Source organism: Flavimobilis sp. BM9 (genome assembly GCF_058313055.1).
In genome coordinates this window covers 113,706-229,048 of sequence record NZ_JBZEMO010000001.1, presented here as the reverse complement: position 1 = coordinate 229,048, position 115,343 = coordinate 113,706, and the positions used below count along the sequence as shown (strand labels likewise).

At 72.0% G+C, this 115,343-nt stretch carries 91 protein-coding genes and 4 tRNA genes (2 of these 95 cut by a window edge); 28 read left to right on the top strand and 67 right to left on the bottom strand.

Going from position 1 to position 115,343, the window contains the following annotated elements; genetic code table 11:
- The 5 genes from rplA to AC4F3Q_RS00940 all read right to left on the bottom strand — a co-directional run.
- Positions 1-85, bottom strand: partial view of a 50S ribosomal protein L1 gene (rplA, locus tag AC4F3Q_RS00960; RefSeq protein ID WP_168446313.1) — the start only. It extends 635 nt beyond the left edge of the window; only the first 85 of its 720 coding nucleotides appear in the window; its start codon is at positions 83-85; its stop codon lies beyond the left edge, outside the window.
- 107 nt (positions 86-192) lie between these two features.
- Positions 193-624: a 50S ribosomal protein L11 gene (gene rplK, locus AC4F3Q_RS00955; RefSeq protein ID WP_168446314.1), complete on the bottom strand. Its 432-nt coding sequence runs from the start codon at positions 622-624 to the stop codon at positions 193-195.
- A 67-nt stretch (positions 625-691) separates the two neighbouring features.
- Positions 692-1,450, bottom strand: a complete 759-nt coding sequence (gene nusG / locus AC4F3Q_RS00950; protein WP_168446315.1) for a transcription termination/antitermination protein NusG — start codon at positions 1,448-1,450, stop codon at positions 692-694.
- A 92-nt stretch (positions 1,451-1,542) separates the two neighbouring features.
- Complete coding sequence (gene secE / locus AC4F3Q_RS00945; protein WP_168446316.1) at positions 1,543-1,821, bottom strand: preprotein translocase subunit SecE; 279 nt, start codon at positions 1,819-1,821, stop codon at positions 1,543-1,545.
- A 110-nt stretch (positions 1,822-1,931) separates the two neighbouring features.
- Positions 1,932-2,004: transfer RNA gene (locus AC4F3Q_RS00940), tRNA-Trp, on the bottom strand.
- A gap of 148 nt (positions 2,005-2,152) precedes the next feature.
- On the opposite strand from AC4F3Q_RS00940, the gene AC4F3Q_RS00935 reads away from it, so the two are divergent.
- From AC4F3Q_RS00935 to AC4F3Q_RS00925, 3 genes are read left to right on the top strand one after another with little or no spacing between them, the layout of a single operon-like run.
- Positions 2,153-3,196 carry an adenosine deaminase gene (locus tag AC4F3Q_RS00935; protein ID WP_491038375.1) on the top strand — a complete coding sequence of 348 codons (1,044 nt, stop codon included), beginning with the start codon at positions 2,153-2,155 and terminating at the stop codon, positions 3,194-3,196.
- The gene (locus tag AC4F3Q_RS00930) at positions 3,193-4,800 is read left to right on the top strand and encodes a sensor histidine kinase (RefSeq protein ID WP_491038374.1); all 1,608 of its coding nucleotides are present in this window, start codon (positions 3,193-3,195) and stop codon (positions 4,798-4,800) included. Before AC4F3Q_RS00935 ends, AC4F3Q_RS00930 begins: the two co-directional genes overlap by 4 nt.
- A complete protein-coding gene (locus tag AC4F3Q_RS00925) occupies positions 4,778-5,440 on the top strand; it encodes a response regulator transcription factor (protein WP_168446319.1) in 663 nt (220 codons plus the stop codon). Before AC4F3Q_RS00930 ends, AC4F3Q_RS00925 begins: the two co-directional genes overlap by 23 nt.
- A 39-nt stretch (positions 5,441-5,479) precedes the next feature.
- Here the strand turns inward: AC4F3Q_RS00925 and AC4F3Q_RS00920 are convergent, their stop codons facing one another.
- The 19 genes from AC4F3Q_RS00920 to pstC all read right to left on the bottom strand — a co-directional run bounded on the left by AC4F3Q_RS00920 (position 5,480) and on the right by pstC (position 26,103).
- Positions 5,480-5,965, bottom strand: a complete 486-nt coding sequence (locus AC4F3Q_RS00920) for a hypothetical protein (RefSeq protein WP_491038373.1) — start codon at positions 5,963-5,965, stop codon at positions 5,480-5,482.
- A 391-nt stretch (positions 5,966-6,356) separates the two neighbouring features.
- The gene (locus AC4F3Q_RS00915; RefSeq protein ID WP_491038372.1) at positions 6,357-7,613 is read right to left on the bottom strand and encodes a phosphotransferase; all 1,257 of its coding nucleotides are present in this window, start codon (positions 7,611-7,613) and stop codon (positions 6,357-6,359) included.
- Between the two features lie 109 nt (positions 7,614-7,722).
- Positions 7,723-8,910, bottom strand: a complete 1,188-nt coding sequence (locus AC4F3Q_RS00910) for a UDP-N-acetylmuramate dehydrogenase (RefSeq protein ID WP_491038371.1) — start codon at positions 8,908-8,910, stop codon at positions 7,723-7,725.
- Positions 8,907-10,157, bottom strand: a complete 1,251-nt coding sequence (locus AC4F3Q_RS00905) for an MFS transporter (protein WP_491038370.1) — start codon at positions 10,155-10,157, stop codon at positions 8,907-8,909. Before AC4F3Q_RS00905 ends, AC4F3Q_RS00910 begins: the two co-directional genes overlap by 4 nt.
- Positions 10,154-11,545, bottom strand: a complete 1,392-nt coding sequence (locus AC4F3Q_RS00900; RefSeq protein ID WP_491038369.1) for an MFS transporter — start codon at positions 11,543-11,545, stop codon at positions 10,154-10,156. The genes AC4F3Q_RS00905 and AC4F3Q_RS00900 overlap by 4 nt, the downstream gene beginning before the upstream one ends.
- Before the next feature lie 144 nt (positions 11,546-11,689).
- A complete protein-coding gene (locus AC4F3Q_RS00895; protein WP_491038368.1) occupies positions 11,690-12,775 on the bottom strand; it encodes a LacI family DNA-binding transcriptional regulator in 1,086 nt (361 codons plus the stop codon).
- Positions 12,776-12,842: 67 nt separating this feature from the next.
- The gene (locus tag AC4F3Q_RS00890) at positions 12,843-13,271 is read right to left on the bottom strand and encodes a MaoC family dehydratase (RefSeq protein WP_491038367.1); all 429 of its coding nucleotides are present in this window, start codon (positions 13,269-13,271) and stop codon (positions 12,843-12,845) included.
- Complete coding sequence (locus tag AC4F3Q_RS00885) at positions 13,268-13,723, bottom strand: FAS1-like dehydratase domain-containing protein (RefSeq protein WP_491038366.1); 456 nt, start codon at positions 13,721-13,723, stop codon at positions 13,268-13,270. Before AC4F3Q_RS00885 ends, AC4F3Q_RS00890 begins: the two co-directional genes overlap by 4 nt.
- Positions 13,724-13,752: 29 nt before the next feature.
- The gene (gene rpmG, locus AC4F3Q_RS00880; RefSeq protein WP_098457602.1) at positions 13,753-13,923 is read right to left on the bottom strand and encodes a 50S ribosomal protein L33; all 171 of its coding nucleotides are present in this window, start codon (positions 13,921-13,923) and stop codon (positions 13,753-13,755) included.
- Between the two features lie 81 nt (positions 13,924-14,004).
- Positions 14,005-14,081, bottom strand: a tRNA-Met gene (locus tag AC4F3Q_RS00875).
- Positions 14,082-14,182: 101 nt separating this feature from the next.
- Positions 14,183-14,254, bottom strand: a tRNA-Thr gene (locus AC4F3Q_RS00870).
- Positions 14,255-14,332: 78 nt separating this feature from the next.
- Entirely contained in the window at positions 14,333-15,199 is an 867-nt protein-coding gene (locus tag AC4F3Q_RS00865) for an MYG1 family protein (RefSeq protein WP_491038365.1), read from the bottom strand.
- 52 nt (positions 15,200-15,251) lie between these two features.
- A complete protein-coding gene (locus AC4F3Q_RS00860) occupies positions 15,252-16,142 on the bottom strand; it encodes a phosphate ABC transporter ATP-binding protein (RefSeq protein ID WP_491038829.1) in 891 nt (296 codons plus the stop codon).
- Between the two features lie 80 nt (positions 16,143-16,222).
- On the bottom strand, positions 16,223-17,131 hold the full coding sequence (locus AC4F3Q_RS00855; RefSeq protein WP_491038364.1) for a sortase: 909 nt from the start codon (positions 17,129-17,131) through the stop codon (positions 16,223-16,225).
- Between the two features lie 19 nt (positions 17,132-17,150).
- Positions 17,151-19,187 carry an Ig-like domain repeat protein gene (locus tag AC4F3Q_RS00850; protein ID WP_491038363.1) on the bottom strand — a complete coding sequence of 679 codons (2,037 nt, stop codon included), beginning with the start codon at positions 19,185-19,187 and terminating at the stop codon, positions 17,151-17,153.
- A gap of 158 nt (positions 19,188-19,345) precedes the next feature.
- A complete protein-coding gene (locus AC4F3Q_RS00845; protein ID WP_491038362.1) occupies positions 19,346-21,967 on the bottom strand; it encodes a hypothetical protein in 2,622 nt (873 codons plus the stop codon).
- Positions 21,964-23,655: a phosphate ABC transporter substrate-binding protein PstS gene (locus AC4F3Q_RS00840; RefSeq protein ID WP_491038361.1), complete on the bottom strand. Its 1,692-nt coding sequence runs from the start codon at positions 23,653-23,655 to the stop codon at positions 21,964-21,966. The genes AC4F3Q_RS00845 and AC4F3Q_RS00840 overlap by 4 nt, the downstream gene beginning before the upstream one ends.
- Positions 23,652-25,055, bottom strand: coding sequence for a phosphate ABC transporter permease PstA (gene pstA, locus AC4F3Q_RS00835; protein ID WP_491038360.1), 1,404 nt, complete (start codon positions 25,053-25,055; stop codon positions 23,652-23,654). Before pstA ends, AC4F3Q_RS00840 begins: the two co-directional genes overlap by 4 nt.
- A 10-nt stretch (positions 25,056-25,065) precedes the next feature.
- Positions 25,066-26,103: a phosphate ABC transporter permease subunit PstC gene (gene pstC, locus AC4F3Q_RS00830; RefSeq protein WP_491038359.1), complete on the bottom strand. Its 1,038-nt coding sequence runs from the start codon at positions 26,101-26,103 to the stop codon at positions 25,066-25,068.
- Positions 26,104-26,326: 223 nt separating this feature from the next.
- Between pstC and AC4F3Q_RS00825 the strand changes: the two genes are divergently transcribed.
- Positions 26,327-27,253, top strand: a complete 927-nt coding sequence (locus AC4F3Q_RS00825) for an AEC family transporter (RefSeq protein WP_491038358.1) — start codon at positions 26,327-26,329, stop codon at positions 27,251-27,253.
- Positions 27,254-27,299: 46 nt separating this feature from the next.
- Positions 27,300-28,958: an FAD-binding dehydrogenase gene (locus AC4F3Q_RS00820; RefSeq protein WP_491038357.1), complete on the top strand. Its 1,659-nt coding sequence runs from the start codon at positions 27,300-27,302 to the stop codon at positions 28,956-28,958.
- A gap of 258 nt (positions 28,959-29,216) precedes the next feature.
- Here AC4F3Q_RS00820 and AC4F3Q_RS00815 read toward each other — a convergent pair whose 3' ends face one another.
- Complete coding sequence (locus AC4F3Q_RS00815; protein WP_491038356.1) at positions 29,217-32,705, bottom strand: DEAD/DEAH box helicase; 3,489 nt, start codon at positions 32,703-32,705, stop codon at positions 29,217-29,219.
- A 91-nt stretch (positions 32,706-32,796) separates the two neighbouring features.
- Here AC4F3Q_RS00815 and AC4F3Q_RS00810 point away from each other — a divergent pair, with 91 nt between their 5' ends.
- Together AC4F3Q_RS00810 and AC4F3Q_RS00805 are read left to right on the top strand one after the other, a co-directional pair.
- Positions 32,797-33,120 carry a thioredoxin family protein gene (locus AC4F3Q_RS00810; protein ID WP_491038355.1) on the top strand — a complete coding sequence of 108 codons (324 nt, stop codon included), beginning with the start codon at positions 32,797-32,799 and terminating at the stop codon, positions 33,118-33,120.
- Positions 33,121-33,183: 63 nt separating this feature from the next.
- Positions 33,184-36,819 (top strand): TM0106 family RecB-like putative nuclease, encoded by a 3,636-nt coding sequence (locus tag AC4F3Q_RS00805; RefSeq protein ID WP_491038354.1) that lies wholly within the window; start codon positions 33,184-33,186, stop codon positions 36,817-36,819.
- Here AC4F3Q_RS00805 and AC4F3Q_RS00800 read toward each other — a convergent pair.
- Positions 36,816-37,469: a thymidine kinase gene (locus AC4F3Q_RS00800; RefSeq protein WP_491038353.1), complete on the bottom strand. Its 654-nt coding sequence runs from the start codon at positions 37,467-37,469 to the stop codon at positions 36,816-36,818. The two genes, AC4F3Q_RS00805 and AC4F3Q_RS00800, sit on opposite strands and share 4 nt — an antisense overlap.
- 276 nt (positions 37,470-37,745) lie before the next feature.
- Here AC4F3Q_RS00800 and AC4F3Q_RS00795 point away from each other — a divergent pair, with 276 nt between their 5' ends.
- The 6 genes from AC4F3Q_RS00795 (at position 37,746) to AC4F3Q_RS00770 (ending at position 44,928) form a co-directional block, all read left to right on the top strand.
- Positions 37,746-38,978 (top strand): branched-chain amino acid ABC transporter substrate-binding protein, encoded by a 1,233-nt coding sequence (locus AC4F3Q_RS00795; protein WP_491038352.1) that lies wholly within the window; start codon positions 37,746-37,748, stop codon positions 38,976-38,978.
- A gap of 95 nt (positions 38,979-39,073) precedes the next feature.
- Positions 39,074-40,147, top strand: coding sequence for a branched-chain amino acid ABC transporter permease (locus tag AC4F3Q_RS00790; RefSeq protein ID WP_168446343.1), 1,074 nt, complete (start codon positions 39,074-39,076; stop codon positions 40,145-40,147).
- Entirely contained in the window at positions 40,144-41,355 is a 1,212-nt protein-coding gene (locus tag AC4F3Q_RS00785; protein ID WP_491038351.1) for a branched-chain amino acid ABC transporter permease, read from the top strand. The genes AC4F3Q_RS00790 and AC4F3Q_RS00785 overlap by 4 nt, the downstream gene beginning before the upstream one ends.
- Positions 41,356-41,606: 251 nt before the next feature.
- On the top strand, positions 41,607-42,419 hold the full coding sequence (locus AC4F3Q_RS00780) for an ABC transporter ATP-binding protein (RefSeq protein WP_491038828.1): 813 nt from the start codon (positions 41,607-41,609) through the stop codon (positions 42,417-42,419).
- Positions 42,406-43,125, top strand: coding sequence for an ABC transporter ATP-binding protein (locus AC4F3Q_RS00775; protein ID WP_491038350.1), 720 nt, complete (start codon positions 42,406-42,408; stop codon positions 43,123-43,125). The genes AC4F3Q_RS00780 and AC4F3Q_RS00775 overlap by 14 nt, the downstream gene beginning before the upstream one ends.
- Positions 43,126-43,392: 267 nt before the next feature.
- The gene (locus AC4F3Q_RS00770; protein WP_491038349.1) at positions 43,393-44,928 is read left to right on the top strand and encodes a hypothetical protein; all 1,536 of its coding nucleotides are present in this window, start codon (positions 43,393-43,395) and stop codon (positions 44,926-44,928) included.
- Positions 44,929-45,010: 82 nt separating this feature from the next.
- On the opposite strand, the gene recQ is transcribed toward AC4F3Q_RS00770, so the two are convergent.
- On the bottom strand, positions 45,011-46,945 hold the full coding sequence (gene recQ / locus AC4F3Q_RS00765) for a DNA helicase RecQ (RefSeq protein ID WP_491038348.1): 1,935 nt from the start codon (positions 46,943-46,945) through the stop codon (positions 45,011-45,013).
- 71 nt (positions 46,946-47,016) lie between these two features.
- Between recQ and AC4F3Q_RS00760 the strand changes: the two genes are divergently transcribed.
- The 3 genes from AC4F3Q_RS00760 to AC4F3Q_RS00750 are packed head-to-tail and all read left to right on the top strand — an operon-like array spanning position 47,017 to position 50,343.
- The gene (locus AC4F3Q_RS00760) at positions 47,017-47,916 is read left to right on the top strand and encodes an ATP-grasp domain-containing protein (RefSeq protein ID WP_491038347.1); all 900 of its coding nucleotides are present in this window, start codon (positions 47,017-47,019) and stop codon (positions 47,914-47,916) included.
- Between the two features lie 4 nt (positions 47,917-47,920).
- Complete coding sequence (locus tag AC4F3Q_RS00755) at positions 47,921-49,201, top strand: glycosyltransferase family 2 protein (protein WP_350308710.1); 1,281 nt, start codon at positions 47,921-47,923, stop codon at positions 49,199-49,201.
- Complete coding sequence (locus tag AC4F3Q_RS00750; protein WP_491038346.1) at positions 49,201-50,343, top strand: hypothetical protein; 1,143 nt, start codon at positions 49,201-49,203, stop codon at positions 50,341-50,343. The genes AC4F3Q_RS00755 and AC4F3Q_RS00750 overlap by 1 nt, the downstream gene beginning before the upstream one ends.
- Before the next feature lie 3 nt (positions 50,344-50,346).
- On the opposite strand, the gene AC4F3Q_RS00745 is transcribed toward AC4F3Q_RS00750, so the two are convergent.
- Both AC4F3Q_RS00745 and AC4F3Q_RS00740 read right to left on the bottom strand, forming a co-directional pair.
- Positions 50,347-52,062 carry a sensor histidine kinase gene (locus AC4F3Q_RS00745; RefSeq protein WP_491038345.1) on the bottom strand — a complete coding sequence of 572 codons (1,716 nt, stop codon included), beginning with the start codon at positions 52,060-52,062 and terminating at the stop codon, positions 50,347-50,349.
- The gene (locus AC4F3Q_RS00740; RefSeq protein ID WP_491038344.1) at positions 52,062-53,141 is read right to left on the bottom strand and encodes a PIG-L deacetylase family protein; all 1,080 of its coding nucleotides are present in this window, start codon (positions 53,139-53,141) and stop codon (positions 52,062-52,064) included. Before AC4F3Q_RS00740 ends, AC4F3Q_RS00745 begins: the two co-directional genes overlap by 1 nt.
- 455 nt (positions 53,142-53,596) lie before the next feature.
- Here AC4F3Q_RS00740 and AC4F3Q_RS00735 point away from each other — a divergent pair, with 455 nt between their 5' ends.
- The 3 genes from AC4F3Q_RS00735 (at position 53,597) to AC4F3Q_RS00725 (ending at position 59,121) form a co-directional block, all read left to right on the top strand.
- Complete coding sequence (locus AC4F3Q_RS00735) at positions 53,597-55,174, top strand: hypothetical protein (RefSeq protein WP_491038343.1); 1,578 nt, start codon at positions 53,597-53,599, stop codon at positions 55,172-55,174.
- Positions 55,175-55,269: 95 nt separating this feature from the next.
- Positions 55,270-57,084, top strand: a complete 1,815-nt coding sequence (locus AC4F3Q_RS00730; RefSeq protein ID WP_491038342.1) for a hypothetical protein — start codon at positions 55,270-55,272, stop codon at positions 57,082-57,084.
- 99 nt (positions 57,085-57,183) lie between these two features.
- A complete protein-coding gene (locus AC4F3Q_RS00725; RefSeq protein ID WP_491038341.1) occupies positions 57,184-59,121 on the top strand; it encodes a thioesterase domain-containing protein in 1,938 nt (645 codons plus the stop codon).
- A gap of 44 nt (positions 59,122-59,165) precedes the next feature.
- Here the strand turns inward: AC4F3Q_RS00725 and AC4F3Q_RS00720 are convergent, their stop codons facing one another.
- Both AC4F3Q_RS00720 and AC4F3Q_RS00715 read right to left on the bottom strand, forming a co-directional pair.
- Positions 59,166-59,426, bottom strand: a complete 261-nt coding sequence (locus AC4F3Q_RS00720; protein ID WP_168446355.1) for a GlsB/YeaQ/YmgE family stress response membrane protein — start codon at positions 59,424-59,426, stop codon at positions 59,166-59,168.
- Positions 59,427-59,552: 126 nt separating this feature from the next.
- On the bottom strand, positions 59,553-60,533 hold the full coding sequence (locus AC4F3Q_RS00715; RefSeq protein WP_491038340.1) for a PfkB family carbohydrate kinase: 981 nt from the start codon (positions 60,531-60,533) through the stop codon (positions 59,553-59,555).
- A 29-nt stretch (positions 60,534-60,562) separates the two neighbouring features.
- On the opposite strand from AC4F3Q_RS00715, the gene AC4F3Q_RS00710 reads away from it, so the two are divergent.
- Together AC4F3Q_RS00710 and AC4F3Q_RS00705 are read left to right on the top strand one after the other, a co-directional pair.
- A complete protein-coding gene (locus AC4F3Q_RS00710) occupies positions 60,563-61,348 on the top strand; it encodes a uracil-DNA glycosylase (protein WP_491038339.1) in 786 nt (261 codons plus the stop codon).
- A 17-nt stretch (positions 61,349-61,365) separates the two neighbouring features.
- A complete protein-coding gene (locus AC4F3Q_RS00705) occupies positions 61,366-61,770 on the top strand; it encodes an SHOCT domain-containing protein (RefSeq protein WP_491038338.1) in 405 nt (134 codons plus the stop codon).
- A 66-nt stretch (positions 61,771-61,836) separates the two neighbouring features.
- On the opposite strand, the gene AC4F3Q_RS00700 is transcribed toward AC4F3Q_RS00705, so the two are convergent.
- Positions 61,837-61,918 (bottom strand) — tRNA-Tyr (locus tag AC4F3Q_RS00700).
- Positions 61,919-61,990: 72 nt separating this feature from the next.
- On the opposite strand from AC4F3Q_RS00700, the gene rarD reads away from it, so the two are divergent.
- The 3 genes from rarD (at position 61,991) to AC4F3Q_RS00685 (ending at position 64,469) form a co-directional block, all read left to right on the top strand.
- A complete protein-coding gene (gene rarD, locus AC4F3Q_RS00695) occupies positions 61,991-63,016 on the top strand; it encodes an EamA family transporter RarD (protein WP_491038337.1) in 1,026 nt (341 codons plus the stop codon).
- A 44-nt stretch (positions 63,017-63,060) separates the two neighbouring features.
- A complete protein-coding gene (locus tag AC4F3Q_RS00690) occupies positions 63,061-63,555 on the top strand; it encodes a YajQ family cyclic di-GMP-binding protein (RefSeq protein WP_168446359.1) in 495 nt (164 codons plus the stop codon).
- Between the two features lie 104 nt (positions 63,556-63,659).
- Positions 63,660-64,469, top strand: coding sequence for an HAD family hydrolase (locus tag AC4F3Q_RS00685; protein WP_491038336.1), 810 nt, complete (start codon positions 63,660-63,662; stop codon positions 64,467-64,469).
- A gap of 22 nt (positions 64,470-64,491) precedes the next feature.
- Here AC4F3Q_RS00685 and map read toward each other — a convergent pair whose 3' ends face one another.
- From map to AC4F3Q_RS00545, 28 genes are all read right to left on the bottom strand, one after another.
- Positions 64,492-65,259, bottom strand: a complete 768-nt coding sequence (gene map / locus AC4F3Q_RS00680; protein WP_491038335.1) for a type I methionyl aminopeptidase — start codon at positions 65,257-65,259, stop codon at positions 64,492-64,494.
- Positions 65,260-65,308: 49 nt separating this feature from the next.
- Positions 65,309-66,166 carry a zinc metalloprotease HtpX gene (htpX, locus tag AC4F3Q_RS00675; protein ID WP_491038334.1) on the bottom strand — a complete coding sequence of 286 codons (858 nt, stop codon included), beginning with the start codon at positions 66,164-66,166 and terminating at the stop codon, positions 65,309-65,311.
- Between the two features lie 218 nt (positions 66,167-66,384).
- Complete coding sequence (locus AC4F3Q_RS00670; RefSeq protein ID WP_491038333.1) at positions 66,385-67,761, bottom strand: FAD-dependent oxidoreductase; 1,377 nt, start codon at positions 67,759-67,761, stop codon at positions 66,385-66,387.
- A gap of 233 nt (positions 67,762-67,994) precedes the next feature.
- Entirely contained in the window at positions 67,995-70,481 is a 2,487-nt protein-coding gene (locus AC4F3Q_RS00665) for a transglutaminase domain-containing protein (RefSeq protein ID WP_491038332.1), read from the bottom strand.
- Complete coding sequence (locus AC4F3Q_RS00660) at positions 70,478-71,719, bottom strand: DUF58 domain-containing protein (RefSeq protein WP_491038331.1); 1,242 nt, start codon at positions 71,717-71,719, stop codon at positions 70,478-70,480. Before AC4F3Q_RS00660 ends, AC4F3Q_RS00665 begins: the two co-directional genes overlap by 4 nt.
- 2 nt (positions 71,720-71,721) lie before the next feature.
- Positions 71,722-72,684, bottom strand: coding sequence for an AAA family ATPase (locus tag AC4F3Q_RS00655; protein WP_491038330.1), 963 nt, complete (start codon positions 72,682-72,684; stop codon positions 71,722-71,724).
- A 109-nt stretch (positions 72,685-72,793) separates the two neighbouring features.
- On the bottom strand, positions 72,794-78,916 hold the full coding sequence (locus AC4F3Q_RS00650; RefSeq protein ID WP_491038329.1) for an Ig-like domain-containing protein: 6,123 nt from the start codon (positions 78,914-78,916) through the stop codon (positions 72,794-72,796).
- A gap of 10 nt (positions 78,917-78,926) precedes the next feature.
- Entirely contained in the window at positions 78,927-80,519 is a 1,593-nt protein-coding gene (locus AC4F3Q_RS00645) for a serine/threonine-protein kinase (protein WP_491038328.1), read from the bottom strand.
- The gene (locus AC4F3Q_RS00640) at positions 80,519-81,700 is read right to left on the bottom strand and encodes an FHA domain-containing protein (RefSeq protein ID WP_168446368.1); all 1,182 of its coding nucleotides are present in this window, start codon (positions 81,698-81,700) and stop codon (positions 80,519-80,521) included. Before AC4F3Q_RS00640 ends, AC4F3Q_RS00645 begins: the two co-directional genes overlap by 1 nt.
- On the bottom strand, positions 81,697-82,557 hold the full coding sequence (locus AC4F3Q_RS00635; RefSeq protein ID WP_168446369.1) for a PP2C family protein-serine/threonine phosphatase: 861 nt from the start codon (positions 82,555-82,557) through the stop codon (positions 81,697-81,699). Before AC4F3Q_RS00635 ends, AC4F3Q_RS00640 begins: the two co-directional genes overlap by 4 nt.
- Before the next feature lie 12 nt (positions 82,558-82,569).
- Complete coding sequence (locus tag AC4F3Q_RS00630) at positions 82,570-84,204, bottom strand: RDD family protein (RefSeq protein ID WP_491038327.1); 1,635 nt, start codon at positions 84,202-84,204, stop codon at positions 82,570-82,572.
- Between the two features lie 133 nt (positions 84,205-84,337).
- Positions 84,338-85,363 (bottom strand): polyprenyl synthetase family protein, encoded by a 1,026-nt coding sequence (locus AC4F3Q_RS00625; RefSeq protein WP_491038326.1) that lies wholly within the window; start codon positions 85,361-85,363, stop codon positions 84,338-84,340.
- On the bottom strand, positions 85,360-87,147 hold the full coding sequence (nuoN, locus tag AC4F3Q_RS00620; RefSeq protein WP_491038325.1) for an NADH-quinone oxidoreductase subunit NuoN: 1,788 nt from the start codon (positions 87,145-87,147) through the stop codon (positions 85,360-85,362). The genes AC4F3Q_RS00625 and nuoN overlap by 4 nt, the downstream gene beginning before the upstream one ends.
- A complete protein-coding gene (locus AC4F3Q_RS00615) occupies positions 87,144-88,682 on the bottom strand; it encodes an NADH-quinone oxidoreductase subunit M (protein ID WP_491038324.1) in 1,539 nt (512 codons plus the stop codon). Before AC4F3Q_RS00615 ends, nuoN begins: the two co-directional genes overlap by 4 nt.
- 17 nt (positions 88,683-88,699) lie before the next feature.
- Positions 88,700-90,676: an NADH-quinone oxidoreductase subunit L gene (gene nuoL / locus AC4F3Q_RS00610; protein ID WP_491038323.1), complete on the bottom strand. Its 1,977-nt coding sequence runs from the start codon at positions 90,674-90,676 to the stop codon at positions 88,700-88,702.
- Between the two features lie 7 nt (positions 90,677-90,683).
- A complete protein-coding gene (gene nuoK / locus AC4F3Q_RS00605; protein WP_168446375.1) occupies positions 90,684-90,983 on the bottom strand; it encodes an NADH-quinone oxidoreductase subunit NuoK in 300 nt (99 codons plus the stop codon).
- Positions 90,983-91,807 carry an NADH-quinone oxidoreductase subunit J gene (locus tag AC4F3Q_RS00600; RefSeq protein WP_491038322.1) on the bottom strand — a complete coding sequence of 275 codons (825 nt, stop codon included), beginning with the start codon at positions 91,805-91,807 and terminating at the stop codon, positions 90,983-90,985. The genes nuoK and AC4F3Q_RS00600 overlap by 1 nt, the downstream gene beginning before the upstream one ends.
- Entirely contained in the window at positions 91,804-92,454 is a 651-nt protein-coding gene (nuoI, locus tag AC4F3Q_RS00595; protein WP_350308714.1) for an NADH-quinone oxidoreductase subunit NuoI, read from the bottom strand. Before nuoI ends, AC4F3Q_RS00600 begins: the two co-directional genes overlap by 4 nt.
- Complete coding sequence (gene nuoH, locus AC4F3Q_RS00590; RefSeq protein WP_168446377.1) at positions 92,447-93,832, bottom strand: NADH-quinone oxidoreductase subunit NuoH; 1,386 nt, start codon at positions 93,830-93,832, stop codon at positions 92,447-92,449. Before nuoH ends, nuoI begins: the two co-directional genes overlap by 8 nt.
- Positions 93,829-96,444: an NADH-quinone oxidoreductase subunit G gene (locus AC4F3Q_RS00585; RefSeq protein ID WP_491038321.1), complete on the bottom strand. Its 2,616-nt coding sequence runs from the start codon at positions 96,442-96,444 to the stop codon at positions 93,829-93,831. Before AC4F3Q_RS00585 ends, nuoH begins: the two co-directional genes overlap by 4 nt.
- Positions 96,441-97,778: an NADH-quinone oxidoreductase subunit NuoF gene (nuoF, locus tag AC4F3Q_RS00580; protein ID WP_491038320.1), complete on the bottom strand. Its 1,338-nt coding sequence runs from the start codon at positions 97,776-97,778 to the stop codon at positions 96,441-96,443. Before nuoF ends, AC4F3Q_RS00585 begins: the two co-directional genes overlap by 4 nt.
- Positions 97,775-98,608 carry an NADH-quinone oxidoreductase subunit NuoE gene (gene nuoE / locus AC4F3Q_RS00575; RefSeq protein WP_491038319.1) on the bottom strand — a complete coding sequence of 278 codons (834 nt, stop codon included), beginning with the start codon at positions 98,606-98,608 and terminating at the stop codon, positions 97,775-97,777. Before nuoE ends, nuoF begins: the two co-directional genes overlap by 4 nt.
- Complete coding sequence (locus tag AC4F3Q_RS00570; protein WP_168446381.1) at positions 98,605-99,969, bottom strand: NADH-quinone oxidoreductase subunit D; 1,365 nt, start codon at positions 99,967-99,969, stop codon at positions 98,605-98,607. Before AC4F3Q_RS00570 ends, nuoE begins: the two co-directional genes overlap by 4 nt.
- Positions 99,966-100,754 (bottom strand): NADH-quinone oxidoreductase subunit C, encoded by a 789-nt coding sequence (locus AC4F3Q_RS00565; protein WP_491038318.1) that lies wholly within the window; start codon positions 100,752-100,754, stop codon positions 99,966-99,968. Before AC4F3Q_RS00565 ends, AC4F3Q_RS00570 begins: the two co-directional genes overlap by 4 nt.
- Entirely contained in the window at positions 100,751-101,302 is a 552-nt protein-coding gene (locus tag AC4F3Q_RS00560; RefSeq protein ID WP_168446383.1) for a NuoB/complex I 20 kDa subunit family protein, read from the bottom strand. The genes AC4F3Q_RS00565 and AC4F3Q_RS00560 overlap by 4 nt, the downstream gene beginning before the upstream one ends.
- A 67-nt stretch (positions 101,303-101,369) precedes the next feature.
- On the bottom strand, positions 101,370-101,732 hold the full coding sequence (locus AC4F3Q_RS00555; RefSeq protein WP_491038317.1) for an NADH-quinone oxidoreductase subunit A: 363 nt from the start codon (positions 101,730-101,732) through the stop codon (positions 101,370-101,372).
- A 43-nt stretch (positions 101,733-101,775) separates the two neighbouring features.
- Positions 101,776-103,071, bottom strand: coding sequence for a geranylgeranyl reductase family protein (locus AC4F3Q_RS00550; RefSeq protein ID WP_491038316.1), 1,296 nt, complete (start codon positions 103,069-103,071; stop codon positions 101,776-101,778).
- Positions 103,072-103,262: 191 nt separating this feature from the next.
- Positions 103,263-103,955, bottom strand: coding sequence for a demethylmenaquinone methyltransferase (locus AC4F3Q_RS00545; RefSeq protein WP_168446386.1), 693 nt, complete (start codon positions 103,953-103,955; stop codon positions 103,263-103,265).
- 82 nt (positions 103,956-104,037) lie between these two features.
- Here AC4F3Q_RS00545 and AC4F3Q_RS00540 point away from each other — a divergent pair, with 82 nt between their 5' ends.
- On the top strand, positions 104,038-105,336 hold the full coding sequence (locus AC4F3Q_RS00540; RefSeq protein ID WP_491038315.1) for an isochorismate synthase: 1,299 nt from the start codon (positions 104,038-104,040) through the stop codon (positions 105,334-105,336).
- Positions 105,337-105,533: 197 nt separating this feature from the next.
- On the opposite strand, the gene AC4F3Q_RS00535 is transcribed toward AC4F3Q_RS00540, so the two are convergent.
- The 5 genes from AC4F3Q_RS00535 to AC4F3Q_RS00515 form a co-directional block, all read right to left on the bottom strand.
- Entirely contained in the window at positions 105,534-107,189 is a 1,656-nt protein-coding gene (locus tag AC4F3Q_RS00535; RefSeq protein WP_491038314.1) for a S1C family serine protease, read from the bottom strand.
- Positions 107,190-107,269: 80 nt separating this feature from the next.
- Positions 107,270-109,114 (bottom strand): 2-succinyl-5-enolpyruvyl-6-hydroxy-3-cyclohexene-1-carboxylic-acid synthase, encoded by a 1,845-nt coding sequence (gene menD, locus AC4F3Q_RS00530; protein ID WP_491038313.1) that lies wholly within the window; start codon positions 109,112-109,114, stop codon positions 107,270-107,272.
- A complete protein-coding gene (locus AC4F3Q_RS00525) occupies positions 109,111-110,079 on the bottom strand; it encodes an o-succinylbenzoate synthase (protein WP_491038312.1) in 969 nt (322 codons plus the stop codon). Before AC4F3Q_RS00525 ends, menD begins: the two co-directional genes overlap by 4 nt.
- A gap of 239 nt (positions 110,080-110,318) precedes the next feature.
- A complete protein-coding gene (locus tag AC4F3Q_RS00520) occupies positions 110,319-110,918 on the bottom strand; it encodes a TetR/AcrR family transcriptional regulator (RefSeq protein WP_491038311.1) in 600 nt (199 codons plus the stop codon).
- 47 nt (positions 110,919-110,965) lie between these two features.
- The gene (locus AC4F3Q_RS00515; protein ID WP_168446391.1) at positions 110,966-111,283 is read right to left on the bottom strand and encodes a DMT family transporter; all 318 of its coding nucleotides are present in this window, start codon (positions 111,281-111,283) and stop codon (positions 110,966-110,968) included.
- Between the two features lie 121 nt (positions 111,284-111,404).
- Here AC4F3Q_RS00515 and AC4F3Q_RS00510 point away from each other — a divergent pair, with 121 nt between their 5' ends.
- Both AC4F3Q_RS00510 and AC4F3Q_RS00505 read left to right on the top strand, forming a co-directional pair.
- Complete coding sequence (locus AC4F3Q_RS00510) at positions 111,405-112,379, top strand: 1,4-dihydroxy-2-naphthoyl-CoA synthase (protein ID WP_491038310.1); 975 nt, start codon at positions 111,405-111,407, stop codon at positions 112,377-112,379.
- 76 nt (positions 112,380-112,455) lie between these two features.
- A complete protein-coding gene (locus AC4F3Q_RS00505; protein WP_491038309.1) occupies positions 112,456-113,304 on the top strand; it encodes an aldo/keto reductase in 849 nt (282 codons plus the stop codon).
- A gap of 74 nt (positions 113,305-113,378) precedes the next feature.
- Here the strand turns inward: AC4F3Q_RS00505 and AC4F3Q_RS00500 are convergent, their stop codons facing one another.
- Both AC4F3Q_RS00500 and AC4F3Q_RS00495 read right to left on the bottom strand, forming a co-directional pair.
- On the bottom strand, positions 113,379-113,618 hold the full coding sequence (locus AC4F3Q_RS00500; RefSeq protein ID WP_491038308.1) for a hypothetical protein: 240 nt from the start codon (positions 113,616-113,618) through the stop codon (positions 113,379-113,381).
- A gap of 128 nt (positions 113,619-113,746) precedes the next feature.
- Positions 113,747-114,829 (bottom strand): DUF3048 domain-containing protein, encoded by a 1,083-nt coding sequence (locus AC4F3Q_RS00495; protein ID WP_491038307.1) that lies wholly within the window; start codon positions 114,827-114,829, stop codon positions 113,747-113,749.
- A 91-nt stretch (positions 114,830-114,920) separates the two neighbouring features.
- On the opposite strand from AC4F3Q_RS00495, the gene AC4F3Q_RS00490 reads away from it, so the two are divergent.
- Positions 114,921-115,343, top strand: the start of a protein-coding gene (locus AC4F3Q_RS00490; protein ID WP_491038306.1) for an AMP-binding protein. Its footprint extends 843 nt past the window's final position; the window shows 423 of its 1,266 coding nt (coding positions 1-423); it begins with the start codon at positions 114,921-114,923; its stop codon lies off the right edge, out of view.

The following is a 115,343-nucleotide window of genomic DNA, read 5'->3' as shown; positions in this document are numbered from 1 at the left end:
GGCGCACGGCCTCGAGAGGAGCGTAGAGCCGGTCGCGGTCGATCTTCTCTGCGGCGTTGCGGTACGCCTTGCTGCGCGTTGCCATCTGCTTCTCCTGTTTCAGCAGTCGTGGTGCGGGTCCGCGCGGACCCTTCCACTGGGGATTCTGGGGTGCCACGGCCTCTCGGCTGCGGCGGTGACGCTAGGGGGTTCTCAGCCCTCGACGGTGATGCCCATGGAGCGGGCGGTGCCGGCGATGATCTTCGACGCGGCGTCGAGGTCGTTCGCGTTGAGGTCCTCGAGCTTCGTCTGAGCGATCTCGCGGACCTGGGCGGCCGACAGCTTCGCCACCTTGGTGGTGTGCGGGGTCGCGGAGCCCTTGTCGACGCCAGCGGCCTTCTTGATGAGCTCGGCTGCCGGCGGGGTCTTCGTGATGAACGTGAAGGAACGGTCTTCGTAGACCGTGATCTCCACGGGGATCACGTTGCCGCGCTGCGACTCGGTGGCCGCGTTGTAGGCCTTGCAGAACTCCATGATGTTCACGCCGTGCTGACCCAGCGCGGGGCCGATCGGCGGCGCAGGGTTGGCAGCACCAGCCTGGATCTGGAGCTTGATCAGGCCTGCGACCTTCTTCTTGGGAGGCATTCTCGGGTCCTTCTTGTGATGACTGCAGGTTCGGCGCCGTCCGTGCGACGGCACCGGTGGGTTCGACTCAGATCTTGGCGACCTGGTTGAACGAGAGCTCGACCGGGGTCTCCCGGCCGAAGATCGAGACCAGCACCTTGAGCTTCTGACCCTCGGCGTTGATCTCGGAAATCGTGGCGGGCAGTGTCTCGAACGGACCGTCGGTGACGGTCACGGACTCGCCCACGGTGAAGTCGACCTCGATCGCACCGGCGGCCGGCTTCGAGGACTTGGCAGCCTCGGGCTTCGGCGCGAGCGACGGAGCGAGCATCGAGAAGACCTCGTCGAAGGTCAGCGGGACGGGCTGGTGGGTGTGGCCCACGAAGCCGGTCACGCCGGGCGTGTGGCGAACCGCGCCCCACGACTCGTCGGTGAGGTCCATGCGCACGAGGACGTACCCGGGGATGCGGACGCGACGGACGACCTTCTTCTGCGCGTTCTTGATCTCCGTCACCTCCTCCATGGGCACCTCGACCTGGAAGATGTAGTCCTCCATGTTGAGGGACTGGGTGCGGTTCTCGAGGTTGACCTTCACGCGGTTCTCGTAGCCCGCGTAGGAGTGGATGACGTACCAGTCACCAGGCACACGACGCAGCTCGGCCTTGAACTCCTCGACCGGGTCGACCTCGGCGTCCTCGTCAGCCTCGGGCTGAGCGTCCTGGTCAGCAGCGACGTCCTCGCCCTCGGTGGCCGAGACGTCGGGGGCCTCGACAGCCGTACCGTTCTCGTCGGCCTCGGCTGCGGGCGCGACGAACTCCTCCGCCGGCTCCAGCGATTCCTGAGACACGTGGGGACCTGCTTTCTGCTGACTACTGACGAACGATGGAGACGTGAGCGCCGGGGCGCTCACCTCGCGGGGCGCCGTGGTGTTCGGCTCGGTCAGGCGCCGAACAGCCAGAGCATGAACTTGCCGACGCCCATGTCGACGACGGTGATGAAAGCCATCACCACGACGAGGAAGACGAGGACGACGCCCGTGTACTGGAGCAGCTCGGAACGCGTCGGCGTCGTGACCTTCTTGAGCTCGGCGACGACCTGGCGGACGAACAGAGCGACGCGGGCGAAGAACGACTTCTTCTTCGCCGAGCCCTTGGCCGACTCAGCGCCGTTCACGCGCGCTGCATCAGCGCCCGTCGCCTCAGGGGCAGTTTCGCTCACGTTCACGTCCCTACGTCGCTGGCCTCGTCACTGCCTGCACCTACGGGGGATCGATCGACCCCTCCGAACCACTCGACCTGCCAGGCGACCCGTGTTCCGAGCACCTCGCGCAGGGTAGACAGGACTCGAACCTGCAACCTGCGGTTTTGGAGACCGCTGCGCTACCAATTGCGCCACTACCCTTCGGGGCTGCTCCCGCTCCGAGCGGTCTGCGGGCGCAGACCATCAGAGTGGATATCAACCACCGACAGGACACTGTACCCGCTGGGTCCCACGACACCCAAACCGGGCTGCCTCCGCACGCAGAGGTGTGCTCTGCGACACTGGGCTGATGCGAGACCTCGCGACCCTGCCGAAGGCGCACCTCCACCTGCACTTCACCGGGTCCATGCGGCCCAGCACCCTCGTCGACCTTGCACAGCAGCACGGCATGCGCCTCCCCGCCGCCCTCCTGAGCGGCACCCCGCTCCAGGTCACCGCGACAGAGCGTGGCTGGTTCCGGTTCCAGCGCCTGTACGACGCCGCACGAGCATGCGTGCGTACCGAGGCCGACATGCGCCGGATCGTCCGCGAAGCAGCGGAAGACGACGCCGCCGAAGGGTCGGGACGGCTCGAGATCCAGGTGGACCCGACATCGTACGCGCCGCACGTGGGCGGCATCACGCCCGCCCTCGAGATCGTCCTCGACGAGGCGCGCGCCGCCTCCGCCGCGACAGGGACCGAGGTCGCCGTGATCGTCGCCGCCTCGCGGATGCGGCACCCGCTCGAGGCGCGGACCCTGGCGCGGCTCGCGGTGCGCTACGCCGGGACGGGCGCGGGCGACGTCGTCGGGTTCGGGCTCTCCAACGACGAGCGACGCGGCCGCACCGACGAGTTCGCGCACGCCTTCCGCATCGCCGCGCACGGCGACCTCGCAGCCGTGCCCCACGGCGGCGAGCTGCTGGGTCCCGACCACATCGAGGTCGTGCTCGCCGAGCTCGGGCCCCGCCGGCTCGGGCACGGCGTCCGCGCCGCCGAAGACCCGCGCCTGCTCGACACGATCGTCCGTCAGGGGGTCGCCCTCGAGGTGTGCCCGTCCTCGAACGTCTCGCTCGGCGTCTACGACAAGGCCGCGGAGGTGCCGCTCACGACCCTGCTCGACGCCGGGACGCAGGTCGCCCTCGGCGCCGACGACCCGCTGCTCTTCGGCAGCCGGCTGACCGCCCAGTACGAGCTCGCCCGGCACGAGCACCGCCTCTCTGACGAGGCGCTCGCCGACCTCGCCCGGTCGTCCGTGCGCGCGTCGCGCGCGAGCAGCGCGACGGTCGCGCGGCTCCTCGCCGGCATCGACGCCTGGCTGGCCGCTCCCCCGCCGTCGGACGCGTTGCGGCCATGACCGCCGGTGGCGCCACAGGCGCTGCGCGCGTCGGACGGTGGGCGCGCCTGCGCACCGCGGTCGACCGTACGTCGGTACGCACGCGCATCCTCCTCACCGTGCTCACCCTCAGCGCTGTCGGCATGCTCCTCGCCGCCTCGACCGCCCTCGCCCTGCAGACCCGCGCAGCGGACGACCGCATGGACAGCGACCTCCTCCTGCGCCTCGAGACGTTCACGACGCTCGCCGAGTCAGGCACCGACCCCGGCACCGGTCGCCCGTTCGGGTCGGCGCGCGACCTCGTCTATGCCTCGATGCGGCTCACCATCCCCGGCCCCAACGAGGGCATGGTCGGACTCGTCGGCGACAAGGTCGCGCTGACCGCCCCCTCGTCCGTCGCGCTGCGGCTCGAGGACGACCCCGAGCTCGTCGCCGCCCTCTCCGGCGCGACGACCGCGCCGTCCGCCTCGCTGCGCACGACCCGCACGTCCGAGCGCACCTACCGGTACGTCGTCGTCCCCGTGCACGTGACCCCGCCCGACGGCGTTCCCGCCGACAGCGTCGACACGACGCACGGCGCGCTCGTGGTCGCGTACGACCGCGACGTCGAGCGCGCACGCTCGACCCAGGTGTTCTCGACGCTCGCGATCATGAGCGTCGTCGCGCTCGCCGCCGTCGGCGCTGTCGGGTGGTTCGTCGCCGGCCGCCTCCTCGCGCCGATCCGACGGCTCGACGAGACGGCGCGCCGGATCTCCGAGTCCGACCTGTCCCTGCGCATCCCTGTCACCGGCGCGGACGACCTCGCCCGCCTCACCGCGACCGTCAACGCGATGCTCGACCGGCTCCAGAACGTGTTCCGATCGCAGCGCACGCTGCTCGACGACGTCGGGCACGAGCTGCGCACACCCCTGACGATCGTCCGCGGGCACCTCGAGCTCATGGACGCCGACGACCCGCGCGACGTGATCGCGGCGCGCGACGTCGCGCTCTTCGAGCTCGCACGCATGAGCCGCCTCGTGGACGACCTCATGACGCTCGCCCGTGTCGACCGACCTGACTTCGTCCGGCCCGCGCCGACGGACGTCGGGCGCCTCACCGACGACCTCCTCGACACGCTGCGCCCACTCGCCGAGCGCCGCTGGGTCGTCGACGCCCGGGCCGACGGCGTCGCCCAGCTCGACGCGCAGCGCATCGCTCAGGCGGTCGTCCAGCTCGCCGCCAACGCCGCGAGGCACTCCCCCGACGGCTCCACGATCGCGATCGGCTCCGAGACGGACGCCGACGGCACGTGCCGCATCTGGGTCCGTGACGAGGGCGAGGGCATCGCGCTCGACGAGCAGCCGAGGATCTTCGACCGGTTCCACCGCGGAACCTCCCTGGACGACTCCGAAGGCTCCGGCATCGGCCTGTCGATCGTCTCGGCGATCGCGGCCGCGCACGGCGGCACCGTGACGGTGCGCTCACGACCCGGGCACGGCGCGACGTTCACCATGACGTTCCCGGACCGCGCCAGACACCTGGACGCGGACAGCGGGCGCGAGCAGGCCCGCACGCGGGACAATGGGACGCAGGACGCCCAGCACACGGCGGAGGGGGAGGTCGATGGCATCGATCCTCATCATTGAGGACGAGGCGCGCATCGCGTCGTTCGTCGTCCGAGGGCTCACGGCAGCAGGCTTCAGCTGCACCGCTGTCGCGACCGCCGCCGAGGGCTTCGACCACGCCCAGTCCGGCCACTTCGACCTCGTCGTCCTCGACCTCGGCCTCCCGGACGAGGAAGGCTTCGCGCTGCTCGACCGCATCCGCGGCACGGGCAACACCGTCCCCGTCATCATCCTCACGGCACGCGGCTCGGCCGCGGACACCGTCGCAGGTCTCGAGGGCGGCGCCGACGACTACATGACCAAGCCGTTCGGGTTCGACGAGCTGCTCGCGCGCATCCGGCTGCGGCTGCGCACCGACGTCGGCACCGCGGAGCCCACGGTGCTGCGGCACGGGAGGCTCTCGCTCGACCTGCGCTCACGACGCGCGTCGCTCGACGACGTCACGGTCGACCTGTCGGCGCGCGAGTTCACCCTCCTCGAGACGTTCCTGCGCAACCCCGAGCAGGTGCTCAGCCGCGAGCAGCTCCTGTCCCGCGTGTGGGGCTACGACTTCGACCCCGGGTCGAACGTCGTCGACGTCTATGTGCGGTACCTGCGGCAGAAGCTCGGAGCGTCCGTCATCACGACCGTCCGAGGGATGGGCTACCGGCTCGGAGCCTGAGGGCGCCGACGGGGCGCTCCCGGGCATCGATCCGGGCGGTCAGCCCGCCGAGCGCGGGCTCGGGGCCGACGGCGCAGAGACAGGGCTCTTCGCCGACACGGGCGACTTCGTCGAGACGGGGCTCGGCGCGGTCTGCACCGACACCGGCGACGCCGTCGAGACGGGTGAGGGAGTCTCGACCGGCGAGGCCGTCGTGGTCGGGCTCGGGGTCGACTGCGTCGAGACGACGGTCTGCGGCGACGGGGCGGAGACGACGGACACGGGCGACACGACCGTCCCCGGAGTGATCACCGTGACCGTCGTCGTGGTGCTCGCCGGGCCGACGAGCGTCGCACGGTCGGCGACGTCGGTCGCCGCGCGGGTGACCGACGCGACCTCCTGAGCAGCTGTGCTCGCGCCAGCGACCTGGACGGCCGGGGCGACGTCGCGAGCAGGGGCATCCTGGGTGGCCGCTGCTGCTGCCGACGCGCCACCGCCGAGCACGCCGATGACTCCGGTGACGATCCACACGCGGGGCTGGCTCATGACTGGCTCCGTTCTCCGGCCGAGGCCGGCTTCGCGTCCCCTCACGGGGCTTCCTGAGTCGATCATGAACGTCTTGTGTGAGGAGACGGGGAGCCCCGGATGAGACACCTCTCATCCGAGGCAGGCGACCGGTGCCGCGACCGTCCGCAGACATGAGGAGGGCCCGTCGTCCGGGGGAAACGACGGGCCCTCAGAGCCCAGCCGGCCAGGGGAAACCGGGGGCTACTTCATCCACCGGCCCGAAGGCCGAGGTGACCGTTCGACCGAGGCGCGACAGGGAACGCAGCCACCGATCTCTTCGGACATTTCTATTGTTACGGCACCTGCCAGGTTCTGCGAGCCGAGACGCCATGAGATTGCTCTCATGATGCCCAGGGCGAACACGTGCCGCCTAGTCACGCACCTCAGCGAGGAGCTGTTCAGCGACAGCGAGCCGCCCGAGCGCGTCGGTCCGAGCCGCCTCGCTCGTGTCGTTCGCCGGCATGCTCGCCAGGAGCGAGAGCACGACCCCGGCCGCACGCACCCGCAGCGCACCCGGGTGGACAGCGCTGTCGAAGACCGACATCCACCGCCGCAGCGTCGTCGGGACGAGCGGATACGTCTCCGGGGCGAGGCACGGGAGGACCGCCATGTGCCCCAGCAGGCACGCGAGGTCGTCGACGCGCTGCCCCGGTCCGATCGTGTCGACGTCGAGCAGCGCCGTCACGGCCGCGCCCGTCATGAGGATGTTCGCCGCGTGGAAGTCTCCGTGCGTCGGCACCACAGGGCCGCGCGGGAAGCGCTCGATGAGCGACGCGATCCGCGACTCGAGATGCCGGATGCGGTCCGCCTGGTCCGGCAGGACGTTGCACGCCGCGTCGGCATAGTGCGCCGAGCGCTCGGCCCACGGCCGACGCAGCGGGAGCGTCACGGCGTCCGGGTGGATCGAGTCGAGGCACGTGAGGAGGTCACGCGGGTCGACGCTCGCCGCGCCGTCGCGCGCCAGCAGCTCAGGAAGGGGCTCGCCCTGCGCCTGCGGGAACACGAGCACCGACTCGTCCCACACGTCGAGCACCGGGGGCGCACCCGCCGGCTCGGCGTAACGGTTGCGCGCGAGCAGACCGTCGAGCTGGTCCGGACGCACGACCTTGAGGAAGACGCGGCGACGCTGCGACGTGAGGCTCAGCACGGCCCGGCGCATGGGCCGGTAGCCGATCAGCTCGAGCACCGCGGTCCCCGGGTCCTCGTCGAGGCGGGTGCGCGCAGCAGCGCGCGTCACGTCCGACGCGATCGGCAGGCCCGGCAGCGCCGGGTCTGCCGGGTGCTTCCACGCGTGCAGGACGCGCTCACCGTTCTGGAGACGCACGATGCCGCTCGCAGGACTGGCAGGCACCTCCACCTGGCCCGTGGTCAGGAGGATGTACTCCGCGCGCTCGAGCGGGTCGGCTGCCGTCGCGACGCGCGCGTCGAAGCCCACGGTCACCCCTGCGCCCGGCCGGTGGTGCACCTCGTGCACGACAGCCGACACGAGGGTCGCGCCAGCCGAACGCACGACCGCCTCGAGCGCAGCAAGTCCTTCGGTACCCGTGAGCCAGCCGATGTCGGCTGCCTCCTGCTCCGCCCGCTGCGCGCGCGTGAGCCGCGGCGCAGAGGTCGCGATCGTCGTCATGTCTCCAGTAGACAACGAGTCCCCGGTACCGCGCTCGTCAACAACCCACGCACTCACCCCGATACCGCCTGATGACACCCTCGCCGCGCGACACCGCTCGTACCTCTCGTCACAGCGTGACGCCCACCATGACCGGCTCGGGGACCAGCTCGATCCCGAACGCGTCACGCACGCCGTCGCGCACCGCACGCGCGAGCTCGACGACGTCGGCTGCGGTCGCCTGGCCGCGGTTCGTGAGCGCGAGCGTGTGCTTCGTCGACAGGCGGGCACGGCTCTCCTCGCCGTGCACACCGAACCCCTTGCCGAAGCCCGCACGCTCGATGAGCCACGCCGCGCTCGTCTTGACGAGCGACGCGTCGACCGCCCCGAGGGCTGGCCCCGTCGTGACCTCAGGAAGCGAGCTGCGCACCTCGAAGCGGGGCGCGCCCTCCGGGAGCGACGCAGCGTCCGCCGCGCGCACGACCGGGTTCATGAAGAACGAGCCGGCGCTCCACGTGTCGTGGTCGCTCGCAGGGCCCGCGAGCATCCCCTTGCCCGCACGCAGCTCGAGCACCGCCGCGCGCACCTGCGCGATCTCGGCACGGGTACCGACCTCGACGTCGAGGCGGCGCGCCAGCTCCGGGTACGCGACCTCCGGCGAGAGCGTGCCGAGGCGCGTCTGGAAGGCGACCTCCAGCACGACGTAGCGCGGCGACGGCGTCCAGACCCGACCGTCGTCGTCGGGCTGGTGCATCGAGCGCTTGAGGAGCGACGTCCGGTAGCCGAGGCCGAGCTCGCCCACAGCGAGGAGGCGCGCTCGTCCGAGCACGCGGTCGTAGACGCGCACGGTCGAGATCACCCCGGCGACCTCCTGCCCGTACGCCCCGATGTTCTGCACGGGCGCCGCACCCACCGTGCCCGGGATGCCCGAGAGCGCCTCGAGCCCGACGAAACGCTCCGCGACCGCCTGCTCGACCAGCGCGTCCCACGAGTGCCCCGCCGGCACGTGGAAGCTGCCGCCGCCGCACGAGTCGACCATGTCGACCGTCACGCCCGAGCGGACGTCCTGGACGACGACACCGTCGAAGCCCTCGTCCGCGACGAGAAGGTTCGAGCCGCCGCCGAGCACGAGGACCGGGACACCGTCAGCGTCCGCGGCACGCACCGCGTCGATCAGCTCGCCCTCCGTCGTCGCCCTGACGAGCGAGCGAGCCGGACCTCCGACGCGGAGCGTCGTGAGGTCGGCGAGGCGCACAGACGCGCCCACGGCAGGGGGCGTCGCAGCGGCAGGGGTCGAGGCGTCGAGCGGAGCGGTCATCCGTCCACGGTATCGCGCGGCTGCCGCGCGAGCGGCGTGGCGGCACCCGCGATGACGAGCCCGAGCGCGACCGGGACGAGGATCGTCGCGAGCGCGTGCCGGTACCCCAGGTGCTCCGCGAGCAGGCCGATCAGCGGCGGGCCCATGAAGAACGCCGTGTAACCGATCGTCGAGACGACGCTCACGCGCGCGGCCGCGCGCCGCGGGTCGTCAGCCGCGGCGCTCATGCCCACCGGGAAGCCCAGCGCGGCACCGAAGCCCCACAGCACGACGCCGACGAGCGCGAGCCACATCCACGGCGCGAACGCGAACAGCGCGAGCCCCGAGAACGCGAGACCGCCGAGGAGGCGCAGAACCGTGACACGGCCGAGCCGGTCGAGCAGGTTCGTGCCCAGCAGACGCATGCCGGTCATCGCGACGAGGAACACCGTGAGCGCCATCGCGCCCGTGGCCTCGTCCTTGCCGAAGCCGTCGGCGACCGCCAGCCCGACCCAGTCGTTCGCCGATCCTTCTGTGAGCGCGGCAGCCAGGACGATGAGCCCCACCAGGATCGTGCGCGGCTCGAGCCACGCCCCGAAGACCGAGCCTCGCTCCTCCGCGGCGGCGGCCTCGCCGTCGGCCGCAGGAACGTGCTCGTCGAGCTCGCGGCCAGCGGCCGGCAGCAGCGCACGCACCGCGACCATGACGAGCACGAGGCTCAGCACGACGGCGCCGGGAAGGTGCCACGACACCGGGACGCCGAGGCGCGCCATGAGCGCGCCGAGCGCCGAACCGACGATCGTGCCGAGGGAGAACCCGGCGTGCAGCCGCGGCATGATCGTGCGGCCGACCGCCTGCTCGACGATCGCGCCCTCGAGGTTCATCGCGGCGTCCCACACCGCGGTGCCGATGCCGACGACGACGAGCGCGACGCGCAGGACGGCGACGTCGCCCTGCGCGATCGCCCACGCCGCGATGCTGTAACCGACGACGTTGATGGCCGCGAAGACGACGATCGTGCGGCGCGCACCGAGACGCTCCATGATCCAGCCCGAGAGCGGGAGCGCGATGATCGAGCCGAACGCGACGAACAGCAGGAGCATGCCCATCTCGGTCTCCTTGAGACCGAGCGAGTTGCGCACGCCGACGAGACGCGAGGCCCACGACGCGAAGTTGAACCCGTTGAGGACGAAGATCGCGAAGACGGCCCACGCGGCGACGGTCGCCTTGCGCGCGAGCGCGGCCTCGGACGAGGCAGGTGAGGTCACGGGGTCGTGCACAGGAGCGCCTCTTCCTTGTCGTGGGCCGTGTCGGCGTGCGGGTCCGCGAGCTGGGCGGTCTCCCCCTCGGCAGCAGGACCGTCGGTCGCAGGTTCGCGGGCTGCGGTCGCGTCACCGGGCAGCGGTGCGAGCGGGGTCCGCACCTCCTGGCGGCGTGCCTGCGCGGAGAGCAGCACGGACACGACGAGCCCGACGACGATGAGCGTGAGCGCGTAGCGCGTCGTCAGGTGCTCGGCAGCGAAGCCGAGCAGCGGGGGCGCGGCGATCGACGCGGTCGACGAGAAGGCGGACACGACCGAGACCCGCGACGGCGCCTTGAGCGGGTCGTCCGAGGCAGCGGCGATGCCGATCGGGTACGCGAGCGCAGCGCCCGCGCCCCACAGAGCCACACCGACGACGGCGAGCACGAAGGACGGCGCCGCACCGAACAGGGCGAGACCGACGATCGACGCGACCCCCGAGACGCGCAGCACGGGCACGCGCCCGTAGCGGTCGATGAGACCCGTCCCGCCCAGCCGCACGACCGTCATCGAGCCGACGAAGACGCCGAACACGATCGCGCCCGTCGCCTCGGTGCGACCGAAGTCGTCGACGACGGAGATCGAGAGCCAGTCGTTCGCGGCTCCCTCGGAGAGCGAGGCCGCCATGATGACGAGCCCGAGGAGGAGGGTGCGCTTCTCGCGCCACCCTGCGAGCGACGCTCCGAGACGCCGACGGGGGCGGAGGAACTCGACGTCGCCGTCGGTGGGCTCGGGGCGGGCTGTGACGTGCTCGACGAGGGTGACGTGCGGGATCGCGAGGAGGCGCCAGACGAGCAGCACGCCCGCGGAGATGCCGAACTGGACCGGCACGGACACGCCGCCCCACGACGCGGCGGCACCGAGGAGCGTGCCGAGCAGGGCGCCGATCGAGAAGCAGGCGTGGAACTGCGGGATGATCGTGCGGCCGACGGCGCGCTCGATCTGCGCGGACTCGACGTTGAACGGCACGTTGTTGAGGGCGAAGGACATGCCGTTGAGGAAGATGCCCGCGCACACGAGCGGGAGCGACGAGATGCCGACGCCGATCGCGAGCAGGGTCATGGCCGTGACGAACCCGACGGTCGCAGCCGACATCGTGCGGCGCGAGCCGAAGCGCTGCAGGATCGGCCCCGCGGCGGTGACCATGAGCAGCGACCCGACCGCCCCGACGAGCAGCACGACGCCGAGCTCGGACTCCGCGATGCCGAGGCTCTTGCGGATCGACGGCAGGCGCGACAGCCAGCTCGACATCATGATGCCGAGGAGCGCGAAGAGGCTCATCAGGTACCAGCGCGCGGCGGTGACGGTGCGTGCGGGGAGGGCGGCAGCAGGCGCTGCGGGCGGGGACGTGCTCATGGTCTGCTCTCAGGTCGGGGGGTGCACCCCGAAGTTGATCGAAACGTTTCGAGGACGGGTCAAGTCTCCTCGCGGGGAGGGAACCTCGTCAATGCAGATCGGCGTAAATTCTTGGCCACGAGGAGGTAACCCGGGCGACCTTCGTCACAGCGCCGGCGGCGGACCCGTCGTCGTCCCCACACGCAGCTCGACCGGCAGGACGACCTCCGTCACGCCACGCCCCTGGAGCAGCGCGTCGACCGCGTGCCCGAGCGCCTCCCCCTTCGCCTCGAGCGGCTGCGTGACCGTCGTCAACAAGTCCGTCCCGAGCCACGGCAGGTCCACGCCGTCGAAACCAGCGACCGACACGTCCTCCGGGACGCGCAGACCCATCTCGCGCGCAGCGAGCACCACACCTGCCGCCAGGAGGTCCGACTGCGCGACGATCGCCGTCGGACGCTTCGCCGGGTCGGGCCACCGCGCCGGGTCGAGGATCAGCCGCGCCGCGTCGGCGCCGCTCTCCACGAGCGACGCGGGCGTCTCGTACGTCGCGACGACCTCGAGCCGGGACTCCTCGAGCGCCTCGAGACGGTTGCGCGTCGGCGTCCAGTCGATCTCCTCGTCACGCGGGTTCTCGATCCAGCCCGCCTTGCGGCCCATCCGGAACGGGAGGGTCACGTTCGCGACCCGCCGGTGCCCGAGCCCGTAGAGGTGCTCGGCGAGCTCCGCGAAGCCGCCGCGGTCGTCGATCGCCACGAGCGAGCAGCCAGGCGCGGCGTTGCCCTCGCCGATGACGACAGGGATGGAGCGGCGGCGCAGCACCTCGAGCCGCGGGTCGTCCACGTGGGCACCCCAGATGAGGACGGCGACATCCATGCCGCTCGTCTCGAGCAGCGGGTCGACCTTCATCGCCCCCATCTCGTCCGACTCCATGCCCGGGATGAGCATCACACCGAGACGCAGCTCGCTCAGCGTCGAGACGAGTCCGTCGAGCATCTGGATCGACACCGGGTCACGAAAGCTGCGCTTGACCTTGTCCCCGATCACGACACCGACGATGCCGTGGCGGCCCGAGCGGAGCTGGCGGCCGAGCGCGTTGGGCCCGGCATACCCGAGCGTGGCGGCGGCAGCGTGGACGCGCTCGCGCGTCTGCTCGGCGATGGGGCCGGCTCCGGAGAACGCGAGCGACGCGGTCGACACCGAGACGCCGGCCTCACGGGCGACGTCCGACAGCGTGGGGCGTCGAGACATCCGGGAACTCCTTCATGGCACGCGCGTCACGGGATGACCGCAGGTGCCTGCACCATATCGTCCCGGCTCAGGCCAGGCGGACGACCGCCTGGCTCTTGGCGAGGACGCGCGCGCCCTCGAAGGTCACCGTCAGGTCGATGCGGGCGGTGCCCGCCTCAGCGTCGAGGGCCCCGACGACGCCGGTGACCTCGACCGTGCTCGCTCCCGGGTTGGGCACGGTGACAGGGCGGGAGAACCGCGTCTGGTAGTCGACGACGGCGCCCGGGTCCTGGGCCCAGTCCGTCACGAGCGCGACGACGGACCCCATCGTGAGCATGCCGTGCGCGATCACGCCGGGCAGGCCGACCGACTGCGCGACGACGTCGTTCCAGTGGATCGGGTTGAAGTCCCCGCTCGCACCGGCGTAGCGGACCAGGCTGGCACGGTCGAGCACGACCGTGCGCGTGCCGATCTCCTGGCCGACCACGAGATCGGCGAGCTGCGGCCGGGCGCTCATGCGTCTCCTCCCCGCACGGCGAGGGTCGACCGGACGGTCGCGACATGGTCGGTCAGCGCGGCGTCGCCGAAGAGCTCGCAGCGGGTGGTGACCATCGCGAGACCCGCGCGCTCGACGACGCCGTCGACGTGCAGGACCGTGGTGATCTCGTCACCGGCGACGATCGGCCGGTGGTGGGTGAACCGCTCGTCCGCGTGGACCACGCGGGAGAAGTCGATGCCCGCGTCCGGGTCCTCGATGAGCTGCGCCTCCGCGCGCTGCGCGATGACCACCGCGAACGTGACCGGCGCGACGATGTCCGGATAGCCCAAACCCCGCGCTGCCTCGAGGTCGAGGTGCGCGGGGTGGGTGTTGCCTGTTGCTGCAGCGAACTCGCGGATCTTCTCGCGCGCTACCTGGTAGGGCGCGTTCGGAGCGTACTCACGGCCGGCGTACGACGCGTTGATCGACACGAGGGCTGGCAGCGGCGAGCTGACGAAGGTCAGCGAGTCTCGCGGTGCGAGGTCTTCTTGCCGCAGCGCGGGCAGAACTTCGCGAGCTCGAGACGGTCGGGGTCGTTCCGACGGTTCTTCTTGGTGATGTAGTTGCGCTCCTTGCAGTCCACGCACGCGAGCGTGATCTTGGGGCGAACGTCAGTGCTCTTGCTAGCCACGGTCTTGCCACCTCTCGCACCCGCAGGGGGTGCAATTGCTCCTGTGTCCGCGCGCCGCCGGCCGGCGTGCGGTGTCGTTCTTGGTAGCGGAGGCGGGGCTCGAACCCGCGACCTCACGATTATGAGTCGTGCGCTCTGACCAGCTGAGCTACCCCGCCTCGAACGATGTCGTGTGACACCACGCTGATGCTCACCGAACCAGGTCCGAGCATCGATCGCGCGGACAATGATCCCACGATCGACGACAAAGCACCAACAGAGCCCCCGATGGGAATCGGACCCATGACCTCAGTCTTACCAAGACTGCGCTCTACCACTGAGCTACGGGGGCAGCGCGGAAAACACTACCTGCTCTGCGGCAGGAAGCGAAATCGGCTCGATACCGCGGTTCCGCGACCGCGGACAGGCGTCAGTCCACGAGGGCGAGCTCGACGAGGCGCAGCGCGCCCTCACGGCTCTGCGCCGCGCAGATGAAGGCCGCCTTGTGGCAGAAGACCGCGTCCTGCACGCCCGTCACCTCGGCGAGCGCCTCGCCGTCGAGCCCGCGCCACGCGTCCGGGAACGGCTTCCGCGAGCCGAACTCCGAGCCCGCAGGCCGCACCGTCTGCACGGTCCAGGCGCCCGTCGCGCCCGGGAACACGGTGTAGAGCAGCTCGGGCTGCGCCGTCGCGATGCCGCCGTGCGGCATGAAGCGGTCGAGCACGACGACACGCTTGTCCGACGACGCGCGGTAGGCAGCGAGGAACTCCTCCTCCGCCGCGAAGCCTGCCTCGTAGGAGCGCTTGAGCCGGGTGAGGATCTGCGTGGCGAGACCCACAGCGACCTCGAACTGCGCGTCGAAGCTCTCCTCCTCGCCGATCGGGTTGAACAGCCCCAGCACGGTCGACACGTCCACCGGCGGCGTGCCGAGGTCGGAGACCGTGTAGAGGTCCTGGCCGTTGTCGACCGCGTCGATCGCCGTCACGAGACGACGGTCGATCTTGCCCCAGACGCGCTCGTCACCACCGCAGAACTCGAGGCCGTAGTGCTGCCACAGCAGCCCGAACGCCGAGTAGAGGATGCCCGACGGCCGTGCACCCGACGTGAGCTGGTGGTGGTCGAAACGGCGCGCAGCGGCGTCGTACGTGCCGCCCACGTCCAGCACGACGTCCGCGCCGTCGAGCACCTCCTTGTCGCGCGAGCGCACGACCTGTGCGTCGGGGAACAGCTGCGTCAGGAGGGCGACGCCGAACACGTCGTCGGCATGGAACTTCCCGTTGTGGGTGGCGATGATCACCGAGCCACCCTATGCCGCGCACCCGGCACCCCACGCACGGGCGCCCGGCCCGTCAGCCGAACCGGCCCTCCACGTAGTCCCGCGTCCGCGGGTCCTGCGGAGCGCCGAACATCGCCGCCGTCGGCCCGTGCTCGACGATCCCGCCCGGGGTCCCCGCCTCGGCGAGGAAGAACGCGCACCGGTCCGAGACGCGCGCCGCCTGCTGCATGTTGTGGGTCACGATGACGATCGTCACCTCACCGGCGAGGTCCGCGATCGTCTCCTCGACCCGCCGCGTCGACGTCGGGTCGAGCGCCGAGCAGGGCTCGTCCATGAGCAGCACCCGGGGACGGACGGCGAGCGAGCGCGCGATGCAGAGCCGCTGCTGCTGCCCGCCCGAGAGCCCCCCACCGGGAGCCCGCAGCCGGTCCTTGACCTCGGTCCACAGGCCCGCCTTGGTGAGGCACTCCTCGACGAGCTCAGCCCGCTGCGACGCCGAGGAACGCACGCCCGTCAGGGCGAGCCCCGCCACCACGTTGTCCTGGATCGACATCGCCGGGAACGGGTTGGGCTTCTGGAACACCATGCCGATGTCACGGCGAGCCTCCGTCACCCGCCGCCGCGCGTCATAGACGTCCTGACCGTCGAGCAGCACCTCACCCGCGAGCGCCGCAGAAGGAACCAGCTCGTGCATGCGGTTGAGGATCCGCAAGAACGTCGACTTGCCGCAGCCGGACGGGCCGATGAGCGCCGTCACCCCGCCCGCAGGCATCGTCAGCGACACGCGCTCGAGCACCTTGTGGCTGCCGAACCACGCGGAGACGTCACGCGCCTCCAGCTCGGCAGGCCCGGCGCGCAGCGCCTCGGCAGGGGACGCCGCAGCCGGGGGTGCGAGCGTCGCGCCATCGGGGCTCGGCTCGAGGCCGGCCAGCGCGGGGCGGGGGATCGTCTGCGTCGCTTCCATGGTCACCGGACCAGGGTGCCGGGCCAGCATGACGAGCAGAGGGACGGCGGATGAACACGTGGCCCTGATCGTCGCAGCGGTCAGATCAGGTTGGGCAGCATCGCGAGGAGCTGCTCGGAGGCGAGCACGGCAGCAAGGAGCACGAGCGGCGCCCCGACCACCCACGCCGGCCCCACCGTCCACCATCGGCGCAGCAGGACGAGCACCGAGATCGCCAGACCCAGCCCGAGCAGCGCGAGCACCGCCGTCGGCCAGCCCGAGACGTCCGCGCTGAACGCGGCCTCCTGCCCGCCGAGCGCCGCGAGCTGCACCGCCGCGACCGGCGTGGGCTGCGCCGGGGTGACGAGCCGCGCGTCGACCCGCAGGACGTCCGTCGGCAGGTACGCCGTGCCCGACGCCGACACGAGCGTCAGCCGCCCGGCCCCGCTCGCGAGCGGCGCCGGCACCGGGTCCCCGGACCGCCGGACGCCGACGACCTCGTAGACCGCCTCCCCCTGCCCCGTCGTCGTACGGACCTCGTCGCCCGGGACGAGCTCGTCCAGCCGACCGAACGGGCCCCCGGCGACCGCCTGACGCCCCATCACGACGCTGGCCCCCGCCTGCCCCGGCAGGACCGTGTCGCGGCGGTGGCCCGGACCCGACAGGAGGATCGACGAGGTCGTGCCCTCGAGCACGACCTCGTCGATCCCGAGGCGCGGCACCTCGACCGTCGCGACCGCGGTGCCCGGCTCGAGGAGCCGGTCCGCGGCCGTGAGCTGGCCGACCGGCGCGGTGCCGTCGGCCAGCTCGAGGCGGAAGGAGCCGTACGCGACGTGCTGGTCACGCGCGTACCGCAGGGGCGACACGACGGTCGCCTGCAGCACGACGCTCAGCAGGATCAGTGCCACCACGCCGAGCGCGGTGCCGATCCACCGCGCCTGCTGCGCCGGCCCGGCTGACGGCCAGGCGCCCTCCACGTCGGGCAGCAGGGTGTGGTCGATCGTCGTCACGACGGCTCCTTCCGGATGGTCAGCGAGCGGAACGGAGCGTGACCGTCTTGGCCTTCGCCGCGTTGACGGTCTTGCTGCCCGTGTAGGACACCGTGAGCTTGTGCTTCCCCGCAGCGAGACGCGGCAGGGTGACCTTCACCGAGGACTTGCCCCGGGGCAGCGTCTTCGTCGCGAGCGTCCGCTTGCCAGACTTCACGACGATCTTCCCCGCAGGCTTGACGCCCTTCGCGGACACCGACACGGTCACCTGGGCGCGAGCGCCGACCTTGACCTTCTTCGGCGCCTTGACCTTGACCGTGGCCTTGGCCTTGGCCGCCTTGAGCGTCACCGTCGCCGAGGAGGACGCACGGACGACCGAGGCGTCAGCCGGCGAGAACGTCGCACGCAGCGCCGTCGACGTCGCACCCGGGGTGACCGTGAACGTGGCGGAGGAACCCGCGAGCTTGGCCGTGCCGAGCGGCTTGGTCCCCGCGAACAGCGTCACGGTGCCCGCCGTAGCAGCACGGGAGACGACCGAGACGCGCACCGAGGCCTTCGTACCGACCGTCGCCTTCGCCGGCACGAGCACCGACGTGGACGACGTCGCGGCAGGCGCCGTCGGCACGGCGGTCACGGCGACCGTCGAGGAGGCAGAGCGCGAGGCGCCCACTCCCGGGAGCGTCGGGACGAAGACGGCCGAGACGGCACGCGTGCCGTTCGCCGTCGGGGTCCAGGCGAGCGTCGCGCTCGACGCACCACGGGCGACCTTCGCCGACGCCAGGACCGTCGCGCCGTCGACCAGGCGGACGGTGCCGCCGGCGTTGCCGAACGACGTCACGTCGACCTTCGCCGAGACGGCCGTCCCCACCGTCGCGGTCGCGGGGACCGAGAGCGTCGTCGTCGACGTCGAGGGCTTGTAGGCACGGACCGACGTGTCACCGCACTTCGTGGATCCCGTCAGCAGGCCGAAGCCGTACGCCGCGATCGTCGCCGCGTCCTTGCAGACCAGGGAGCCCTCTCCCACGAACGTCTTCGCGATCTGCGACGTCGGGTCGTCAGCGAGCGCGGACGGCACGATGTTGTAGACCTGGCGCGTGTACGCGTTGTACGCGGGGTTGAGGGCGTAGGAGCCAGCAGCCCCGGTCGTCGCGGCCTGACCTGCGACGCCGCCCAGGAGCGCGCCCGCACGGTGGTCGGTCGACTTGCCGTTGCCCTGCGCGACCCACTGCGCGATCGAGAACGGGACGATCGCGCCACGGTCCTGCTCGTCGGTGCCCGAGACGAGCGCGGCACCCTTGTGCTCCTGCACGCCCGCACCGGCGTAGTCCGCCGCGCGCAGGTTCGCGTACGTGCCGGCCGCGATGTCGCTCTCGGTGATGCCCATCTGACCGAGCCAGTACGACCGCGTGCCCGACCCGGCCTGCGGGATGAACGTCGTGATGTTGACGACCGTCTCGCCCGCCGCGGGCGCCTCCGCGCCGACGAGCAGACGCGAGACGCCGCCAGCCGTGACCGCGACCTTCGTGATCTCCCCCTTGAAGATCGACGTCAGCTCGGCCTTCGTCAGGTTCGCCGGGATCGCGCTGCCCGGTGCGACCGCGTACGTGACCGCGTCGACCCCGAACGGGATGTACGTCAGCACGCCCTCGGCGTCGGCTGCGGAGCCCGCTCCGCTCGAGGAGCGCGCGAACTGGACGAGGTTCGCGACGTCCGCCGTCGTCACGGTGGGCGACGGCGCACCCGAGACCGGGATCGCCGCCGACTCGACCTGCCCGATCGCGACGCGCAGCAGGTCGCGGCCAGCGCTCGAGCCGTTGGCGCGCGGCAGCGCGGCGCTGCCCGACTTCGTGACGACCGTGGTCGTCGCGCCGCTGGCGTCGTACGACGCGAGCACGTTGCCGCCGACAGAAGCAGCAAGGCCGTTCATGACGTCCTGCGTGGTGTCGGAGCCGAGCCCGGCGAGGGTGCCGAACGTGCCCGGTGCGGGATCTGCGTGGGCAGGGACGATCGAGGCGGACAGCACGAGCGCGGCAAGGCCGAGCCCGAGGCCGGTCCTGCTGACGTGGGTCACCTTCATGAGGAGTCCTCTCTGGGACGAGTCAGGGCAGCCAGGTCCCTGTGACCTGGCCTTCGGTGTGACGTTCGGCACGCTAACCGCGGCGGATGGCCGACCGACGGCCGGGCGACGTCCAGAGAGTGAATGCCAGCCGCCGGTGCGGGTCCCAGCCCCCGACCTCACGAGAGCTCGCCGTCGAGGGCGTCCAGGCGGCCCGCCCGCCGGACCAGCAGCGGACCCGCGAGCGCGCTCGCGGCACCCACCCCGAGCGAGCCGACGAGACCGAGCCGCGCAGCCCCGACATCGGCCGTGGCCGTGACCTGCACGGGCGCACCCGTGTCCGGGTCCGCCGCGGTCGGCGGGGTCGTCGGCTCCGGCTCCGGCACCGGTTCAGGAGCAGGCGGCACAGGCGTCGGGGCGGTCACGGGAGGTGGCGTCGGCTCGGTGGGCTCGGACGGCTTCTCCGTCGGTGCCGGCTCCGGGTCCGGGGTCGCTGGGGGCTCGTCCGCACGGCACCGGCTCGCGACCGACCCGGTATCCCGCAGCGTCGCTGCGAGCGCGTTCGTCCGCGCACGCTCAGCGTCAGACAACGGCGCGTACCCCGCCGGCAGCAGCCCCTTGGCCTGACCGACGACCTGCCCCGCGCCCGCCGCGTGCTCGAGGAGCTGCGCGTACTGGACGCGTGCCGTGTCGTCGGCGCGGCACACCGCGACCGCCGCCGAGCTCACGAGCGTCAACGGGTACGCACCGAGCGTGCGCCGTGACGGGTCCGTCGCGACGACACCCTCCACGCCGCCCGCCGCGTCGACGGTCATCGCGTCGACCGCCTTGCCGATCGACGCGACGTTCGCCGCGACGGGCTGCCCCGCAGCGTTGACCAGCCGGGCGGTGCGCAGCCCGAACCGCTCCGCCGAGGTGAGGTCCGTGATGGCGAGCGCGAAACGCTGTCCCGGCAGCTGCCCGCCGGAGGACGTGAAGCCTGCTGGCACCTTCTCGATGTCCCAGACGATCTTCGCGCCCGAGCTCGCCCGCTGCACGCGCGCCGCGGCGTCCGACATGTCCGTCGTGTAGGGCCGCAGGTCGAGCGTGCCGTAGCCCGGCTCAGGGACGAGGTCCGACTGCCGGTACGTCGACAGGTCCGTCTTGGGGAAGGAGTCCGTCGTGGGGTCGGTCGCCAGGCCGAGATCGGCATACGCGGGGTTGACGACCATCCCGTGCTCGTCCGGCTCCCCCGCGAGGAACGCCGCCGCGTACGGGTCCGACCGCAGCCACGCCCACACCGCAGCGTTCGCGTCCGACGACCCGAGCGCCACCATGAGCCCTTCCGGGGCGGCGGTCCGCACGAAGCTCGCGAGCTCCGGGTTGAGCTCGACGAGCTCCGGGTCGTTCGTGACCGACTGCGGGTTCCCCGCGATCGCCTTGCCGCCACCACCGGGGACGTCGGCGCGGTACGACTGCGTGAGCAGCTTGGCGACGAGCCTCGCGTTGAGAGTCAACGAGTCGAGCGGCGTCCCGGCGCGGCTCTGGTCCGCCCCCGCCGCGGGCTGGCGGTCGATCTGGAACGCCACGACGAGCGCCGAACGCGTCACCGGCGCGTACAGGACCGTGTCCTTCGACCAGCGCGGCGCGTCACCCGCGTCAGGAGCCTCTCCCGACTGTGCGGGGTCCGCGCTCGCGTCCGCGCCGGGCGCGTCGAGGACGGGCCGGTTGAGGACCGCGAAGCTCGGGGCGCTCGGCGACTCGGAACGCAGCTGCTGGCGTGCCTCGGCGTCGCCCACCTGCGAGTAGCCGTACGTCGTCCCCGTGCGGCACAGTGCGCTCTGCCACGACGTCATCGCGTGGCTGAACAGCTCGTTGCCGACCAGCCTCCGCTCGGCGGCGCCGATCGCGCACTGGGAGCCGATCGGCAGCATGTCGAGCGGGAAGACGAGCCGGTCGTCCCAGACGGACGCCGTCAGGGGCGAACCGCTCACGGACCCCGACGTGACGCTCTCGGCGTCCTCCCCCGCGGGAGTGACACCCGACCGCGGGACGACGACCAGCCAGCAGCGGTTCCCCGCGCCGTCGCGCGTCGGCACGCCGCACCCGAGGTGCGGCGCCTCGAGCGCCGTCTGCACCTCGAGGACCGCGTCACCGGTGCCGTCCGCGCCGGTCCGCGCGGCCGTGATCTCGTTGGTGCTCGCCGGGGTGAAGTACTCGGACACGTCGAACACCCGCGTGCCGTCGACCGTGCGCAGGGGCACCGCGTACGCCTTGAGGTTGGGGTTCGTCAGCGGCGGGGGGAGGCGCACATCGTCCCCGTAGTCCTGCGCCGGGTCCTCGTTGGCGCGGAGGGCGCGGGTGCCGACACGGTCGCCGAGCATCGCCGCGATCGACGAGCTCGGGGCGCCCCACTGGCACTGGTCGGGGGCTGGGCCGGTCTCGGCGTCGCCCCAGCACTGCATGATCTGGACGAAGTCCGTCGCGAACCGTCCCGGCGAGGTCGGTCGCCCTCCCGACCAGCTCACCCGGACGCCCTGGTGCGCGACGTCGGCGGTCTGGGACACGGTGACCTCGAGGCCGCGGAGCGCGGCGCGGGCCGGGTCGCCGGGAGCGCGCTCGACGCCGAAGCCCGGCTCCTCCCACGCCTGCGTCATCGCGCTGGCCGTCGCCCCGATCGTGCCGGGGGTCACCGGCACGACGACGCTCGGCGCCCTCGCCGCGAGCGCCTGGGCGCTCACGGCCGTGCCGATCACGGACGAGGTCAGGCCGAGGACCAGGACGAGCGACCCGGCCCGGCGCAACGCTGCCGCGCGCCTCACCGTGCACCCGCCGAGCGCTCGCGCCGCGCGCCGACGACGCGCCCGACGGCTGGCGGCAGCACGACCGCGGCGAGGACCGACGCCACGACGGCTGCGAGCCCCCAGCCGCCGACCGGCTTGCGCTCCGTCTCGACAGGCAGGGCGATGACGTTCGTGCACACGCCCGTGTCCGGTTCGCACACGACCGGACCTCCCCCGCTCGTCGCGCCGACCTGCGAGACGTCCGGGCCGCCCGGCACGGTGCCCCCGCCATCGGGGGAGCCTCCGTCGGGAGCGCTCCCGGGCCCGCCGGTGTCGCCTCCCGGTGCGCCTCCCGGGTCGCTGCCGCCGTCGTCGCCGGGGTTGGCAGGTGTGCCGTCGGGCTGCCCGCCGGGTCCGCTGCCGTCGTCCTTGCCGGGGCCGTCAGGTGTGCCTGTGGGCGCTCCTGGCCCACCGCACGTCGCGCCCTTGCGGTCGCACTCCGCAGGCATCGGCGCGTTCTTCGCGAGGGTGTTGGTGCCGTCCTTGGAGAACGTCGGGTTGTTGCACTTCGTGATGTCGACCTCCTGGGCGTCGACACCAGGGATCTTGCGCACCTGCTCGAGCCCGGCCTCGACCAGGTTCATCGGGAGCGGGGAGTAGCCGAGGACGTCGGCCTGCTGCTGGCCCTCGCACAGGAAGTAGTAGGAGAACGCCCCGAGCGTGCGGCCCTTCGCCTCGGTGAAGCCCGACTGGACCGACGTCGGCACGACCATGTAGCTGTACGAGGACAGGGGGTAGGTGCGGCGGTCCTTCGACCCGTACACACCTGTGAGGTCCTGCGTGAGGTATGCCGCTGACTTCTCGTCGCTGTTGATCTTGGCCTCGAGCAGGCCGACGGCGACGTTCTGCGCCGTCGGGCCGACGTAGTACCCGGCCGAGTTGAGGACCTTCGCGACCGGGTACCCGGTCTTGAGGGCGTACGAGTACTCGACGTAGGTGATCGTCCCCTGGTTCGCGTTCTGGGCGACATAGCCGGACACGCCCTGCGAGTTGGGCTGTGCGACGAACCCCTTTCCCGGGAGCGTCGGGAAGTTCGACGTCATGCCGCAGGGGGTCGCCCGTCCAGCCTTCGCGCAGTAGGCGTCCCACAGCGGCCTGTGCTGGTCGGCCATCCACGCGGTGAACTGAGCCGTCGATCCCGAGCCGTCCGACCGCACGACCGGGACCACCTTGCGGGCGGGGAGCGCGACGCCCGGGTTGTCGGCAGCGATCGCGGGGTCGTTCCACATCGTGATGACACCCGTGAAGATCTTGCTGACCACGTCACCCGAGAGCCGCAGGCCGGTCAGGCGCTTGCCGCCGACCTGGAGGTTGTACATGAAGGCGGTGCCGCCCGCGACGATCGGCATGTAGGCGAACGAGCGGCTCGGCAGGGTGTCGAGGACACCGTTGTCGGTGAGTCCGTAGGGCGTCTCGGTGACCGCGAAGTCGACCGTTCCCGCCTTGAACTGGTTGCGGCCGTCCACCGAGCCGGTCGACGCGTAGTTGACGCGCATCCCGTACTGCTCGACGTTGCGGCGCCACTGGTCGACGGCGTTCGAGCTCCACGACGAACCGCCGCCGTTGACCGGGACGTACGTGGCGGCCTGAGCGGTCGCTGGCACGAGCAGCGCGAGGACCATGCTGAGGACGAGCACCGCACGCGTGCGGTGGTGGTGCGAGTTCATGACTCCTCCGGGGCGGGGACGACGAGCTCGGTGGCGGGGGTGCCTGACGAGGGACTGCTGTGCGCGGGGACGGGAGCCGGTGCACCCCTGCCACGTCGACGCAGGGCGCGTGGAACGGCACGGCGGCGCAGCGCACCGGCACGACGGCGCAGGACGCCCGCCCTGCGGCGCACGCGCGCGGGCAACGACCGCAGACGCGCTCGCCGCGCCGCGCGGGCGAGCCGGCGCGACTCGCGCCGCGCGGGCGTCTGCGCGCCGATGACCCGGGCGACGACGAACAGCAGGACGACGAGCAGCATGAGGACGGCGGCCGTGCCGAAGCCGCGCGCGATCATCGTCGGCTCGGGCGACTTGACGAACTGGAAGATCGCGAGCGGCAACGAGACCATCGGGCCGGTCGTCGGGTCCGTGTTGAGCGACGCCGTGAAGCCTGAGGTGAGCAGCACGGGCGACGTCTCGCCGATGCCGCGCGCCGTCGCGAGGATGACCGCCGTCGTGAGCCCGGAACGGCTCGTCGGCAGGACGACGCGCACGACCGTGCGCCACTGGCTCGCACCGAGCGCGTACGACGCCTCGGTGAGCGTCGCCGGCACGAGCCGCAGCACGACGTCGGCGGAGCGCACCATGATCGGCAGCATCATGATGCTGATCGCGACCGACGCGGCGAGCCCCGACTTGTCCACGCCGAGCGCGAGGATCACCGTCGCGTAGACGAACAGGCCCGCGACGATCGACGGCAGCGCCGTCATCGCCTCGACGACCGTCCGCACGAACCGTGCGAACCGTCCCGGGAGCTGCGTGAGCAGCAGCGCCGTCGCGAGGCCGAGCGGCACCGTGATGACCAGCGCGATCGAGATCTGGACGAGCGTCCCGACGATCGCGTGCACCACGCCACCGTCCGAGAGCGGGTCGAGCGGCCCGGCCAGCGACATGTCCTCGGTGAACAGGTTGAGGTGCGCGAGCGCGGGTGCGCCGCGCACGATCGTGAAACCCACGATGAACACGAGGGTCCCGACGACGGCCGCGGCGAGCAGGTGCACGACGACGGTCACGAGACGGTCGCCGACCGCGATGCGGTCCTCCGCGTAGGACGCGAGCAGCGCGTAGAGCCCGTGGAACAGCACGAGGCAGATCGCTGTCGCGCCCAGCGGGCTCGTCACCGGGAGGATCCGCGTCGTCAGGAGGACGGTGAGCGCGAGCGACGCGAGCGCCGCGCCGCCGAGCGCGAGCACGTCCGTGACCCGCACACCGTGCAGCTCGCGGCGCGGCTGCCGCGGCGTCCTGCCTGCCGACGGGCTGCGCGGCGGGGGCACGGTCGTCGCGGGCTCGGCGGGCGGCGTCTGGACGTCGCGCGGGGGCCTCGTGCGGAGCACGGGACGGCGCTCAGGGGCGATGGTCATGTCGGGGCCCCTAGCTCGACGCGCCCGAGCGCGACCGTGCCGCGATCGTCGACGCCGCGAAGTTCACGACGAGCGTCATGAGGAACAGTGCGAGGCCGGCCGCCATGAGCGCCGCCATGCCGAACGGGGTCGCCTCGCCGTAACGCAAGGCGATCAGCGACGACACGGAGCTCGCGCCGTTCTGCAGGATGTGCGGCTGGATCACGAAGACGGGCGAGATGATCATGTAGACGGCGATCGTCTCTCCGAGCGCGCGGCCCAGGCCGAGCATCGTCCCGCCGACGATGCCGCCCGTGCCGTACGGCAGCACGACGGAGCGGATCATCCCCCACCGCGTCGAGCCGAGCGCGAGCGCCCCCTCCCGCTCGCCGACCGGCGCCTGGGAGAACACCTCCCGCATGATCGACGTCATGATCGGAGTGATCATCATCGCGACGACGATCCCCGCGACGAACGTCGACGACGTGAACACGGTGACGGTCTGCAGCGGGTCGCCCGGCGTGAAGCCGTCGACGCGCAGGAACGGGAGCACCGGGCCGAACGTCTCCGAGAGCCACCGCGCCAGCCCGGTGACCGCGCCCTGCAGGAAGAAGAAGCCCCACAGCCCGTACACGACCGAGGGGATCGCGCTCATGAGGTCGACGAGGCTGACGAGCGTGGGTCGCAGGCGGGCCGGCACGTACTCGCTGATGCACAGTGCCGTGCCGAGCGCGAGGGGCAGCGCGAGCCCCACGGCGACCGCCGCGATGAGCATCGTACCCACGATGATCGCGGCGATCCCGAACCGACCTGCGTCCGGCTCCCACGCCTGCGTCGTCACGAACGACCAGCCGGCCTGCCGCAGCGCGGGCCACGCCCGCACGCACAAGAACACCCCGACGAACAGCATGATCGCCAGGACGGACGCTCCGCCCACCCGCAGCACGCCCCGGAAGACGCGGTCTGCGGGAGCGCGTCGGGTGCCGAGGCGGCGCGGCCGGTCGGTCGACGGGAGCGTCGCCGCCGGCACGGAGCCCGGCAGGAACGTCAGGGGTGGTGCAGTCGTCACGGGGTGACCTGTCTCGTCGGCGCGCGCAGCGGTTCGCGGACCGGCCCCGCACGGTGAAGCCGAGCGCGGTCCGGCGTGCCCACGCACGCCAGAGCCAGGGTGGGGCGCGTCACAGGCGCAGCGGCGTCGTCGGCCGTAACGGGCGGTGACGCGTGCATGAACCTTTGCCGCTGCTCCCGGGGATCCCCCTCGCGCCTGCCTGCCCGGGCGCAGAACAGGGACAATGGGCTGCGTGACCGACATCCTGCAGGGCTTCACGATCATCGCCGTCGTGATCCTCGTGGGCTTCGTCATCGGTCGCATCGGGCTGCTCGGGCCTGCGGCCCGTCCGGTGATCGCGCGCCTGACGTTCTTCGTGCTGACGCCGTCCCTGCTGTTCACGGTCATGCTCGACGCCGACCCGGACGAGCTGCTCACACCGCTCGTCCTCGCGTCCGTGATCGCGGCAGCCGTCGTCTTCGTCGTGTTCGCGCTCGTGGCGCGGCTCGTGTGGCGCCGCTCGGTCGGGGACACGGTCGTCGGTGCGCTGAGCTCCGGGTACGTCAACGCGAACAACATCGGACTGCCCGTCGCCGCCTACGTGCTGGGTGACGCGACGCTCATCGCGCCGGTCATCCTCGTCCAGCTCCTCGTGATCTCCCCGGTCGCGCTCACGCTCCTCGACTCGTCGACGTCGGGGGTCGTCACGCTGCGCAGCGTCGTCGCCCAGCCTGTGCGCAACCCGATCATCATCGCGTCGGCGCTAGGCCTGGGCGTGTCGCTCCTCGGCATCGACCTGCCCGACGCGGCGGTCGAGCCGTTCCGGATCATCGGGGGCGGCGCGGTGCCGCTCATGCTCATCGCGTTCGGCATCTCCCTCGCCGGCGGCCGCATCCTCGAGCCGGGGCCGCAGCGCCGTGACGCGTTCCTCGCGTCCGCGCTCAAGCTCCTGCTCATGCCCGCTGTCGCGCTCCTCGCAGGGCTCGCGCTCGGGCTGCACGGCGACGACCTCTTCGTCGTCGTGACGCTCGCAGCGCTGCCCACCGCGCAGAACGTCTTCAACTATGCGCAGCGCTACGAGGCGGCCGAGGTGCTCGCCCGCGACACGATCGCCGTCACGACGCTCGGCGCGCTGCCCGTGCTCATGCTCGTCGCGGCGACGCTGCACTGAGGCCAGCACCCGCGCGCGCGGCGCGCGCAGCGGCTACTGTCCGAGCATGGCTGACAACGACGTCATCATCATCGGTGCGGGCCTGTCCGGGCTCGTCGCCGCCGCGACACTCACGGCGCGCGGCACGCGCGTCACGCTCCTCGACGCAGAGCCACGCGCCTCGCTCGGTGGGCAGGCCTTCTGGTCGTTCGGCGGGCTCTTCCTCGTCGACTCGCCCGAGCAGCGCCGCCTCGGTGTGAAGGACTCCCCCGAGCTCGCGTTCGACGACTGGCTCGGCTCTGCGCAGTTCGCCCCCGGTGCCGAGCGTGGGGAAGGTCCCGACCGGTACGGCTACGCATGGGCGCGACGTTTCGTCGACTTCGCCGCGGGCGACATGCGGCCGTGGCTGCACGGCCTGGGCGTGCGCTGGTTCCCGCTCGTGCAGTGGGCCGAGCGCGGCGGTCACCTCGCCGGCGGGCACGGCAACTCCGTGCCGCGGTTCCACGTCACGTGGGGCACGGGGCCGGGCATCCTCGAGCCGTTCGTGCGGGCGGCCGTCGACGCGCACCGCGCGGGGCTGCTCGAGCTGCGCACGCGCCACCGCGTGACGTCGCTCGTGACGACGGACGGTCGCGTCACCGGTGTGCGTGCGGACGTCCTCGCAGTCGACGGCGCGGGTCGCGGCGAGCCGTCGAACCGGCAGGTCCTGCGCCAGGTCGAGCTGGGTGCGGGCGCCGTCGTCGTCGCGACCGGCGGCATCGGCGCGAACCACGACCTCGTGCGGGCGTCGTGGCCCGCGAGCGCGGGCCGTCTGCCGGACGACATGCTCTCGGGTGTCCCCGACTCGACCGACGGCGAGATGCTGGCACGCGCGACCGAGGCTGGCGCGGCGCTCGTGCACACGGACCGGATGTGGCACTACCCCGAGGGCATCGCGATGCACACGCCGGTCTGGTCGCGGCACGGTATCCGCATCCTGCCCGGGCCGTCGTCGCTGTGGCTCGACGCCGACGGCGGCCGCCTGCCCGCCCCGCTCTTCCCCGGGTTCGACGCGCTCGGTGCGCTGCGGCACATCACCGGGCGCGGCGACTCCTACTCGTGGTTCGTGCTCAACCGGCAGATCATGGAGACCGAGTTCGCGCTCTCGGGCTCGGACCAGAACCCCGACCTGACGGGGAAGGACCTGCGCCTCCTCGCGGAGCGCGTGCTGCCGGGCGCCGTCGGGCCCGTCGCGCGGTTCGCCCAGGAGTCGGAGGACTTCGTGTGGGCGCCGACCGTCCGCGAGCTCGCGGCCGGGATGAACGCGCTCACGGGTGAGGACCGCATCGACGCCAGCGCGCTCGAGCGCATCGTCGCGCTCCGCGACGCGCAGGTCGCGTCGGGCCTCGGCAAGGACCCGCAGGTCGTCGCGACGGCGCGGGCCCGCGAGTTCGTCGTCGACCGCCTGATCCGGGTGTCCCCGCCGCGTCCGTTCATCACGCCCGACGACGGTCCCCTCCTCGCCGTGCGCCTGCGCGTCCTCACGCGCAAGACCCTCGGCGGCCTGCACACCGACGTCGACGGGCGTGTGCTGCGTCCCGACGGCGAGGTGCTGCCAGGGCTGTGGGCGGTCGGTGAGGCCGCTGGCTTCGGTGGTGGCGGCGTGCACGGCGAGCGCGCGCTCGAGGGCACGTTCCTCGGCGGGTGCCTGTTCTCCGGGCGGACCGTCGGCGAGGCGATCGGCTGACGGCAGCACACCCTGGGAAAGAGTGCGCGGCCCCGGTCGATGGGGACCGGAGCCGCGCTGACGGGCGGCGCGCGCTCGGAGTCTCGGGGGATGACTCCGAACGTCAGCAGCGAGGGTGGCAGCACATCTTCTTGGCAGTCGTCGTGGCCACCCGCACCCGTTCATCCCACCTATCGGACGCGCCGCGGGAAGTTGAGGGGTCCGCCAGGTGTGTTCTGACGCACCTCGCGAGCCCCGTCCCCGCACGCCGACGCGCGGTCAGGACAGCAGCTCGCGCACGTCCTGCGCACTGAGGCCCGAACCGCCCGCCGCACCGCCGTCGAGCACCGACGTGAACAGCGCGGACTTGCCCGCCTTGAGCGCCATGACCTTCTCCTCGATCGTGTCCTGCGCGACGAGGCGGTACACCATCACCTGCTTGGTCTGCCCGATGCGGTGCGCACGGTCGACCGCCTGCGCCTCCGCCGCCGGGTTCCACCACGGGTCGAGCAGGATGCAGTAGTCGGCCGCCGTGAGGTTCAGACCGAACCCTCCCGCCTTGAGCGAGATCAGGAACACCTTCGTCCCGCCCGACGTGAACCGCTCGATCGTCTCCTGACGGTTGCGCGTGCGGCCGTCGAGGTACGAGTGCTCGACGCCGCGTGCGACCAGCCCGTCACGCACCTTGCCGAGGAACTGCGTGAACTGACTGAAGATCAGCACCGAGTGCTCCTCGGCCAGGATGTCGTCGAGCATCTCGAACAGCACCTCGAGCTTGGACGACGGCGCATGATGCTGACCCGCCGCCCCGCCCGCACGGTCCGTGCCGAGTCCGTCGACGGCGTCGTCCCCCGGCTCCGCCGGCGCGATGTGCGGGTCCGCGTCCGCGACGAGCGACACGTCGAGCGCCGCCTGCCGCAGGATCGTCAGAGAGCGCAGCACCTCGAAACGGTGCCCGTCGAGGTCGTCGACGAGCCCGAGGACGCGGGCGCGCTCGCGGGCGAGCAGCCGGTCGTACACCTTGCGGTGCCGCGGGTTGAGGTCGACCTCCGTGACCGCCTCGATCTTCGGCGGGAGGTCCGCTGCGACGGCCTCCTTCGTGCGGCGCACCATGAACGGCCCGACCCGACGCCGCAGCTGCGCGAGCCGCACGTCGTCGCCCTTGCGCTCGATCGGCCGGGCGAAGTGCTCGGCGAAGCGGGTGGGGCTCGGGAACAGGCCGGGGCAGACGATCGACATGATCGACCACAGCTCCATGAGGTTGTTCTCGAGCGGCGTGCCCGTCAGCGCGATCTTCGTCGGCGTGCGCAGCTTGCGCGCGCACTGGTAGCCGACGGACTGGTGGTTCTTGACGAACTGCGCCTCGTCGAGCACCAGCGTCGACCACTCGAGCGAGTCGTACGACTCGAAGTCGAGGCGGAACAGCGCGTACGACGTCACGACGATGTCCGCGTCGCCGAACTCGTCCGCGAGCGTACGACCGCGCCGCTTCGCCGCAGTCGTCGAGACGGACACGGTCGTGAGGTCCGGGACGAAACGCCGTGCCTCGGCGACCCAGTTGCCGACGACGCTCGTCGGCGCGACCACGAGCACGGGCGGGCGCCGCGTGCCCGGGGCTGCGCCGTCGGGCAGGTCCTCACCGAGGAGGTGCGCGACGAACGCGAGCGTCTGGATGGTCTTGCCGAGCCCCATGTCGTCCGCGAGCACACCACCGAGGTGGTGCTCGGCGAGGAACGCGAGCCAGTCGAGGCCGTCACGCTGGTACGGGCGCAGCTCGGCGTGCATCGTCGCCGGGACGTCGATGCGCGTGGGCGCGCCGCCCTGCGCGAGGGCGCCGAGCGCGTCGCGCCACTGCGCGGCCTGGTCGCCGACGACGCCGATCGCCTCGAGCTCCTCGAACAGCGTGGCCTGGAAGCGGGAGACGCGCAGCGGGCCGCCCGTGCCCTCTTGCATCGCGCGGGCCTCCGCGATGATGTCGCGCAGCCGCTCGAACCGCGGGTCGTCGAGCGCGAAGTAGGAGCCGTCCGCCAGGAGGAGGTGGCTCGAGCCGGCCGCGATCGCCCGGAACAGCACCTCGTACGGGACCTCCTGGTCACCCACCGAGACGCGCACCTGCAGGTCGAACCAGTCGCGGTCGTTCTCGCGCTCGGTCGTGTCGACCGTGACGTCGACGTGCTCGACGAGGCGATAGTCCACGCCCTCGCCGTGGACGTCGATCTCGAAGCCCGGGATGCTCGCGGCCGCGGCGTGCAGCTCAGGGAGCTCCTCCGCGAAGAACGTGACCGTGTCGAGACCGCTCAGCTCCTCCGTGCCGACGCCCTGCTCGAAGCCCCGCTCGACGTGCTGCAGCAGGCGCGGCACGACGTCGAGCACACGGTCGAGGATCGCGTTCTCCGCGGCTTCGTCACGCATCGCGCCGAGCGCGGGCGTGCCGAGGTCCGCGGTGAGCAGTGCAGGCCCGAGGGTCTGCGGCGCGGCGTCGTCGGCGCCGGTCGGCGCGTACCGCCACTCCCAGCGCAGACGCGTGTCGTGCGACGGGCTGCGGTCGACGTCGAGCCACAGCGTCGGCTCGGGCGCGGCAGGCATCGCGACGCCGTCAGCGACGACCACCTGGTCGACGAGGCCGCGCAGGCGCGGCAGGACCTGCGCGAAGAACCGCTCCACGTCGTCCTCGGGCACGAGCAGCGGCGACGGACGATCGAGCAGGCTGACGACCGACGGGTCGAGCGGACGCGTCGCGGCGAGGCGCAGCGTCGTCGACCGACCCGGCTCAGCCGTGCCACCCCAGCCGAGGATGCCCGCGGCAGGCTCGCCGAGACGCACGATGTTCGGCGTCTCGCGCCACTTGCGCGGCAGGTCGAAGCCCGCCGAGACGCGCAGGCCGCCCTCCTTGCGGCGGCTGTGCGAGATCTTCAGCACGACCGGCACGGGGCGCGGCTCGAAGACGAGCTCGCTGCGGTCCGGGTGCAGGAACGGCACGCCCGTGCGGTGCGCCTCCGTCAGCGCTGCCCACAGCGCCGGGCCAGGGAGCCGCTCGATGTGGATGCCGAGGACGGACGAGTTGAGGTAGTCGACGTCGCCGAGAGCCGCGAGCGCACGCAAGGCGGTGAACTGCTCGGGCGGCAGCGAGATCGACGCGTCCGGGTAGCGGAAGTCCTGCCACGACACGCCCTGGCGCACCCACGTGCCCGTGCGGCCCTTCGCGAGAGGGCGGACCGTGACGTTGACGCCGGAGACACCAGCCCCGCGCGACGTGCGGGTCACCGGCGTGACCTCGACCATCAGCGCGACCTCGGTCGTCACGCGCGTCCCCCACGGGGTGAGCGCGGGCGGCGCGGCGCGAGGAGGAGGCGGTGCGTCGTCGAGCAGGCCCTCGAACGTGCGCTGCCACTCCGGCTTGGACGCGTAGTCGCGCGCGGTGCGCTCGCCCTCGCGACCCGTGGCCGCGTTCGAGCTCGTCGCCCGCGCATCCGGAAGGGCGTCGAGCGAGCGTTCGCGCGCCATGAGAGTCAGGAGTGTCGCGGCGACGTGCTTGCAGTTGAGGCGCACCGGGCAGCTGCACGTGCCGTGCCGCGGCCGCGCCGCGTCGCCCGTCCCGCTGAAGTTCACGACGGCGACGTACTGCTCGTCTTTCGACCCCGTCACGTGCCCGACGACGGTGCTCCCGTTGCGCGCGACAGACACGACACGGCCGTTCGCCCGCACCTCTTCGCCCCGGGCGAGCACGGTGCGGCCGACGAGCGCTGCGATCTGGGCGTCGGTGAGCATCTGACCAATTCTTCCACCAGTTGGGGCGAGATGCGGCACCGTCCGCCTCCCGGCCCGGGCACCGGTCGTGTCCGGGACGTAGATTCCTCCCGTGGCCACCGTCCCGATCGACCCCGAGACCCTCGGCCGGCTCCTCGCCGGACCGGGTGTGGTGCTCCTCGACTTCTGGGCGCCGTGGTGCCGGCCGTGCCACTACTTCAGGCCCGTGTTCGAGGCCGCGTCGCAGCGCCACCCCGACCTGGTGTTCGGCAGCGTCGACACGGACGAGCAGCAGGGCCTCGCCGCGCGCTTCCACGTCGCGTCGCTGCCGACGCTCGTCATCCTGCGCGACGGCGAGATCGTGTACTCCCGCGCGGGCGTCGCGCGGCTCACCGAGCTCGAGGCGCTCATCGACGCGGTGACAGCAGGCCGCTGAGCCTGGTCGTGCATGCGGGCGGCGTCGCGGACGACTGTCGGACACGCCTGACAGACTGCCCGCATGCGCATCCTCGACGGGCGTCCCCTCATCAGCGCGAGCGACATCACCGTCGCCGCGACGTGCGAGCTTGCGCTGCTGCGAACCCTCGATGCCCGTCTCGGACGCATCCCCTCCCTGCCCGTCGACCCGGACGCGATGCTCGAACGCACCGCCGAGCTCGGCGCCGCCCACGAGGCTCACCTCCGCGAGACCTACCTCGGCCGCTTCGGCGCATACGACCCCACGACGGGCCGCGGCCTCCTCGAGCTCCCCAGCGACCCGCCGCGAAGCACCCAGGACCTGCTCGACCGCCGCGACCTCACGCTCGACGCGCTGCGCGAGGGGGTCGACGCGGTCTACCAGGCCGAGCTCTTCGACGGCACGCTCTCCGGACGCGCCGACTTCCTCGTCCGCACCGACGACGGCTACGCCGTCTACGACACCAAGCTCGCCCGGCACGCCAAGGTCACCGCCGTCCTCCAGCTCGCCGCCTACGCCGACCAGCTCGAGCGCGCAGGCATACCCGTCGCCCCCGAGGCTCACCTCGTCCTCGGGGACCGCACCACGTCGTCCCACCGCGTCGCCGACGTCGTGCCGCTCCTGCGGTTCCGCCGCGCCCGCGTCGAAGCCCTCGTCGAGCAGCACATGCGCGCGCCAGGACCCGTCGCCTGGGGCGCACCAGGCATCACCGCCTGCGGACGGTGCGACACCTGCCAGAAGGAGGTCGCCGCCCACCGCGACGTCCTCCTCGTCGCCAACCTCAGCGCCGTCCAGCGCGCCCGCCTCGACGCGGCCGGCATCCAGACGATCGACGACCTCGCCGCGAGCGACGGCCCCGTCCCCGGCATCGCGGGCGGGACGCTCGCGACGCTGCGCGCCCAGGCCAGGCTCCAGGTCGTCCAGTCCCCGCCCGACGGGAACGGCCCGCTCCACCCGGACGGCCGCCCGGTCGTGACGTTCGACGTGTTCGCACCCGAAGCCCTGCGCCGACTGCCCGCACCCGACCCCGGGGACGTGTTCTTCGACTTCGAGGGCGACCCGCTCTGGGCGCAGGACGGCTCGACCGACTGGGGCCTCGAGTACCTGTTCGGCCTCGTCACCGAACCGACCGCAGAGGGCGACGATCCGCCGTTCGTCCCCCTCTGGGCGCACGACCGCGCCGAGGAGAAGAAGGCCCTCGAAGCGTTCCTCGCGCTCATCGTGGACCGGCGCGCCCAGCACCCCGGCATGCACGTCTACCACTACGCCCCCTACGAGACGACCGCGCTCAAGCGCCTCGTCGGCAGGCACGGCGTCGGCGAGGACGTGCTCGACGACCTGCTCCGGTCCGGCGTCTTCGTCGACCTCTACGCGATCGTGCGCGCGTCCCTGCGGACGTCGCAGCCGTCCTACTCGATCAAGTACCTCGAGCCGCTCTACGCACCAGCCGCCCGTGCAGGCGTCACCAACGCCCAGGACTCCATCACCGAGTACGCCGAGGCGTGCCGGCTCCGCGACGCCGGCGACGTTGACGGTTTCGCGACGAAGCTCGACCAGATCGGCGCGTACAACCGCGACGACTGCATCTCCACCCGTGACCTGCGCGCCTGGCTCCTCGACCGCGCGAGCGAGCACGGCGTCCGCCCTCCGCTCTCCGGGTCGCCCGCGCCCTCGGCCGACGACGCCACGACCATCGCCCAGACCTCCCCGAACGAGCTCACCCTGCGCATCGAGGCCGCCCAGGCGGCCCTGCACGCGCACGTGCACGACGACGTCGCGCGCGCCGACCGCACGCCGGCCGAGCAGGCGCTCGCGATGCTCGCCGCCGCGATGGACTACCACCGGCGCGAGGAGCGCCCTGCATGGTGGGAGCACTTCGACCGGCTCGCCACGCCGGTCGACGAGTGGACCTCACGGTCCGCCTTCCGCCCGACCGAGACGGCGCCAGGCACCCTCGACGTCCACGCGTCTGACTGGGCCGCACCGGTCAAGCCGAAGCGCACGTGGTCACGCACGCTCACCGTCGTCGGTCAGCTCGAACCCGGTACGGACCTCACCGAGGGCTCGACCGTCTGGCCCGTCTACCGCGGACCCGCGTGCGACGGGATGAAGGACTCCGCGACAGGCGACCTCGTCTGGAACCCCTCTGGCGCGACGGTCGTCGAGATCAGGTCCGACGGCGAGCAGACCGCGCTCGTCCTCACGGAGACCTGCCCGAGCGGAAGGAGCGGCTGGTCCGCGGCCCCCGTCGCGCTCGCACCCTCGATCGCTTCCCTCGGCAAGCCGCTGTCCACGGCCATCACCGCGCTCGCCGAGCACGTCGTCGAGACCCTCGGCGCGCGCCAGGACGGCGAGCCTGAGCTGCCGGCGTCGGCCGTGCTCGACCTGCTCCGCCGCCTCCGTCCGCGGCTGCGCGACGGCGCGGCCTGGCCGTCCCAGGACGAGCGCGAGAAGAACCTCCTCGGCGCGATCACCCGCACCGTCCGCGCGCTCGACGGTTCCTACCTGGCGGTCCAGGGCCCGCCCGGGACGGGCAAGACGTATACGGGCTCGCACGTGATCGCGGACCTCGTCGCCAGCGGCTGGAAGGTCGGCGTCGTCGCGCAGTCGCACGCCGTCGTCGAGAACATGCTCCGCGCCGTGGAGAAGGCTGGCGTCGCGCCCGACCAGATCGGGAAGAAGCCTGCCAACGACGCGCCCGCCGTCGAGGACGACCCCCACCGGCCGTGGGTACCGCTCAAGGACGAGAGGACCTTCACCAGCTTCTTCGCCCGGCACGCGGCGGCCGGCGACGGATACGTCGTCGGCGGGACCACATGGGACTTCGCCTCGGCGCGCAAGATCCCCGAAGGCGGCTACGACCTGCTCGTCGTCGACGAGGCCGGGCAGTTCGCACTCGCCAACACGCTCGCGGTCGCAAGGGCCGCACGCAACGTCATGCTGCTGGGCGACCCGCAGCAGCTCCCGCAGGTGTCGCAGGGCATCCACCCCGAACCCGTCGAGACGTCAGCGCTCGGCTGGCTCATGGGCGACCACACGACGCTCCCCGACGGCCTCGGATTCTTCCTCGCCCAGTCGTGGCGCATGCACCCCGCCGTGTGCTCCGCCGTGTCGCGGCTCTCGTACGACGACCGCCTCACGTCACGCCCCGGTAGGGCAGAGCTGCGTTCGCTCGACGGAGTCGAGCCAGGCGTGCGCACCGTGCTCGTCGAGCACCACGGTGACGCGACCGTCTCGGACGCTGAGGCCGACGAGGTCGTCACCCAGGTCGCGGCGCTCGTCGGGCGCCTCTGGCACGACCCGGCTGCCACGCCCCCGGAGGACCGTCCGCTCACCGCCGGCGACATCCTCGTCGTCGCGGCCTACAACGCCCAGGTCGACGCGATCCGGCGCCGCCTCGACCGCGCCGGGTTCCATGAGACCCGCGTGGGAACGGTCGACAAGTTCCAGGGCCAGGAAGCACCCGTCGCGATCGTGTCGTTCGCTGCCTCGAGCGCCGCCGAGGTGCCCCGCGGCATCGGGTTCCTGCTCAACCGCAACCGCGTCAACGTCGCCGTGTCCCGCGCCAAGCATCACGCCGTGATAGTCCGCTCCCCCAGGCTCGTCGACCACCTGCCCAGCACTCCCGACGGCGTCGCCGAGCTGGGCGCGTTCCTCGGCCTCAGCCCGCAGACCTAGCGGCCGTCCCACGGGCGCACGGCGAGATGGTGACGGCACCGCGCCGCATACGACTCCGCACCACCGACAAGCTCGGGCCGGGCCTCGCGGACCCCAGCACCCGAGCCCCCGGCGACGACGCCGGTAGTGACAGCGTCGGCAGCGACGACCCGCTCGTGGAACGCGGCGTCCGCGCCGCACACCGAGCACACCGCCGTCAGCCGCGTCACCGACTCCGCGAGCGCCGCGAGCGACGGCATCGGCTCGAACGGTCGAGCCTCGAACGTCACGTCCAGCCCCGCGACGATCACGATCAGGCCCAGCCCCGCGAAACGCTGCACCGCATCGACCAACGCTGAGCCGAAGAACTGCGCCTCGTCGATCGCCAGCAGGTCCAGCCCTCCCGCGCGCACCGTCGCGACGTGCTCCTCGAGCGCCGCCACGTCCGCGATCGGCACCGCCGGGACCGCGAGCCCGCTGTGCGACGACACCGCGCCCGCACCGCGCCGCGTGTCCACCGCATGGTGCACCACCTCGACCGACCGGCCCGCGAACCCCGCCCTCCGGACGCGCCGTAGAAGCTCCTCGGACTTGCCCGCGAACATCGGTCCGCTGATCACCTCGACCCTGCCCGCCGGAGCGAGCCGCCCGCGCACCACGTCGTCGACCATGACCCCAGTCAAGCACCCGCAGCCGCGACGCCGCAGGTCACGGTCAGATCGCTAAACCCCCCGATCACCTGGCGTGAAGCGACGTCCTGTGTGATCATCGTGCAACGCAATATTGCCGACGTATTTCCTGAAAGACACGATGTGGTGTCTTTCGGTCATCAGGGGTTATCAGGGCGCCCAGGCGCAGGCATGCTTCCGGTGTCCGACCGGACGCCGGGCAGCCGGAGCCCCTTTCGCCCAGGCCCCGCGTACGCCGCCGAACCCACCGGAGGAAACATGAATCGCAGGCTCTCCACGGCCGTCGCACTGACCGCCGCAGCCGTCCTCGCACTGACCGGCTGCTCCGACAAGTCAGCAGAGCCGAGCTCCAGCTCGACAACCACCGGCGGGGGGTCCACAGCCCCGGCAGACCTGTCGATCGTGCCGCTCCTCCAGATCGACAAGGACGGTGCCGAGGTGCCCGCCTCCTCCGGCGGAGACGTCGCCGACCCGGCCGGTGACGGCTCAGCCAAGTGCGACCCCGTGACGATCGCGATCGCCGGCGCCTTCACCGGAGCGAACGCGGCCCTCGGACTCAACATCCAGTACGGCGCCAAGGTCGCCGTCGACGCGCACAACGAGGCCAACCCCGACTGCCAGGTCACGCTCAAGCCCTTCGACACCGAGGGCGACCCGCAGAAGGCGACCCAGGTCGCACCGTCGATCGTCTCCGACGAGAACGTCATCGGCCTCCTCGGCCCGGCCTTCTCCGGCGAGACCAACGCCACCGGCTCGGTCTTCAACCAGGCAGGCCTGCTCTCCCTCACCGCCTCGGCCACCAACCCCGACCTGACGGGCAACGGCTGGAACAACTTCTTCCGCGGGCTCGCCAACGACGCCGTCCAGGGCCCCGCCGTCGCGAAGTACCTCGTCGACACGGCCGGCTTCACCAAGGTCTGCGTCATCCAGGACGACTCCGACTACGGCATCGGCCTCGCCGAGGAGATCACCGCAGGTCTCGGCGACGCCGCCACCTGCACCGGCTCCGTCAAGACCGGCGACAAGGACTTCTCCGCAACGGTCGAGGCCGTCAAGTCCGCCGCCCCCGACGCGGTCTTCTACGCCGGCTACTACGCCGAGGCAGCCCCGCTCGCCTCACAGCTCAAGGACGGCGGTGTGACCGCGAAGTTCGTCTCCGCCGACGGCACGAACGACCCGCAGTTCGTCACCCAGGCAGGCGCCGCGTCCGAGGGTGCGCTGCTCTCCTGCCCGTGCGGCCCCGCACCCGCAGAGTTCGAGACGAAGTACACCGAGGTCAACGGGCAGGCTCCCGGCGTCTACTCGACCGAGGGCTACGACCTCGCGACGATCATCCTCAAGGGCATCGACTCGGGAGCCAAGGACCGCAAGGCGCTCGTCGACTTCGTCGCGAGCTACTCGGGCCAGGGCCTCGCCCGCAGCTACGAGTGGGACGACAAGGGTGAGCTCGCCAACGCGCTCATCTGGATCTACGAGGTGAAGTCCAGCTGACGACCCGAGCGGCCGGCCCTGCATACAGGGCCGGCCGCTCTCGTCCGTGCAGCTGACCGGCGCGGCAGCGCCCCACCTCCCCCGAGGACCCGCCCATGAACTTCTCCCCGTCTCTCGACGTGGCCCACGCAAGCAGCGCGGTCGCCGATCTCGCCGGCGCCGCCCCCACCGCACTCATCGACTTCAACGTCGACGGCCTGCTCAGCAGCTTTTGGGCACTGACCGTCTCCGGGCTGACCTACGGCGCGATCTACGCGCTCGTCGCGGTCGGCTACACGCTCGTCTACGGCGTCCTGCGACTGATCAACTTCGCCCACTCCGAGGTCTTCATGGTGGGCATGCTCGGGCAGTACGCGATGCTGATGCTGCTGGGCTTCGGCCCGAGCGGGAACGCCTACGACATGGGCATCGCGATGACCGTCGTCTACCTCGGCCTCGCCCTCGTCGGTGGCATGGCCGTCTCCGGAGGCGTCGCCGTCGGCCTCGAGCGCGTCGCCTACCGTCCGCTGCGCAAGCGCGGCGCGACGCCGCTCGTCTTCCTCATCACGGCGATCGGCGCGTCGTTCGTGCTGCAGGAGTTCGTGCACTTCGTCCTGCCGAAGCTCACCGGCGGCTCGCTCGGCGGTGTCAATGCCCAGCAGCCGATCCGCCTCGTGACCCCTGAGACCCAGTTCTCGTTCCTCGGCGCGGACGTCACCAACGTCACGATCATCATCATCGTCGCCGCCCTGCTCCTCGCACTGTCGGCGGACCTGTTCATCAACCGGACGAAGTTCGGGCGCGGCATCCGCGCCGTCGCGCAGGACCCGGTGACCGCGACGCTCATGGGCGTGTCCCGCGAGCGGGTCATCATGCTGACCTTCCTCATCGGCGGCATCCTCGCCGGCGCCGCAGCGCTCCTCTACACGCTGCGCGTGCCCAACGGGATCATCTACTCCGGCGGCTTCATCCTGGGTATCAAGGCGTTCTGCGCCGCCGTCCTCGGCGGGATCGGCAACCTGCGCGGCGCCCTCCTGGGCGGCCTGCTCCTCGGCGTCATGGAGCTCTACGGGCAGACGCTGTTCGGCACGGAGTGGCGCGACGTCGTCGCGTTCGTGCTGCTCATCGTCGTCCTGATGGTCCGGCCGACAGGAATCCTGGGCGAGAAGATGGGGAGGGCCCGCGCATGAACGACACGACGATCAACCTCGGCGTGGGCGACCGCTTCCGCATGTGGTGGGACGCCCTCGCACGGCCCACGCAGTGGGCCATCGGCGCACCAGCCTTCATCCTCGTGGCGCTCCTGCCCGTGCTCCGCCCGCCGGGCATCGCCACGGTCGGCACCGACTTCGGTGGGGTCATGGCGCAGTTCGGCATGTACGCGCTCATCGCGATCGGCCTCAACGTCGTCGTCGGGCAGGCAGGCCTGCTCGACCTCGGCTACATCGGGTTCTACGCGATCGGCGCCTACACCGTCGGTCTCATCACGAGCCCCGCGAGCCCGTGGAACCAGACGGACGACTGGCTGTCGCGCGACTGGGCGTGGCTCGCCGCGCTACCCGTCGCGGTCGCCGTCACGGCGATATCAGGTCTCATCCTCGGATCACCGACGCTGCGCCTGCGCGGCGACTACCTCGCGATCGTCACCCTCGGGTTCGGCGAGATCGTCCGCCTCATGGCAGACAACCTCGGCGAGATCACCAACGGCGGCCGCGGCCTCAACCAGATCGCCTACCCGCTCGTCGGCGTCACTGAGGACCGGCCCACCGGCGTCTTCTCCGCGGGCAACGTCTCCACGCCGCTCAACTCCGGCACCTGGTGGTTCTGGGTCAGCCTCGTGCTGATCGTCCTGGTGCTCCTCATGGTCGGCAACCTCGAGCGTTCGCGCGTCGGCCGCGCCTGGATCGCGATCCGAGAGGACGAGGACGCCGCCGAGATCATGGGCGTCCCGACGTTCAAGTTCAAGCTCTACGCCTTCATGATCGGCGCAGGCATCGGCGGGCTCTCCGGGGCGCTGTACGCGGGCCAGGTGCAGTTCGTCGTCCCGACGAACTTCAACGTCATCAACTCCGTGCTGTTCCTCTGCGCGGTCGTCCTCGGCGGTCAGGGCAACAAGCTCGGCGTGATCCTCGGGGCGTTCATCATCGTCTACCTGCCGAACTTCTTCCTCGGCCGGGAGAGCCTGTTCGGCATCCCGATCGACGGCAACGAGATCGCGAACTACAAGTACCTGTTCTTCGGGATCGCGCTCATGACGCTGATGATCTTCCGGCCGCAAGGGCTCATCCCGGCCCGGCAGAAGCTCCTCGCGTTCTCGCGTGAGCTCTATGTCGCCGCTCGCAGGTTCGCCCTCGGGCACGACGCCGACGCACGCACCGAGGGAGGGAGGACGCGATGAGGCTGCCACGCTGGCTGCGCTACTTCTCTCCCCGCCGCGGCAGGCTCGTCCCCGGCCCTGAGCTCGGCGCCCGCTCCGGCATCAAGGCAGGCGAGGCCCAGCTCGAGCAGGTCCGCGGGGTCGCCGGCTACCACCAGAGCCAGGCCGACATCCGCGAGGAAGACCTGCCCGACGGCGAGGTCGCCGAGCGCGTCGAGATCGACATCGAGGAGATCGTCCCCGCGCTCGCGGACCCGCACGTCGTCGCGGAGATGATCGCGCCCGAGCGTGCCGTCCGCGCCGAGATCGGGGAGGCGCTGCTCTCGCTGAGCAACGTCACCGTGAAGTTCGGCGGCCTCACCGCGCTCGACGACGTCACGTTCGACATCAAGCGCGGCGAGATCCTCGGGCTGATCGGCCCGAACGGCGCCGGCAAGACGACCGCCTTCAACGCGATGACCGGCGTCTACCGGCCGACGTCGGGCGACGTCGTCCTCGACGGGCGTTCCGTCGTCGGGGCGAAGCGCAACGAGATCACCCGGCGCGGCATCGCGCGGACGTTCCAGAACATCCGCTTGTTCTCCGACATGACGGCGCTCGAGAACGTCGCCGTCGGCACGGACGCGCGGCACAAGACGTCCGTCCCGGGAGCCCTGTTCCGCACGAAGCGGCACCGCGCCGAGGAGCGCGACGCGATCGACCGCGGCATGGCGCTGCTCGAGTTCGTGGGGATCGGGGCGCGCGCGACGCACCAGGCGCGCAACCTCCCCTACGGCGACCAGCGCCGTCTGGAGATCGCGCGGGCGCTCGCGACAGAGCCCAAGCTGCTCTGCCTCGACGAGCCCGCCGCGGGCTTCAACCCGGCGGAGAAGGCCGAGCTCATGGGCCTCATCCGCAAGATCCGCGACGACGGCTACACGGTCCTGCTCATCGAGCACGACATGCGCCTGGTGATGGGCGTGTGCGACCGGATCGTCGTGCTCGAGTTCGGCCGCAAGATCGCCGAGGGCACGCCCGCCGAGGTCGCAGCCGACCCGGCGGTCGTGGCCGCCTACCTGGGGGTGCCTGACGATGCCACTTCTTGAGCTGGAGAACGTCTCTGTCGCATACGGCCGCATCGACGCCGTCCGGAACGTGTCGCTGACCGTCGAGGAGGGCGAGCTCGTCACCCTGATCGGCGCCAACGGCGCCGGGAAGACGACGACGATGCGCGCCATCTCCGGGATCCGTCCGCTCGCCGGCGGTGCGGTCCGGTTCAACGGCCAGGACATCACCCGGATGAAGGCGCACGAGCGGGTCAAGGCCGGGATCATCCAGGCTCCCGAGGGTCGTGGCGTGTTCCCGGGGATGACGGTCGAGGAGAACCTCGAGATGGGCGCGTTCGCCCGCACGTTTGAGTCGAAGGCGGAGCGTGCGAGCGCGCTCGATCGCGTGTTCACGCTCTTCCCACGGCTTGCGGAGCGGCGCAAGCAGCTCGGCGGCACGATGAGCGGCGGCGAGCAGCAGATGGTCGCGATCGGGCGAGCGCTCATGGCCCGGCCGGTGCTGCTGCTGCTCGACGAGCCGTCGATGGGCCTCGCGCCGATGATGATCCAGCAGATCTTCTCGACCGTGTCGCAGATCAACAAGGAGGGCACGACCGTCCTCCTCGTCGAGCAGAACGCCCGCCAGGCCCTCTCCCGCTCCGACCGCGCCTACGTCCTCGAGACGGGCGAGGTCACGCGTGCGGGCGGCGGCCGGGAGCTGTTGAACGACCCGGCGGTGATCGAGGCGTACCTCGGCGTCGCCTGACGCGCCACGTCGGCACGGGAGGCCTCGGACCGTCTGGTCCGGGGCCTCCTGTCATCTGCGGCCGCGCGCTACGCCGCCGGGTCCCCCCGCGACGACGGCATGCACGCCCGCGCCGCGCATGCCGCACCAGGCGTCACAGAACCCACCTCTTCCGCGCCGATGGCCGATAGGGCAAACTGTCGAGCGCTACCGCGAGAGCACCACCCCGACCAGGGAGAACGCATGATTGCTGCGCCCAGCCGCATCCGCCGAGCGGGAGCAGCGCTGATGACTGCTCTCGTCGCCGTCGCACTGACCACGACAGGCATCCTGCCCGCATCGGCGGCGAACATCTCGGTCGAGATCAAGGGCACGGTCACAGACGGCATCGACCCACCCTGGACCGCCACGCTGTACGCGCACGAGCGCGTCGGAGACTCCTGGCAACTCGGCACTTACGTCGTCGGCCGCCGTGGTGTGTTCCCGCCAATCCAGCTCGACCCGGACCGCGACTGGGCGTTCACTATCGATGCCGACGGCTTCATCGAGGTCAGCGTCGCCGGGACCGACTGGGAGACGGGCCGTACGATCAGAGTCACCTCCGGTTCCATCAACATCGGCACTGTCGTGCTTGCCCCCGACCCGAGCATCACGGGGAAGGTCCTCAACGCCGACGGCAGCCCCGCCGCAGGTCAACTCGTGGAGCTGTACGACGCGGACGACGAGAGCTCCATCCCCGGCGGGCCCTGGTTGCGCGACGTCACCAATGCCGACGGGTCGTACGAGTTCCCTTATGCCCACCCGAAGGGCATCTACCGCATCGCGGTGCAGGGCGACGCCACCCATGCCACGAGCTACTACGGCGGCGGCGCCAACATCGGCCAGGCCAAGACGTTCAAGGTCAAACCCGGCGTGAACGTCCTTCCCACCGTCACCCGGACCCGCGCCGCTGCCTTGACCGCCAGGTTCTTCCACAAGGGAAAGTCCGCCGGAGCACGTTGGACCCTACAAGCCGATACCTACAACCCGATCACCAAGGAATGGCAGTTGGCCAGCCGCGCCGACAGCCAGAAGGATGGCACCGTCCGCGTCGGCGGACTGCAGCTCGGCTCCGCATTCCGGCTCACGATCACGCCCCCGATCCTCTCAGATGACACCATCCCTGAGTGGCCCCTCACGCTCTACGGCGGCGTGCCCCAGAATCTGAAGACGACCATCACGGACCTCGGGCCCCTGCACCTCGACAAGCTCAATCCGCCGATCAAGCGCCCGATCCCCAAGCCCAGACTGAGCAAGTCGAAGCAGACGTACGGCCACAAGAAGACCGCCAAGCTCACGATCATCTGGCCCGAGGGCAAGAACCGTATCGTCGACGTCTTCGACGGCAAGACGTACCTCGGCTCTACGGTCCTCACCAACGGGAGAGGCACGTTCCGCCTCCCGACGGGGCTCTCGACCGGCCCACACAAGATCACTGTCCAGACCAAGGTTGCCGCGTCAAAGCCTGTGACGTACACCGTCACCAAAGCCAAGCTGGCGAAGACGCCTACCGTCAGCGGACTCCGGAATGCGCGGTCCAAGCGCTTGAAGGTCACCGTCCGCCTCGGGCGCCTGGACAATGGCGCCTACCCCTCGGGAAGGGTCCGGATCTACGTCGGATCCAAGAGGCTCAGGACCGTGAGCATCCGCGAATGGCACAAGGGCACGATCACCGAGTCCTTTCAAGGTCCGTACCGCAAGTCCGTCAAGGTCCGGGCGAAGTACCTCGGCGACGCCAACACGAGACCCGCCAGCACGAAGACTCGCACCGCCAAGACGAGGTAGCACCCCGCAGCAGGCACACCACGCCAACACGAGAGGCCTCGGACCGTCTAGTCCGGGGCCTCCCGTCGTCTGCGGCCGCGCACTACGCCGTCAGGTCCTCGCCCGCGACGACGGCGAGCACGCCCTCGCCGAACTTCTCGAGCTTGCTCGCGCCGACGCCGCTGATCTGGCCGAGGTCCGCGAGCGCGACTGGCCGCGCGACGGCGATCTCGCGAAGCGTCGCGTCGTGGAAGACGACGTACGCGGGTACGCCGGCGTCCTTGGCGGTCGCGGCGCGCCAGGTTCGCAGGCGCTCGAACAGCTCGGCGGCGTCCGCGTCGAGGCCTTCGACGACCCGCGAGCCCCGACCGCCGCCCGTGCTCCCAGCACTGCGCCGCGAGCGCGCCGGACGGGGCGCCTCGCGGCGCATCGGCACCTCGCGGGCGCCCGACAGGATCTCCGCGGACCCGGCGGTGAGCTCGAGGGTCGAGTAGCCGCGTGCGTCGACGGAGAGCAGCCCTTGGGCGAGGAGCTGGCGCACGACGCCGCGCCACTCGCCGTCGGACAGGTCGTCGCCGATGCCGAACGTGCTCAGGGCCGTGTGCCCGAGCTGGGTGACGCGCGGCGTCTCCTTGCCGCGCAGGATGTCGATGACGTGCCCGGCACCGAAGTGCTGGCCGTGCTCGCGCTCGAGCCGCACGACGGTCGACAGGAGCTTCTGCGCGGGCACCGTCCCGTCCCACGACTCGGGCGGCTGGAGGCACGTGTCGCAGTTGCCGCACGGCGCGGACTCCTGCCCGAAGTAGGCGAGGAGCCGCTGGCGGCGGCAGCCGACCGTCTCGCAGAGGGCGAGCATCGCGTCGAGGTGCGCGGAGAGCTGACGCTTGTGCGCGGCGTCGCCCTCGGACGTGTCGATCATGCGGCGCTGCTGGACGACGTCGGCCAGGCCGTACGCGAGCCAGGCGGTCGACGGCTGCCCGTCGCGGCCAGCGCGGCCGGTCTCCTGGTAGTACCCCTCGACCGACTTGGGCAGGTCGAGGTGCGCGACGAACCGCACGTCGGGCTTGTCGATCCCCATGCCGAACGCGATCGTCGCGACCATGACGAGGCCGTCCTCACGCAGGAACCGCGACTGGTTCTGCGCGCGCACGGACGCGTCGAGGCCCGCGTGGTACGGGAGCGCGGGGATGCCTTGCGCGCTCAGGTGCTGCGCCGTCTGCTCGACGCTCGCACGCGACAGGCAGTAGACGATGCCTGCGTCACCGGCGTGCTCGCTCCGCAGGAGGTCGAGGAGCTGGGCGCGCGGGTTGTCCTTGGGGACGATCCGGTACTGGATGTTGGGCCGGTCGAAGCTCGCGACGAAGTGCCGGGCGGCCGTGAGCTCGAGGCGCTCGGCGATCTCGGTTCGGGTGGCCGACGTCGCGGTCGCGGTGAGCGCGACGCGCGGCACGGCGGGCCAACGCTCGTGCAGCACGGACAGTCCGAGGTAGTCGGGGCGGAAGTCGTGCCCCCACTGGGCGACGCAGTGGGCCTCGTCGATCGCGAACAGCGAGATGCCGGGGCCGTCGTGCGCGGCGGCGAGCAGGTCGAGCATCGACGGGACGCGGAGCCGCTCGGGCGCGAGGTAGAGCAGGTCCAGCTCGCCGGTCAGGACGGCCTGCTCGACGGCGCGACGCTCGTGCGGCGCCTGCGTCGAGTTGAGGAAGCCGGCGCGCACACCGAGCGCGGAGAGCGCGTCGACCTGGTCCTGCATGAGGGCGATGAGCGGCGAGATCACGACACCGACGCCCCGCCGGACGAGTGCCGGCACCTGGTAGCAGAGGGACTTGCCGCCGCCGGTGGGCATGAGCACGAGCGCGTCGTCACCGCGCACGAGCGTGTCGACGACGTCCGCCTGGTCGCCGCGGAACGCGTCGTAGCCGAACACGCGGCGCAAGACGTCGACCGGGGCGGCGCCCTCGGTCTGGTGCGCGGCTGCGCGGCTCGGGTCGTGGGTCGGGAGACCTGCGGGATGGGCGTCGCTCGTCGCTGCGGTCACCACCTCACTGTAGGTGGGCGGGCTGACGTCGAGGGGTCGACCGGCCTGCGCTGTGGACCTAGGGTCGAAGGATGGGGCACCACGGGGCACGTCGCACGATCCTCGTCACCGGCGCGGCCGGGCCGGCCGGCCGCGCGCTCGGCGTCCAGCTCGGCCGCCGCACAGAGAGCGTCCGCGCCGTCGGCGTCGACCTCGTCCCCACCCCGGTCCCCGGCATGGACGAGGTCCACGCTGCGCCGCCAGCCCGTTCCGCCGAGTACGAGCCACGGACGGTCGCGCTCCTCCGGTCTCTCGAGCCGAGCCTCGTCATCCCCACCGTGTCGGACGAGCTGCCGCGCATGGCGGTCCTCGCCCGGGCTGCGGGCCTCGGCGACCGCGTGGTGATCTCCGCACCAGGGCCGACCGCCGTCGCCGACGACAAGCTCCTGACCATGTGGGCGCTCGACCACGCCGGGGTGACGGTCCCGCGCCACGCCCCGGCAGCCGAGCTCGGCACAGCAGCCGACGCCCTGCGGTGGGCGGGTGGACCGGTCGTCCTCAAGCCGCGCGTGTCGCGCGGCGGGCGGGGCGTGCACGTGGTCACCGACCCGGCCGACGCCGCGTGGCAGCACGCGGACGCGAGCTGGATCGTGCAGGAGCTCGCTCCCGGTGACGAGTACAGCCCGCAGGTGTTCCGGTCGCCCGCGACCGGTACGTGTGACGTCGTCGTGCTGCGCAAAACTGCCCTCGAGCACGGCATCGTCGGGAACGCCGCCGACGTCGAGCGGCTCCCCGCGGGGGCCGCCGCCGACGTCGAGGAGCTTGCCGCGCGCACCGTGGAGGTGCTCGGGCTCGTCGGACCGGTCGACATGGACGTCCGTCGTCTCGCAGACGGCACCCCGGTCGTGCTCGAGGTCAACGCGCGCTTCGGCGCGCTCTCGGCCTCCGCGCCCGAGCTGCTCGACGCCGTCCTCGAGTCCTGGCCGAGGTGACGCCGTGTCACCCGTGGTCGCGGTCCTCATGTCGCTCCTCGTGGTGCTCGGTGCGTCGATCCTGCTCATCGGGGTGGTCCGGCTCGCCATGGTCCCTGCCGCGCTCGTGTTCGAGGCGCGCGCTCGCCGAGCGTCCCGCAGGTCCACGGACGACCCGCCGGGCGGTCGACCGCTACCGTCCGTGACGGTCGTCGTCCCCGCCTACAACGAGGGGGTGGTCATCGACGCCTGCTTGCGTTCCATCCTCGCGAGCGACTGCCGCGACATGGAGGTCGTCTGCGTCGACGACGGCTCGACGGACGACACCTATGACCGGATGCGCGCGTTCGCGGCGGCGCACGAGAAGGTCCGCGCGATCCGGCAGGAGAACGCCGGCAAGGGCGCGGCGCTCAACACCGGGATCGCGGCCGCGCGCGGCGACGTTCTCGTGCTCGTCGACGCCGACGGGCTGTTCCGTCCCGACACCGTGAGCGAGCTGCTGCGGGGCTTCCGCGACGCCCGGGTCGGGGCTGTGTGCGGCAACGACCGGCCGGTGAACCTCGACAGCGTCCTGACCCGCCTCCTCGCGCTCGTGAGCCACGTCGGCACGGGACTCATGCGGCGCGCCCTGGACGTCCTCGGCTGCCTGCCGGTCGTGTCCGGCAACGTGGGCGCCTACCGGCGCGACGTCCTCGACCGTGTCGGTCCGTTGCGCACCGACACCCTCGGCGAGGACCTCGAGCTGACGTGGCGCGTGCACCGGGCCGGCTACCAGGTGGCGTTCGCGCCCGACGCGCTCGTGTACGCCGAGTCGCCGTCCACCCTCCGCGGGTTGTGGCGCCAACGTGTCCGCTGGGCCAGGGGCCTGCTCCAGTCGACGGAGATCCACCGCGACATGATCGGCAACCCGCGCTACGGACGCTTCGGCATCTACCTGCTCTACAACACGCTCGCCCAGGTGGTGGGCCCCGTGCTCCAGGTCATGGGGACCGTCGCGCTCGTCGTGGCCGTCCTCGTCGCGGGCCCCGACGTCCTGCCCACCGACGTCGCGGCGTGGCTGTTCTTCCTCGGGCTGCCGCTCTCCCTGCTGCTGCTCCTCCTGTCCCTCTTCCTCGACCGGTCCCTGCGGGACCTGCGACACCTGTGGACGGTCGGGCTCTGGCCGCCCTACTCGGCGCTCATGACCGTCGTGGTCCTGCACGCCTCTCGTCTCGAGCTCACTCACGCGGAGAACCGATGGAACAAGCTGGACCGCTCCGGGACGGTGTCCCTCCCCGGGCTCGGCGACGACCTGTCTGGCTCCTGATGACCGTGGCGGCCGTCGTCGTCACGATCGTGGCAGCCGTGCTCCTCGCGAAACCCTGGGACGACGGTCGCACCGTGCTGCGCTCCCCCGGGCGCCCGGAGCAGGTGCGCTCCGTGAGCGTCGACCTCTCCGTCGTCACCGACCCAGCGACGGACTGGAGCGCGTTGAGCCACCGGCTCGACGTCGCGGGTGCGAACGCCGTCTTTCTCAACGCGGGCCGGGTCGAGTTCACCGCGTTCGACTGGGCCGCCCACCCCGACGCGGCGGCGTCGCCCGGCACCGACCATCTCGCGCGCGCGGCGCGAGCACTGCGTGACGGGGACGGCTGGGAGCCCCGCGAGATCGGGCTCATCGTCGACGCGTTCGTGCCCGAGTGGATCAAGGCTGATCCGACGATCGCCGGCGTGGCTCCTGACGGCAGGCTCGCCCGCTACCGGGCGTCCGCCTCTCAGCTCGCGCACGGCGAGGTGGGGGAACGGATCATCGATCTGGTCGCGGACCTCGGCGCGCGGTACGAGCCGGACCAGATCGCGATCACCGAGCTGTTCCTCGACCTCTACTCCTTCGGGGACGACGACCTCGCGCTCTTCCGGCAGATGACCGGCCGCACGGACTGGCCGCGTGACGCCGACGGGCTGCCGGACGACAGGTCGCCGATCGTCGGGGCGTGGCGCGCGGAGGTCATCGCCGACCTGCTTCGCCGGGCCCGCGCCGCTCTCGACGAGGTCAACGACGGCCGCGGCGCCGATATCGACCTCGTGATGGAGGCTCGGGTCGACTGGAAGGCGCCGACGGTCGGGCCTCTCGTCGCGGGTCACGACTACGAGACCCTGCTCGACGCGGCCGACCGCCTCGTCCTGTGGACCTATCTCTCCGGTGGTCGGCCGGGCACGGAGGCAGGCGAGCTCGCTCGGGCGCTCGCGGCAGCGGGCTACGACATGTCGCGCTTCACGTTCTCGCTGGGGCTCTGGGACCGCACCGCCGAGGCACCGTCGGGGCGGATCACGACCGAGGTGCTCGAGCAGGCTCTCGACGAGGCTCAGCGCGCGGGCGTGCGGGACCTCGACGTCACGCCCCTGACGCTCATGACGGACGCGGACTGGGCCGCGCTCGCGCGCGTGTGGCGCCCGACGACGCAGTAGCGTTCACGAGGTCGACCGTGGAAGGTCGTGCACGACCACCTCGACCCGGGTTCCCTCACCCGGAGCGCTGTCGATCGTGAGCGTCCCGTCGTGCTCGTCGACGATCGTCTGGACCAGGGACAGGCCGAGCCCCGCGCCCCGCACCCGTCGGCGTCGTGTCGCACGGCTGCGGTAGAAGCGTTCCGTCAGCCGCGCGAGCTCGTCCTTCTCGATGCCCGTGCCCGCGTCGACGACGCGGAGACGCACCGCGCGCCGCCCGTCCTCGGCGTCTGCTCGACGCACCTCGACGGTCACCGTGCCGTCGGCGAAGCTGTACTTGATCGCGTTGCTGACGAGGTTGTCCACGACCTGCGCCATGAGCTGAGGGTCCGACGTCAGGACCGCCGACGACTCCCCCGACATCTCGAGGCGCACGCCCGAGGCTCGCGCGATCGGGCCTTGGCTCAGGAGCGAGCTGCGCACGATCTCGACGACGTCGACCTCCTGGACCGAGAGCGTGGACGAGGCGGCGAGCTGGGCGCTCGTCAGGAGGTCGTCGACGAGGGAACGCAGCCGTGCCGCGTTGCGGCTCATGACGTCGAGGTAGCGGGCCTGCTCCTCGTCGAGCCTCTCCGGATCCATCTGCAGGATGTCCAGGTATCCGATGATCGAGGCGAGCGGTGTGCGGAGCTCGTGGCTGATGAGCCCGATGAACTCGTCCTGGCGCCGTTGCTCGTCGCGCCGTGCAGAGACGTCCGTGGCGACGACGAGGTACCCCGCCGCCCCCGCGCCCCCGGACCCCGACGAGGGACGAGCCGTGACGACGAGCTCAAGATAGGTCGTCGTTCCGTCGGGGAGGTTCGCACGCCACTCCTCGACGTGCGTGCCCCCGTGCGCTGCCCGGCCGACGAGCCGGGCGACGCCGTCCGGACCGGCCGCCGCGCCTGCGTCGGCATCGTCGCCGACGAGCGCGGTGATGCTGCTGCCGACCAGCGTGTCGGCCGGACGCGCGAGGATCCGTTCGGCCCCGCTGCTCGCCGCGACGACGACACCTGCCGCGTCCGTCGCGACGATGGCCTGCTCGGTCGCAGCCTCGAGGATGCTGCGGAGGTCGTCCCGCGACCGGCGCAGCGCACGCGCCTGCTCGGCGATCTCGTCACGAGCGTGCGCGAGGTCGTCCGCCTGCTTCCGGGCGGCTCGCACCACGACGTGCGCCCCCAGGACCATGGGCGCGATGACGAGGAAGGTGACGATCGCATGGAGCCCGGGCCGGTACCGGCCGATGTCCACGAAGACGGGGGTGAGGAGGACGACGGCGCACGCTACGAGCGCGACGACGGCGCCGAGGTGCTCGGCTCGCAGGGCGAGCATGCTGAGCGGCAGGACGAGCAGGATGTCGAACTGGGCGTACGTCTGGCTCGCGGCTGCGTCGAGGACCGTGATCGCGGCGACCTGGGCGAGCGGCAGCATCACGCGCCAGCGGTACGGCCACCTGTGCCACGGGCACAGGTTCGCGGCGAGCTGGGCTGCCGCGACGAGCGCAGCCGACACGAGGAGGAGCGCCCGGTCGGCACGGACGACCGTGGACCAGACGATCACCAGCACGACAGCCAGGACGACGGTCGACGGCATCTGCCGGAGCGCGACGGCGTCACGTGCGAGCCAGCGCGCGGCGCGGTCGTCGGGCCGCACGGTCGTCGAGGACGTCGCACTCCCCGGCGCCGGGGCCGTGCCGGTCATCAGCGGTCCGAGCCGTGCGCCGGTCCGATCCGCTGGCTCTCGTCTGCGGCGCTCTCGTGGACGGTCGTCCTGCTGGCGACGGTCTCGCTCGCGCGGACCGTCTCGAGCGGCTCGACCTCGCGTGCGGGGCTGAAGCGGGACCAGTAGCGTGCGGTCGCCCGCACCATGTCGGGCTCCATGTAGTCGCGGTGCGACTGCGAACGGAACGCGGCGAGCATCGTCAGCTTGGTCTCGACGAAGCCGCTGACGTCGACGAACCGGTTGGGGGCGAACAGCACGGTCGACGACGGGCTCTGGAAGCACCACACGTTCGGGACCTGCCGTGCGGCGATCTGGACCGCTTCGTGGGTGGCGCGGTGGTCCTGGTGGCGGTCGTGCGCGCCGTGCGTGTAGACGCGGTCGGGCTCGACCTCGGCGATGACCTGCTCGATCGCGGTGATGATCCCGTCGGCGGGGACGAGCTGCGTGTCGGGGAAGTCGAGGTGGACGAGGCGGGCGCCGACGACGTCGGCGGCGGCCTGGGCCTCGGCGTGACGCTGGTCGGTCGCTCCGCCGACGGCTCCTCCGGAGAGCGTGAGGATCGTCAGCTCGTCACCGGCTGCGGCGTGTGCTGCGAGCGTCGCGCCGACCCCGATCTCGACGTCGTCAGGGTGGGCGCCGACTGCGAGGACGCGCTTGCGGGGCGCGTCCCTGCGCTTCCGGGTCCGTTGCACGAGGGCGACGGCGCGGCTGACGAGATCGGCTGCGGTGACCGGCTTGACGAGAAAGTCGTCGACGTCCTGGCGGAGGGCGCCCACGGCGTTGTCGAACGTCGGGTAGGCGGTGACGACCAGGACCGCGAGCGACGGGTCGATGCGACGGACCTCGGGGAGGATGTCGAGGCCCGAGCGGCCGGGTAGCTGGATGTCGGTCACGAGGATGTCGTAGGGCGCGTCGTCCGCCAGGCGCGCGAGCGCCTCGTCGGCGGTGGAGGCGACGTCGACAGTCATCGACCCGAGCCGTTCGAGGGCGATGCGAATGAACGTCGCGGTGTCGGGGTCGTCTTCCAGGACAAGAGTGCGGATCGGCTGGTCCGTCATGGCAGCTCCATCGATGGTCTGGACTTCCATCGTAAGGAGGTCGGGCATTCGCGACCTTTCGAACCCTGGGCTGCTCGCACGGATCCTCGCCGAGCGACGCGACACTTGCCCCGGCTCCGGGTGCGGCACCAGGATGTGCGCAGGCGAGCTCAGGGGGACGGGTGCACGACCGCGACACCGACGAGGGTGACCGCGCGCGACGGGACGACGGCGGAAGGGTCCCGCTCGACCTGTGGGCCGGCGTCGCTCGACGCCCGCTGCCGCGGACGGCCCCACCACCGCCACCGCCTCCCCCGTCGGTGGCCGCCGCACCGCCACCCGCCCACCGCCCAGCGCCGCCCGCACCCGGGACGGGACCGGTCCTCGACACCGCACGCGAGGCCTCTCCCGCTCCGGCTGCCCCGCACGGAGGGCGGCGACGCCGGCTCCTGCTGAGGGCGGGTGTCCCGGTCGTCGTGCTCGGGCTCGCTGCGTCGATCGTGGCACCCGACCTTCTGGACGATCCTGGCGACGCCCGCCTCGCGCGCCCGACGACCCCGTCCAAGGTCGACCCGACCGCGCTGCTCCCCGACCTCGTCTTCGGCGAGGACCGTGCCGCCGACCTTCCCCTGCCCGAGCCGCTCAGCACTGCCCCCCGGGCGCCCACAGGGATCAACGAGCGTTGGCGCCTGACCGCCGAGGACATCGCCGACATCTGGGCGCAGGCCGCCCCCGACGAGGAGGGCGCGGAGGCACCGCTGCTCGTCACGGCCAGCCACGCGACGGCGGGAGCCGCACACGAACCGAACGTCTCCGGCGTCGTGCCCGTGGTGCTCACGGGCAACCACCCGTCGGAGACGTGGCAGCCGCGCCGCCTCCTCGCGGCGCTCGACGCCGAGGACGGTGCGGTCCTGTGGACATGGGCGTTCGACACGTCGTCGTTCAACCCGTGCCACGTCGTCGGGCGAGGAGCGAGCATCGTGTGCACAGGGATGTCGAGCGACGCGGCCTCGGCGTCCACCGAGGTCACGGTCCTCGCCGCGCGCACAGGTGCGCAGGTCGCCGCGTTCACGACGGTGGGATGCAGTCCCGAGGCGTTCGTCCAGCACGGCACCGAGCTGTACTGGGCGGGTCTGGGCTCTGACAGCGCTGACATCTGCGTCGGTGGCGGCCAGGAGAGCTTCGCCACGCTGACCGGCGGCGGGATGCCTGACACCTTCACCGAGATGCTCACCCTGACTGCGACGGGGCCGGTCGTGCGGTCGCCCGGCGCGTCCCTCATGCTCACCGAGGCCGGGTGGCGCGGCTATCGCGGATGGGTCGAGCCAGGACCCGACGGGCTGATCCTGCGCCAGATCACGGTCGACGACGGCACCGGGGAGTACGACGAGGGCCGACCGCCGGCCCTGACGACCATCGCGTGCGACCTCGACGGCACCACCGTCGTGAGAGCGTCCGGCCCCGCCTGGCGGCGCCTCGACCTCCTGCCCGGGGGCACGGCCGATCCCCGGCTGGCCGCGCTCGTCGGGATCGGTGGCGACGCGTACGACACGTCGGGGGAGCGGCGTCTCACGCTGCAGACCAGTGACTCGACGCCGTACACGGTCAACGGCTACGCACCCGCGCCGACCGTCACGGCGTCGGGAGTTCTCGGGTATCTCACCCTCGACGATCTCCTGGGCAGGGACACGACCGAGCGGTGGACGTCCGACCAGGTGGTCGCTGGTGAGCCGGGCGAGCGGCACGAGACGGCCCGCATGCTCGTCGCGGAGGTCGACGGCGTGATCGTCTCCCTCGACGGTGACAGCGAGCGGATCGAGGAGACCTCGTTCGCCCAGCTCGACTACTCGCAGCGGGACGTCGTCCTCGAGATGGACGGGCGCAGCTCGCGTCACAGCATCTCGGTGCTGTACGGCATGCGGCCGTCGGACGCCGAGCCGAGCATGGACGGGGCGGGCATGTACACGATGTTCAGCTGGGGCTCGTCGCCCGTCGCGCTGGTGGGGCAGGTCGTCGTGGCGTCGGACGACGGCGGGTTCGTCGCCCTCGGCTGACCCGTGCTCGGCGGGCGGCGCTCGTGAGGCGTCCACGGCTCTTGTCGTCAGGCCTGCGAACGGGAAGGATGGCGCGGGACGCGAAGGGGTGCGACGTGACTGACGGCGACGAGGACGCACGACCGCGCGACCTGTGGGCAGACATCCCGCGACGCGGGCTGCCCCGTCCTCGAGCAGTCTCCGAGGGCGACGAGCCGTCCATCCCCAGCAGCGACGTCGCCGCGCCGCCGGTCAGCGCGGACGACCCGGCGCCCCTCACGCCGCGCCGCTCGGCCTCGCTGCGGCCCGCCCGCCGCCGCCTCCTGCGCGTCGGCGTGCCGGCGGCCGCGCTCGCACTCGTCGCGGCACTCGTCCTGCCGGACATCCTGGACGGCGACGAGGAGCCCCGCCTCGGACGGCCGACCGCACCGTCCGGCGTCGACGCCTCCGCGCTGCTGCCCGACCTCGTGTTCGGGGAGGACCGGGCCGCAGACCTGCCCGTGCCGCCGGCGCTCACCGGGCCGGCAGAAGCACCGAGCGGCACAGGAGAGCGTTGGCGCCTCACCTCGGACGACCTGTCGGAGATCTGGCAGGACGCCGCACCCGACGGTGCCGACGCGGACCCGCCCGTGCTCGTCGTCGCGAACCCGGTCACGGCGGGTGCCGCTCACGAGGCGAACGTGTCCGGTATCGCGCCGGTCGTCCTGGACGCGTACGGGCCCCAGGGCAAGACGTCGCAGACGAGCCTGCTCGTCACGCTCGACACGGACGACGGCTCGGTCCTGTGGACGCGGCCGTTGGAGGCTGTCATGCCCAGCTCGTGCCAGAGCATCGGGCGGGGCGCGAGCATCGCCTGCATCTCGTCGGGTGACGCCGAGGGGGACCGTGCGACCTTCCAGGTCACCGTCCTCGAGGCCGCCACCGGTCGGGACGCAGCCTCGTTCGCGACCGACGCCTGCATCCCGACGTCCTTCGTCCAGCAGGGCACCCGCCTCTACTGGGCGGGCGTCCTGCCCGACGAGATGGCGATGTGCCTGGGGGGTGGCACGGAGCACTTCGCGACGCTGACCGGCAGCGGGTTCGTCGACACCTCCACCGACTGGCTCACCATGACTGCGACCGGCCCGCTCCTGCGCACGCCTGGATCCTCCGTCATGCTCACGCAGGACGGGTGGCGCGGGTACCGCGGCCGTGTCGAGCCCGCTCCGGGCGGGCTGATCGTCCGCGAGGTCACGGAGGACGACTCGGAGACCGTCCGCCTCGACCAGGACCGTCCTCCCGCGGTCAGGAGCGTCGTGTCGACGCCCGAGGGCGCGACGGTCATGTGGGCGGCCGGCAGCCCGTGGCGGCGGCTCGACCTCACCCCCGAGGTGTCCGGCTCGAGCGACTTCACCGGGACGATCGGGATCGGGGGCAGCGCGTACGACGTGACGGAAGGCGGGACGGTGCTCTCCAGCAGCCCCGTCCTCACGATCCCCGGCGTCGAGAACACCTCCCTCGACTACGGGGGCCGCATGCCGCCCGCCGTCACGCCGGCTGCCGTCATCGCGCTCGTCCCCGTCGACGGGGGCGTCGCCACCTACACGACCGAACGGTGGACGGCGGCGTCGATGCGTGCGGGCGCGCCGGTCGAGACGCACGAGGAGCCGCGGTCGCTCGCGGCGGTCGTCGGTCGTACGACGATCTCCTACGAGGGCGGCCGCGACTCGCTCGGCGAAGGTCCGCTCGGCGCGACGCACTTCGCGGAGCGCACCCTCGTCGTCGAGCAGGAGGACGGCTCGACCGACCGGGTGCCGTTCCGGCACCTCTACTCGCTGAGCCTCGCGGACGGGGCCGGCGAGATCGACCTGGCCACGAGCGTGTCGCCGATCGCCGTCGTCGGCCCGATGGTCGTCATCGCGGACGACGGCGGGCTCGTCGCCGTGTCCTGAGCGCGGCGCCCTGAGCGCCGGCACCCGAGGTGGCGGAGCACCGTTGCCGTCCGCAGCGCGCAGCGGGACGATGGGCGCGAGCACCTTGCGAGGACGACGATGACCGAGCACGAGCCAGACGAACCACCTCCCGACGGACCCGCCGACGCCGACCGCACGAGCGACCGCACCGGCGACAGCTCCGGCGCGGACGCCGCTGTCCCGGACAGGCCGCACAGCCTGTGGGACGACGTCGACGTCCACGCCGTGCACCCGGGGCTCTCGGCAGGACGTGGCGCAGCCGAGACGCTCGGCGCGGCGCGCGACGCCCGTTCGCCGCACGACGACCGCTTCCTCGTTCGCGGGGCGCCGTCGCCCGTGGACCTGTCGTCCCTCGACATCGGCCCCCCGACCCGTCGCGCGGCAGCCGGAGGTCCGCGCCGCCCGAGCCGGGCGGCGCTCGTCGCGGCGGCAGCGGCGGTCGCGCTCGTTGCCGTGACCGTCCCGCGCCTCGTCAGCAGCGACGACGTCGTCCCGGCTGAACCGACGCCGCCGGTCGTGACAGCGCCCGTGCGGGGCACCGCGGTGGGCGGGCAGCGCCCGGGTCTGGTCGTCGGACCCGACCTGTCGTCGCCGTCCGACCTGCCGCAGCAGCCGACGCACGTCCTCAAGCCGTTCGCCGACAACCCCGTGCGCTCGTGGCGGCTGACCCTCGCGGACGCGGTCGGCCTCACGCTCCGGGAGTCGCTCGCGCTGCCCGAGGCGGAGCGTCCCGACGCAGGGACGGCGTCGTTCGCCCTGCCCCTGCCCGCCGCGGCGGGGACGGCGAGCACGGCGGACACCCTCGTCGTCGCGGTGAACCCCGGCACGGAGCCCGTGTGGGAGTCCGTGTTCCACGGTCTCCCTACCGTCGGTGGCGGCAGGTCGACGTACCCGTCGACGACCCTCCTCATCGGCGTCGACGCCGAGTCGGGCGAGCGGCGCTGGACGCGCAGCATCGCGGCCACGCGCGCCCAGCCGTGCCAGGTGCTCGCGCGCGGGCAGCTCGTCGCGTGTCTGACGCGCAGCGGCGAGAGCGCCTCCGTCGTCGTCCTCGAGGCCGACACGGGCCGTCCGACCTCGTCCTTCGCGACCAGCACGTGCGTCCCGGACCTGTTCCTGCAGGACGGCGGACGGCTCTACTGGGCGGGCCGCGACGCGGGTGGCGTGTGTCTCGGCGGCGGGCTGTCGGGCGCGCTCGTCGCGAGGATCCCGGGGGTGCGCGACCTCGCGTGGGACGACCTGACGATGGGCCCGACGGGCCCGCTGCTGCGGACCGCGGGCGGCTCGGTGCTGCGCGACGCCGAACGGGTGTGGCGCGGCTACGACGGCCGGGTCGAGCCCGGACCGGACGGGCTCGTGATCCAGGAGGTGCCGGGGACCGAGCACGTCTACTCGGACGCGTCGGGCGAGCGGACGACGGCACGGTCGCACCCCTCGACGGTCGTGCTGCGCGCGGAGGACAACGTGGTCCTCGCGACGCTGGCAGGGGCCGCGTGGCGGCGGCCGGACCTGGGGCAGGACGCGACGCCCGTCGACGAGCTCTACGGCCTGGTCGGTGCTGGGGTGAGCGTCTACGTGCCGTTCGGTGCCGCGACGATGACGTTGCGCGACGGGGACGGCGGGCTGCTGCCCGCGCCGGTCGCGGGGACGCCGGAGCGGATCGTCGCGTCGCGCATCGGGATCATGGGGACCACGACGATCGACGGCGTGACGACGCAGGCCGAGTGGAACCTCGACGGGAGGCTGCTGAGCGAGAGCGACATGTTGTCGACGGTGGTCGGCGTGCGCGGGGAGACGACGTTCGTGCTGTCGGGCATCCCGGGCCGGGACGACTCGACGTGGTTGCGCGTGCTCGCTGAGCCGGACGCGAACCTGTGGGTCGCCCAGGTCGCTGTGGACCCGGCGGCGACGCTCCTGCCGTTCACGGCGTCGAGCGCGGGAGCGCCGACGGTGCACGCGGCGCTCGGTCGGATGATCGTCGTGAGAGAGCCGGACGGCCTGGTCGGCTACCGGTGAGTAGTCGGCCAGGCCGTCCGGGTGGTGTCCCTAGGGGCGGAGGGTCACCGCTTCTTGCCGCGCATGCTCAGGTAGATCGAGATGAACACGACGGACAGGATGATCGAGACGATCCAGCGGATCCAGTCGATGCCCTTGGTGTCGTCGACTCCCACGAGGCCCGTGATCCAGTAGCCAGCAAGGGCGCCGAGGACTCCGAGGATGATGGTCCAGAGGACGCCGATGGGCTGTTCGCCCTTCATGAAGAGGCGCGCGAGCGCGCCGATGATCGCGCCGAAGATGATCAGACCGATGAGCTCACCCATGATGAACCTCCTGATGGTGCCGGTGTCGCAGTGTGCGTCGGGCCGCTGGTGGCGGCGCGACGCGCTGACCTGACGATCGTCACCCCGCGAGCGTGACCTCGCATCCTGGGAGCGCTCTGGGTGTTGTCAGGGTGCGACCCGCTGGCGGAGCTCTTCGACGGTGGTGGGCTCGCCGGTCCAGCCGCGAGCGCCGGGGAACGTGACGGACGCGGTCGCGACGTCGGATGCGGCGGCAAGTGCGTCGAGGAGAGACTCCCGCCCCAGCACACCTCGGTGCGCGACGGCGGCGAGGAGCGCGCCGTGCAGCACGTCCCCGGCGCCGAGCGTGTCGACGACGGCGGCCGGGTCGAGCTGCCGGACGTCGACCGTCCCACGGGCAGGTTCCGCACCCTCACGGCCGTCGCGGTCCCAGAACGCCACCTCGATGGGCGCTGAGCCGTGCGACTGCGCGACGGTCGTCGGGCCGAGCTGGTGGACGGCCGAGAGCGTCGCAGCGTCGTCCGCGGCGCCGGGTGCGCGGAAGTCGGCGGACAGGACGGCAACGTCCACGTGCTCGAGGAGGGCGTCGAGCCCGGGCTTCCAGGAGCCGCCGTCGAGCAGCACGACGATCCCCGCCGCGCGGGCCACGGCGGCGAGCGGGACTGCGAGGTCGAGGTGGTGCCCGTCGACGAGGACGGCGACGACGCCGTCGAGCACACCGGCGGGGAGGCTCGCGGGAGCGCCGAGCGTCGTCGCGTTCGTCGAGACGACCGCGCGCTGCCCCGTGCGCGCAGTGACGAGCACGGTCGACAGGGCGAGGTTCCAGCCCTCCCCCGCGGCGTCGACCAGCTCGACGTGCTCCGCGGCGAGCTCGGACGCGACCGCGGCGGCGGGTGCGCCCGCCCCGACGCGGGACACGAGGCGGGCGGTGCAGCCGAGGCGGGCGGCCGTGATCGCGGCGTTGAGCGCGGGCCCGCCCGCGTGCACGTCGAGCGAGCGGGCGACGATCTTCTCGTCCGGGCCGGGCAGCGCGTCGACGACCTGCGTGACGTCGAGCGTCGCGAGCCCGCACGCGAGGACGACGGGCGCGGTGCCGCGCTCGTGGGAGGCGGCGGGCGGCGTAGGCATGCCACTGTTGTATCGCGCACGATGGGGGCATGGTCCCCGACCCGCCGGGCCCCGTCCCCGACCCTCCAGGCCTCGTGCCTGCGCCCCCGCACACCGAGCCGCGCCTCGCCGCGAGCGCGGCGACGCTCCGCGACGTCGACGCGCTCGTCGCCGGCTGCTTCGCGTGCCCGCGGCTCGTCGCGTGGCGGGAGGACGTCGCGGCTGTGCGCCGCTCGTCGTTCCGTCACGAGACGTACTGGGGGCGCGGCGTCCCGAGCTTCGGCGACGAGGCAGCGCACACGCTGCTCGTGGGCCTCGCGCCTGCAGCGCACGGCGGCAACCGCACGGGACGCATGTTCACGGGCGACCCGTCGGGCGACTTCCTGTTCGCCGCACTGCACAGGGCTGGGTACGCGAACCAGCCGACGTCCGTGTCCGCCGACGACGGGCTGGTCATGTCGGGCATGCGCATCTGCGCGCCCGTGCACTGCGCGCCGCCGGACAACAAGCCGACCCCGGACGAACGTCGCCGCTGCGCGCCCTACCTCGCGCGCGAGCTCGCGCTGCTCGCGCCGACGCTGCGCTGCGCCGTCGTGCTCGGGGCGTTCGGCTGGCAGGCGCTCCTCGCGACGCTGACCGACAGCGGGTGGCTGGTGCCGCGGCCACGGCCGCGGTTCGCGCACGGCGCGGAGGTCGACGTCGTCGGTCCGGACGGGCGCGCCCTCACCCTGCTCGGGACGTACCACGTGAGCGCCCGCAACACGTACACGCGCCTGCTCACCCCGGACATGCTCGACGCCGTGCTCGTGCGCGCCCGCCAGATCGCCGCCGGGTGAACCGCTACGCTCGCGGCATGATCCTCGTCACAGAGACCGACGTGTACCTGCCCGGCGAGCTGGGCTACGAGACCGGCGGCGAGTCGATCTTCCGGAGCATGCCCGGCCTGATGACGGCAGCCTTCATCATCTTCGGGATCTTGTTCGTCGGCGTGATCATCACGATGGTCGCCCTGTCGGTGCACCGGTTCCGGAAGGCGAAGAGCCAGGGCATCGACCTGCTCACGGTCGACCAGGACCTCGCGGCACGGCTCATGCAGTCCGAGATGCTGCGCCCCGCCGACGGCACGGCCGGGGCTGCGGCAGGCGGTGCGGCGAAGTCGGTCGAGGAGCGCCTGCGCGAGCTCGACGACCTGCACGAGCGCGGCGTCATCAGCGCGGAGGAACGTACGGAGGCCCGCGCCAAGATCCTGGGCGGCTGAGCCGGCCTCCCCTGCCGGCTCTGAGAACGACGAAGGCCCCGTCCACCGGACGGGGCCTTCGTGCTGTGGCAGCTGAGGGATTCGAACCCCCGAAGCATGACGCGGCTGATTTACAGTCAGCTCCCTTTGGCCGCTCGGGCAAGCTGCCTCTGCTCCGTGGCTCCCGGCACAGGCCGGTCACTTCCAGAGCGCTGTCACCATACTAGGTGATGTGCCTCAGGTGGAAATCGGGAGCCTGCCTGAGGTCCGCGGTGCGATCCTGATCGTCTCGTCCGCCCGCTCTCGACCTGAGGAGCCCGTCACGTCCACGACCTCCGCCCCGTCGCCGCTCGACCGCACGGGCCTGGCCCTCGGCCTGGGCTGCTACCTGCTGTGGGGCTTCCTGCCTCTCTACTTCAACGTCCTGGACCAGACGGGTTCGGTCGAGATGATCGCGCAGCGCGCGGTGTGGGGGCTCGTGTTCTGCCTCCTCGTGCTGCCAGCGGTGGGTCAGTGGCGTCAGTTTGCCGCGGTGCTCCGGTCGCCGCGCACGCTCGCGGTCCTGGGGACGGCGGCCGCGCTCGTCGGCGTGAACTGGTACCTGTTCGTGTGGGGCGTGACGCACGGGCACGTGGTCGACGCGTCGCTCGGCTACTACGTCAACCCGCTCGTCACGGTGCTGCTCGCGGTGCTCGTGCTGCGTGAGCGCCTGCGGCGCGCGCAGGTGTGGGCGCTCGGCTTCGGCGCTCTGGCGGTCGTCGTGATCGCGACGGGGTCCGACGGCGCGCTGTGGCTCTCCCTCGGCCTCGCGCTGACGTTCGGCGGGTACGGGCTCGTGAAGAACCGGGTGGGTCGCACGGTCGGGGCGCTGCCCGGCCTCGCCGTCGAGACGGCGTTCCTCACGCCGTTCGCGCTCGCCTACCTCGTGTGGCTCGGACCGCGGGAGTCGCTCGTCGGCAACGGGATCGGCTACGGGCTGCTCGTCGCGTCGCTCGGCGTGGTCACGGTCGTGCCGCTGCTGCTGTTCTCGGGCGCGGCGCGGCGCCTGCCGCTGTCCGTCGTCGGGCTGCTGCAGTACCTGACGCCGTCGATGCAGCTCGCGATCGGCGTGCTCGTCCTCGACGAGCCGATGACCCCGACGCGGTGGGTCGGCTTCTCCCTGGTGTGGGTCGCGCTCGTCATCCTCGGCGTCGACGGTGTGCGCGCCGTGCGCGCGACGACCCCGCTCGACGGCGGGACCGCCACGACGCCGGACCCGTCCCGATAGGCTGGTCCGAGCCCCGCCCACCTGTGCGACAAGGAGAAGCAGCCGTGGCAGATTCCTCGATGGACATCGTCAGCAAGGTCGACCGCCAGGAAGTAGACAACGCCCTCAACCAGGCGGTCAAGGAGATCAACCAGCGCTACGACTTCAAGAACGTCGGTGCGTCGATCGCGTGGTCCGGCGAGAAGATCGTCATGATCGCCAACTCGGAGGAGCGCGTCCTCGCGATCCTCGACGTCTTCCAGACGAAGCTGATCAAGCGCAACATCTCGCTCAAGGCGTTCGACACGGGCGACAAGGGCCCGCAGCTCTCCGGCAAGGAGTACCGCCTCGAGGGCGTCCTCAAGGAGGGCCTCGCAGGTGAGAACGCGAAGAAGGTCACCAAGCTGATCCGCGAAGAGGGCCCCAAGGGCGTCAAGACGCAGATCACCGGTGACGAGGTCCGCGCGACGTCGAAGTCCCGCGACGACCTGCAGGAGGTCCAGGCGCTGCTCAAGGGCGCCGACCTGGACTTCGCGGTGCAGTTCACCAACTACCGCTGAACCATGAGCACCACGGGGACGGCCCGCCCGGCGGCGGTCGCGATGGCGACCGCCCTCGGCGGTCTCCTGACGGTCGAGCGCCAGGCCGCCACCCGGTCGTGAGCATGCACCGCCCCGATCTACCGAAGGTCGTCGCGACGGACCTGGACGGCACGCTGCTGCGCCCAGACGGGTCGGTCTCCGACCGCACCCGGCGCGTGCTGCAGCGTCTCGACGACGCCGGGGTGCGCGTCGTCTTCGTCACGGCGCGGCCCCCGCGGTGGCTCGCTGAGCTCGCGGACCTGGCGGGCTCGCACGGCACGGCGATCTGCATGAACGGCGCCGCCGTCTACGACTTCGAGACGGCGACGATGACGGACGTGTGCGGCTTCGAGCTGGGAGCGCTCGGGTCGCTCGTCGCCGACCTGCGAGCCTCGATCCCGGGGGTCGCGCTCGCGGTCGAACGGCTCGACGGGCCGGTGTACGACCCGGCGTTCGCGACCGAGCACCCCGTCCCCGCCGACCTGATGCGCCGCCGCATCGAGGACACGCTGAGCGCCGACCCGGCGCACACGGTCGGGAAGCTCCTCGCCGTGCTCGACGGTGCCCCTCCCCTGGACTTCTTCGGGCGCGTCGAGGCGACCGTCGGGTCGCGCGCGGTGCTCGCCTACTCGGGAGCCGTCGGCCTTGCCGAGATGACGGCCCCATCCGTGACGAAGGCGGCGGCGCTCGCGCGCTGGTGCGCGTCGCACGGAGTTGCGCCGCACGACGTGTGGGCGTTCGGCGACATGCCGAACGACCTGCCGATGCTCGGCTGGGCCGGGCGCGGTGTCGCGGTCGCGAACGCCCACCCGGACGTGCTCGCCGCGGCTGACGCGGTCACGGCGTCGAACGTCGACGACGGCGTAGCTGCGCACCTCGAGCACCTCCTCTGACGGAGGCGCGCGCAGGACGTGACTAGAGCAGCGTGAGGATGCGCGGGCCGTCGTCCGTGATGGCGATCGTGTGCTCGACGTGCGCGGCACGCTGGCGCGAGCGCGAGTAGAGCGTCCAGCCGTCCTCGCCGTGGCGGTAGCGACCGGAGCCGCCGTGGATGAACATCGGCTCGAGCGCGATCACGAGGCCAGCCTTGAGCTCGAGGCCCTTCCCAGCACGGCCCTCGTTCGGGATGAACGGCTCACCGTGCATCTCCCGGCCGATGCCGTGGCCGCCGTGGTCCTCGAGGTTGCCGACCTTCGCCTTGCGGGCGACCCGCCCGATCGCGGCGGAGATGTCACCGAGACGGTTGCCGACCTGGGCGGCAGCGATGCCGGCCTCGAGCGCGGCGGTCGTCGTCGCGATGAGGTCGAGGTCCTCCTGGCGGGGCGTCCCGACGACGAAGGAGATCGCCGAGTCGGAGGCCCAGCCCTTGAGGACGGCCCCGCAGTCGATCGAGACGAGGTCGCCGTCCTCGATGACCTGGTCCGTCGGGATGCCGTGCACGACGGCGTCGTTGACGCTCGCGCAGATCACGCCGGGGAACGGCGTGGGCGCCCAGTCCGGGTGGTAGTTGAGGAACGGCGACGTGGCGCCCGCACCGAAGATCACGTCGCGCGCCACCTGGTCGAGCTCGAGCAGGGTCGAACCCACCTTCGCGGCGTCCTTGACGGCGGCGAGCGCCTGGGCGACCACCCGTCCGGACTCTCGCATCTCGTCGATCTCGGAGGGGGTGCGCAGCTCGATCATGAGAACCATCCTAGATCCGCCGCGCGGCGCCGCGGGCGGACGACCGTCCCTACCCGCCGTACGCCATCTTCTCGAGCCGGGCGACGCGCTCGTCCATCGGCGGGTGCGTCGAGAACAACCGTCCGACGTCCTTGGCGCGGAACGGGCTCGCGATCATCAGGTGCGAGACGTTCTCGAGCGGCTGGGAGACCGGCAACGGTGCCGCCTGGGTGCCCTGCTCGAGCTTGCGCAGCGCGGAGGCGAGCGCGAGCGGGTCGCGCGTGAGGGCGGCCCCGTCCTCGTCGGCGTCGAACTCGCGCGTGCGGGAGATGCTCATCTGGATGAGCGACGCCGCGAGCGGCGCGAGGATCGCCATCGCGATCGCGGCGGCCGGGTTGGCGTTGCGCCGGTCCCCGCCTCCGAAGAACAGCAGGAACTGCCCGAGCGACGTCACGACCCCGGCGATCGCCGCGGCGACGGACGACGTGAGGATGTCACGGTTGTAGACGTGCATGAGCTCGTGGCCGAGGACGCCGCGCAGCTCGCGCTCGTCGAGCAGCGTGAGGATGCCCTCGGTGCAGCAGACGGCGGCGTTCGCGGGGTTGCGGCCCGTCGCGAAGGCGTTGGGGGCGGCCGTCGGCGACACGTAGAGGCGGGGCATCGGCTGGCGTGCCTCGGTCGAGAGCTCGCGCACGATCCGGTACATGGCCGGCTGCTCGAGCTCCGTGACGGGGTAGGCGTGCATCGCGCGGATCGCGATCTTGTCGGAGTTCCAGTACGAGTAGAACGTCGACACGAGACCAAGACCCACGAAGATCATCAGCATGCCGGAGCTGTCCCGGAAGAACAGCGCCCACAGCCCGAGCAGGACCGCCCACAGGACGCCGAACAGCGCCGCGGTCTTGAGCCCGTTGTTGTGCCTGTGCATCTCTCTCCCCTCGGACGACACCGCCGGGCAATAGTGCCCCGGGACGATCGGCGTCGGCCTCATGGGTTTCAACGCGTGGGTGCGGCGCCGCGTTCCCGAGGCCGCCCCGGTGCGCCGTGACCCTGGCCACGTCCTCCCCTGCGCCCAGGCCCGCAGGTAGTGCCCCGGACGCGACGAGGGCGCCCCGCCGGTCGGCGGGGCGCCCTCGTGGAGGTGCGTCAGGCGGTGGGCGCGGTGACGCCCTTCGCGATCGCGATCATCTCCTCGCGCGGCACGACCTTGATGCGCTCACGGCCGGCGGCGACGCCGAGCGCGATCTCGTGCGCCTCGAGGTTGACGAAGTCGTTCCACTCGATGACGTCGACACCCTTGTCCGCCAGGAACGTCGTGATGTCCTCGGGGGCGCCGTGCGGGGCGCGGGGCAGCGAGTCGACGTCCTCGACGAGGTGACGGATCGTCTCCGACGCGTCGGACTTCGTGTGGCCGATGAGGCCGACGGGGCCGCGCTTGATCCAGCCGGTGGCGTACACGCCGGGGACCTGCTCGCCCGCCGCGTCGACGACGCGCCCTTCGCGGTTGGGGATGACCCCCTTGATCGGGTCGAACGGGATGCCGGGCAGCTCGGAGCCGAAGTACCCGACGGCCCGGTAGACGGCCTCGACGGGCCAGTCGTGGAACTCGCCGGTGCCGGTGACGGTGCCGTCGCCCGTGAGGCGGGTGCGCTCGGTGCGCAGCCCGACGACCTTGCCGTTCTCGCCGAGGATCTCGGCCGGGGCGTGCAGGAAGTGCAGGTGCAGACGGCGCGACGCCGAGAAGCCGGACGGGTCCGCGAGGGCCCAGTCGGTGAGCGTCTTGACGACCTGCTTCGTCTGGTTGGAGGACTCGATCGCGGCCATCGAGCCTTCGTCGAACTCGTAGTCCTCCGGGTACACGATCACGTCGACGTCCGGCACGTGGCCGAGCTCGCGGAGCTCGAGCGGCGAGAACTTCGCCTGCGCGGGGCCGCGGCGGGCGAAGACGTGCACGTCGGTGACCGGCGACGTCTTGAGGATCTCGTAGACGTTGTCCGGGATCTCGGTCGGCAGCAGGTCGTCCGCGTGCTTGGACAGGATGCGCGCGACGTCGAGCGCGACGTTGCCCGCACCGAGGACCGCGACGTGCTGCGCCTCGAGGGGCCACGTGCGGGGCACGTCGGGGTGGCCGTCATACCAGGAGACGAAGTCTGCGGCACCGTAGGACCCGTCGAGCTCGGCGCCGGGGATGGCGAGCGGCGCGTCCTTGATGCAGCCGGTGGAGAAGATGACCGCGTCATAGTGGTCGTGCAGCTCGTCGAGCGTGACGTCGGTGCCGAAGTCGATGTTGGCGAGGAGGCGGACGTCGCCGCGCTCGAGCACCTTGTGCAGCGCCTGGATGATCATCTTGATGCGGGGGTGGTCGGGTGCGACGCCGTAGCGCACGAGCCCGAACGGCGCGGGGAGGCGCTCGATGAGGTCGATCGAGACGTCGACGTCCGCCTTCGAGAGGATGTCCGAGGCGTAGATGCCGGCGGGGCCGGCGCCGACGACCGCGACGCGCAGGGGGCGGTTGTTGCTCACGAGTTGGTGCCTTCCGATCAAGGTGGTGTCCCGGGCGGTGCTGCGAGTGTCGGCCACCGACGCCCGCGTGTCACGGTCCGGGACGCGATGCTCACATCGCGGACGTCCGGGCGTGCCGCCCAGCCCCCAGCCTAGTCCGCCACCTCCCGGTAGTCCCGAGAGGGTGACCACACGCACACACGATCCGCCACACCCGCGCACCGCGACGGCGCGCGCCCGGACCGGCCGTCCGGTCAGTCGCCTGCCCTGGCGCGCCGCGCCCGCCGCTCCGCTCGACGCGACCTCCGCGGCTGCACGACGGTCCCGCCCTGCCGCAGCAGCTCGGCACGCACGAGCGCCTCACGCTCGCGACGTTCCGCCCGCCGCTGCAGCGCCCGAGCCCGCAGGGACGCGACCGAGATCTTGCCGCGCAGCCGCTGCTGCCACGTGCCGTGCGCGGTGATCCCCGCGACGACCTCGTCGGCCTGCGCCCAGAGCGCCTCGGCGTCAGCCTCCGACGGCTCTCCCGGGCCGAACACGGCCGTGTCAGCGGCCCGTGCGAGCGGCTGCACGCGCACGCCCGCGAACGACGCCTCGAGCGTCCGCGCGCTCTCCGCACGCGTCGCGAACCGAGACACGAGCTCACGGCGGTCGTGCGCGGCGTCGAGCACCTCGTCCCACGCGCCCGTCACCCGGTCGAGCGGCTCTGCCGCCGTGCGACGCCGGCGCTGGCGCCGCGTCTTGGCCGCGATGACGAGCAGCGGCGGCAGCACGACGAGCAGGATCGGCACCGCGATCGACACGGTGACGACCGCGATACGGCGCCAGTCGATCGGCTCCTCGACGACCTTGTCGTCGGACTCGACGTCGGGGTTCTCGATGTCGTCCTTCGGCGGGGTCACCGGGTCCTCGGGCGGCGGCGGCGGCTGCACGACCTCGGGCTGCGGCTCCGACTCCTGCGGCTCCGTGTCCTCGCTCGGCGTACGCGACTCGTCCGGGGTCGGGAAGTAGGGCACCCAGCCGTAGCGCTCGTAGTTGATCTCGACCCACGCCTGGATCTCGGTGCCGGTGATCTCGACGTCGCCCGTCGCGCCGTCGGGTGCACGGAAGCCCATGACGACGCGGGCGGGCAGGCCGAGGTGCCGGGCCATGAGCGCCATCGCCGACGCGTACTGCTCGCCGTCACCGACCATGAGGTCGCCGGTGAGGAGCTCGTCGATGCGCGCCGCACCGTGACCCGACAGGGACGGGTACTCGCCCGCCGCCTCGATGCCGTGGCTGAACCAGCCCTGCTGCAGCGTCGCCTCGACGGCCCGCGCGACGAGCGCCGGGCTCGCCGCCTCGGAAGCGATCGTCGACGCGCGCTGCGCGACCGAGTCGGGCACGCGCTCGAGCTCGGGCTGGACCACGTCGGCGGCGACTGCGGACGCGAGCTCCTCGTCGGACGGGACGGTCGGCACGATCGTCGTCGCACGGTACGAGTCGCCGCTGCGCAGCCCCTCGGGCAGCACGGCGCCACCCGTCGCGTCGTTGAAGCGGAACGCGCGCTGCTGCTCGCGGCTGCGCCGCCCCTCGAAGCTCAGGCTCGTCGTCTGCCCGACCATCGGCATCCAGACGCCGTCGAGCCCTTCGATCGTGAACGCGACCTCGGCGGGGGTGCCGGTCACGTTCGTCGGGATCTCCTCGCCCACGCGGCGGAACGCGCCGGTCGAGCTGCTCGCGGACTCGTCCGCGACGTTCCAGACGACGCCGTCGAACGCGTCCATCGTCGCGAGCCGGACGAGCGCTCCCTCAGGAAGGCCCTCGACCCGGAACAAGGGCGTCTCGGGGAAGTCCTTGACGTACCGGCGCCACGCGGCGAGCGGGCTCGCGTGGTCGTTCGGGTCGAACGGCGGCACGACCTCGTTGCGCAGGACAGTGCGTGGCGCGTCGCCCGCGACGTGCGGCGTCACGAAGAGGCCTGAGCCGACGCTGACCGCCGCCATGACGACGAGCGTGACGACGCGCCGAGGGTGCCAGGAGCGCAGCCGCCACGCGATCCAGGGCGTCAGGAGGACAGCCATCCCGAGCCCGACGACGGTCGCGAGCGGCGCCTCGACCGTGCCGAACAGGATCGCGACGACGAGCACCACTCCGGGCACGAGGCTCGCAGCGAGGACGGAGACCGCCGCCGCGCGCCGCGTCGCACCGTCGCTGCCGGCGGGCGCGCGCCTGCTGCGCGCGGCGCCCTCAGCAGCCCAGCCCGTCCACGACGACGCCGCGACGGTCCCGAGCATGCCCGCGAGGACCGTCCCACCGAGGGCGAGGACGAACGGCGCGACCATGAGGTTGTCGACCGGCCCGATGGGCGGCTCGAGGGTGAGCATCTCCTTCCACACCGCGACGAGCCCGCCGACGAGCGACACGAGCGTCTCGAGGGACGGCACGACACGCGCGACCGTCGTCGACGGCGCGGCGAGCACCCCGCCGAAGAGGAGGTAGACGCCGAGCGTGAGGCCGACGACGACGAACGAGGACCAGCCGCGCTCGCGTGCGACGAGCACGACGAGCGCGCCGAGGAGCACGCCGCCGACGATCGGCAGGAACACCGCTGACGTGCCGTAGACGGGCAGCAGCACGAGCAGCGCGAGGAGCACGGCGAGGCCGAGGACGGTGACGTCGACGACGCGCCGCACGCCGGGCGGTGTCGTGTGGACGCCCGACAGGGAGACGTCGCGGACCTTCTTCTCGGCGGTCCTCACGGCGACACCAGCCTCGAGATGAGTCGCGGCAGGTCGGTGAGGTCCCCGAGGTGGGCGACCGAGAGGCGTCCGAGCGTCTGCATGCGCAGCTCGTGGCCGAGCGAGACGACGATGATCGCGGTCCGCACGCCCGCGGGCACGTGCAGGGCGGAGCGGCGCAGCTCGGCGGCCTTGGGGATGGAGCCGGTGACGACGATGACCATCGACGCGTGCGGCACGGTCTGCGCGACCGTGCGGGTCACGCCGGGGCCGGGCGGCCCGGGCCGCGAGACGAGCCCTGCACAGTCGTCGAGGAAGCGCGGCGGCGTGCCGGTGCGCAGCACCTCGTCCCCGGAGAGCGCGGTGATCTCGAGCCCTTCGCGGACGGCCTGCGCGCCCACCGACGCGAACACCTCGACGGCGGCCTCGTACTCGTCCTCGTCGAGGTACGCGGCGCGCGCGTCCTCGAGCGCGAGCGCGGTGTGCGTGCGCCTCGTGTCCTCGTACTGGCGGACCATGAGCTTGTTGAGGCGGGCGCTCGTGCGCCAGTGGATGTTGCGACGGTCGTCGCCCGCGACGTACTCCCGCAGGGCGTGGAAGGACATGTCGTTCTCGGAGACGACGCGCGTCGCCTGCCCTTCGAGGTCGCGCATGACGCCGGTGCGGGCGGAGGCGAGCGAGACGATGCGCGGGTGGATGTAGAGCTGATCGGGCTCGGTCCAGCGCACCTGGCGGCGCACGAGGCCGAGCGCGTCGCCGCGCACGGAGCGGACGGGGCCGACGACGACGACGGCGCGGCGCGCCGTCGGCACGGCGAAGACCTCTTCGTGGACGGCGCCGGCGGCCATCGACGGCATCTCGAAGCTCGCGGCGCCAGCGCCGACGGGCAGCTCGATCTCCGCGGGCAGCATGCGGGCGCGTCCGACGTTCGTCACGGCGATGCGGCCGAGGGCTCGCTGCCCGACGGTGACGCGACGGTCGGCGAGGTCGAGCTCGACCGCGTACGTGGAGCGGCCGAGCGTGAGGATGACGCTGACGAGCAGCAGCCCCGCGAGCGCGACGCCGCCCGTGACGAGCTCGTCCCAGCCGAAGCGGCGCCCGGCGCCGATGCCGACGACCGCGAGGGCGAGGACCACCCAGCCGAGCGGCGTGACGTGCGCGAGGGCGTGCGCGAGCGGGCGCCGGACGGCGGCGAGCCCGCGGACCACGGGTGCCGCCGCGCGCCTCAGCGCCGCAGGGGCGACCGGGACGGAGGGCATCGTCAGACGACCCGCTCCACGGGTGGCGCGGTCGTGGCGACGACGTCCTGGAGGACCTCGTCGCTCGTGACGCCCGCGAACTCCGCCTCGACGTCGAGCACGAGGCGGTGCGCGAGCACCGGCTCGGCGAGGTCCTTGATGTCGTCGGGGATGACGAACGGGCGGCCGAGCGAGGCTGCCCACACCTTGGCGCTGCGCACGAGGGAGAGGCAGCCGCGCACGCTCACGCCGAGGCGCGTGCGTGCGTCCTCGCGGGTGGCCTCGGCGAGGCGCGAGACGTAGTCGAGGACTGCCTCGTCGACGTGCACCGTCGCGGCCATGTCGGCCATCTCGGCGAGGGCGTCGGTCGTGATCTTGGGCGCGAGGCGCGACGCACGGTCACGGTCGGCGGAGCCGGCGAGGATCCGCACCGTCGAGGCGTGGTCCGGGTAGCCGAGCGACGTCTTGATGAGGAAGCGGTCGAGCTGCGCCTCGGGGAGCTTGTACGTCCCGGCCTGCTCGATCGGGTTCTGCGTCGCGATGACCATGAAGGGCCGCCCCACCTCGTACGGCTCGCCGTCGACCGTGACACGCGACTCCTCCATGACCTCGAGGAGCGCGGACTGCGTCTTGGGCGACGCACGGTTGATCTCGTCGGCGAGCAGGATCGACGTGAAGACCGGGCCGCGGTGGAACGTGAAGGTCCCGTTCGACTGGTCGTAGACGGAGACGCCCGTGACGTCGGACGGCAGCAGGTCCGGGGTGAACTGGATGCGGTGGTGCGTCCCCTGGACGGTCGCCGCCATGGCGCGCGCGAGCGACGTCTTGCCGGTGCCGGGGGCGTCCTCGAGAAGCAGGTGCCCCTCCGCGAGCATCGCGGTCATGGCGAGGCGGATCGTGTGCTCCTTGCCGAGGACGGCCTTGCTGACGTTGGCGGTCAACGCCTCGAAGGTCTCGGCGAACCAGCCGGCCTGCTCGGGTGTCATCACGGTGCGGTGCCTCCGTGGTCAGGACCCTGAGTCGGGTCGGGCTGTCGGTGCTGTCGTTCTCTGCTGCGGCGGGGTCACTCTATCGACCGTCAGCCACCGGGGCGCACTACGGGCCTCCGCCAGCAGGCGGGGGCGCCGGTTCAGGCGTGATCGTGACCGTGGCGGTCGACGACCATTCGCCCTCACCGGCGGAGTTGACGGCGCGGACACGGACCTCGTACTCCGAGCCGCCGTCCGCCGCTGGCACCGAGAAGGTGGCGGTGCGCTCCGACCCGGACACGGTGCCGCTGTTCGACCAGATCAGCGAGCCGTTCTTGCGGGCCTCCCACCTGTAGCCCGAGATGTCAGCGCCACCCGTGTCACCCGGCGCAGCCCAGGTCAGGGTCACGCCGAGCGGCACCGGGGAGGTCGCCGTCAAGCTCCCAGGGGCCTGGGGCGGGTCCGGCGTGGTCGTGGTGCTCGCGGAGCTCACCTTGCTCGTGCCGATGTCGCTCCTCGCGGAAGCCGTCACGGTGACGTTGCCCTTGTAAGAGTCGCTGCCCTTGGCGGGCTTGCCGCACTCGGGCGCGGAGTCACCCTTCTTGACGCAGACGGTCAGGGTGGCGGGCGCGCCGCCGTCGCTCCCTGCCTTGACGGTCCACTCGAAACCGCGCCCGCCCGTGGCGACGAGGTCGACGGTCGGCGCCTGGGGCACGGTCACGACGCGGATGCCGTCGAGGCGCAGCGCGGCGTCCGCCTCGGCGCACACGTTGCCGCCGCCCTCGACGATGCACGGCCGCACGCTCACCGCGGGCGAGACGGCCTCGCTCGACTGGCCGCCCACCGTGATCGACGTGCCGTCGACGCGCTGCCGCTCGCCGTCGCCCACGCGGACCCAGTAGAAGTCGATGCCCTTGCCGGCACGGCCGGTGTTCGACGGCGGGTTCCAGGAGTAGCGCACCTCGCCACCGCCGAACTCGGCGCCGGTCGGGTTCGTCTGCACGACGTCTCCGCGTGTCGCCGACCCGGGGACGGCCCAGGTGCGGGCCTTGATCGTCGCAGGCTCCGAGTTGCCGGCGCGGTTCGTGGCGACGATCGTGAAGGTGTAGTCCTCACCGTTCTTGACCGCGAAGGTCTCGCTCGTCCGCGAGCTGTCCCGCGTTCGGGACTCCCCTCCGGAGACCGAGATCGTGTAGCTGCTGATCTTCGCGCCGTTCGGGTCAGCCCCCGACCACTCCACGGTGATCGTTCCGTCGCCCTGCTGCGTCTTGAGGGTGGGCGCACCCGGGCGCCCGGCGGGGGTCTCGGTCGTCGCAGGGCTCCACGGGCTCGAGTTGCCCATCGAGTTGGTGGCACGCACCTGGACGGCGTACGACGTGCCGTTGCGCAGGCCGGTGACCTCGCGGCTGGTCGTCGAGGACGCGACGACCAGGTTCGCGCCGGTCCCGCCGACGACCTGGACCTCGTAGCCGGTGATCGGCAGGCCCTCCGAGCGTGGCTCGCTCCAGCTCACCGCGAGCGCCTGGTCCTTGAACTGGACGGTGGGCGCGTTCGGTGCCTCGGGCGTGACCTCGAGCCGCACCGCGTTCGAGACGGGTGACCACTCGGACCAGCCGACGAGGTTGCGGGCGCGGACGGAGAACGTGTACTCGCGGTCGTACTGCAGGTCGCGGACCGTCAGGCGGGTCCCGACGGAGCGCACGACCGTACCGTCGTTGAGCTTGACCTCGTACTCGGTCACGGGCGGCGCGGACACGGGAGCGTCCCATGAGAGGTCGACGGTCGGGCCGCTGCCTGCCTTCGCGACCGGAGCGGTCGGCGTGGCGGGCACCTCGGCGATCGTCACGGTGACGATGCCCTCGGCCTCGCGCGTCGGCACGTTCGTCACGTCGCGGACGCGGAACCGCACCTTCATCGTCCCGGTCGCGGTCACCGCCGGCGTGATCGCGAGCGAGCTCCCCGAGACGGAGACGGTCCCCTGCCCCGCGACGACGTCAGCGCTCACGACACGGAGCGGCTCAGGCGCGAACGGGTTGAACGCGCCGGCCAGCACGTTGACGGTGCTCGCGACGCCGGGGAGCGCGTCGACAGCGAAGTCCTGGACGCGCGGCGCCTGGCGGTCGCTCTGCGTGACGCGCACGTTCACGGCCTCGTCGAGGACTCCGCGCGCGCCGTACGAGATCCGGATGCCGACCTTGCCGACCGTCTCCGGCTGCACGCCCGTGCTGGCCTGGAGCGTGAGGACGGTCCCGTTGATCGTCGCCGTCACGCCTGCGGGCGGGGGTGTCGTGATCGCGAACGCGTAGAGGGCCTGACCGGGCGTCTCACCCTCGGGACCGCGCGTCACCGCGTTGAGGTCGAGCGAGATCGGGGCGCCACCTTGCGCGACGTCGAGCGTCGGGACGAGGAACTGCGGCGGGTAGTCCTCGGTCGCGTACACGGTGATCGGCAGGGTGAGCACCTTGAAGCGTGCGTCGAGCGCACCTGGCGCTGCGTCCGTGACCTCGAACGTGATCGACGCGGGGCCCGCGTAGGCCGGGTCGGAGACGTACCGCAGCGTGCTCTCGTCAACCGTCAGCGCGGAGCCGTCGGAGCGGGTCGCGGAGACGCCCTCCAGGTTCGAGATGCGTGCCGTGCGGCCAGGGCCAACCTGGACGAACTCGTCGAGGTCGATGAGCAGCTCCGCACCTGCGGCGACGCGCAGCTCGCGCGCCTTCGGGCGCAGGACCGGCGGGAAGTCGCCGAGCGCGGGCACGGTGATGAACGCGTACGACCCGACGTTGTTCGCCTCGGGCCGCGTGTTGGTGAGCAGGTACGGGATGGTCCGGGCCGTGTCGCCGAGCCTCACGACGACCTTCCTCGCGGCGTTGACCTGCGCGACCGCCGCGTGGCTGCTCGGGACGGACACCGCGAGGTCGGTCAGGGGGCCCGACGGGTTCTCGGCGACCGCGAGCACGTCGACCTCGACGGTCGTCTTGTCGATCGTGTCGATCGCAGGCACGACGACGTCGCGCGCGACCGGAGGCTCGATCGCCGCATCCTTGACGGAGCGCACGGTCAGGACCGCGCTCGCGCGTCCGCCGACAGCGTTGCCGACGGTGTACGGGACGGCCCAGACGCCCTCGTCGACGGGGGTCTGCACGACGATGCGGCGCCCCTCGACGCGCGCGTCGATCCCTTCGGGGGCCGTGAACGGCTCGATGATCGACAGCGCGCTGCCGGACGGGTCGACGTCGTTCGCGAGGACGCGCACCTCGATGCGCTCGCCGGGGCGCACCTGGACGGTCTCGTCGCGGGCGACGATCGGCGGACGCTCGGCCGATCGGAGCGCGATGCCCACACGGATCGTCGCGACGGAGCGCTGGCCGACCCAGTCCTCGACCGCATAGGTGAACGTGTCGGTGCCGGACTCGCCCGGCAGCGCCTCGTACTCGAGGTAGTCCGCGCCGACCGAGAGGATTCGGCCCTTCGTCGGTGCCGACGCCTGGCCGAGCAGCGTGACGCCGTCGCCGTCGCGGTCGATGCCGACGAGCGGCACGGAGATGCGGACGGTCTCACCCTCGAAGACGCGCGCCATCAGGTCGAGCGGGCGCGCCGGTTCCTTGCTGGCACGGTCGGACGCGTGGACGTTGACAGTCAGCCGCGCGCTCGTCACGTTGCCGTTCGAGTCAGCCACCTGGAACAACGCTTGCGACCGGCCCGGGTTGGGACCGGCCTGATATCTCAGGACGTCGCCCGAGACGAACAGCAGCCCGTCCGCCGGGGCCTCCGCGATCTGGCGGACGAGCGTCATCTCGTCGCCGTCCGGGTCGAAAGCGTCCTCGAGCACGGGCACGGTCACGACCCCGCCGGTGCGCACCGTCACCTCGACGTCCGGGACGACCGGCGGGCGCTGGGCCGTGCTCGGGTCCGTCGGGATGACGAGGATCTCGCCGCGCGCCGTCTCCGGCCCGTTCGACACGACGTACTCGACCGTCTCCGGCCCGCCGAGCGACCGCTCTGACGAGATGCGCAGCTGACGGTGGTTGATGACGCCGAGGCGCAGGTCCGAGCCCGGGCGCGCGGTCGCGGACACGAGGACGAGGACGGAGCCGCTCGGGTCCGTGTCGTTCGCGAGCGGGTCGATCGTCACCTCGCCACCCAGCGGCAGGAGCGCGGTGTCCCGCACTGCGACCGGCGGCAAGATCGTCTCCGGCACCGCGACGACGTCGATGCGGGCGAGCCGCGCCGCCTGCTGCGTGCCCGCCGTCACGACGACCGGCACGTAGTACGTCCCGGTGACTGACGAGCGGAAGGTGAACGTCCCTGCAGCCGTGTCGGCCGCGACCTCGGTCCCCTCGACCGCGTCGACCGCGGCGAGACGCGGCGGCTCGTTCGACACGCTGCGCACCGACGCGAGGACGTCGACCGTGATGAGCTCGCCCTGACGGGCGGTCGCGTGGATCGGGTCGATCACCGGGGGCACCGTGCCCGGGGCGCGGATGTCGACGTTGACCTCGCCCTTGACCTGCTCCTCACCGTCGCTCACGGTGACACGGACCACCCGACGCCCGAGCTCCGCACCCGTCGCGTCGAACTGCAGGATCCCGTCGAGACGCGCCCGTACCTGCCCCGACCCCGAGACGACCGACGCACCGACGAGCTGGAGGTCGTCCCCGTCCGGGTCGCTGAACGACGCGAGCACGTCCGCCCGCAACGACGCGCCCGCCTCGACCGTGAACGTCGGGCGACGGTCCTGGACCGGCGCCGAGTTCGCGCCGCTCGGCACGACCGTCAGGCGGACGCTCGTCGTCTGCGGGATGTTGCCAGCGCGACCGTCCGACACCGAGTACGTGAAGTCGACCGACCCGGTCGCCCCGGGCTGGACGGCGAGCTGCAACGCCCGCCCGCCGTACACGGGCGAGATCGTGCCGAACGCCGCGGGAATCTCATCGAGCTCGGTGATCGTCAGGACGCCGCACTCGACCGACACGTCGTTGTTGAGGACCTGCAGGATCCTCGTGCGGCCCGCCCGGACGCCGTAGTCGTCAGGCCGCGGCTGCGGCGTCGACGTCTGCTCCTTGCACTCCTCGAGGGTGTCCGTCGTGGACTCGACCTCGTCGGTCGCCGTCTCCTCGTCGCGGGACTCCTCCTCGCGGTCGATCGTGTCCCAGTCGGGCCGGTGCATCGTCGGGACGTCGGCCGGCAACCAGACCATGCCCTCGCGCACGTCGTTGAGCGCGATCACGTTCCGGTTCGTGCGGAACCGCAGCTCCGACGCGCCGTCGACGCCCGTGAGCGCCTCGATCTGCGGCTCGTCGCCGCCACAGCTGCGCAGGTAGCTGCCCGCCGTCGACGACCATGCGCCGTACTCGCAGCCCGCGAGGTACACGGGCGCCGCGGGCGTGCCCGACGCCCCCGTCGGCACCTCCGCGACCTCGCCGTCGTCGAGCGAGACCCGCACGAGGCCGCTCGGCGAGCCGAGCAGCACGTGCTCGTGCGACGGCCCCGTCTGCTGCAGCACGACCCCGCCCAGGCTCGACAGGTCCGCGACCCAGCCGTCAGCGTGCAGGCGCCCGGCTGCGAGCACGACCAGCGTGTCCCCCACCGCCGCGACCGCCTCCGGCACGATCCCCTTCGCCCCGTCGAGCTCGGGGCTCGTCGTCACGACCTTCTCGCCGTCGACCACCTCGACACGCGTAACCTTGCCCGTCGTCGGGTCGAACGCGAGCGCCGCACCACCCTTCGTCACGACCGTGACCGCCCCGGCGCCGAGGGTCGCGTCGGCGGCGCCCGGGTCGAGCGAGATTCCCGCGAGCGCGGAGAACGCCGAGACCCACAGCCCGCCCTCGGGCGAAGTGACCGCGACCGTCCCCGCGTCCATCGCGACCGCCGCACCTGCCGGCAGCGCGACCGGCGTGCTGAGAGACACCGCCGCCGGGTCCACGACCGTCGCCGCACCCGCCTCGACGAGCAGCACGTCCGGACCGGACTGCAGCACGTCGAACTGGTCACGGTTCGCGACGACGCCGCCGTTGAGCTCCTTGATCTGAGCGTTGAAGCGTCCGAGCTTCTGCGCGCTCCGCGCGGTGATCCACACCGAGCCGTCGTGCAGGTCGACCTGAGCGACCTTGACCCCCGGGTTGACGAAAGCGAGCACGACGAGGAGCGCTGGCACGACGGCAGCAGCCACCGTCGTCATCCAACGTCGCCCTGTGCGGTCAGGACCGCCAGCAGCCTTCTGGAGGAGGGATGCGCGCGTGCGAGTCATAGGTCTTCGCTCATGGGTAGCACGCGCGCGCAGGAGAAGTCGACACCCGGCCGTCGGTCCTCACGACCGACACCTCGATGCACACGCTGTCTTCACCCTCGGGGAGCTCGACGGTCGCCGACGGTGACACCGTCACCTGCCGTGCGTCAGTCTCGTCGTCCACGCCCCACAGGTAGCGGTCACCCTCCTGCGGGTCCGGGTTCACCCACGAGAACAGCACCGAGCGCTCGCCGCTCAGCGCCCCGACGAGGTCCGTCGGTACAGGCACGACGGTCGTGCCGACCGTCGTCGCCGACGGGGTGGGCGCCGACGTCGTCGGCCCCGTGCGCGGGTCACCGGTCGAGAGCACCGCCGCAGTGACGAGCACGCCGACGACGACGAGCGCCGACGCACCCACGCCGAGGCGACGCCACGTGCGACGCCGCGCCTCCGCCGAGCCGGGACCGACGTCGTTCGGGGTGTCCGGGACGCTCGCCCCCATCGCGTGCCGCCCGACGGACGCCTGGCGGGCTCCCTCGGGCAGCGGCGGCGGCGCCAGGTACGTCGGCACGGGCGCCGCGGCCGCAGGCGGCGCCGTGTCCACCTCGACCGTCGACGCGGCCGTCGGCGCGCTCGTCGTGCTCGACACGGTCGGCGGCTGGACCGGGTCGATGCTCGTGATCGGACGCAGCCGCGTCACCTCGCCCTCGGCGAGCCCCGGGACCGGCGCGCGCACGACCGTGCGCTCGAGGTCCTCGGGGACGTCAATCTGCGTGACCGTCAGCCCCATCGACCGCTCGACCTGCTGCAGCGCCTGCGCGACGGCGTACGCGGTCGGGTACCGGCGCACCGGGTCCTTGCTCATCGTCCGAGCGAGCAGCGCCTGCAGCCCGGCCGGGACGTCGTCCCGGTCGATGTTCGGCAGCGGGCTGCGCTCGATGCGGTTGATGAGGTCCGCGGGCCCGTTCGGCTGGCCCGGCACCTCGAACGGGGAGCGGCCAGCGAGCATCGAGTAGATCGTCGCGCCGAGCGAGTACACGTCGCCACGCACGTCCCCCTGCGGGTCCTCGGCGAGGAGCTCGGGCGGCGACCACGGGATCGACATGCCCGTGCCGGCAGCGCTGTCGCCACCCATCGTCGCGGCGATGCCGAAGTCGGTGAGCGCGGGGTACCCGTAGTCGGTCGTCAGGATGTTCGCCGGCTTGATGTCACGGTGCAAGATGCCCAGGCGGTGCGCGGCCTCGACGGCGGACGCGAGGCGCACGCCCGTGCGCAGCGCCTCCGTGACCGTGATCCGCTCCGCGCGGTAACGCGACCCGAGACCGGGGCGCGAGCAGTACTCCATGACGAGGAACGGCCGGCCGTCCGCCGCGATGTCGGCGTGGTGGATCGTCACGATCGACGGGTGGTGCGAGAGCTGCGCCATGAGGTTCGCCTCGACGAAGAACCGCTCGCGCGTCGCCTCGTCGATCGAGCTCGCGAGGAGCACCTTGACCGCGACCGACCGCTGCGGCAGGTCCTGCCGGTACTCGAAGACGTCGGCGAAGCCGCCGAGCCCCAGCAGCCGCACGTACTCGAAGCCGGGGATCGCGGGCGGGGTCGACGCCTCTCGACGCGCCCTCATCAGGAGCGCACCACCCGGAACGTCACGCCGTCGCCGATGTCCACCGTCGCGTCAGGGCTGATCTCGACCGGGACGCCGGGACGCACGCGCTGCGGCGCCTGGCCGCGCGCGTGCAGCACCACACCGTTGGTCGAGTCGAGGTCCGTGACGAAGACGCGCTGACCTTCCTGGACCACTTGCGCGTGCGTGCGCGAGATGTCGTGGTGCGGGCTCGGCACCGTCACCAGCCGCGGCAGGTCGCGGTTCGCGACGCGGCTGACGACGGGCGCGCGCCCGATGAGGACAGCACGGTCGAGCGTCACGACGAGACCGCTCGACATGACGAGCTTCGCGGGCGCGATCTCCGTCGGCACCGCAAACGGGCCGGGCACCTGCGGGTGCGCCCAGCTCGACAGCGAGCGCCGGATCTCGACGAGGTCCGAGCTGAGGATCGTCTCGCCGTCGTGGTCCTCGACGGCACGGACGCGAGCACCCGCCTGGTGCGCGGGTGGCGGCGTCGGAGCCGGCGGCGACGGGACGGACGGGCTGGGGGCCGTCGGCACGGAGAACGGCTGCGCGTCGACGCGCACCCTGGTCGCCTCGACGTCCTCACGGAGACCGGCCGGCATCGAGAGGATCGTGTCGCCGTACAGCTCTTCCTCGAGCTCCGCGTCGCCCACCGCAGCAGCGCCACCGATCGAGCTCGCGGGCAGGGAGACGGACAGGCGCAGGTGCACGGTCACGCACGCCGCGGGGACCACCCCGGCGAGCACGGTGTACCCGGTACCGCGGCGGGCCGACGCACCCGTCGGCGCCTCCTCGACGGCGCGGACGGTGAACTCGTCGACGTCCGCCCACTCGACCCCCACCCACGGCACGTCGGCCGTACCGGCCGCGCGCAGCCGCGAGTCGTCGCCGAGCACGGTCGACGCGTCGAGCGCCCGACCGCCGACAGCCTCGAGCTCGACCTCGCCCCTCAGGTACGCGCGCACCGTCGGCCCCGACATCTCGACGAGTCCGAACGCGCCGTGTGCGCGGCTGCCCGTGAGCACCGGCAGGAGCGCGTCCATGCCCTCGCCGGCACGCAGCATGTCCCACACCGCGTCGAGGACGGAGGGCAGCGTGCCCTCCGGGAGGAGCGCGACGCAGCCCTCGGCGACGACGGCGACCCAGCGGCCAGGAAGGTACCGGGGGACGATCATCGTGCCCCTCCCTCATCACCGCGCGGCACGGTGCTGCCGTGCAGCTCCTCGTTCCACGCAGCGCCGTCGGGCCCGTGCAGCGGCACCCGGTCTGCGTCCTCGATCCGGCCGCGCGTGATCGTCGCGTCCTCGGCGGGCAGCCCGCCCGGGAGCGCGACGACGTCGACGACGACGACGGTCACGTTGTCGCGGCCACCGCTCTCGACGGCTGCGCCGACGAGCCAGTCCGCGGCGACCTGCGGGTCGTCGAACGACCGCAGACCGTGCTCGATCGTCGCGTCCGTCAGCTCCGTCGTCAGGCCGTCCGAGCACAGCAGGAAGCGGTCCGCCGTGGAGACGGGCAGCAGCCAGTAGTCCGGCTCCGGGAGCGAGCCGGTGCCGACCGCACGCGTGATGACGTGACGCTCCGGATGGTTGCGCGCCGTCGCCGCGTCGATCTCGCCCGAGTCGAGGAGCTCCTGGACGACCGAGTGGTCGACCGAGATCTGCTCGAGCCCCGCCTCGCCGAGCCGGTACACGCGCGAGTCTCCGACGTTGAACACGAGCCAGTACTCGCCGTCGTCGATCACCGTGAGCGCGGCGCCCGCGACGGTCGTCCCGCCCGTGCGGTCCCCGAGCGCCTCCCGCATGCGGGACGCCGCGCGGATGATCGCGTCGTGCACCTGCTCGGTCGTCGCGTGGTCACGCCCGATGAGCGACGTGAACTCGTCGACGACGACCCGGCTGGCGACGTTCCCCGCGTCGTGACCGCCCATGCCGTCAGCCACCAGGAACACCGGCGGGTAGGCCAGCAGCGAGTCCTCGTTGATCGACCGGACCAGTCCCTGGTCGGTCGCGGAGCCCCAGAGTGTGCGCACGTCTCTCCTGGCTCAGTCGTTGCGGTGGACGAAGGACGCGGAGTAGTCGCCGAAGGTCACGGTCGCCCCCTCGGGGAGACGCACGACCTGGTGCTCCGCGCAGATGATCTGCTGACCGTCGGTGAGCGTCACGACGGTGCCGTTCGTGGACCCGCGGTCGACGACCCACACGCCGTCGGCGTCGACACCGACGAGCAGGTGGGTCTTGGAGACCGACCGGCCCGGGTCCTGGACTCGGACGAGCTGCCCGATGCTCTCCTCGGGTGCCGGGGACGGGTTCCGGCCGACGAGCACGGTGTCCGTGATGGTCATCTCGGTGCCGTCAGAGATGCGCAGGAGCGCCGACGGCGGGATGTACGCGGTAGCAGCGCGGTCCCGCGGCGGGTCCGTGCGCAGGCGCGTCATCTCGGTCTCGTCGTCGAGCTCGACGTACGGCTCGGACGGTGCGAGGCGCGCAGGAGCCGCAGCGGCGACCGGCGGTGCCGCGGGCGGGGCGGCCGCGGCACGGCCGGCCGGTGCGTGCGGTGCCGCATACCCGAAGTGCGGGACGGCGGTGATGACACCTGTGTCTGGCGCGGGCACGGCCGCCGTCGGGGCGGTCGACGCGCTCGCACCGGATCCCGGGGCGTCCGGAGACATCTGGGGCGCCGGGGCTGGCACGGGGGCAGACGCGGGCTGGACGTGCGCGGCCGCGGCGGGTACGGCAGGCAGGGGCTGGGCGGCCACGTGCTGCGCGAGATGTGCAGGCTGCTCGACGGGTCCGGGGGGCGGTGGCACCGGGGACGGCGCGGCCGGGACGGGCGGCGGCGGGAGGGGCACAGGCCGAGACGCGGCCTGAGGGAGGGGCGCAGGCTGCGGGACAGGCACCGGCTGCGGGACTGGCACCGACGCGTGCGTCGGAGCCGTGGTCTGCGGCTCGCCGAGGTAGGCGGGCAGGGTCGGCACCCCGCTGCGGGTCGCAGGGGGCGGCGGGACCGGGGCGTGGGCCGACGTCGAGGCAGGCACGGGAGCCGGGACAGGAGCAGACGCGCCCGGGGCGGGGGGCACCGCGAACGGGACCGAGGCCACCGTGGGCTGGGCGCCACCGGGTGGGGGCGGCACCATCTCGTCGTTGCCGCGGGCGACGCGCTCCGCGCGGCGACCCGCATCGTCCGCGGGCGCCTCCGTGACGGCCGTGCTCGCGGCGCGGTCGTGCCAGCCGCGCAGCCTGCCTGAGCTGTCGAACAGCGGTGACAGCAGACCCACGAGGATCCCACCGGTCGCCCCCAGGACGAGCTGACGCAGCAGGAACCGGCCCATGCCGACGGGCTGGCCCGTGAGCTCGTCGAGCACCCGGATCTTCACGAGGCGCTTGCCGATCGTGTAGCCGCGCGTGCCGCCGAGCCACCACTGCACGATCCCGAGCACGAAGGTGAGCAGCATGCCCAGACCGACGGTCACCGGGGGCGCAGGCGCGACCACGCCGATGTCCCCCGCCGCGGTACGCCGGGCAGCGTCGAGCACGTCGAGGTACCAGGGCGCCACGAACGGCACGAGCAGGACCCACGACAGGAACCCGTCGATGAGGAACGCAGCCACGCGCCTGCCGTACGACGCTGTCGTCAGGCTCGGCGCCGAGGGGCCCCGGGATGAGTACCGTGCATTCACCTGTGGAAGTCCTGTCCCTGTTCACCGTCGATGCGACTGACTGCCGGCTGTCGCGAGAGCACCGCTCGAGAACCGGCGCACCGCGGAATCAGGTTACACGGCAGCCCGGCGAGCGCCTCTTGGCGGCCACAGGTCAGGAAGCCCGGTCGACCAGGGCGTTCGCGAACGACTCGAGGGCTGCCCGGACTGGTCCCTCGGGAAGCCCCGCGACCTGGTCGACAGCGTCGCGCGCCCAGCGCGTCGCGACCTGGCGGGTCTCCTCGACCACGTCGTGCCGGCGCAGGCGCTCGACGACGCCCGCGAGGACCTCGTCCGAGCTCAGGTCACCGTCGAGCAGGGCGACGAGCTCAGCGTCCTCGGCCGACCCCTCCCCCGACGCGACGCGGGCCCGCAGCAGCAGTGTCGGCATCGTCGGCACGCCCTCACGCAGGTCCGTGCCGGGCGTCTTGCCCGTCACCTCCGCAGGCGAGGTGAGGTCGATGACGTCGTCGGCGAGCTGGAACGCCACACCCACCCGCTCGCCGTACTCCGCGACCATGTCCGCGTACGCCTCGTCGGCACCCGCGAACCACGCACCGAAGCGCGCGGAGGTCGCGAGGAGCGACGCCGTCTTGTCCGCGAGGACCTGGATGTAGTGCGCGACCGGGTCGTCACCCTCACCCGGGCCGACAGACTCGCGCAGCTGGCCGAGGCACAGCCGCTCGAACGTGCGCGCCTGCAGCTCGACCGCCTGCGGGCCGAGGCCCGCGACCGTGAGCGACGCGCGTGCGAAAAGCAGGTCGCCCGTGAGGATCGCGACGTTGTTGCCCCACAGCTCGTGCGCCGCGGGAGCACCGCGACGCAAGGGTGCGGAGTCCATGACGTCGTCGTGGTAGAGCGACGCGAGGTGCGTCAGCTCGACCACGACCGCAGCGTCGAGCACCTCGGTCGCGTCCGCCTCGCCCAGCTCGGCGCACAGGAGCGTCAGCAGCGGCCGCAGCCTCTTGCCGCCCGCGCTCATCAGGTGCCGCGACGTGGCGTCGGCGAGCGAGTCGGCGTGGCGGGCTGCGTCGTGCAGGCGCTCCTCGACCGAGGCGAGACGGGTAGCGAGGCGCTGCGCGAGGGCGTCGTCAGGAACGGGGAAGCCGACTGCGCCGCGGGCGTCGTGGGAACGGGTCACGGTATGAACTTAGCCGCCTCAGCGACCAGATCGAGAACCGGCCCCGGGAAGACACCGAGGACGATCGTCGCGATCGCGCACACGGCGATCGACACCCGGCTGCCGACGGAACCCTTGAGCACCGTGACGCCGCCGCTGGTCCTCAAGGGCGCCGTCGCGAGCTGCAGCCCCACGCCCGCCTCGCGCGGCTCGCCGACCTCCGACGTGACGGCCTCGGCCGCGACGACCTCGGCCGCAGCGCCGTCCGCCTCCGTGTCGTCCGCCGGGGCGGGGTCCACGAAGAACATCAGCACGATGATGCGGACGTAGAAGAACACCGCGATCGCGGAGCACAGGACACCGACGAGCGCGAGCCACCACAGGCCCGCGTCGACCGCGACCGAGAACGCCGAGAACTTCCCGATGAAGCCTGCCGTGAGCGGGATGCCCGCGAACGACAGCAGGAACAGCAGGAACGCGCCCGCGAGCCACGGGCTGCGCTTGCCGAGCCCCGTCCACTGGGACAGGTGCGTCGCCTCGCCGAGGACGACGACCTCGCCTGCGGCACCAGAGGCCGGCGCGGTTTCCCGGACGAGGTGCACGACGGCGAACGCGCCGACCGTCGCGAGACCGTAGGCCAGCAGGTAGAAGAGGATCGCCGGGAGCGGAGCCATGTCGAGCACCGCAGTCGGGTCCAGAGCCTGGACCGAGCCCACCGCGACCAGGACGAAGCCCGCGTGCGCGATCGACGAGTAGGCGAGGACGCGCTTGACGTCGTGCTGGACCACCGCGACGACGGACCCGACCAGCATCGTGAGGATCGCGACGGTCCACAGGCCCACGAGGAGGGCGTCCTGCGGCTCGGGCAGCATGAGCGGGATCGTCCAGTACGCGACGCGCACGGCGACACCGAACGCCGCGAGCTTGGTGCAGGCCGCCATGAAGCCCGTGATCGGGGTGGGCGCACCCTGGTAGACGTCGGGCGTCCACTGGTGGAACGGCGCCGCGCCGACCTTGAACAGCGCACCGACGAGCATCATCAGGACACCGGTGACGAGCAGGCCCGTGAGCCTCGTGCCGTCGTCAGCGCCAGTCATCGACGCCTGCATCGTGTTGAGGCCCGCGCCGAGGATGTCGGTGAGGCGGAGCTTGCCCGCCCAGCCGTACACGAGGGCCGCACCCATGAGGAAGATCGCCGACGCGAACGAGCCGAGCAGGAAGTACTTGAGCGACGCCTCCTGGCTGAGCAGGCGGCGGTGCCGCGCCATGCCGACGAGGACGTACAGCGGCAGCGAGAGCACCTCGAGCCCGATGAACATCGTGATGAGGTCGCCTGCCGCGGGCAGGACCATCATGCCGCCGACGGCGAACAGGAACAGCGGGTAGATCTCGGTCTGCTCGAGGCCCTTGCGACGCGCGAGCTCCTCGTAGTCGCTCCCCGGGACCGCCGCGGCCGTCGGGGCGAAGGCCCCGCCGCCCGGCGTGCGGTCGGCGACGACCAGCAGCGCGAGCGCCGCGATCACCAGGATGATGACCTGCAGGATCAGCGAGAAGTACGTCAGGACGACAGAGCCACCGAGCACGAGGAGCACCGGCGTATCGCTCGAGAGCCGCGACCACTGGGCACCCATCATGGCGGCAGCCGCGAGGAGCACCACGAGGCTCAGCGTGAGCTGGACGGGCCTGCGCAGGCGGGCCGGGAGGAGCGCCTCGAGGAGGACCCCGAGCACACCCCCGCCGAGCACCAGGATGTACGGGGCCAGAAGGAACCAGTCGACCGTCGGTTCGACGAAGACGGGGCTCATGAGGCGCTCCCCTCGGAGGCGTGCTGGGTGGACACGGTCACGTCAGCGGGCTGCTCGACGAGGTCGAGCGCCGGACGCGGGTAGAAGCCGAGCACGAGCATCAGGACGATGAGCGGGGCCACGACCCAGCGCTCGCGCCCGACGGCGTCGGGAAGCTCGGTCAGGCCGTCACGCGGCGGCCCGGTGAAGATGCGCTGATAGGTCAGCAGGATGTAGAGCGCCGCGAGGATGACGGCGGTCGCGGCCACGATCACTGCGGCGGGCGCCGCGCTGTACGAACCGATGAGCACCATGATCTCGGAGACGAACGGCGACAGGCCTGGGAGCGAGAGCGCCGAGAGGCCGGCCACGAGGAACACGCCCGCGATCACGGGGACGACGCGCTGCAGGCCGCCGTAGTCGGAGATCCGCTGCGAGCGGCTCGGGTGCCGCGCGACGATCATGCCCGCGATGAGGAACAGCAGCCCCGTCGACAGACCGTGGTTGACCATGTAGAACGACGCGCCCGCGACCGAGGTCTGCGTCGTCGCGAAGATGCCGAGCACGATGAACCCGAAGTGCGATACCGACGTGTACGCGATCAGGCGCATGAGGTCGGTCTGGCCGAGCGCGAGGAGCGCGCCGTAGATGATCGACACGACCGCGAGGACGATGACGACCGGTGCGGCCCACGCGGACGCGGCCGGGAAGAGCGGGAGGCACAGGGTGAGCATCCCGAACGTACCGACCTTGTCGAGCACGCCGACGAGGAGAGCCGACGTGCCGGCGGGAGCCTGCTGCGCGGCGTCCGGCAGCCACGTGTGGACGGGGAACATCGGGGCCTTGATCGCGAACGCGAGGAAGAAGCCCACGAACATGAGGCGCTCCGCCGTCTGCGACAGCTCGAGGCCCGTGAGGCTCTCCACGAGGAAGCCCTCAGCACCGCCGGGGCCGTGGATGTAGAGCGCGATGACCGCGACCAGCATCACGAGACCGCCCGCGAGCGAGAACAGCAGGAACTTCACCGCGGCGCCGCGGCGCTGAGCGCCGCCGAACGCACCGATCATGAAGTAGATCGGGATGAGCATCGCCTCGAACACGACGTAGAACAGGAAGACGTCGCGCGCCGCGAAGATGAGCGTCATGAACGCCGCCGTCACGAGCGTGAGCGCGAGGTAGTGCCGCAGCTTCTCGACGTCGTCGCCCTGCTCCCGCCATGCAGCGAGGATCACGAGCGGCACGAGCACGACGCCGAGGGCGACGAGCAGCAGCCCGACCCCGTCGACGCCGACCGCGTAGCTCGTGCCGATCTGCGGGATCCACGAGTGCTGCTCGTAGAGCTGGTGCGAGCCCGCCGCCGACGTGTCGAACGCGAGGAACGCGCCGACGAGGAGACCCACGTTCACCAGCGAGAAGCCGAGCGCGGTGGTCCGCACGTGCTGGCGCGCACCGCGGGGCAGCGCCCACACGACGACGGCACCCACGACGGACACGAGCACGAGGGCCGTGAGCCAGGGGAAGGAGGCGGTGACGTTCTCGGTCACGAGGTTGTCCATTTCTCTCGTCGTCCCTCTCAGCCCTGCACGGCCAGGACGACGACGGCGATCACGAGGACCCCGGCGAGCATCTCGGCAGCGTAGGAGCGGACATATCCGTTCTGCAGGGCGCGCAGCGCCCGACCCAGCCCCGAGGAGCCGCGGCCCAGCCCTGTGAAGGTCGAGTCGACGAGCGTGCGGTCGCCGTAGACGAGCGACCTTGTCAGGTACTGGCCGGGGCGCATCACGAGCGACTCGTTGACCGTGTCCTGGTAGAGGTCCTTGCGGGCCGCCCGCGTGAGCAGGGATCCGCGCGGAGCCTCGACCGGGACGGTCGCCGCCGCGTACTGGCGCCACGCGAGGAACGCACCGGCGAGCACGAGGATGAGCGTCGCGACCATGATCACGGGGACCGGGAGCACCGGCTCGTGGTGCTCGACGTGCCCGGTGACCGGCTCGAGCCAGCCGACGAAGGCGTTGCCGATCGTGAGCAGGCCACCGAGGGCGACGGAACCGACCGCGAGCAGGATCATCGGCGCGGTCATGAGCGCAGGCGACTCGTGCGGGTGCTGGTCCGGGCCCGTGCCCTCCTTCTCGCTCGTCCACCGCTTCTTGCCGTGGAACGTCATGAAGAACAGGCGCGACATGTAGAACGCCGTGATGCCCGCGCCGAGCAGGGCGACCGTGCCGAAGACCCACGGCTGCCAGCCGTCACCGACGAACGCCGACTCGATGATCTTGTCCTTGGACCAGAAGCCCGAGAACGGCGGGACGCCGAGGATCGCCAGCCAGCCGAGACCGAACGTGATCCACGTGATCTTCATGTACGCGGACAGCCCGCCGAAGCGACGCATGTCGACCTGGTCGTTCATGCCGTGCATGACCGAGCCGGCACCGAGGAACATGCCGGCCTTGAAGAACCCGTGCGTCAGCAGGTGGAAGATCGCGAACGCGTAGCCGATCGGGCCGAGGCCCGCGGCGAGCATCATGTAGCCGATCTGCGACATGGTCGACGCGGCGAGCGTCTTCTTGATGTCGTCCTTCGCGCAACCGACGATCGCCCCGAACAGGAGCGTCACGGCACCGACGATCGCGACGACGAGCAGAGCCGTCGGCGCGAGGTTGAACACGGGCGCGGAGCGCACGATCAGGTAGACGCCGGCCGTGACCATGGTTGCGGCGTGGATGAGCGCGGAGACCGGCGTCGGGCCGGCCATCGCGTCGCCGAGCCAGGCCTGCAGCGGGAACTGCGCCGACTTGCCGCACGCGGCGAGGAGGAGCATCAGCCCGATCGCGGTGAGCTGTCCCTCGGACGCGCTCGGCGCGCCGTCGAACACCGTCACGAAGTCGACGCCACCGAACGTCGCGAACATGAGCATGAGCGCGACGATCATGCCGACGTCCGCCACGCGGTTCATGATGAACGCCTTCTTGGCGGCCGTCGCGTAGCTCGGGACGTGGTTCCAGAAGCCGATGAGCAGGTACGACGCGAGGCCCACGCCCTCCCAGCCGACGAACAGCAGGAGGTACGAGTCTGCGAGGACGAGCAGGAGCATCGCCGCGACGAACAGGTTCAGGTAGGCGAAGAACCGCCGCCGGTTCTCGTCGTGCTCCATGTACGCCACCGAGTACAGGTGGATCAGGGAGCCGACGAACGTCACGAGCAGGACGAACGTGAGCGACAGCGGGTCGATCCGCAGGCCTGCCGCGAGCGACAGGTCGGACGTCGAGATCCAGTCGAAGAGCTCGAGGTCGCGGACGCGGTCCGCAGCCGGGTACCCGAGGAGGCTCACGAGGAGCGAGGCCCCCAGCACGAACGTCGCGACCGAGGCGAGCAGCCCGAGCCAGTGACCCCAGCGGTCGGAGCGACGGCCGAGCACGAGCAGGATGCCGGCGCTCAGCAGCGGGATCGCCACGAGCAACCAGGCGCTGGTCTGCACCGCGCCGCTGGCCGCCTGGGCGGAACCCTCGACGAACGCGGTGGACTGCGCCGGGAACGGGAGCAAGGTCAGCATCGTCGCCTCAGCCCTTCAGCAGGTTCACGTCGTCGACCGAGGACGACTTTCGGGTGCGGAAGATCGCCACGATGATCGCGAGGCCGACGACGACCTCTGCGGCCGCGACGACCATCACGAAGAAGGCGACGACCTGGCCGGTGAGGTCCCCGTGCATGCGCGCGAACGTCACGAACGTCAGGTTGGCGGCGTTGAGCATGAGCTCGACACCCATGAACGCGATGATCGCGCTGCGCCGCGTGAGCACGGTGATCGCGCCGATCGCGAAGAGCACCGCCGCGAGGTACAGGTAGTTGGTGAGCTCCATCAGGCGTCCCCGTCCCGCTCTGCGCCAGGCCTGGCGCTCTCGTTCCCGCCCTCGGCACCCGCCGCGATCGCCGCGGGCAGGTCGCCCGACCCGATGAGCGTCGTGACCTGGCTCGAGAGCCCCTGCTCCTGGCCGCGGATGCGCAGGACGCGCGAGACCGACGCCTCGATCGGGTTCCCGTACGGGTCGAGCGCAGGGACGTCCATCGCGTTGTGCCGTGCGTACACGCCGGGAGCCGGCAGGTTGACCAGGTGCTGGCCCGCCGCGACGCGCGCGTCGGCGCGCTCGGCCTGACCGACCTTGCGTGTCAGGCGACGGCGGTGCGTGAGCACGAGCGCGGCGAGCGCGGCCGTGACGAGCAGCGCCGCGACGACCTCGATCGCGAACACGAAGTCGCTCATGAGGACGCGGGCGATCCCGACCGGGTTCGTCTCGCTGTTGGCCCCTTGGAGGCCCGCTGCGGGAGCGAACGTCGCGCGGGAGATCACGGAGATCAGCAGCGCGCCGAGCCCGATGCCGAGGAGGCCGCCGATCCAGCGCTGGCCGCGGATCGTCTCGACGGCCGACGTCGACGCGTCGACACCGACGAGCATGAGCACGAAGACGAAGAGCATCATGACCGCGCCCGTGTAGACGACGATCTGCACGATGCCCAGGAACTCCGCCTCGTTCGCGAGGTAGAGCACCGCGAGCCCGATCATCACGAAGATCATCGACAGGGCCGCGTACACCGCCTTGCGGGCGAACACGAGGCCGAGGGCCGCGATCACCATGAGGGGGCCGAGCACCCAGAAGAGCACTGCCTCCCCGGTCGACGTGGTCATCGTGCCCCTCCGTCCGTGGCGACGTCGGCCGGCTTCGCGGTCTCGAGCGTCGGCTCGTCGGGACGGTGCTCGCGGACCCACGCGACCTGCGCCGCGGTGGGCGCCGTGACCTCGCCCCGGTAGTAGTTCGTGTCCTCGGTGCCCTCGACCATCGGGTGCGGACCGTTCAGCATGCCCTCGCGCAGCGGGGCGAGCAGGTCCTCCTTCTCGAAGATCATCCCGGCGCGGGTCGGGCCTGCGAGCTCGTACTCGTTCGTCATCGTGAGCGCACGCGTCGGGCACGCCTCGATGCACAGACCGCAGAAGATGCAGCGCAGATAGTTGATCTGGTAAACGCGGCCGTACCGCTCGCCGGGCGACACGTGCGCGCCGTCGGGCAGGTCGGCGTTGTCGGCGCCCTCGACGTAGATCGCGTCCGCGGGGCACGCCCACGCGCACAGCTCGCAGCCGATGCACTTCTCGAGGCCGTCGGCATACCGGTTGAGCTGGTGGCGGCCGTGGAAGCGCGGCTTCGTGGGGACCTTCTCGAACGGGTACTGCTCGGTCACGGTGGGCCGGAACAGGTTCGAGAACGTCACGCCGAAGCCCGCGACCGGGGCGAGCAGCTCGCCCAGCGGACCCTTGGGCTTGGGGCTGAGGTCACTCACCGGGGTCTCCCTCCGTCGTCGTGCTGGTATCGGCAGCGGGCGCCGCCTCGATCACCGTCGTCGCAGCCGCCGTGGCGGCCGCAGCGCGCCGAGCGGCACGCGGCGACGGCGGCAGCTTCTGGCCGGGTAGCGGCGGGACCGGGTAGCCGGCGGCGAACGCGTCGAACGGCTCCGTCTCCTCGGCTGCTGCAGGCGCGGGCTTCTTCTCGGGGATGACGAACCCGAGCAGGAGCGCGACGACCGCGATGCCGAGGAAGAAGTAGATGAACGTACGGTTCGAGATCGTCGAGAACTGCGAGAAGCCCTGGTAGATCGCGACGAGGGTCGTCCAGCCGAGCGCGACCGGGATGAGCACCTTCCAGCCGAGCTTCATGAACTGGTCGTAGCGGAAGCGCAGCAACGTGCCGCGCACCCACACGAAGACGAACATGAAGATCCAGACCTTGATGATGAACCACAGGACGGGCCACCAGCCGGTGTTGAACATGCCGTCGTTGATCTCGGTGAGCGGCCACGGCGCCTGCCAACCGCCGAAGAACAGCGTCGTGGCGACCGCAGACACGTTGAGCATGTTGATGTACTCCGCGAGGAAGAACCACGCGAACTTCATCGACGAGTACTCGGTCATGTACCCCGACACGAGCTCGCCCTCGGCCTCGGGGAGGTCGAACGGGAGTCGGTTCGTCTCACCGATCATCGAGATGATGTAGAGGACGAACGACGGCAGCAGCGGCAGCGCGTACCAGATGCGTTCCTGGTTGGTGACGATCTGCGACGTCGACATCGAGCCGGCGAGCAGGAACACCGACGCGAGCGAGAGACCCATCGCGAGCTCGTAGGAGATCACCTGCGCCGTCGAGCGGACACCACCGAGCAGCGGGTACGTCGAGCCGGACGACCAGCCACCGAGGACGATCCCGTACACGCCGATCGCGGCGACCGCGAGGATGTACAGCACGGCGACCGGGAAGTCGGTGAGCTGGGCGGGCGTCCAGAAGTCCGTGAAGGGGATGCGCACCTCAGGCCCGAACGGGATGACCGCGTAGACCATGAGCGAGCAGAACACCGAGATCATCGGCGCGATGAGGTAAACGATCTTGTCCGCGGCGCGGACCGTGATGTCCTCCTTCATGAGGAGCTTCATCGCGTCGGCGAGCGCCTGGAACAGACCGAACGGGCCGTGCACGTTCGGTCCCGGGCGCACCTGCATGCGGCCCACGAGGCGCCGCTCGAACCACAGCGCCATGAGGACGCTGAGCAGCAGGAAGACGATGATCAGCACCGCCTTGACGAGGTACACCCAGGGGTTGTCGTTGCTGAAGTCCGCGGCGATCCCCGGGACAGCGGGGGTGGCCGTCGGCAGCAGGAGCGCGCTCATCGTGCCTCCACGTCGTCGTGCTGAGGTTCGTCCACGCCGGTCGCCGCGGGGACCGCGGCGATCGCGACGAGGCTGCCTGAGTCGGCGCCGAGCGCGTCGCGCACGGCGCTCGTGCCGGACCGGGTGGGCAACCAGACCACGTGGTCCGGCATGTCCGTGCGCACGACCGGCAGCTCGATCGCGCCGCGGTCGGTCGAGACGCGCACGAGCGCGCCCTCGGCGATGCCTGCGGCCTCCGCGGTCGCCGCGGACAGGCGCGCGACGGCGCGGCGCGCGGTGCCGGCGAGGTAAGGCTCGCCGTCCTGGCCGCGCCCTGAGTCGAGCTGCAGGCGCCACGTCGAGAGGACCGCGGTGCCGGGCGCGACCGCGGGCGGCTCGGCCGTCTCGACGGCCGGGGCCTCGACGCGGGTGCCGTCCCAGAGGCCGAGCGTGTCGATCTCCTTGCGGACCTGCTCGCCCGTCGCGAGCCCGAGGTCGACGCCCATCTCACGGGCGAGCGAGTCGAGCACGCGGTGGTCGGGCATGAAGTGGGAGTCGAGCGCCTGGCGGAAGACGCGGACGCGGCCCTCCCAGTTCCAGAAGGCGCCCGCCTTCTCCTGCGGCGGAGCCACCGGCAGGACGACGTCCGCGAGCTCGGTGACCTCGCTGCGACGGACCTCGAGGGACACGACGACGTCTGCTGCGGCGAGCGCGTCGCGCGCCGCCTGCGGGTCGGGCAGGTCAGCGAGCTCGACGCCACCGACGATCGCACCCCGCAGAGTGCCGTCGGCGAGCGCCGTGAGGATCTGCTCGGCGTTACGGCCCGCCGTCTCCGGGAGCTGCGCGACGCCCCAGTGGGCTGCCATGTCGACGCGTGCCGCGGCGTCGGCCACCGGGCGGCCGCCCGGCAGGAGGCTCGGCAGGGTGCCAAGCTCGACACCCGCACGCTCGCCGATACGGCGCGGGACCCACGCGAGACGCGCTCCCGTCGCCGTGCTCAGCCGGACTGCCGCGGACAGCGCACCGGGGACACCGGCGAGGCGCTCGCCCACGAGGACGATCGCGCCCTCGGTGCGCACGGCTTGCGACGCGGCCAGGATCGCTGCGTCCGCGTCGGACGGGACGCCGTCGGCGAGCGCTGCGAGGATCTCGCCCTCGGTGCCCGGCGCAGCCTTGACGAGGCTGCCGTCGAGACGCTCGATGCCGCGCGTCGCGAACGGCGCGACAGCGTGCACGGTCGTGCGACCCGCCTGCGTGCCCTTGCGCAGCCGCAGGAAGACGATGCCGCCCTCCTCCTCGGGCTCGAGCCCGACGAGCAGGACCGCGGGCGCCTTCTCGAGGTCGCCGAGCGTCACGTCGATGCCACGGCCGGCGACGGCGTGGGCGAGGAAGCCCTCCTCCTCGTCGGAGGCGGGACGGGCACGGTGGTCGACGTCGTTCGTGCCGAGGGCGACGCGCGCGAGCTTGCCGTACGCGTACGCGTCCTCGATCGTCAGACGGCCACCGGGCAGCACGCCGACGCCGCCGGCGTCGCGTGCGGCGGCCAGCGCGTTGCCCGCTACCTCGAACGCCTCGACCCACGACGCGGGGCGCAGCTCGCCGCGCGAGCCGTCCGCGGCGCGGTCGCGCACGAGCGGGGTGGTCAGGCGGTCCGGAGCGGTCTGCCAGCGGAACGCGAAACGGTCCTTGTCGCTGATCCACTCCTCGTTGACGACCGGGTCGTCCGCCGCGAGGCGACGCATGACGGCGCCGCGGCGGTGGTCGATGCGGATGGCGGAGCCGTTCGCGTCGTGCTCGGCGACGGACTCGGTCGAGACCAGGTCGAACGGGCGCGAACGGAAGCGGTAGGCCGCGCTCGTGAGCGCGCCGACCGGGCAGATCTGCACCGTGTTGCCCGACCAGTACGACGCGAACGGGCGACCGGACTCGTCCTCGTGGGCCGCGCCGACCGTCGGGCCGCCGTCGGCCGTCTCGGTCGGCTCGAAGCCGAGGATGCCCTCGTCGAACGTGCCGATCTGCTGGCGCGCGCCGCGCTTCTGCAGGTCGATGAACGCGTCACCCGCGATCTCGCGGGTGAAGCGCGTGCAGCGCTGGCACAGGATGCAGCGCTCCCGGTCGAGAAGGATCTGCGTCGAGATCTTGATCGGCTTCGGGAACGTGCGCTTGATGTCGATGAAGCGGCTCGTCGGACGGCCGTTGCTCATCGCCTGGTTCTGCAGCGGGCACTCGCCGCCCTTGTCGCACGTCGGGCAGTCGAGCGGGTGGTTGATGAGCAGGAGCTCCATCACGCCGTGCTGCGCCTTGTCCGCGACGGGCGAGGAGTGCTGCGTCCCGACGACCATGCCGGGGGCGACCTCCATCGCGCACGACGGCTGCGGCTTCGGCATCGGGCGGACGTTGCCCTCGCGGTCCGGCATCGCCACGTCGACGAGGCACTGGCGGCACGCGCCGACCGGCTTGAGCAGCGGGTGGTCGCAGAAGCGCGGGATCGCGATCCCGATCTCCTCCGCCGCGCGGATGATGAGCGTGCCCTTCGGCACGGACGTCTCGACGCCGTCGATCGTCAGGGTGACGAGGTTCGGGTCGACCGGCACGGCGTCGGCGCCTGCGGTCTTGTCCGTCGTGGTGGTCATGCGTGCACCGCCCCTGCTGCGGCGCCGGAACGGCGCGGGGTGTAGTCGAACAGCGCGGAGCGCTGCGGCGGGAACAGCTCGCTCGCGGGCGACGTCATGCCTGCCTCGAACTCCTCACGGAAGTACTGGATCGCGGAGGTGACGCACGACGTCGCGCCGTCACCGAGCGCGCAGAACGCGCGGCCGAGGATGTTGTCGCACAGGTCGAGCAGCGTCTCGATGTCGCCCTGCTGGCCCTTGCCGTCGACGAGCCGCTGCAGGATCTGCTTGAGCCAGTACGTGCCCTCGCGGCACGGCGTGCACTTGCCGCAGGACTCGTGCGCGTAGAAGTCGGTCCAGCGGGACACGGCCCGCACGACCGACGTCGTCTCGTCGAAGATCTGCAGGGCGCGCGTGCCGAGCATCGAGCCGGCCGCACCGACCGACTCGTAGTCGAGCGGGACGTCGAGGTGCTCGGCTGTGAAGATCGGTGTGGACGAGCCGCCCGGGGTCCAGAACTTCAGCTCGTGGCCCTTGCGGATGCCGCCCGCCATCTCGAGGAGCTCGCGCAGCGTGATGCCGAGCGGTGCCTCGTACTGGCCGGGCCGCTCGACGTGGCCCGAGAGCGAGAAGATGCCGTGGCCGGTCGAACGCTCCGTGCCCATCGCCCGGAACCAGTCGGAGCCGCCCTGGACGATCGCGGGGACGGACGCCACGGACTCGACGTTGTTAACGACCGTCGGGCGGGCGTACAGGCCCGCCACGGCGGGGAACGGCGGCTTGAGGCGCGGTTGGCCGCGGCGACCCTCGAGCGAGTCGAGGAGCGCGGTCTCCTCGCCGCAGATGTAGGCGCCCGCGCCCGCGTGCACGGTGACGTCGAGGTCGTAGCCGGTGCCGTGGATGTTCTTGCCGAGGTGGCCCGCGGCGTACGCGTCCGCGACCGCCTTGAGGAGACGGCGGTAGACGTGCACGACCTCGCCGCGCACGTAGATGAACGCGTGGTGGCAGCCGATCGCGTAGCTCGTGATCGCGACACCTTCGACGAGGACGTGCGGGTTCGCGAGCATCAGCGGGATGTCCTTGCAGGTGCCCGGCTCGGACTCGTCGGCGTTGACGACGAGGTAGCGGGGGCCTCCGTCAGGAGCGGGCAGGAAGCCCCACTTCATGCCGGTCGGGAACCCTGCGCCGCCTCGGCCGCGCAGGCCGGAGTCCTTGACGAGCTGCACGAGCTCGGCGGGGTCCGTGGCCAGCGCCTTGCGGAGCGCCTCGTACCCGCCGGAGCGGGTGTACGAGTCGATCTGCCAGGGCTTCTCGTCGCCCCAGCTCGCCGTGAGGACGGGGGTGAGCGTGGTCATCGCTTCTCCTCGGGCTCGGACTCGGGACCACCAGGGGTGACGTCCGCCTCCGTGGTGGGCTTGCGCTCGGCGGACGACTGCTCGCCCCCGGTCTGCGGCGCGGACTCCGCGGCTGCGGCGTCCGGCGTCGTCGTGGCGTCCTCGGCGGCGGCGCGCTCGGCCGCGTCGAAGGACGGCGCGGACCAGCCCTGCTCGCGCGCGACCTCGAGGCCGGCGAGGCTCGCGGGCCCTGCGGCCGGGCCCTCGTCGGCGTGCTCGTCGAGGAAGCCCGCGAGGGTGCGGGACACGTCCTTGAACGGCTGGACGACGTCGGGGCCGCGCGACGGCCGGACGTCCTCACCGGCGAGGATCGCGTCGACGACCGCGGCAGCCGACTCGGGCGTCTGGTTGTCGAAGAACTCCCAGTTGATCATCATCACGGGCGCGTAGTCGCACGCCGCGTTGCACTCGACGCGCTCGAGCGTGATCTTGCCGTCCGTCGTCGTCTCGTCGTGCCCGACGCCGAGGCGCTCGCTCAGGCGCTCGAAGATCTCGTCGCCGCCCATGATCGCGCACAGGGTGTTGGTGCAGACCCCGACCGTGAACTCACCGTTCGGCCGGCGCTTGTACTGCGTGTAGAACGTCGCGACCGCCGACACGGACGCCGTCGTCAGGCCGAGCGTCTCGGCGCAGAACTCGATGCCGTGCCGCGACACGTAACCGTCCTGGGACTGCACGAGGTGCAGCAGCGGCAGGAGCGCCGAGCGCGCCTGCGGGTAGCGGGCGACGATCTGCGCCGCGTCCTCGTCGAGGCGCGTGCGCACGTCTGGTGCGTATCCGGTCTGGGTCATCGGTCCACTCCTCCGAGCACCGGGTCGATCGAGGCGACGGCGACGACGACGTCGGCGAGCTGGCCGCCCTCGCACATCATCGAGACGGCCTGCAGGTTGTTGAAGGACGGGTCACGGAAGTGCGCGCGGTACGGGCGCGTCCCGCCGTCGGACACGAGGTGGACGCCGAGCTCGCCGCGCGGCGCCTCGACGGACTGCCACACCTGGCCCGCCGGGACCCGGAAGCCCTCCGTGACGATCTTGAAGTGGTGGATCAGGGACTCCATCGAGGTGCCCATGATCTCCTTGATGTGGTCGAGCGAGTTGCCCTGACCGTCCCCGAGGACCGCGAGCTGGCCTGGCCAGGCGATCTTCTTGTCGGCGACCATGACCGGGCCGGGCCCGAGGTTCTCGAGGCGCACGAGCGCCTGCTCGACGATCTTGAGCGACTCGTAGCACTCCTGGAAGCGCAGCGCGACGCGGTCGTACGCGTCGGCGCCGGTGCTCGTCGGCACGTCGAAGTCGTACGTCTCGTAGCCGCAGTACGGCTTCGCCTTGCGCACGTCGTACGGCAGGCCGGTCGAGCGGAGCACGGGGCCGGTCATGCCGAGTCCCATGCACGCCGCGAGGTTGAGGTGCCCGACGCCGACGAGGCGGCCCTTGAAGATGGGGTTCGCCATCATCAGGTCGCTCAGCTGGCCGAGGTACTTCGCGACCGTCTTGTTCGCCGCGCGGATCTCGGGGATGACGCCCGGAGGGAGGTCGAGCGGGACACCACCGGGACGCACGAACCCGTGGTTCATGCGCAGGCCCGTGATCGCCTCGAAGATCCGCAGGATCTCCTCGCGCGCCGTGAAGGCGGTCGTCATGATCGTCGTCGCACCCATCTCGTTGCCGCCGGTGCCGAGGCAGATGAGGTGGGACGAGATGCGGTTGAGCTCCATGAGGAGCACGCGGATGACGCTCGCACGCTCGGGGATGTCGTCGGTGATGCCGAGGAGCTTCTCGACGCCGAGGCAGAACGCGACCTCCTGGAAGAACGGCGCGAGGTAGTCCATACGCGTGCAGTAGGTCACGCCCTGGGTCCAGGTGCGGAACTCCATGTTCTTCTCGATGCCCGTGTGCAGGTAGCCGATCCCCGCGCGGGCCTCGGTGACCGTCTCACCGTCGATCTCGAGCATGAGGCGCAGCACGCCGTGCGTCGACGGGTGCTGGGGCCCCATGTTGACGACGATGCGCTCCTCGCCGAGCCGGAGCGCCTCCTCGGCGATGTCGGACCAGTCGCCGTCGCCGTACGCCTCGAAGGTGGGGATGTCGCCGTCGGTCCCGGGCGCACCTGCGTCGCGGGTCGCGTGCGGTGCCGCAGAGGGTGCGGTGCTCATGAGTAGGACCTCCTCGTGTCCGGCGACGGGATGGTGGCGCCCTTGTACTCGACCTCGATGCCACCGAGCGGGTAGTCCTTGCGCTGCGGGTGACCGGGCCAGTCGTCGGGCATCTCGATGCGGGCGAGCGACGGGTGGCCGTCGAAGATGATCCCGAAGAAGTCCCAGGTCTCGCGCTCGTGCCAGTCGTTCGTCGGGTAGACCGAGACGGTCGAGGGGATGTGCGGGTCGGCGTCGGGCGCCGCGACCTCGACGCGCAAGGAGCGCGAGTGCGTCACCGACGTCAGGTGGTACACGGCGCGCAGCTCGCGGCCCGTCGCCTCCGGGTAGTGCACGCCCGAGACGCCGAGGCTGAGCTCGAAGCGCAGGTCCTGGTCGTCACGGAGCGCCTGGAACACAGTCACGAGCTGTTCGCGGTTGATCTCGAGCGTGAGCTCGTCGCGGTCGACGACGACGGCGGCGAGCGCCTTCGCCGCGAGACCCGGCTCCTTCTCCTCGAGGACCTCGACGAGCACGTCGACGACCTCGTCGAACCAGCCGCCGTAGGGGCGGGCGCTCGACCCCGGCATCGCGACCGGGCGGACGAGGCCGCCGAAGCCCGACGTGTCGCCGGAGCCGTGGATCCCGAACAGGCCGCGACGCTCCTCGACCACGTCGGCGCCGCGCAGGGTGCCCGGCTGGAGCGGGACCTTCACGTCGCCGCCCGGGGTCACGTCCCCGGGCGTCAGGTCGGAGCGCGTCACGTCGTCGCTCATGCCCTTGTCGGAGCGCGTCTCGTCGCTCATCGCAGCAGGCCCTTCATCTGGTGCGTGGGGGTCGCCTCGAGCGCGGCCGCCTCGACGGCCTTGACGATGTCGCGGCGGTGCTTCAGCAGCGGCTCGCCCTGGATCTGCTTGTGCAGCTCGAGGATCGCGTTGATCAGCATCTCCGGCCGCGGGGGGCAGCCGGGGAGGTAGATGTCGACCGGGACGACGTGGTCGACGCCCTGGACGATCGCGTAGTTGTTGAACATGCCGCCCGACGACGCGCACACGCCCATCGACAGGACCCACTTGGGCTCGGGCATCTGGTCGTAGACCTGACGCACGACCGGGGCCATCTTCTGGGAGACGCGGCCGGCGACGATCATGAGGTCGGCCTGGCGCGGCGAGGCGCGGAACACCTCCATGCCGAACCGCGACAGGTCGAAGCGCGAGGTGCCGGCAGCCATCATCTCGATCGCGCAGCAGGCGAGGCCGAACGTCACCGGCCACAGCGACGCCTTGCGCGACCAGCCGGCGAACTCCTCGACGGTCGTCAGCAGGAACCCTGAGGGCGCTGTCTCCTTGCTCATCGTTCTCTCCTCACACGTCCACGTGCGCCGTCCAGGCGGCCTGTCCTGCGTCGTCCTGCCACGTCCGTCAGTCCCACTCGAACCCGCCCCGACGCCACTCGTAGACGAACGGCACGGTGATCATCACGAGGAACGAGAGGATCGCCACGAGCCCGAACACCGCGAGCGTCGAGAAGTCGACGGCCCACGGGTAGAGGAAGACGACCTCGATGTCGAAGATGATGAACGTCATCGCGACCAGGTAGTACTTGATCGGGAACCGGCCGCCGCCGACCGCGTGCGGGGTCGGCTCGATGCCGCACTCGTACGCGTCGAGCTTCGCGCGGTTGTAGCGCTTGGGGCCGATGAGCGCCGACGCGGCGACACCGCCGATGGTCAGCACGAGAGCGATCCCCATGAGGAAGAGCAGGGGAACGTACGGGTTGGTCATCGCGTGCCTCCGTAGGGAGCGGACGTCGTTGTCGGGGTGGCGGTCATGCTGCCGGGACGATCTTCGTGAGGCCGGAGATGACCCGGTCGACGAGGTCTCCTCCGCGCGGCTCGTAGCAGTCGGAGAGGAGCTTGACCGTGAACTTCATGAGCAGCGGCCGCGGCAGCCCGTACCGGGTGCACAGGCGCATGACCTGCGGGTGCTCGATGAGCTTCACGAAGTACTTGCCGAGCGTGTAGTAGCCGCCGAGGTCCTGACGCATGATCTCGGGATACCGGCGCAGGGCGGCCTCGCGCGACGACGCCGTCGTGCGGGCGCGGGACTGGGCGATCGTGTCGGCGGCGACGCGCGCTGCCTGCATCGCGTACGCGATGCCCTCGCCGTTGAACGGGGACACCATGCCGCCGGCGTCGCCGACGAGCATGAGGCCACGGTCGTAGATCGGCTTGCGGTTGAAGGCCATCGGGAGGGCAGCGCCGCGGACCTTGCCGCGCTGGTTCTCCTCGGTGAAGCCCCACTCCTCGGGGACGTTGCGCATCCACGTGGCGAAGAGCTGCTTGTAGTCGATCTTGGTCGCTGCGGCGCTCGAGGACACCGAGCCGAGACCGACGTTCACCGTGCCGTCGCCGAGCGCGAAGATCCAGCCGTAGCCGGGCAGCAGCGCGGACTCGTTCGGCTTGCCCTCCCACAGCTCGAGGTGCGACTCCATCCAGGCGTCGTCGTGGCGCGGAGACTCGAAGTATGTGCGGACGGCGACGCCCATGGGGCGGTCGTTACGCTTCTCGATGCCGAGCGCCGTCGCGAGGCGGGCGGAGACGCCGTCGGCAGCGACGACGACGGGCGCGCGGAACGTCTGCTCCTCGCCTGCGCGGCGCCCCTGCTCGTCGACCGGGCGGGCGGTGACGCCGACGACACGGCCCGTGCGCTCGTCGAGCACAGGACCGGTGACGTTCATGCCCTCGAGGATCTTGGCGCCCGTGCTGCGGGCGTGCTCGGCGAGGAGCTGGTCGAAGGACATGCGGGCACGTGCCATGCCGTAGGACGGGTAGGACGCGAGCTCGGGCCACGGGAGCTCGAGGCGGTGGCCGCCGCCGATGACGCGCAGGCCCCGGTTGCGGATCCATCCGTCCTGCTCACGGATGGGCACGCCCATCGTGACGAGCTCGGAGACGGCACGCGGCGTCAGGCCGTCGCCGCAGATCTTGTCGCGGGGGAAGCGTGCCTTCTCGAGGACGATGACGGAGAGCCCGGCCTGGGCGCAGTAGTGGGCGGCGGTGGCCCCAGCGGGACCCGCACCGACGACGATCACGTCCGCGTCGTCGTCACGCCTGTTCACCATGCCTGCGCACCCTCGTCTTCGTGGGACCTAGAACCTTGTGAATGCTCTCACAAGGCGCCTGCTTCACTGTATCCCGGCCCCAAGGCCATGTCTGCCAAGGTAAACCTCAGCGCGTCAGCAAACGCTGGGACCAAGGGCCCGCGACACACGGCCAGTACCGGGTATAACCCTCCTGCCCCAGCCTGCCCCGCTCACGGTCGGAACGCACGGTGCAGCGCGGCGATCCCCCCCGTGAGATTCCGGTAGGACACGGAGCGCCAGCCGGCCTCCTGCATGAGCTCCGCCAGGCCGCGCTGGTCGGGCCACTCACGGATCGACTCCGCGAGGTACTCGTACGAGCCGCCGTCCTTCGTCACGGCCGCCGCGATCTTCGGCAGCGCCCGCATCAGATACTCCTCGTAGACCGTCCGGAACGGCTTCCACGTCGGCGACGAGAACTCGCACACCACGATCCGGCCGCCCGGGCGCACGACCCGGAGCATCTCGCGCAGCGCACCGACCGTGTCGACGACGTTGCGCAGCCCGAAAGAGATCGTCACCGCGTCAAAGCTCTCGTCTGCGAACGGCAGCCTCGTGGCGTCGCCAGCCGTGAACGAGAGGTCCGGCCGACGCTTCTTGCCGACCTGCAGCATCCCGAACGAGAAGTCGCACGGGACGACGCGCACCCCCTCGTCGGCGAACGGCTCGCTCGACGTGCCGGTCCCCGCCGCGAGGTCCAGGACGCGCTCGCCCGGGAATGCCCCCACGGCCTCGGTCGTGGCACGCCGCCAGGCGCGGTCCTGCCCGAGCGACAGGATGTCGTTCGTCAGGTCGTAACGACGGGCGATCCCGTCGAACATCGAGGCGACCTCGTGGGGCTTCTTCTCCAGGCTTGCGCGCGACATGCTCCCACCCTAGGCGTTCGTGACAGCGACCACGTCGCGCCCGGCACTGCGGCGGCCTCGCGCCGCATAGGCTGGACGGACCATGATCCAGGCACCACAGCGTCTCGTCGCGCGGACCACCCCGCTCGCCCTGCCGGACGCCACCTCCGACCCCGCCACGCTCCTCGACCTCCTGCCGCGGCACGCACCCCTGAGCTGGGTCCGGCGCGGCGACGGGCTCGTCGGCTGGGGCGAGGCCGCCCGCATCGAGGTCGACGGCGCCGCACAGCTCGACGACGCGCACGCCGCATGGGCGGAGCTGCTGGACCGCACGGAGATCGACGACGCCGTCCGCACGCCCGGGACGGGCCCCGTCGCGTTCGGCTCGTTCGCGTTCGACCCCGCCTCCCCGGCGGGCGGCGCGCTCGTCGTCCCTGCCGTCGTCGTCGGTCGCCGCGGCGACGCCGCCTGGGTCACCACGATCACTCCCGACGACGAGGTCCCCGCAGCGCCACCGCGCCTCGCCGACCTGCTCGCGGGCGCCGCGGAACCGGTCACCGGGCCTGGCGCCGTCACGCTCTCCGACGGCTCGCTCACGCGCGAGGCGTGGTGCGACGTCGTCGCCCGGGCGGTCAAGGAGATCCACGCCGGGACCGTCGACAAGGTCGTCCTCGCGCGCGACGTCCACGCCCGCGCCACCGCTCCCGTCGACCCGCGCTGGCTGCTCGGACGCCTCGCGGACGAGTACTCGACGTGCTGGACCTTCTCCGTCGACGGCCTCGTCGGCGCGACGCCCGAGCTGCTCGTCCGCTCCGAGCGCGGCCTCGTCATCTCCCGCGTCCTCGCAGGCACCGTGCGGCGCACGGGGCACGACGCCGACGACCTCGCCCGCGCCGCCCAGCTCTCCCACTCGTCGAAGGACCTCGAGGAGCACGAGTACGCGGTCACGTCGGTCGCACGCTCCCTCGAGCCGTTCTGCGCGTCGACGAACGTGCCCGAGACCCCGTTCGTCCTGCACCTGCCCAACGTTCTCCACCTCGCGACCGACGTCACGGGCGTCCTCGCCGACGGCGTCTCGTCCCTGACGCTCGCGGGCGCCCTGCACCCGACCGCCGCCGTGTGCGGCACCCCGACCGACGACGCGCGCGAGCTCATCCGTCACATCGAGCAGCTCGACCGCGCCCGCTATGCGGGTCCGGTCGGCTGGGTCGGTGCCGACGGCGACGGCGAGTGGGGCATCGCGCTGCGCTCCGCAGAGATCGCGCCCGCGCAGGACGACGCCGGGTCGCACGACCTGCGCCTGTTCGCCGGGTGCGGGATCGTCGCTGCGTCCGTCCCCGCGGACGAGCTCGCGGAGACCGAGGCCAAGCTCGAGCCGATGCGTTACGCGCTCGGCGGCTGACGCGTCCCACGCCCCGCAGCACCACCTGGCCCCGGACAGCACGAAGGGCCGGGAACACCCGGAGGTGTGCCGGCCCTTCGTCGAGGCGCCGAAGCGCCTCCCAGGCGAGCGCGCGGCCAGGGGTAACCGCTGCTCGGCCTACCTCGTTCGCGTCGACAGGGAACGACACGAACGAGGAGATCTTCTCGTAATGCGGCCTAACGCTCGTTGCCGTAGAAGTATTCCCAGAGCTGCTCGGGGGTCATCCCCTCGGGCGGCGTCTGCTGGCCCTCTCGACCGGGCGTGCTCGGCTGCTGATCGTTCGACGTCTGCTCTGCCGGACGGGCCGCGAGCGTCACCGTCACGTCCATCGACGTGCCGCCGCGCACGATCGTCAGCGTCGCCTCGTCGCCCTCGACACGCTCGCGCACCGCAGCGGTGAGGAACTCGTAGCCCGTGACAGCCTCGCCGTCGATCGCGACGACGACGTCGTCCTTCTGGATGCCCGCCTTCGCCGCCGCGGAGCCGTCCGTGACCTCGACGACGAGCGCGCCACGGCGCGTCACGCCGTCGGCCGTCGCCGTCGCGTCGGAGAGGGTCACGCCCAGGAAGGCGTGCTCCGCGACACCGTTCGCGATGAGCTGGTCACCGACGGACTTCGCCAGGTTCGAGGGGATCGCGAAGCCGAGGCCGATCGACCCCGACTGCGACGCGCCCGACGAGAGCGTCGCGATCGACGACGTGATGCCGATGACGCGGCCCTGCGCGTCGAACAGCGGACCGCCCGAGTTGCCGGGGTTGACGGCGGCGTCGATCTGGAGCGCGTTCGTCACGACGGGTGACTCGGTGTTCCCTTCGCCTGCGGTCGTCACGGGCCGCGCGACAGCGGACACGATGCCCGTCGTCACGGTGTTCGCAAGGCCGAGCGGGTTGCCGACGGCCATGACGGCGTTGCCCACGACGACCCCTTCAGAGTCGGCGAACGTCGCGGCGGCCAGGTCGCTCGGCGGGTCGACGATCTTGACGACCGCGAGGTCCGTCGACGAGTCGAGGCCGACGATAGTGGCGTCGTAGAGCCTGCCGTCCGAGAGCGTGACGGTGACCTTGTCGTCGCGTGCACCGGCGACGACGTGGTTGTTCGTGAGGATGTGCCCGCTCGTGTCGTAGATGACTCCCGAGCCCTGCCCCTCGCCCGACGCCGTGGTGACGTCGATCGCCACGACCGTGGGCGCGACCGCGGCAGCGACCGACTCCCATGCGGCAGGCGTGACCGAGTCGACGGAGACGGGGCTCGTCTGGCCGAGCCGTCCGACCCCCGAGCCCTGGCTCGTCCCGGTCGCGTTGTCGTCGAGGAGCGACGTCGTCAGGGCGGCGGTGCCACCTCCGACGAGGAGCGCGGTCACGGCGGCGGTCGACACGACCGCGGGCCACAGACGCTTCTTGCGGGCCGGCTGCTGCGGGGCGAACGCGGAGCCGGGCGCCGTCGGGCCGCCGGGCGTGGTCGGGCCGCCGGGCGCGCCGGCGCCTGGGCGCCCGCCGCCGTAGGGCTGCTGGACCTGGGGGTAGCCGTGGCCCGTGCCGGGAGCGTGGGCCGACGGCGCGTGCGGGGCGGACTGCGCGTAGGGCGCGGACGTCGTGTACGGGCCGGGCGCGGGGGCCGGCGCCGGCTGGCCTGCTGCCGCGCCGCTCGGGGACGCGAACGCCGCGTTGGCTGACGGCGGCGCGGGCACAGGGCCAGGGCCGGCGGGCTGCGACGCCGCAGGGAGCGGTGCCGTGGCGGGGGCCGACGCGTCAGGGTGCTCACCAGGGGTGCGGCGCTGCTGAGGGCCGGGCTGGGGCGCTGCGGGGACGGGCTCGGTGATGTTGTCGTTCATGGTGACCTCCTCGGGTAGACCCATCTCAACAGAGGTGCCTGGAGCGTTCCTCGAACCTCCCTGAAAGTCTGCTGTGACTATCAGCGGGTTGCGAGCGCAGCCCTCACCGCCGCAGCGGCCGCCGCCGCTGCGTCCCGTCGCCCGGCCCGGTCGACGACGACCTCGAGCACGCTCGTACCCTCCGGGGGCGCAGCGAGCGCCGCACGCACCTCCCCCGGCGTCGTCGCACGCACGTGACGCACACCGTAGGCGGCGCACAGCGCGCCCAGGTCGACCGAGTGCGGGGTCGAGAACACGCGCTCGAACACCTCGGCCCGACGCGCCGACACCCGCGCGAGCTCACCGTGCTCGAGCCCCGCGAAGATCGAGCCGCCGCCATCGTTGACGACGACGACCTGAAGCTCCGGGCGAGGCTCACCGGGCGCCCCGAGGAGCCCTCCGACGTCGTGCAGGAACGTCACGTCACCGAGGACCGCACGCACGGGACGGCGCTGGCCTACGGACGCGCGTGCGAGCGCGACGCCCGTGGCGGTCGCGACGAGACCGTCGATCCCCGCGAGGCCCCGGTTCGCGACGACCGCCGGGGGCTCGGCCCACCGGTGCACGAGATCGAGGTCCCGCACAGGGTTCGACGAGCCCACGACGAGGACGTCGTCGGGCGTGAGCACGTCCGCGAGGAGACGCACGGCCTGCGGGGCCGACACGCGCGCGGCGGCGTCCGGCCTGTCGAGCGACGCGACGGCGTCGACCGCGGTCGCGGCAGCACGACCAGCGCGCGTCCAGAGGTCCAGCCACGCGTCGTCCCGTCGCCCTGGCTCGAGCCAGGCCGCGGGGACCGCGGGCAGCACGACCGACGCGTTGCGCGCCGCGTCGGGCCACGGGCCGCCGTCGGTCGCCACGACGACCACCTCGACACCGTCGCGCGCGAGCAACCGCTGCACCGGACGGGCGAGGGTCGCACGACCGATCACGACGACGTGCTCCACCTCGTCGACGAGGCCGCCGTGCGCGAGCACCTGCGTCGGCACGTGCACGAGGGCAGGCCCGCCGGCCGCGCCCGAGACGGGCTCGGCGAGCAGCGGCCAGCCACGCGCCTCCGCGAGAGCACGCGCGACCCGCCCCGCGCCGTCTCCCGCGACGACGACCGTGCGCCCCGCGGGCAGCGCGACGTCGAGCGCCGGGTCGACGTCGCACCGCGTCGCAGGTCGCACGTCCGGGACGGTCGGCGCCGGGTGCGCGAGCGCCGGCGAGGCGGCGAGCGTGTCCACGTCGGCCGGCTCGGGCAGCTCGCCCAGGTCCGCTGCCGGCGCGAGCGGGTCGCGGTAGGCGACGTTGAGGTGCGCGGGCCCCGGGCGGCCGGACCGGCCGCCGCGGGCCGCATCGACAGCGCGCGCCGCCGCGTGCACGACGTCGCGCTCCTCCCCCGGCCGGCCGTCCGGCGCGGGCACGTCGACCGTCAGGCGCGCCGCGCCCTCGAGGATCGCCCGCTGGTCCGTCGTCTGGTTCGCGCCCGTGCCGCGCAGCTCGTGCGGCCTGTCGGCCGTCACGAGGAGGAGGGGGACACCCGCATGGTCCGCCTCGAGGACCGCAGGGTGGAGGTTCGCGACCGCGGTGCCGGACGTCGTCACGACCGCGACGGGCGCGGGCGCGACGCGCGGCTCGCGCGGGTCCACAGGCGCGTCGAGGGCCCGTCCCCGCGCGATCCCGAGCGCGAGGAAAGCAGCGTCACGCTCGTCGATCCGCACGTGCAGCGTCAGCTCGCCGCGTGCGCTCGCGTCCGCGACCGCGTACGCGAGCGGCGCCGAGCGCGAGCCAGGGGCGAGGACGACGTCACGCACCCCGAGGCGCACGAGAGCAGCGACGAGCGCGCGGGCCGACACGAGCGCCGGGGGCACGGCGGAGGCCCCGCTCGCGGCCCCGCTCACCAGGCCGCCCGCTCGTCGGCGGGGACGTCGAGGACGCCGGCGAGCCGGTCGAGCCGTGCCCGCCAGCGCTGTGCGACGTCGTCGGGCGCCTGCGTGCGCTCGAGCGCCGCGGGGCTCACGACCGGGCGCCGCACCGCGATGCTCCCGTCGACCGGCAGGAGCGGTCGCACGACCGTGTCGTCCGTGAGGAGGTGCGCCGTCGCGAGGCCGCACGCGTACGGCAGCTCCGGGAGGGCGGCCGCGAGCGCGATCCCTTGCGCGAGGCCGACCGACGACTCGAGCGCGGAGGACACGACGACCGGCAGACCGATGTCGGCAGCGAGGTCGAGGCACGCCCGCACGCCGCCGAGCGGCTGCACCTTGAGCACGACGACGTCTGCCGCGTCCTGGCGCTTCACCTCGTAGGGGTCCTCGGCGCGCCGGATCGACTCGTCGGCAGCGACCGGGACCGAGGTGCGGCGGCGCACCGCCGCGAGGTCCGCGACGGTCGGGGACGGCTGCTCGACGTACTCGAGGCCGCCCGCCGCGCGGTCGAGCACGCCGAGGCGCGCGACCGCGGTGTCGACGTCCCAGCCGCCGTTCGCGTCGATGCGGATGCGCCCGCCCGGACCGAGCGCGTCACGCACGGCCTCGAGGCGCTCGATCTCGTCGTCGACGCTCTGGCCGGGCTCGGCGACCTTGACCTTCGCCGTCGTGCAGCCGCCGGACGCGAGGACGATCGCCCGGGCCTGCTCGCCGTCGACCGCGGGGACGGTGACGTTGACCGGGATGCGGTCGCGGACGTGCGGCGGGTTGAGCACTGTCGCGGCCTCGCGGGCCGCGCGCAGCCACGCCGCCGACTCGACGTCGTCGTAGTCCCAGAACGGGGACACCTCCGCCCACCCGGCAGGACCGTGGATGAGGACGCCGTCGCGCGCGTCGATGCGGCGGAAGCGCGTGCGCAGGGGGATCGAGTAGACGTGCACCTGCCCAGCGTAGAGGCCCGCGCGAGGCGTCGCCCCGCCTCCTCGTCGGGGCGGAGGCCCGTGCCCTGATCGCGCTCCCGGTCGCCGAGGTAGGGCGTCGCACGCCAGGTAGGGGGCTGCGCGCGAGGTAGGGCCCTCCACGCCCCTACCTCGCAAGGGCGGGCCTACCTCGCGGGGACGCCCCTACCTCGACGACGAGCTCGGCACCGGCCGCATCCCGTCGTCAGGGGCGGCTGCGGCTAGCGCGCGAGGAGGCGGACCAGGAGCGCCGCGACGTACGGGCGCACCGGGCGGCCCTCGGACAGGGCGGCGACGGCGCCGCCGTCGACGGCCGCGAGGACGAGCGCGGGCGGCTGGTCGACGCCGAGGGTGCGGAGCATGTCGGCGATCGCGGCGTCGAAGCGGTGCCGGCCGGACGCGTAGCTGCGCGCGAGCGCGGGCGTGCGGCCTGCGCTGACGAGGTGCTCGTAGTGGTGGCGGACGACGGCGTCGTCCCCCTCGGGCAGGAGCGCGCGCGTGATGAGCTCGGCGCGACGCAGGCCCGTGGTCGCGGCGGCGACCGCGTCGGCGTCGTCGAGGACCTGGCGGATGTTCGTCGCCCAGGACTCGGCGAGGACGGAGCCGCCGACCTCGAGGATCTCCTCGAGGGACGAGAAGTAGTACGTCGTCGACGCGAGCGGCAGGCCGGCGCGCGCGGCGAGGCTCCGGTGCGTGAGCGCGGCAGGACCTTCCTCGCGGATGATCGCCGCCGCCGCAGCGACGAGCGCCTCGTGGCGTGCCTCGCCCCGGGCGCGGCGGCGCGGGGCGTCCGAGGTGTCGGTCGGCGTCTTTGTCGGCACGGGGCGTCCTCAGGGCTCGGGCGGGCGTCGTGGCTGCGTCGTCGGGGCTACGACTCGGAGAGGTTCAGCCCGACGATACCGGCCACGATGAGCACGAGGGAGACGATCTTGAGGACGCTCATCGGCTCGTCGAACAGGGCGACCGCGACGATCGCGGTGAGCGAGGCGCCCACACCGGTCCAGACGGCGTACGCGACGCCGACGGGGAGGGTGCGCAGGGCGATCGCGAGGCCGCCCATGCTCAGCGCGAGCAGGACGACGAAGGTGACGCTCGGCCAGAGGCGGGAGAACCCCTCGGAGGCCTTGAGGCTCAGCGCCCAGCCGGCCTCGAGCATGCCGGAGATGATCAGGATGACCCATGCCATGGTGATGGTCCTCGGGATCGGGTAGCGGGCCTTCCCGCCTAGTTAGTGGTACGAGCGTACCACTTTGGCCGTGCGTCCCGACGCGTCCCGCCGCCGGCGCTCCGACCGATAGCCTGGCCGCATGGTCACGCCCCTCCCCGCCCAGGTCTCCGAGACGTTCGACCCCACCCGCTGGCGCACGATCGTCGGCTTCGAGGGCCTCACCGACATCACGTACCACCGCGGCGTCGAGCGGACCTTCGGCGACGACGGCGCGGTCACGGACGAGCGCGACCTGCCCGTCGTGCGCGTCGCGTTCGACCGGCCCGAGGTCCGCAACGCCTTCCGCCCGCACTCCGTCGACGAGCTCTACCGCGTCCTCGACCACGCGCGCATGAGCTCCGACGTCGCCGCCGTGATCCTCACCGGCAACGGCCCCTCCCCCAAGGACGGCGGCTGGGCCTTCTGCTCCGGCGGCGACCAGCGCATCCGCGGCCGCGACGGCTACCGCTACGTCACGGACAACGACGCCGTCACCGCCGACGCGATCGACCCCGCCCAGGCGGGGCGCCTGCACATCCTCGAGGTGCAGCGCCTCATGCGGACGATGCCCAAGCCCGTCATCGCCGTCGTCAACGGATGGGCCGCGGGCGGCGGGCACTCGCTGCACGTCGTCGCCGACCTGAGCATCGCGAGCCGCGAGCACGCGCGCTTCAAGCAGACCGACGCGAACGTCGGCTCGTTCGACGCCGGCTACGGGTCCGCGCTCTTCGCGCGGCAGGTCGGTCAGAAGCGCGCCCGCGAGGTGTTCTTCCTCGCCCGTGAGTACTCCGCGCAGGACGCGTACGACTGGGGCGCGGTCAACGAGGTCGCCGACCACGCGGAGGTCGAGAACCTCGCGCTCGAGTACGCGCGCATCATCGCGACCAAGTCGCCCCAGGCGATCCGCATGCTCAAGTTCGCCTTCAACCTCGCCGACGACGGCCTGGCCGGGCAGCAGGTCTTCGCGGGCGAGGCGACGCGCCTCGCCTACATGACCGACGAGGCCGTCGAGGGACGCGACGCGTTCCTCGAGCGCCGCGACCCGGACTGGTCGGGGTTCCCGTACTACTACTGACACGGGCACCGACACGCGGCGAGATCACACCTCGTATCGATTCGACCAGTGAACGAGGCAGGCGCATCATAGGAAGATGACCACTCCTCAGATCCCCGCGACCACCCTGAACGACGGCGTCCAGATCCCCCAGCTCGGCCTCGGTGTCTTCGAGGTCCCCGAGGACGACACGCAGCGCATCGTCGAGGATGCGCTCGCCGCCGGCTACCGCCACATCGACACGGCGGCCGGCTACTACAACGAGGAGGGCGTCGGCGCCGCGCTGCGCGCGACCGACATCCCCCGCGACGAGCTCTTCGTCACCACCAAGCTCCGCAACGGCGACCAGGGCTACGACACGACGCTCGCCGCGTTCGAGGCGAGCCGCGCAGCGCTCGACCTCGAGTACGTCGACCTGTTCCTCGTCCACTGGCCCGTCCCCTCGCTCGACCTCTACGTCGAGACGTGGCGAGCCTTCGAGAAGCTCCAGGCCGACGGCCTCGTCCGCTCGATCGGCGTGTCCAACTTCCTGCCCGAGCACCTCGACCGCCTCGTTGCCGAGACGCAGGTCGTCCCCTCGGTCAACCAGATCGAGGTGCACCCCACGTTCCAGCAGGCCGACCTCCAGGCCGCCACCCGCGCCCACGGCATCGCCGTGCAGGCCTACTCACCGCTCGGGCGCGGCACCGACCTCGAGGCTCCCGCCGTCGTCGACGCCGCTCAGCGTCTCGGCGTCTCCCCCGCGCAGGTCGTGCTCCGCTGGCACCTGCAGGCCGGCCGCATCATCATCCCCAAGTCCGTGACGGCCGAGCGCATCCGCTCCAACATCGACCTCCTCGGCTTCGAGCTCTCGGCCGCCGACGTCGCCGCGATCGACGCGCTCGAGGCCGGCAACCGCCTCGGCGCCGACCCGGCGACCGCAGCGTTCACGCAGTACCGCGACTGACCAGGAGCGCGGGCCGCGCGAGCGGCAGCCCAGACAGCGACCTCCCCGTCACACCCGTGACGCGGGAGGTCGCGTCACGCTCCGAGGATCGCACCAGCCAAGGAGACGACCTCGCGCAGCCCGACCGCGAGCGCGGTCGCGAGCGCGGTGAGCATCGCGACCGCGAACGCGGTCGGCGCGGTCGACGTCTTCCAGCCGTCCGCGTCGTCGTCGAGATCTGCGGGAGGGAACGACGGCGGGACGTCGTGGGTGCTGCGCTCGTCGCGCGAGCGGGAGAAGGTCGGGATGCCGGGGTGCGGGTGCGTGGTAGCCATGGCTCTACCCTCGTTCGCCGGGCCACCCCACCGCGTCGGCCCCCAGGCTCGAGAGACGACGACGCCGTACCCCGGGCGGGGTACGGCGTCGTCATACCGCAGGCGTACGGCGCGTGCGCGCCTCCGCGTCAGCTCAGCTTGTAGGAGCCCGTGCCCTTCGGCATCAGCTCGACCCAGGTGTTGCCCGGAGCAAGGTTGATCGGCTGACCGTCCTTCTCGAGCGTCAGAGGCGTCTCCTTGTCCTTCTTGACCCACTCCACCTCGAGAGTCTTGCCGCCGGTCGCCACGAGCGCCTTGCCGCGACCCTCGAGGACGTTGTCGGGGACCATCGTGCCGCCCTGCGCGTTGAGGCCTGAGTCGATCTGCTTGACCTCGATCACGACGACGTTGACAGCCTGGAGCTGGTCACCCTTGGCGTTCATCGCCTTGGCGCTGCCCTCCGAGCGCTTCCACGCGTCCTTCGACCACGCCCACGACGGCTTGGCCGCGGCGGACATGTTGAGGGAGATCGTCTTCGTGTCCGTCCCGGTCGCCGCAGCGCTGGCCGTGGCAGCGTCGGCCGCGTACGTGAACTGCTGCGCGGGAGCGGCCGAGTGCTCGGCGTCCGCTGCCTTGATGATCGTCTTGAGGTTCGCGTAGACGTTGTGCGGGGCACGGCGAGCGCTCGAGCGGGACAGGCCCGCAGCACCGGCGTCGTGCGAGATCGCCTGGACGTCCGACTTCGCGATGCGCTGGACCATCTTCTTCTGCGCGCCCGAGAAGACGAACAGCGGGTTGGCCGGCGTCACGACGCGCAGGTCGACAGGACGCGCCGAACGGACCGGCCCGACCTCCTTCGGGAAGCTGGAGTTGAACACCGCGATGAACCGCGACACCTCGTACTCGACGATCGTCTCCCAGACGATGTCGGCGTCCTCGAGGCCGCTCTGCGGACGCGCCGCAGCGGTGTTCTCGACCTTGACCGCGATCGCAGGACGTGCCGGGACCTCCTCGACCGCGACACCCGTGAGCGGCCAGACGATCGGCACGACAGGCTCGGGAGCGGCGTTCTTGTCGGCGTCGACGTTCGGGTCGACCGTCACGGTCGGCGTGGGGACCGGGTCCTCCGAGCCCGAGCAGGCCGTGAGCCCGAGGGCCAGGGCTGCGACGGTGACGAACGCCAGCGAGCCACGCACGCTGGCGCGCGCGGCGGAGTGAGCGGTGAGTTGCACGGTCTTGATCTCCCGGGAGGTTCGGTGCCCGACCGCCACAGGCCGGGTTCTGCTGCGCCCACCAGCCTACGACCCCGTCTACCGTGAGGGGGTGAACCGACCGTTGATCCACGTCCCCTCCGCTCGTGCTCTGCGCACGTCCTCCACGACCGGGGCGGTCGCCGCCGCGCCGCACGACGACGTCGCCGAGCTCGTGCGGCTGCTGCGCGGCGCCCTCGACGGCTCCGGGCCAGCGGTCCTCGCTGAACCTGCGGAGCCCGGGACCGAGCAGCTGCCGGACGTCCCGGACGACGTCGCCGTCGTCGTCGGCACGTCCGGCTCGACCGGCCGCCCGCGCCGCGTCATGCTCACGGCCGACGCCCTGCGCGCGTCAGCCGAGGCGACCGCCGAGCGGCTCGGCGGTCACGGCCGCTGGCTGCTCGCCCTCCCGACGACGCACGTCGCGGGCCTGCAGGTCGTGCTGCGCGCGGTCGTCGCAGGTTCGGACGTGACCACGGTCGCACCAGGTCCGTTC

Excerpts from the sequence above, each read along its gene's own strand:
- rplK (WP_168446314.1), bottom strand. The coding sequence starts at position 624 with ATGCCTCCCAAGAAGAAGGTCGCAGGCCTGATCAAGCTCCAGATCCAG.
- AC4F3Q_RS00935 (WP_491038375.1), top strand. The coding sequence starts at position 2,153 with ATGCGAGACCTCGCGACCCTGCCGAAGGCGCACCTCCACCTGCACTTC.
- AC4F3Q_RS00930 (WP_491038374.1), top strand. The coding sequence starts at position 3,193 with ATGACCGCCGGTGGCGCCACAGGCGCTGCGCGCGTCGGACGGTGGGCG.
- AC4F3Q_RS00925 (WP_168446319.1), top strand. The coding sequence starts at position 4,778 with ATGGCATCGATCCTCATCATTGAGGACGAGGCGCGCATCGCGTCGTTC.
- AC4F3Q_RS00920 (WP_491038373.1), bottom strand. The coding sequence starts at position 5,965 with ATGAGCCAGCCCCGCGTGTGGATCGTCACCGGAGTCATCGGCGTGCTC.
- AC4F3Q_RS00915 (WP_491038372.1), bottom strand. The coding sequence starts at position 7,613 with ATGACGACGATCGCGACCTCTGCGCCGCGGCTCACGCGCGCGCAGCGG.
- AC4F3Q_RS00910 (WP_491038371.1), bottom strand. The coding sequence starts at position 8,910 with ATGACCGCTCCGCTCGACGCCTCGACCCCTGCCGCTGCGACGCCCCCT.
- AC4F3Q_RS00900 (WP_491038369.1), bottom strand. The coding sequence starts at position 11,545 with ATGAGCACGTCCCCGCCCGCAGCGCCTGCTGCCGCCCTCCCCGCACGC.
- AC4F3Q_RS00895 (WP_491038368.1), bottom strand. The coding sequence starts at position 12,775 with ATGTCTCGACGCCCCACGCTGTCGGACGTCGCCCGTGAGGCCGGCGTC.
- AC4F3Q_RS00890 (WP_491038367.1), bottom strand. The coding sequence starts at position 13,271 with ATGAGCGCCCGGCCGCAGCTCGCCGATCTCGTGGTCGGCCAGGAGATC.
- AC4F3Q_RS00860 (WP_491038829.1), bottom strand. The coding sequence starts at position 16,142 with ATGGAAGCGACGCAGACGATCCCCCGCCCCGCGCTGGCCGGCCTCGAG.
- AC4F3Q_RS00850 (WP_491038363.1), bottom strand. The coding sequence starts at position 19,187 with ATGAAGGTGACCCACGTCAGCAGGACCGGCCTCGGGCTCGGCCTTGCC.
- AC4F3Q_RS00840 (WP_491038361.1), bottom strand. The coding sequence starts at position 23,655 with ATGAACTCGCACCACCACCGCACGCGTGCGGTGCTCGTCCTCAGCATG.
- pstA (WP_491038360.1), bottom strand. The coding sequence starts at position 25,055 with ATGACCATCGCCCCTGAGCGCCGTCCCGTGCTCCGCACGAGGCCCCCG.
- AC4F3Q_RS00825 (WP_491038358.1), top strand. The coding sequence starts at position 26,327 with ATGGGCTGCGTGACCGACATCCTGCAGGGCTTCACGATCATCGCCGTC.
- AC4F3Q_RS00820 (WP_491038357.1), top strand. The coding sequence starts at position 27,300 with ATGGCTGACAACGACGTCATCATCATCGGTGCGGGCCTGTCCGGGCTC.
- AC4F3Q_RS00815 (WP_491038356.1), bottom strand. The coding sequence starts at position 32,705 with ATGCTCACCGACGCCCAGATCGCAGCGCTCGTCGGCCGCACCGTGCTC.
- AC4F3Q_RS00805 (WP_491038354.1), top strand. The coding sequence starts at position 33,184 with ATGCGCATCCTCGACGGGCGTCCCCTCATCAGCGCGAGCGACATCACC.
- AC4F3Q_RS00800 (WP_491038353.1), bottom strand. The coding sequence starts at position 37,469 with ATGGTCGACGACGTGGTGCGCGGGCGGCTCGCTCCGGCGGGCAGGGTC.
- AC4F3Q_RS00795 (WP_491038352.1), top strand. The coding sequence starts at position 37,746 with ATGAATCGCAGGCTCTCCACGGCCGTCGCACTGACCGCCGCAGCCGTC.
- AC4F3Q_RS00790 (WP_168446343.1), top strand. The coding sequence starts at position 39,074 with ATGAACTTCTCCCCGTCTCTCGACGTGGCCCACGCAAGCAGCGCGGTC.
- AC4F3Q_RS00785 (WP_491038351.1), top strand. The coding sequence starts at position 40,144 with ATGAACGACACGACGATCAACCTCGGCGTGGGCGACCGCTTCCGCATG.
- AC4F3Q_RS00780 (WP_491038828.1), top strand. The coding sequence starts at position 41,607 with ATGATCGCGCCCGAGCGTGCCGTCCGCGCCGAGATCGGGGAGGCGCTG.
- AC4F3Q_RS00775 (WP_491038350.1), top strand. The coding sequence starts at position 42,406 with ATGCCACTTCTTGAGCTGGAGAACGTCTCTGTCGCATACGGCCGCATC.
- AC4F3Q_RS00770 (WP_491038349.1), top strand. The coding sequence starts at position 43,393 with ATGACTGCTCTCGTCGCCGTCGCACTGACCACGACAGGCATCCTGCCC.
- AC4F3Q_RS00760 (WP_491038347.1), top strand. The coding sequence starts at position 47,017 with ATGGGGCACCACGGGGCACGTCGCACGATCCTCGTCACCGGCGCGGCC.
- AC4F3Q_RS00750 (WP_491038346.1), top strand. The coding sequence starts at position 49,201 with ATGACCGTGGCGGCCGTCGTCGTCACGATCGTGGCAGCCGTGCTCCTC.
- AC4F3Q_RS00745 (WP_491038345.1), bottom strand. The coding sequence starts at position 52,062 with ATGACCGGCACGGCCCCGGCGCCGGGGAGTGCGACGTCCTCGACGACC.
- AC4F3Q_RS00740 (WP_491038344.1), bottom strand. The coding sequence starts at position 53,141 with ATGACGGACCAGCCGATCCGCACTCTTGTCCTGGAAGACGACCCCGAC.
- AC4F3Q_RS00725 (WP_491038341.1), top strand. The coding sequence starts at position 57,184 with ATGACCGAGCACGAGCCAGACGAACCACCTCCCGACGGACCCGCCGAC.
- AC4F3Q_RS00720 (WP_168446355.1), bottom strand. The coding sequence starts at position 59,426 with ATGGGTGAGCTCATCGGTCTGATCATCTTCGGCGCGATCATCGGCGCG.
- AC4F3Q_RS00715 (WP_491038340.1), bottom strand. The coding sequence starts at position 60,533 with ATGCCTACGCCGCCCGCCGCCTCCCACGAGCGCGGCACCGCGCCCGTC.
- AC4F3Q_RS00710 (WP_491038339.1), top strand. The coding sequence starts at position 60,563 with ATGGTCCCCGACCCGCCGGGCCCCGTCCCCGACCCTCCAGGCCTCGTG.
- AC4F3Q_RS00705 (WP_491038338.1), top strand. The coding sequence starts at position 61,366 with ATGATCCTCGTCACAGAGACCGACGTGTACCTGCCCGGCGAGCTGGGC.
- AC4F3Q_RS00685 (WP_491038336.1), top strand. The coding sequence starts at position 63,660 with ATGCACCGCCCCGATCTACCGAAGGTCGTCGCGACGGACCTGGACGGC.
- map (WP_491038335.1), bottom strand. The coding sequence starts at position 65,259 with ATGATCGAGCTGCGCACCCCCTCCGAGATCGACGAGATGCGAGAGTCC.
- htpX (WP_491038334.1), bottom strand. The coding sequence starts at position 66,166 with ATGCACAGGCACAACAACGGGCTCAAGACCGCGGCGCTGTTCGGCGTC.
- AC4F3Q_RS00660 (WP_491038331.1), bottom strand. The coding sequence starts at position 71,719 with ATGCCCTCCGTCCCGGTCGCCCCTGCGGCGCTGAGGCGCGCGGCGGCA.
- AC4F3Q_RS00655 (WP_491038330.1), bottom strand. The coding sequence starts at position 72,684 with ATGACACCCGAGCAGGCCGGCTGGTTCGCCGAGACCTTCGAGGCGTTG.
- AC4F3Q_RS00650 (WP_491038329.1), bottom strand. The coding sequence starts at position 78,916 with ATGACTCGCACGCGCGCATCCCTCCTCCAGAAGGCTGCTGGCGGTCCT.
- AC4F3Q_RS00645 (WP_491038328.1), bottom strand. The coding sequence starts at position 80,519 with ATGAGGGCGCGTCGAGAGGCGTCGACCCCGCCCGCGATCCCCGGCTTC.
- AC4F3Q_RS00640 (WP_168446368.1), bottom strand. The coding sequence starts at position 81,700 with ATGATCGTCCCCCGGTACCTTCCTGGCCGCTGGGTCGCCGTCGTCGCC.
- nuoN (WP_491038325.1), bottom strand. The coding sequence starts at position 87,147 with ATGAGCCCCGTCTTCGTCGAACCGACGGTCGACTGGTTCCTTCTGGCC.
- AC4F3Q_RS00615 (WP_491038324.1), bottom strand. The coding sequence starts at position 88,682 with ATGGACAACCTCGTGACCGAGAACGTCACCGCCTCCTTCCCCTGGCTC.
- nuoL (WP_491038323.1), bottom strand. The coding sequence starts at position 90,676 with ATGCTGACCTTGCTCCCGTTCCCGGCGCAGTCCACCGCGTTCGTCGAG.
- nuoK (WP_168446375.1), bottom strand. The coding sequence starts at position 90,983 with ATGGAGCTCACCAACTACCTGTACCTCGCGGCGGTGCTCTTCGCGATC.
- AC4F3Q_RS00600 (WP_491038322.1), bottom strand. The coding sequence starts at position 91,807 with ATGACCACGTCGACCGGGGAGGCAGTGCTCTTCTGGGTGCTCGGCCCC.
- nuoH (WP_168446377.1), bottom strand. The coding sequence starts at position 93,832 with ATGAGCGCGCTCCTGCTGCCGACGGCCACCCCCGCTGTCCCGGGGATC.
- AC4F3Q_RS00585 (WP_491038321.1), bottom strand. The coding sequence starts at position 96,444 with ATGACCACCACGACGGACAAGACCGCAGGCGCCGACGCCGTGCCGGTC.
- nuoF (WP_491038320.1), bottom strand. The coding sequence starts at position 97,778 with ATGACCACGCTCACCCCCGTCCTCACGGCGAGCTGGGGCGACGAGAAG.
- nuoE (WP_491038319.1), bottom strand. The coding sequence starts at position 98,608 with ATGACCCAGACCGGATACGCACCAGACGTGCGCACGCGCCTCGACGAG.
- AC4F3Q_RS00570 (WP_168446381.1), bottom strand. The coding sequence starts at position 99,969 with ATGAGCACCGCACCCTCTGCGGCACCGCACGCGACCCGCGACGCAGGT.
- AC4F3Q_RS00565 (WP_491038318.1), bottom strand. The coding sequence starts at position 100,754 with ATGAGCGACGAGACGCGCTCCGACAAGGGCATGAGCGACGACGTGACG.
- AC4F3Q_RS00560 (WP_168446383.1), bottom strand. The coding sequence starts at position 101,302 with ATGAGCAAGGAGACAGCGCCCTCAGGGTTCCTGCTGACGACCGTCGAG.
- AC4F3Q_RS00555 (WP_491038317.1), bottom strand. The coding sequence starts at position 101,732 with ATGACCAACCCGTACGTTCCCCTGCTCTTCCTCATGGGGATCGCTCTC.
- AC4F3Q_RS00550 (WP_491038316.1), bottom strand. The coding sequence starts at position 103,071 with ATGGTGAACAGGCGTGACGACGACGCGGACGTGATCGTCGTCGGTGCG.
- AC4F3Q_RS00545 (WP_168446386.1), bottom strand. The coding sequence starts at position 103,955 with ATGTCGCGCGCAAGCCTGGAGAAGAAGCCCCACGAGGTCGCCTCGATG.
- AC4F3Q_RS00540 (WP_491038315.1), top strand. The coding sequence starts at position 104,038 with ATGATCCAGGCACCACAGCGTCTCGTCGCGCGGACCACCCCGCTCGCC.
- AC4F3Q_RS00535 (WP_491038314.1), bottom strand. The coding sequence starts at position 107,189 with ATGAACGACAACATCACCGAGCCCGTCCCCGCAGCGCCCCAGCCCGGC.
- AC4F3Q_RS00515 (WP_168446391.1), bottom strand. The coding sequence starts at position 111,283 with ATGGCATGGGTCATCCTGATCATCTCCGGCATGCTCGAGGCCGGCTGG.
- AC4F3Q_RS00510 (WP_491038310.1), top strand. The coding sequence starts at position 111,405 with ATGGTCACGCCCCTCCCCGCCCAGGTCTCCGAGACGTTCGACCCCACC.
- AC4F3Q_RS00505 (WP_491038309.1), top strand. The coding sequence starts at position 112,456 with ATGACCACTCCTCAGATCCCCGCGACCACCCTGAACGACGGCGTCCAG.
- AC4F3Q_RS00500 (WP_491038308.1), bottom strand. The coding sequence starts at position 113,618 with ATGGCTACCACGCACCCGCACCCCGGCATCCCGACCTTCTCCCGCTCG.